The 109504-nt window shown below is 44.5% G+C and carries 94 protein-coding genes, 1 tRNA gene and 3 pseudogenes (1 of these 98 running past the window's edge); 84 read left to right on the forward strand and 14 right to left on the reverse strand.

Going from position 1 to position 109504, the window contains the following annotated elements; all coding sequences use genetic code 11:
• Nucleotides 1-658: the 3' end of a pyruvate kinase gene (pyk, locus tag WMO28_RS06490; RefSeq protein ID WP_349056440.1), read on the forward strand. 779 nt of this gene lie to the left of the window's left edge; only the last 658 of its 1437 coding nucleotides appear in the window; its start codon lies beyond the left edge, outside the window; the stop codon is at nucleotides 656-658.
• A 69-nt stretch (nucleotides 659-727) separates the two neighbouring features.
• Nucleotides 728-2017 carry a diaminopimelate decarboxylase gene (locus WMO28_RS06495; protein WP_349056441.1) on the forward strand — a complete coding sequence of 430 codons (1290 nt, stop codon included), beginning with the start codon at nucleotides 728-730 and terminating at the stop codon, nucleotides 2015-2017.
• A gap of 96 nt (nucleotides 2018-2113) precedes the next feature.
• On the opposite strand, the gene WMO28_RS06500 is transcribed toward WMO28_RS06495, so the two are convergent.
• Entirely contained in the window at nucleotides 2114-3487 is a 1374-nt protein-coding gene (locus WMO28_RS06500; protein ID WP_178642367.1) for an MATE family efflux transporter, read from the reverse strand.
• Between the two features lie 83 nt (nucleotides 3488-3570).
• Nucleotides 3571-3652, reverse strand: a tRNA-Leu gene (locus WMO28_RS06505).
• Nucleotides 3653-3874: 222 nt separating this feature from the next.
• On the opposite strand from WMO28_RS06505, the gene ftsH reads away from it, so the two are divergent.
• The 11 genes from ftsH to WMO28_RS06560 all read left to right on the forward strand — a co-directional run bounded on the left by ftsH (nucleotide 3875) and on the right by WMO28_RS06560 (nucleotide 16464).
• On the forward strand, nucleotides 3875-5761 hold the full coding sequence (ftsH, locus tag WMO28_RS06510; RefSeq protein WP_178643878.1) for an ATP-dependent zinc metalloprotease FtsH: 1887 nt from the start codon (nucleotides 3875-3877) through the stop codon (nucleotides 5759-5761).
• 162 nt (nucleotides 5762-5923) lie between these two features.
• Complete coding sequence (locus tag WMO28_RS06515; RefSeq protein ID WP_178643880.1) at nucleotides 5924-6271, forward strand: zf-HC2 domain-containing protein; 348 nt, start codon at nucleotides 5924-5926, stop codon at nucleotides 6269-6271.
• A 1-nt stretch (nucleotide 6272) separates the two neighbouring features.
• Nucleotides 6273-8912, forward strand: coding sequence for a DNA polymerase I (gene polA / locus WMO28_RS06520; RefSeq protein WP_349056442.1), 2640 nt, complete (start codon nucleotides 6273-6275; stop codon nucleotides 8910-8912).
• The gene (coaE, locus tag WMO28_RS06525; protein WP_178643884.1) at nucleotides 8913-9512 is read left to right on the forward strand and encodes a dephospho-CoA kinase; all 600 of its coding nucleotides are present in this window, start codon (nucleotides 8913-8915) and stop codon (nucleotides 9510-9512) included.
• A complete protein-coding gene (locus WMO28_RS06530) occupies nucleotides 9499-10296 on the forward strand; it encodes an MBL fold metallo-hydrolase (RefSeq protein ID WP_178643886.1) in 798 nt (265 codons plus the stop codon). The genes coaE and WMO28_RS06530 overlap by 14 nt, the downstream gene beginning before the upstream one ends.
• Before the next feature lie 13 nt (nucleotides 10297-10309).
• Nucleotides 10310-10582 carry an ACT domain-containing protein gene (locus tag WMO28_RS06535; protein WP_021977683.1) on the forward strand — a complete coding sequence of 91 codons (273 nt, stop codon included), beginning with the start codon at nucleotides 10310-10312 and terminating at the stop codon, nucleotides 10580-10582.
• A gap of 69 nt (nucleotides 10583-10651) precedes the next feature.
• Nucleotides 10652-12016, forward strand: coding sequence for a PFL family protein (locus tag WMO28_RS06540; protein WP_349056443.1), 1365 nt, complete (start codon nucleotides 10652-10654; stop codon nucleotides 12014-12016).
• Nucleotides 12017-12475: 459 nt separating this feature from the next.
• Nucleotides 12476-13504: an ABC transporter substrate-binding protein gene (locus WMO28_RS06545; protein WP_349056444.1), complete on the forward strand. Its 1029-nt coding sequence runs from the start codon at nucleotides 12476-12478 to the stop codon at nucleotides 13502-13504.
• A gap of 69 nt (nucleotides 13505-13573) precedes the next feature.
• Nucleotides 13574-14485 (forward strand): ABC transporter permease, encoded by a 912-nt coding sequence (locus tag WMO28_RS06550; protein WP_435376052.1) that lies wholly within the window; start codon nucleotides 13574-13576, stop codon nucleotides 14483-14485.
• A gap of 3 nt (nucleotides 14486-14488) precedes the next feature.
• The gene (locus WMO28_RS06555) at nucleotides 14489-15277 is read left to right on the forward strand and encodes an ATP-binding cassette domain-containing protein (RefSeq protein WP_178645196.1); all 789 of its coding nucleotides are present in this window, start codon (nucleotides 14489-14491) and stop codon (nucleotides 15275-15277) included.
• Between the two features lie 29 nt (nucleotides 15278-15306).
• Complete coding sequence (locus WMO28_RS06560; RefSeq protein ID WP_349056446.1) at nucleotides 15307-16464, forward strand: pyridoxal phosphate-dependent aminotransferase; 1158 nt, start codon at nucleotides 15307-15309, stop codon at nucleotides 16462-16464.
• Nucleotides 16465-16483: 19 nt separating this feature from the next.
• On the opposite strand, the gene WMO28_RS06565 is transcribed toward WMO28_RS06560, so the two are convergent.
• Nucleotides 16484-17812, reverse strand: coding sequence for a tRNA(Met) cytidine acetate ligase (locus WMO28_RS06565; RefSeq protein ID WP_349056447.1), 1329 nt, complete (start codon nucleotides 17810-17812; stop codon nucleotides 16484-16486).
• A gap of 288 nt (nucleotides 17813-18100) precedes the next feature.
• On the opposite strand from WMO28_RS06565, the gene pta reads away from it, so the two are divergent.
• The 7 genes from pta to WMO28_RS06600 all read left to right on the forward strand — a co-directional run bounded on the left by pta (nucleotide 18101) and on the right by WMO28_RS06600 (nucleotide 25673).
• On the forward strand, nucleotides 18101-19108 hold the full coding sequence (pta, locus tag WMO28_RS06570) for a phosphate acetyltransferase (protein ID WP_178644582.1): 1008 nt from the start codon (nucleotides 18101-18103) through the stop codon (nucleotides 19106-19108).
• Nucleotides 19109-19182: 74 nt separating this feature from the next.
• Nucleotides 19183-20373, forward strand: a complete 1191-nt coding sequence (locus WMO28_RS06575; RefSeq protein ID WP_178644580.1) for an acetate/propionate family kinase — start codon at nucleotides 19183-19185, stop codon at nucleotides 20371-20373.
• Between the two features lie 220 nt (nucleotides 20374-20593).
• Nucleotides 20594-21121 (forward strand): YceD family protein, encoded by a 528-nt coding sequence (locus tag WMO28_RS06580; protein ID WP_349056448.1) that lies wholly within the window; start codon nucleotides 20594-20596, stop codon nucleotides 21119-21121.
• A 3-nt stretch (nucleotides 21122-21124) separates the two neighbouring features.
• Nucleotides 21125-21307: a 50S ribosomal protein L32 gene (gene rpmF, locus WMO28_RS06585; RefSeq protein ID WP_015525241.1), complete on the forward strand. Its 183-nt coding sequence runs from the start codon at nucleotides 21125-21127 to the stop codon at nucleotides 21305-21307.
• Nucleotides 21308-21487: 180 nt separating this feature from the next.
• Nucleotides 21488-22858 (forward strand): MATE family efflux transporter, encoded by a 1371-nt coding sequence (locus WMO28_RS06590; RefSeq protein WP_349056449.1) that lies wholly within the window; start codon nucleotides 21488-21490, stop codon nucleotides 22856-22858.
• A 225-nt stretch (nucleotides 22859-23083) separates the two neighbouring features.
• Nucleotides 23084-23764 (forward strand): hypothetical protein, encoded by a 681-nt coding sequence (locus WMO28_RS06595; RefSeq protein WP_349056450.1) that lies wholly within the window; start codon nucleotides 23084-23086, stop codon nucleotides 23762-23764.
• Nucleotides 23739-25673 (forward strand): GHKL domain-containing protein, encoded by a 1935-nt coding sequence (locus tag WMO28_RS06600; RefSeq protein ID WP_349056451.1) that lies wholly within the window; start codon nucleotides 23739-23741, stop codon nucleotides 25671-25673. The genes WMO28_RS06595 and WMO28_RS06600 overlap by 26 nt, the downstream gene beginning before the upstream one ends.
• Here WMO28_RS06600 and WMO28_RS06605 read toward each other — a convergent pair.
• Nucleotides 25612-26340: a LytR/AlgR family response regulator transcription factor gene (locus WMO28_RS06605; protein WP_349056452.1), complete on the reverse strand. Its 729-nt coding sequence runs from the start codon at nucleotides 26338-26340 to the stop codon at nucleotides 25612-25614. The two genes, WMO28_RS06600 and WMO28_RS06605, sit on opposite strands and share 62 nt — an antisense overlap.
• 398 nt (nucleotides 26341-26738) lie before the next feature.
• Between WMO28_RS06605 and WMO28_RS06610 the strand changes: the two genes are divergently transcribed.
• The 13 genes from WMO28_RS06610 (at nucleotide 26739) to WMO28_RS06670 (ending at nucleotide 44018) form a co-directional block, all read left to right on the forward strand.
• Nucleotides 26739-28571, forward strand: coding sequence for an ABC-F family ATP-binding cassette domain-containing protein (locus WMO28_RS06610; protein ID WP_349056522.1), 1833 nt, complete (start codon nucleotides 26739-26741; stop codon nucleotides 28569-28571).
• 215 nt (nucleotides 28572-28786) lie between these two features.
• The gene (gene plsX, locus WMO28_RS06615; RefSeq protein ID WP_178642370.1) at nucleotides 28787-29833 is read left to right on the forward strand and encodes a phosphate acyltransferase PlsX; all 1047 of its coding nucleotides are present in this window, start codon (nucleotides 28787-28789) and stop codon (nucleotides 29831-29833) included.
• 47 nt (nucleotides 29834-29880) lie between these two features.
• Complete coding sequence (locus tag WMO28_RS06620; protein WP_349056453.1) at nucleotides 29881-30129, forward strand: acyl carrier protein; 249 nt, start codon at nucleotides 29881-29883, stop codon at nucleotides 30127-30129.
• Nucleotides 30119-30799: a ribonuclease III gene (rnc, locus tag WMO28_RS06625; RefSeq protein ID WP_178645249.1), complete on the forward strand. Its 681-nt coding sequence runs from the start codon at nucleotides 30119-30121 to the stop codon at nucleotides 30797-30799. The genes WMO28_RS06620 and rnc overlap by 11 nt, the downstream gene beginning before the upstream one ends.
• Before the next feature lie 13 nt (nucleotides 30800-30812).
• A complete protein-coding gene (gene smc / locus WMO28_RS06630; RefSeq protein ID WP_178645250.1) occupies nucleotides 30813-34373 on the forward strand; it encodes a chromosome segregation protein SMC in 3561 nt (1186 codons plus the stop codon).
• 19 nt (nucleotides 34374-34392) lie between these two features.
• The gene (ftsY, locus tag WMO28_RS06635) at nucleotides 34393-35331 is read left to right on the forward strand and encodes a signal recognition particle-docking protein FtsY (RefSeq protein WP_178645251.1); all 939 of its coding nucleotides are present in this window, start codon (nucleotides 34393-34395) and stop codon (nucleotides 35329-35331) included.
• A gap of 8 nt (nucleotides 35332-35339) precedes the next feature.
• The gene (ilvA, locus tag WMO28_RS06640) at nucleotides 35340-36551 is read left to right on the forward strand and encodes a threonine ammonia-lyase (protein ID WP_178645252.1); all 1212 of its coding nucleotides are present in this window, start codon (nucleotides 35340-35342) and stop codon (nucleotides 36549-36551) included.
• A gap of 150 nt (nucleotides 36552-36701) precedes the next feature.
• Entirely contained in the window at nucleotides 36702-38540 is a 1839-nt protein-coding gene (gene glmS, locus WMO28_RS06645) for a glutamine--fructose-6-phosphate transaminase (isomerizing) (protein ID WP_178645253.1), read from the forward strand.
• Between the two features lie 24 nt (nucleotides 38541-38564).
• Complete coding sequence (locus tag WMO28_RS06650) at nucleotides 38565-38957, forward strand: pyridoxamine 5'-phosphate oxidase family protein (RefSeq protein ID WP_178645254.1); 393 nt, start codon at nucleotides 38565-38567, stop codon at nucleotides 38955-38957.
• A gap of 293 nt (nucleotides 38958-39250) precedes the next feature.
• Nucleotides 39251-40852 carry an ATP-binding protein gene (locus WMO28_RS06655; protein ID WP_349056454.1) on the forward strand — a complete coding sequence of 534 codons (1602 nt, stop codon included), beginning with the start codon at nucleotides 39251-39253 and terminating at the stop codon, nucleotides 40850-40852.
• A 156-nt stretch (nucleotides 40853-41008) separates the two neighbouring features.
• Nucleotides 41009-42817, forward strand: coding sequence for a Na/Pi cotransporter family protein (locus WMO28_RS06660; protein ID WP_349056455.1), 1809 nt, complete (start codon nucleotides 41009-41011; stop codon nucleotides 42815-42817).
• A gap of 162 nt (nucleotides 42818-42979) precedes the next feature.
• Nucleotides 42980-43801 (forward strand): TrmH family RNA methyltransferase, encoded by an 822-nt coding sequence (locus WMO28_RS06665; RefSeq protein ID WP_349056456.1) that lies wholly within the window; start codon nucleotides 42980-42982, stop codon nucleotides 43799-43801.
• Entirely contained in the window at nucleotides 43755-44018 is a 264-nt protein-coding gene (locus tag WMO28_RS06670) for a hypothetical protein (RefSeq protein ID WP_349056457.1), read from the forward strand. Before WMO28_RS06665 ends, WMO28_RS06670 begins: the two co-directional genes overlap by 47 nt.
• 93 nt (nucleotides 44019-44111) lie before the next feature.
• Here the strand turns inward: WMO28_RS06670 and WMO28_RS06675 are convergent, their stop codons facing one another.
• A complete protein-coding gene (locus WMO28_RS06675) occupies nucleotides 44112-45659 on the reverse strand; it encodes a PucR family transcriptional regulator (RefSeq protein WP_349056458.1) in 1548 nt (515 codons plus the stop codon).
• 201 nt (nucleotides 45660-45860) lie between these two features.
• Between WMO28_RS06675 and WMO28_RS06680 the strand changes: the two genes are divergently transcribed.
• The 9 genes from WMO28_RS06680 to queA all read left to right on the forward strand — a co-directional run bounded on the left by WMO28_RS06680 (nucleotide 45861) and on the right by queA (nucleotide 51669).
• Nucleotides 45861-46856, forward strand: coding sequence for a uroporphyrinogen decarboxylase family protein (locus WMO28_RS06680; RefSeq protein ID WP_349056459.1), 996 nt, complete (start codon nucleotides 45861-45863; stop codon nucleotides 46854-46856).
• Nucleotides 46857-46929: 73 nt separating this feature from the next.
• Nucleotides 46930-47100 carry a hypothetical protein gene (locus WMO28_RS06685; protein ID WP_349056460.1) on the forward strand — a complete coding sequence of 57 codons (171 nt, stop codon included), beginning with the start codon at nucleotides 46930-46932 and terminating at the stop codon, nucleotides 47098-47100.
• Nucleotides 47066-47389, forward strand: coding sequence for a YlxM family DNA-binding protein (gene ylxM / locus WMO28_RS06690; RefSeq protein WP_226843841.1), 324 nt, complete (start codon nucleotides 47066-47068; stop codon nucleotides 47387-47389). The genes WMO28_RS06685 and ylxM overlap by 35 nt, the downstream gene beginning before the upstream one ends.
• Nucleotides 47390-47392: 3 nt before the next feature.
• Nucleotides 47393-48745 carry a signal recognition particle protein gene (gene ffh, locus WMO28_RS06695; protein ID WP_349056461.1) on the forward strand — a complete coding sequence of 451 codons (1353 nt, stop codon included), beginning with the start codon at nucleotides 47393-47395 and terminating at the stop codon, nucleotides 48743-48745.
• 45 nt (nucleotides 48746-48790) lie between these two features.
• Entirely contained in the window at nucleotides 48791-49036 is a 246-nt protein-coding gene (gene rpsP, locus WMO28_RS06700; protein WP_349056462.1) for a 30S ribosomal protein S16, read from the forward strand.
• A 54-nt stretch (nucleotides 49037-49090) separates the two neighbouring features.
• Complete coding sequence (locus WMO28_RS06705) at nucleotides 49091-49321, forward strand: KH domain-containing protein (RefSeq protein ID WP_349056463.1); 231 nt, start codon at nucleotides 49091-49093, stop codon at nucleotides 49319-49321.
• 60 nt (nucleotides 49322-49381) lie between these two features.
• Entirely contained in the window at nucleotides 49382-49888 is a 507-nt protein-coding gene (gene rimM / locus WMO28_RS06710; protein WP_349056464.1) for a ribosome maturation factor RimM, read from the forward strand.
• Nucleotides 49889-50641 carry a tRNA (guanosine(37)-N1)-methyltransferase TrmD gene (gene trmD / locus WMO28_RS06715; protein WP_349056465.1) on the forward strand — a complete coding sequence of 251 codons (753 nt, stop codon included), beginning with the start codon at nucleotides 49889-49891 and terminating at the stop codon, nucleotides 50639-50641.
• Between the two features lie 2 nt (nucleotides 50642-50643).
• Nucleotides 50644-51669, forward strand: a complete 1026-nt coding sequence (gene queA, locus WMO28_RS06720) for a tRNA preQ1(34) S-adenosylmethionine ribosyltransferase-isomerase QueA (protein WP_349056466.1) — start codon at nucleotides 50644-50646, stop codon at nucleotides 51667-51669.
• 75 nt (nucleotides 51670-51744) lie between these two features.
• On the opposite strand, the gene WMO28_RS06725 is transcribed toward queA, so the two are convergent.
• Nucleotides 51745-52995, reverse strand: coding sequence for a CapA family protein (locus WMO28_RS06725; protein ID WP_435376054.1), 1251 nt, complete (start codon nucleotides 52993-52995; stop codon nucleotides 51745-51747).
• 425 nt (nucleotides 52996-53420) lie between these two features.
• Here WMO28_RS06725 and WMO28_RS06730 point away from each other — a divergent pair, with 425 nt between their 5' ends.
• Together WMO28_RS06730 and WMO28_RS06735 are read left to right on the forward strand one after the other, a co-directional pair.
• Nucleotides 53421-54266, forward strand: coding sequence for a deoxyribonuclease IV (locus tag WMO28_RS06730; RefSeq protein ID WP_178644934.1), 846 nt, complete (start codon nucleotides 53421-53423; stop codon nucleotides 54264-54266).
• Nucleotides 54267-54269: 3 nt separating this feature from the next.
• Nucleotides 54270-54815 carry a hypothetical protein gene (locus WMO28_RS06735; RefSeq protein ID WP_349056468.1) on the forward strand — a complete coding sequence of 182 codons (546 nt, stop codon included), beginning with the start codon at nucleotides 54270-54272 and terminating at the stop codon, nucleotides 54813-54815.
• Between the two features lie 70 nt (nucleotides 54816-54885).
• Here WMO28_RS06735 and WMO28_RS06740 read toward each other — a convergent pair whose 3' ends face one another.
• The 3 genes from WMO28_RS06740 to WMO28_RS06750 all read right to left on the reverse strand — a co-directional run bounded on the left by WMO28_RS06740 (nucleotide 54886) and on the right by WMO28_RS06750 (nucleotide 58426).
• Complete coding sequence (locus WMO28_RS06740; RefSeq protein WP_178644938.1) at nucleotides 54886-55872, reverse strand: NAD(P)-dependent oxidoreductase; 987 nt, start codon at nucleotides 55870-55872, stop codon at nucleotides 54886-54888.
• Nucleotides 55873-55956: 84 nt separating this feature from the next.
• Nucleotides 55957-57231 (reverse strand): 3-phosphoshikimate 1-carboxyvinyltransferase, encoded by a 1275-nt coding sequence (gene aroA, locus WMO28_RS06745; RefSeq protein WP_349056469.1) that lies wholly within the window; start codon nucleotides 57229-57231, stop codon nucleotides 55957-55959.
• A gap of 103 nt (nucleotides 57232-57334) precedes the next feature.
• Nucleotides 57335-58426, reverse strand: a complete 1092-nt coding sequence (locus tag WMO28_RS06750; RefSeq protein WP_349056471.1) for a prephenate dehydrogenase — start codon at nucleotides 58424-58426, stop codon at nucleotides 57335-57337.
• Nucleotides 58427-58627: 201 nt separating this feature from the next.
• Here WMO28_RS06750 and WMO28_RS06755 point away from each other — a divergent pair, with 201 nt between their 5' ends.
• The 6 genes from WMO28_RS06755 to WMO28_RS06780 all read left to right on the forward strand — a co-directional run bounded on the left by WMO28_RS06755 (nucleotide 58628) and on the right by WMO28_RS06780 (nucleotide 66831).
• Complete coding sequence (locus tag WMO28_RS06755) at nucleotides 58628-59350, forward strand: phosphatase (protein ID WP_349056472.1); 723 nt, start codon at nucleotides 58628-58630, stop codon at nucleotides 59348-59350.
• A 207-nt stretch (nucleotides 59351-59557) separates the two neighbouring features.
• Nucleotides 59558-61648 (forward strand): elongation factor G, encoded by a 2091-nt coding sequence (locus WMO28_RS06760; protein ID WP_349056473.1) that lies wholly within the window; start codon nucleotides 59558-59560, stop codon nucleotides 61646-61648.
• 112 nt (nucleotides 61649-61760) lie between these two features.
• Nucleotides 61761-61931 (forward strand): chorismate--pyruvate lyase, encoded by a 171-nt coding sequence (locus WMO28_RS06765; RefSeq protein ID WP_119239745.1) that lies wholly within the window; start codon nucleotides 61761-61763, stop codon nucleotides 61929-61931.
• Entirely contained in the window at nucleotides 61928-62935 is a 1008-nt protein-coding gene (locus WMO28_RS06770; RefSeq protein ID WP_178773770.1) for a substrate-binding domain-containing protein, read from the forward strand. The genes WMO28_RS06765 and WMO28_RS06770 overlap by 4 nt, the downstream gene beginning before the upstream one ends.
• Before the next feature lie 219 nt (nucleotides 62936-63154).
• On the forward strand, nucleotides 63155-64843 hold the full coding sequence (locus tag WMO28_RS06775; RefSeq protein ID WP_296048741.1) for a glycoside hydrolase family 13 protein: 1689 nt from the start codon (nucleotides 63155-63157) through the stop codon (nucleotides 64841-64843).
• On the forward strand, nucleotides 64840-66831 hold the full coding sequence (locus tag WMO28_RS06780; RefSeq protein WP_226843851.1) for a glycoside hydrolase family 31 protein: 1992 nt from the start codon (nucleotides 64840-64842) through the stop codon (nucleotides 66829-66831). The genes WMO28_RS06775 and WMO28_RS06780 overlap by 4 nt, the downstream gene beginning before the upstream one ends.
• Nucleotides 66832-67051: 220 nt before the next feature.
• On the opposite strand, the gene WMO28_RS06785 is transcribed toward WMO28_RS06780, so the two are convergent.
• The gene (locus tag WMO28_RS06785) at nucleotides 67052-68281 is read right to left on the reverse strand and encodes a dicarboxylate/amino acid:cation symporter (RefSeq protein WP_349056475.1); all 1230 of its coding nucleotides are present in this window, start codon (nucleotides 68279-68281) and stop codon (nucleotides 67052-67054) included.
• A gap of 251 nt (nucleotides 68282-68532) precedes the next feature.
• Between WMO28_RS06785 and leuS the strand changes: the two genes are divergently transcribed.
• The 6 genes from leuS to WMO28_RS06815 all read left to right on the forward strand — a co-directional run bounded on the left by leuS (nucleotide 68533) and on the right by WMO28_RS06815 (nucleotide 76525).
• Nucleotides 68533-70953: a leucine--tRNA ligase gene (gene leuS / locus WMO28_RS06790; RefSeq protein WP_349056476.1), complete on the forward strand. Its 2421-nt coding sequence runs from the start codon at nucleotides 68533-68535 to the stop codon at nucleotides 70951-70953.
• 338 nt (nucleotides 70954-71291) lie between these two features.
• Entirely contained in the window at nucleotides 71292-72653 is a 1362-nt protein-coding gene (locus WMO28_RS06795) for a radical SAM/SPASM domain-containing protein (RefSeq protein WP_349056477.1), read from the forward strand.
• Between the two features lie 91 nt (nucleotides 72654-72744).
• On the forward strand, nucleotides 72745-73401 hold the full coding sequence (locus WMO28_RS06800; protein WP_349056478.1) for a TVP38/TMEM64 family protein: 657 nt from the start codon (nucleotides 72745-72747) through the stop codon (nucleotides 73399-73401).
• Between the two features lie 78 nt (nucleotides 73402-73479).
• Nucleotides 73480-74766, forward strand: a complete 1287-nt coding sequence (locus WMO28_RS06805; protein WP_349056479.1) for a chloride channel protein — start codon at nucleotides 73480-73482, stop codon at nucleotides 74764-74766.
• Between the two features lie 149 nt (nucleotides 74767-74915).
• Entirely contained in the window at nucleotides 74916-75119 is a 204-nt protein-coding gene (locus WMO28_RS06810) for a hypothetical protein (RefSeq protein ID WP_296048727.1), read from the forward strand.
• 167 nt (nucleotides 75120-75286) lie between these two features.
• Nucleotides 75287-76525 carry an AGE family epimerase/isomerase gene (locus WMO28_RS06815; RefSeq protein WP_349056480.1) on the forward strand — a complete coding sequence of 413 codons (1239 nt, stop codon included), beginning with the start codon at nucleotides 75287-75289 and terminating at the stop codon, nucleotides 76523-76525.
• Nucleotides 76526-76740: 215 nt separating this feature from the next.
• On the opposite strand, the gene WMO28_RS06820 is transcribed toward WMO28_RS06815, so the two are convergent.
• A complete protein-coding gene (locus WMO28_RS06820) occupies nucleotides 76741-78492 on the reverse strand; it encodes an Rqc2 family fibronectin-binding protein (protein WP_349056481.1) in 1752 nt (583 codons plus the stop codon).
• Between the two features lie 151 nt (nucleotides 78493-78643).
• Between WMO28_RS06820 and WMO28_RS06825 the strand changes: the two genes are divergently transcribed.
• The 11 genes and pseudogenes from WMO28_RS06825 (at nucleotide 78644) to WMO28_RS06875 (ending at nucleotide 88397) form a co-directional block, all read left to right on the forward strand.
• Nucleotides 78644-79522, forward strand: a complete 879-nt coding sequence (locus WMO28_RS06825; RefSeq protein ID WP_349056483.1) for a YicC/YloC family endoribonuclease — start codon at nucleotides 78644-78646, stop codon at nucleotides 79520-79522.
• A gap of 41 nt (nucleotides 79523-79563) precedes the next feature.
• Complete coding sequence (locus WMO28_RS06830) at nucleotides 79564-79839, forward strand: DUF370 domain-containing protein (RefSeq protein ID WP_349056484.1); 276 nt, start codon at nucleotides 79564-79566, stop codon at nucleotides 79837-79839.
• Nucleotides 79832-80452 (forward strand): guanylate kinase, encoded by a 621-nt coding sequence (gene gmk, locus WMO28_RS06835; RefSeq protein ID WP_349056485.1) that lies wholly within the window; start codon nucleotides 79832-79834, stop codon nucleotides 80450-80452. The genes WMO28_RS06830 and gmk overlap by 8 nt, the downstream gene beginning before the upstream one ends.
• A gap of 54 nt (nucleotides 80453-80506) precedes the next feature.
• A pseudogene (rpoZ, locus tag WMO28_RS06840) lies at nucleotides 80507-80761 on the forward strand (DNA-directed RNA polymerase subunit omega); the annotation flags it as partial.
• A 90-nt stretch (nucleotides 80762-80851) separates the two neighbouring features.
• Nucleotides 80852-82189, forward strand: coding sequence for a 30S ribosomal protein S12 methylthiotransferase RimO (gene rimO / locus WMO28_RS06845; RefSeq protein ID WP_349056488.1), 1338 nt, complete (start codon nucleotides 80852-80854; stop codon nucleotides 82187-82189).
• Nucleotides 82173-82712 (forward strand): CDP-diacylglycerol--glycerol-3-phosphate 3-phosphatidyltransferase, encoded by a 540-nt coding sequence (gene pgsA, locus WMO28_RS06850; protein ID WP_349056489.1) that lies wholly within the window; start codon nucleotides 82173-82175, stop codon nucleotides 82710-82712. The genes rimO and pgsA overlap by 17 nt, the downstream gene beginning before the upstream one ends.
• A 26-nt stretch (nucleotides 82713-82738) precedes the next feature.
• Entirely contained in the window at nucleotides 82739-83284 is a 546-nt protein-coding gene (locus WMO28_RS06855) for a CinA family protein (RefSeq protein ID WP_349056490.1), read from the forward strand.
• A gap of 171 nt (nucleotides 83285-83455) precedes the next feature.
• Nucleotides 83456-85408 carry a heavy metal translocating P-type ATPase gene (locus WMO28_RS06860; protein WP_349056491.1) on the forward strand — a complete coding sequence of 651 codons (1953 nt, stop codon included), beginning with the start codon at nucleotides 83456-83458 and terminating at the stop codon, nucleotides 85406-85408.
• Between the two features lie 136 nt (nucleotides 85409-85544).
• Nucleotides 85545-86246, forward strand: coding sequence for a DNA alkylation repair protein (locus WMO28_RS06865; RefSeq protein ID WP_349056492.1), 702 nt, complete (start codon nucleotides 85545-85547; stop codon nucleotides 86244-86246).
• A 16-nt stretch (nucleotides 86247-86262) separates the two neighbouring features.
• Nucleotides 86263-87189: an AEC family transporter gene (locus WMO28_RS06870; RefSeq protein ID WP_349056493.1), complete on the forward strand. Its 927-nt coding sequence runs from the start codon at nucleotides 86263-86265 to the stop codon at nucleotides 87187-87189.
• Nucleotides 87190-87197: 8 nt separating this feature from the next.
• The gene (locus WMO28_RS06875) at nucleotides 87198-88397 is read left to right on the forward strand and encodes an MATE family efflux transporter (RefSeq protein ID WP_349056494.1); all 1200 of its coding nucleotides are present in this window, start codon (nucleotides 87198-87200) and stop codon (nucleotides 88395-88397) included.
• A 5-nt stretch (nucleotides 88398-88402) separates the two neighbouring features.
• On the opposite strand, the gene WMO28_RS06880 is transcribed toward WMO28_RS06875, so the two are convergent.
• Nucleotides 88403-89230, reverse strand: coding sequence for a Cof-type HAD-IIB family hydrolase (locus tag WMO28_RS06880; RefSeq protein ID WP_349056495.1), 828 nt, complete (start codon nucleotides 89228-89230; stop codon nucleotides 88403-88405).
• An 88-nt stretch (nucleotides 89231-89318) separates the two neighbouring features.
• Nucleotides 89319-90902, reverse strand: coding sequence for a glucose-6-phosphate isomerase (locus WMO28_RS06885; RefSeq protein ID WP_349056496.1), 1584 nt, complete (start codon nucleotides 90900-90902; stop codon nucleotides 89319-89321).
• A 260-nt stretch (nucleotides 90903-91162) separates the two neighbouring features.
• Between WMO28_RS06885 and WMO28_RS06890 the strand changes: the two genes are divergently transcribed.
• From WMO28_RS06890 to WMO28_RS06970, 17 genes and pseudogenes are all read left to right on the forward strand, one after another.
• Nucleotides 91163-92479: a Na+/H+ antiporter NhaC family protein gene (locus WMO28_RS06890; RefSeq protein WP_349056497.1), complete on the forward strand. Its 1317-nt coding sequence runs from the start codon at nucleotides 91163-91165 to the stop codon at nucleotides 92477-92479.
• The gene (locus WMO28_RS06895) at nucleotides 92476-93930 is read left to right on the forward strand and encodes a P-loop NTPase family protein (protein ID WP_349056499.1); all 1455 of its coding nucleotides are present in this window, start codon (nucleotides 92476-92478) and stop codon (nucleotides 93928-93930) included. Before WMO28_RS06890 ends, WMO28_RS06895 begins: the two co-directional genes overlap by 4 nt.
• A 30-nt stretch (nucleotides 93931-93960) precedes the next feature.
• Nucleotides 93961-94422 (forward strand): NUDIX domain-containing protein, encoded by a 462-nt coding sequence (locus tag WMO28_RS06900; protein ID WP_178644437.1) that lies wholly within the window; start codon nucleotides 93961-93963, stop codon nucleotides 94420-94422.
• A gap of 416 nt (nucleotides 94423-94838) precedes the next feature.
• Nucleotides 94839-95789 (forward strand): L-lactate dehydrogenase, encoded by a 951-nt coding sequence (locus WMO28_RS06905; RefSeq protein WP_349056501.1) that lies wholly within the window; start codon nucleotides 94839-94841, stop codon nucleotides 95787-95789.
• A 286-nt stretch (nucleotides 95790-96075) separates the two neighbouring features.
• Nucleotides 96076-96870 (forward strand): CoB--CoM heterodisulfide reductase iron-sulfur subunit B family protein, encoded by a 795-nt coding sequence (locus WMO28_RS06910; RefSeq protein WP_349056502.1) that lies wholly within the window; start codon nucleotides 96076-96078, stop codon nucleotides 96868-96870.
• Complete coding sequence (locus WMO28_RS06915) at nucleotides 96867-97256, forward strand: 4Fe-4S dicluster domain-containing protein (protein ID WP_349056503.1); 390 nt, start codon at nucleotides 96867-96869, stop codon at nucleotides 97254-97256. The genes WMO28_RS06910 and WMO28_RS06915 overlap by 4 nt, the downstream gene beginning before the upstream one ends.
• Nucleotides 97257-97262: 6 nt before the next feature.
• Nucleotides 97263-99251: a 4Fe-4S binding protein gene (locus WMO28_RS06920; RefSeq protein WP_349056504.1), complete on the forward strand. Its 1989-nt coding sequence runs from the start codon at nucleotides 97263-97265 to the stop codon at nucleotides 99249-99251.
• Nucleotides 99242-99685: a hydrogenase iron-sulfur subunit gene (locus WMO28_RS06925; protein ID WP_349056505.1), complete on the forward strand. Its 444-nt coding sequence runs from the start codon at nucleotides 99242-99244 to the stop codon at nucleotides 99683-99685. Before WMO28_RS06920 ends, WMO28_RS06925 begins: the two co-directional genes overlap by 10 nt.
• Nucleotides 99673-100647, forward strand: coding sequence for a 4Fe-4S dicluster domain-containing protein (locus tag WMO28_RS06930; RefSeq protein ID WP_349056507.1), 975 nt, complete (start codon nucleotides 99673-99675; stop codon nucleotides 100645-100647). The genes WMO28_RS06925 and WMO28_RS06930 overlap by 13 nt, the downstream gene beginning before the upstream one ends.
• A gap of 3 nt (nucleotides 100648-100650) precedes the next feature.
• The gene (locus WMO28_RS06935) at nucleotides 100651-101682 is read left to right on the forward strand and encodes a 4Fe-4S dicluster domain-containing protein (protein ID WP_349056508.1); all 1032 of its coding nucleotides are present in this window, start codon (nucleotides 100651-100653) and stop codon (nucleotides 101680-101682) included.
• Complete coding sequence (locus tag WMO28_RS06940) at nucleotides 101682-102536, forward strand: FAD/NAD(P)-binding protein (protein ID WP_349056509.1); 855 nt, start codon at nucleotides 101682-101684, stop codon at nucleotides 102534-102536. Before WMO28_RS06935 ends, WMO28_RS06940 begins: the two co-directional genes overlap by 1 nt.
• A 95-nt stretch (nucleotides 102537-102631) precedes the next feature.
• The gene (locus tag WMO28_RS06945; protein ID WP_349056511.1) at nucleotides 102632-103309 is read left to right on the forward strand and encodes a 2Fe-2S iron-sulfur cluster-binding protein; all 678 of its coding nucleotides are present in this window, start codon (nucleotides 102632-102634) and stop codon (nucleotides 103307-103309) included.
• 14 nt (nucleotides 103310-103323) lie between these two features.
• Nucleotides 103324-104934: an FAD-dependent oxidoreductase gene (locus WMO28_RS06950; RefSeq protein ID WP_349056513.1), complete on the forward strand. Its 1611-nt coding sequence runs from the start codon at nucleotides 103324-103326 to the stop codon at nucleotides 104932-104934.
• 264 nt (nucleotides 104935-105198) lie between these two features.
• On the forward strand, nucleotides 105199-106041 hold the full coding sequence (locus WMO28_RS06955) for a fumarate hydratase (protein WP_349056514.1): 843 nt from the start codon (nucleotides 105199-105201) through the stop codon (nucleotides 106039-106041).
• A gap of 1 nt (nucleotide 106042) precedes the next feature.
• Nucleotides 106043-106609, forward strand: a complete 567-nt coding sequence (locus tag WMO28_RS06960) for a Fe-S-containing hydro-lyase (RefSeq protein ID WP_349056516.1) — start codon at nucleotides 106043-106045, stop codon at nucleotides 106607-106609.
• 761 nt (nucleotides 106610-107370) lie between these two features.
• Nucleotides 107371-107749 (forward strand): annotated as a pseudogene (locus WMO28_RS06965) (ATP-dependent zinc metalloprotease FtsH); the annotation flags it as partial.
• Between the two features lie 12 nt (nucleotides 107750-107761).
• A pseudogene (locus tag WMO28_RS06970) lies at nucleotides 107762-107980 on the forward strand (GNAT family N-acetyltransferase); the annotation flags it as partial.
• A 355-nt stretch (nucleotides 107981-108335) separates the two neighbouring features.
• On the opposite strand, the gene WMO28_RS06980 reads toward WMO28_RS06970, so the two are convergent.
• The gene (locus tag WMO28_RS06980) at nucleotides 108336-109175 is read right to left on the reverse strand and encodes a LysR family transcriptional regulator (protein ID WP_349056518.1); all 840 of its coding nucleotides are present in this window, start codon (nucleotides 109173-109175) and stop codon (nucleotides 108336-108338) included.
• Nucleotides 109176-109504 lie beyond the last annotated feature (329 nt).

Below are 109504 nucleotides of genomic sequence, written 5' to 3' on the forward strand. Positions count from 1 at the left end.
AGAGATCATCCGTAAGTGTAATGAGCATTACACACCGGTTATTACGGCAACACAGATGCTGGATTCCATGATCCGTAACCCGCGTCCTACCCGTGCAGAGGTAGCCGATGTGGCTAATGCGATCTATGACGGAACCGATGCGATCATGCTTTCCGGTGAGACAGCAGCAGGTAAATATCCGGTTGATGCCCTTCGTATGATGGCTGAGATCGCAGAGATGACAGAGCCACACCTGGATTATAAGGTATTTATTGAGCATCGTTCCATGGACGGAAGAGAGCAGATCTCCAGTGCTGTAGGTCTTGCAGCTGTACGTACAGCCAAGAACCTGAAGGCAGACGCCATTGTAACACCTACCATGAGCGGAAATACAGCCAGACTGATTTCTAATTTCCGACCGAAGGTTCCGATCTATGCGATCACACCGAGCGCAACGATCCAGCATAAACTTCAGCTGATCTGGGGTGTAACACCTCTGAAAGGATATGAAAGAGACACAACAGACCATATCATATCACAGGCCATGAACGTGGTTCGTACCCGTCATCTGATCCACAGAGGAGACCTTGTTGTATTTACAGCAGGAGACCCTGCGACCAACATGACAAACGGTCAGGGTGCAGTCACAAATATGATGCACGTGATCGAGGCAAAATAAGATTACCGGGCATTAGGGCAAATACTCTGAAAACGCCAGTAATGAAACGAAACAGGAGAGGCAGTTATTATGAAAAAAGTACCATTTGTGACACTTGAGAAACTGAACGAGATTACTGAGAAATACCCGACACCTTTTCATCTCTACGATGAGAAAGGAATCCGTGAGAATGCAAAAGCACTGAAAGAAGCATTTGCATGGAATAAAGGCTTCAAGGAGTTTTTTGCAGTAAAGGCAACACCGAACCCATATCTGATCAATATTCTTCAGGAGTACGGTTGCGGCTGTGACTGCTCCTCTGCAACTGAGCTCATGATGGCCAAGGCAGTAGGCTGCAAAAAAGGCGACATCATGTTCTCCTCCAATGATACACCGGCGAAGGAGTTCAAATATGCAGATGAGATCGGTGGAATCATCAACCTGGATGATATCACACATATTGAGACTGTTGAGAAAGCACTTGGAAAAATTCCGGAAGTGATCAGTTGCCGTTACAATCCGGGCGGAGTATTCAAGATCAGCAACGGTATCATGGATAATCCTGGAGATGCAAAATATGGAATGACCACAGAGCAGATCTTTGATGCATTCCGTATCCTGAAATCCAAAGGAGCCAAAGAGTTCGGAATTCATGCATTCCTTGCCAGCAACACCGTAACAAATGATTATTATCCGATGCTTGCAAAGGTTATGTTCGAGCTTGCTGTTAAACTTCAGAAAGAAACAGGCGCACACATTAAATTCATTAACCTTTCCGGCGGAATCGGAATTCCTTACAAACCGGATCAGGAGCCGAACGATATCCGTGTGATCGGTGAAGGTGTCCGGAAGGTTTATGAAGAGGTACTTGTTCCGGAGGGAATGGGCGATGTGGCAATTTATACAGAGCTTGGACGTTTTATGATGGGTCCGTATGGCTGCCTTGTCACAAAAGCAATTCATGAGAAGCACACACACAAGGAGTATATCGGTGTAGATGCCTGCGCAGTTAATCTGATGCGTCCGGCTATGTATGGTGCTTATCATCACATCACAGTTATGGGCAAGGAGAATGAGCCATGTGATCACAAATATGATGTGACAGGTTCTCTCTGCGAGAATAATGATAAATTTGCCATTGACCGTATGCTTCCGAAAATCGATATGGGAGATCTTCTTGTGATCCATGATGCAGGTGCACATGGTTTCGCTATGGGTTATAATTACAATGGTAAACTGAAATCTTCTGAGATCCTTCTTCATGAGGACGGAAGCTTCGAGATGATCCGCCGTGCCGAGACACCGAGAGATTATTTTGCGACATTTGACTGCTTCCCGATCTTCGAGAAACTTCTTCAGGATGAGGATGAGCTGAAATAAAATAGAGATTAGGAGATCTTAACAAAAGACCTTCCGGGTATGTTGAATCTGATCACATGCAGGAGGGTCTTTTGTTATGTAGGTATATTTATGCAGTTATTTCTGGATGCCGGAGATCTCTGCCATAGCTTTCCGGAACTCGAATGAGAAAAGGATAACAGTAAAAGTAACGGCCAGTATATCGGCAACCGGTTCAGCCATGTAAACCGCGTTTGTCTGATCGGCCCGGAAAATATGGGGCAGAATATAGATCAGCGGGATAACAAGTACGAATTTCCGGACAATGGCTACGATAATGGAATCTTTAGCTCGTCCAAGAGAGATAAAGGTCATCTGGCATGCAATCTGGATGCCGAAGATAAATACAACAGCCATGTAAATGCGGAGAGATGTTTTTGTAAAAGCAAGCAGTGTACTGTCAGAGGTGAACATTCCGGCGAAGATCTGCGGGAAGATCATGATGATCAGCCACAGGATCACAGAGTAGGTAACGCTTGTTTTCAAAAGAAGCTTAAATGTGGCACGTACACGTTTTTCGTTGCGGGCACCGTAATTGTAGCTGATAATAGGCTGAGCACCCTGTCCCAGTCCCTGAAGAGGAAGCATGGCAAACTGCATAACACTGGTAAGAATGGTCATGGCTCCAACCGCCACATCTCCGCCATATTTCAGAAGAGAAGAGTTGTAGCAGACGGAAATGATGCTTTCACTGAGCTGCATGACAAAGAGGGAGGAACCAAGAGCCATACATGGCAGAAGAATCTCTCCTTTCAGCTTCAGAGTGCTTTTTCGAAGACGCAGAAATGTCTTTTTTCCAAAGAGGAAAGAAAGCACCCAGATACAGGAAAGTGCCTGTGAGATCACCGTTGCGAGAGCAGCACCGCGAACTCCCATGTGGAAACCGAAAATAAAGACCGGATCCAGGAGGATATTGGCGACTGCACCGATCAGAACGGAAAGCATGCCTGTTTTTGCGAAGCCCTGAGCTGTGATAAAATTATTCATGCCAAGCGTTAACTGGACGAAAATAGTTCCGATTGCATAAATATTCATATAGCCCACAGCGAAATCAATGGTGTTTGTGCTTGCACCGAAAGCCAGAAGGAAGCTGCGGTTTCCAAGAAGAAGGATAGCGGTAAGGATCACAGAAATGATGATCTGCATGGTGAAACAGTTTCCAAGCGTATGTTCTGCCTTATCGGTGTCATTCTTTCCCATAAAGATACTGGCTCTGGGAGCGCCGCCGTTACCGACAAGTGCAGCAAAGGCAGATACGACCATGATGAGTGGCATACAGACGCCGACGCCGGTCAGTGCCAAGGCACCGTCCCCTGGAATATGGCCAATGTAAATACGATCTACAATGTTGTAAAGCATGTTGATCAGCTGTGCGGCTACGGTAGGAAGTGCAAGACGAAGGAGCAGTTTTCCTACAGGCTCTGTACCCAAAAAACTTTTGTCTTTTTCCAATTTTTTCATTCCTTTCGTTTGTTTTTTGTCCCTTTATATGACAAAAACCTAGCAGATTGCTCTGTCAGGTTCCTAAATGTTAATGCCGCTGGCCGGACTCGAACCGGCACGGATTGCTCCGCTTGATTTTGAGTCAAGTGCGTCTGCCAATTCCGCCACAGCGGCATAACCGTTTATTATACTAACACAGAGAAAAATGATTTGCAAGGATTTTTTTTAGAATTGTGGAATTATATGGAAAAATTTCCAATTCTAAAAAGTTTATGAAATCGGAGGTGCCCTCCTTGAAATAGACTGAAAAAAGTGGTACAGTGTGCTACAAAGCTGTACCACCTGATATAGCACTGTGGATATAGCAATATACTATAAGATAACGGAGGAGACTGCATGAATCTGAATTCCAAAAAACCAGAGAAACGGCCGATATATGTATATTATATTATTGCGGTCGTGATCATTATTCTGCTTAATGTTTTTGCTCTTCCTGCCCTTTCAGAAAGAAGTGTGAGAGAGACAGATTATACCACCTTCCTGAAAGCCGTAGACAGAGGAAAAGTATATGAGGCAACGATCGATACCGATTATATCTATTATACCATGAAGGTAGACGGAAATGATGTCTACTGTAAGACCGTGTCAGTGGATGATCAGGATCTTGTACAGCATCTTTATGATGCAGGCGTAAGTATTGAGGGAACTGCACCGCAGAGACAGTCCCTGTTTTTGTCGCTGATCCTGGGGTATGTACTTCCTATCGCAATCTTTATTCTGCTGGGTCGCTGGCTTAGTAAGAAGATGATGAGCTCCATGGGTAATGGCGGTCCGGGAGGAATGATGTCTTTCGGAAAAAGCAACGCAAAGGTCTATGTAAAATCTTCCACAGGAATCAAATTTTCGGATGTAGCCGGAGAAGATGAGGCCAAGGAGCTTCTGACCGAGATCGTAGATTTTCTTCATAATCCGCAGAAGTACAGAGAAATCGGTGCTTCCATGCCGAAAGGAGCACTTCTTGTAGGTCCTCCAGGAACCGGTAAGACACTTCTTGCCAAGGCTGTTGCCGGTGAGGCGGAAGTTCCGTTCTTCTCCATCTCCGGATCTGAGTTTGTGGAGATGTTTGTTGGTATGGGTGCTGCCAAGGTCCGTGATCTTTTTAAACAGGCCAATGAGAAAGCCCCATGTATCGTATTTATCGATGAGATCGATACCATTGGTAAGAAACGTGATGGTGCCGGAATGGGTGGCGGAAACGATGAGCGTGAGCAGACACTGAACCAGCTGCTTACTGAGATGGACGGCTTTGATGGCTCCAAGGGCGTTGTGATCCTGGCAGCTACCAACAGACCGGATTCCCTGGATCCTGCACTTCTTCGTCCGGGACGTTTTGACAGAAGAATTCCGGTTGAGCTTCCGGACCTTCAGGGTCGTGAAGAGATCCTTAAGGTTCATGCGAAAAAGATCAAGATCGCGGACAGCGTCCGTTTTGATGAGATCGCCAAGGCAGCTGTTGGTGCTTCCGGCGCAGAGCTTGCCAATATCGTCAATGAGGCAGCACTCCGTGCAGTCCGTGACGGACGGAAATTTGCCACACAGGCAGATTTTGAGGAAAGTATCGAGGTTGTCATTGCCGGATATCAGAAGAAGAACCGTGTGCTTTCCAATAAGGAGAAGCTGATCGTTTCCTACCATGAGGTAGGGCATGCACTGGTTGCAGCCAAACAGACAGATTCTGCTCCGGTTCACAAGATCACCATTATTCCACGTACTTCAGGTGCTCTTGGTTATACCATGCAAGTAGATGAACAGGAACATTTCCTGATGTCAAAAGAGGAACTGGAGAACAAGATCGCAACCTTTACAGGTGGTCGCGCAGCAGAGGAGCTGATCTTCCATTCTGTTACAACAGGAGCATCCAATGACATCGAGCAGGCGACCAAGATCGCAAGAGCCATGATCAGCCGCTATGGTATGAGCGATGAATTTGATATGGTTGCCATGGAGAATGTAAGCAATCAGTACCTGGGCGGAGATGCCAGCCTTACCTGCTCCTTTGAGACCCAGACACTTCTGGATAAAAAGGTCGTTGAGCTGGTAAGAAGAGAGCATGAGAAAGCTACGAAGATCCTGACAGATAACATTGGTAAGCTTCACGAGATCGCCAAATATCTTTATGAACATGAGACGATTACAGGCGAGGAATTTATGAAGATCCTTAATGAGCCACCGGTGGAGATTACTGCTTCCGATGAGAACACACAGGATACAGACAGCTTATAAGCTTTATAATTACAGAGAAAAACGGACAGAAAGTTCGAGGAAACTGTAGGATACAGATCTTTACAGTCCTCGAACTTTTTTGCAATGAAACTGTTCTTGTCATTCACAGTTTAATTCGTTATAATGGTAAACAATTACGAAACAGTAAAGAGAGGGAAAAATATGGACTGTCGTACTGCTGAGGGAATGGTTAATAAATATATAGGTCATGCGCTTTCTGTCAATGAGCTGGAGGAGTTTCTGGAGCATATTGAAAACTGTTCCTCCTGTTACGATGAGCTTGCCACTTATTTTATCGTGCATAAAGCCATGGAACAGCTGGATGAGAAGCAGGAAGAATCCGTTCTGGATTTTAAGGGACTGCTGGAAGAGGATATCCGGAAATCCAGAAGATATATCCGCAGAAAGAAATTTCACAGAGCAGTAGCAGCAGTGGCTGTCTGCGCGCTTATTGCAGCGTTGGCTGTTTTTCTCATTTTCGTGATCCTGGAGCTTAAGGAGGGAATATAGTTTGAGTGAAAAAATATTACTGATCGACGGACACAGCATTTTGAACCGTGCGTTTTACGGATTACCGGATCTTACCAATGCAGAAGGCCGTCATACAGGAGCTGTATATGGGTTCCTGAACATTATGTTCAGAATTATGGAAGAAGAAAAACCGGAATATTTAACCGTTGCGTTTGACCTGAGTGCACCAACCTTCCGCCATAAGAGATACGAGGCTTACAAGGGAACCCGTAAGCCTATGCCGGAAGAGCTTCGGGAACAGGTGCCGTTGATCAAGGAGATGCTTTCTGCCATGGGAATCAATATCATGTCCCTGGAGGGATATGAAGCGGATGATCTTCTTGGAACAGTCGCGCGAAGAAGCGAAGCGAAAGGCATGGATGTAACAATCCTTTCCGGAGACAGGGATCTTCTTCAGCTGGCTACTGATAAGGTTCTGATCCGTCTGCCCAAGACTGTTCGCGGCAAGACCACCATTGAGAATTATCACACAGCGGAGGTTCTGGAAAAATATCAGGTAACACCACCGCAGATCATAGAACTGAAAGCTCTGATGGGGGACAGCTCTGATAATATTCCGGGAATCCCGGGAGTAGGAGAGAAGACTGCCACGAAAATGATCGTACAGTTTGGCTCTATTGAGAATGCACATGAACATCTGGAAGAAGTGAAGCCAAACAAGGCGAAAGAATCACTTCGTGAGCATTATGACATGGCACAGCTTTCCAAGGAGCTTGCGACCATTAATACAGACAGCCCTCTTGAATTTTCCTACGAGAAGGCTAAAGTGGAGAATCCATATACACCGGAAGCCTATGAGTTGTGTAAGCGTTTGGAATTTAAGAACATGCTGAACCGTTTTGACCCGGCCACAGCAGCAGATTCCTCTATGGAGCTGGAATTTTTTACCTGTAATGATCTTTCCGGTGTAGAGGCCCTTTTTGAAAAAGCCGGGAAGAAGGATCAGGTGGGAATTTCCGTTCTTGCAGACCAGGAAGAAGTATACTCAGTGGGACTTGTACTGGATGAAAATGAGATCTATCAGATTCCGGTGGGGGGACTTCTCACAGGAGAATACCTTTGCACAAAGATCGAAAAACTGGCGCAGGAGACCGTGATCTGTGCCATGGATATCAAGGCTGCTCTGAAGCATGTTGCACTTACAAAACCAGAGCAGGTTTTTGACGCAGGAATCGCAGCGTATCTTCTGAATCCTCTGAAATCCTCTTATACCCATGATGATATGGCAAGAGAATATCTGAATGGAATGATGCTTCCGGCCAAAGAAGATCTTCTTGGAAAAACATCTCTTAAGAAAGCCTGGGAGGATGAGATGGAGGGGCTTGGAAATTATGCCTGCTATCAGGCTTTTGTGCCATATATGGCCCGAGAGGAGCTCCTTCGCAGGCTGGATGAGACCGGAATGCGAAAAGTCTACGATGAGATTGAGCTTCCGCTTGTGTTTACCCTGGATTCCATGGAGAAATGGGGAATTGCCGTAAAAGGTGAAGAGCTGAAAAGCTATGGTGAGAAGCTGAGTGTCCGGATACAGGAGCTGGAAAAAACGATCTGGCAGGAGGCAGGAGAAGAGTTTAATATTAACTCACCGAAGCAGCTTGGAGTGATTCTTTTTGAAAAGCTTGGACTTCCAGGTGGCAAGAAGACAAAAACAGGATATTCCACAGCAGCAGACATTCTTGATAAGCTGGCACCGGAGCATGTCATTGTGAAAGATATCCTGGAATACCGCCAGCTGACGAAGTTGAAATCCACTTATGCCGACGGACTTGGAAATGTGATCGGAAAAGACGGACGAATTCACTCTACTTTTAACCAGACGATCACAGCTACCGGACGTATCAGCAGTACAGAGCCGAATCTTCAGAACATTCCGGTACGTATGGAGCTGGGAAGACTGATCCGTAAGGTTTTTGTGCCGGAGGATGGGTATGTGTTCCTGGATGCGGATTATTCCCAGATCGAGCTGCGTGTGCTGGCCCATATGTCCGGGGATGAGAAGCTGATCCAGGCATACAGAGAGGCGGAAGATATCCATCGCCTTACCGCATCTCAGGTATTTCATGTGCCGCTGGATGAGGTGACACCGCTTCAGAGACGAAATGCAAAGGCTGTAAACTTCGGAATCGTGTACGGTATCAGCTCTTTCGGACTGAGTCAGGATTTAAGCATTACAAGAAAAGAGGCAGCAGCCTATATTGAAAAATATTTCGAGACATATCCGAAAATCAAGGGATTTCTTGATGGCCTTGTAAAAGACGGCAAAGAGTATGGCTATGTTACAACCATGTTTGGCAGACGACGTCCGGTACCGGAACTGAAATCCAGTAACTTCATGCAGCGTTCTTTCGGAGAGCGTGTGGCAATGAATTCCCCGATTCAGGGAACTGCGGCAGATATTATCAAGATTGCCATGAATCATGTTTACGAACGAATGAAAAAAGAAGGATTGCAGTCAAGACTGGTGCTGCAGGTACACGATGAGCTTCTGATCGAAACCAAAAAAGAAGAGATTGAAGAGGTATCCCGTATCCTGGAAGAGGAGATGACGGGTGCCGCGGAACTTAAAGTGGAGCTTGACGTGGATATGCATCAGGGAGACAACTGGTATGAGGCGAAATAAATGAGAGTGATCGGAGTAACCGGCGGCGTAGGTGCCGGGAAAAGTACAGTGCTTGGAATCATGGAAAAAGATTTCGGCGCATATGTGATACAGGCAGACCAGATCGGGCATATTTTAATGGAACCGGGCGAGGAATGTTACGATGCAGTGATCGGATTGTTCGGAAAAGAAACCATAAAAAAAGATAAAACTATTGACCGGAAGCGGATTTCTGATGTAGTATTCACAGATAAGGAGATGCTTTTGAAATTGAATGGGATCATTCATCCGGCTGTGAAAAGCAGAATCCTGCGTCTTATTCAGGAGCAGAGAGAAGCCGGAAGAGAAATCTGTGTTGTGGAGGCGGCACTTTTTCTGGAGGAGAAATACCAGGAATTCTGTGATGAGGTCTGGTATGTGTATACAGAAGAGGAAATCCGGATACAGAGACTGATGGAGAACCGTGGATATTCTAGGGAAAAATCTCTTGGCATCATCAAAAACCAGGTTTCCGACCAGGTTTTCCGGGAAAACACCGATTATGTGATCGAAAATAACGGAGATCTTTTGGAGACCCGGAGACAGATCAGAGAAGGGATAGAAAGAAATGAGACTTTGTAGTATTGCCAGTGGAAGCAGCGGAAACTGTATTTATGTGGGATCTGAGGAAGCACATGTTCTGGTAGATGTGGGAATCAGCGGAAAGGGCGTTGAGAAAGGCCTGAATTCCCTGGACCTTACAGGAAAAGATGTAGATGGTATCCTGATCACCCATGAACATTCCGACCATATCAAGGGGCTTGGCGTGATTTCCAGAAAATACGGAATTCCGATCTACACTACAGGTGGAACTGCAGATGCCATGCTTCACATGAAATCACTTGGAAAAATGCCGGAGGGACTGATCCATGAGATCCGCGAAGATGAACCCTTTGAGATCAAAGATCTGACGATAAATCCGTTTACGATTCCGCACGATGCGGCACAGCCGGTAGGCTACCGTCTGGAATGCGGAGAACATTCTGTGGGAATTGCCACAGACCTTGGAAAATATAATGATTATATTGTTAAAAACCTTGAGAATCTGGATGCGGTGCTTTTGGAAGCCAACCACGATATCCGGATGCTGCAGGTTGGAAAATACCCTTATTATCTGAAACAGAGGATCTTAGGTGACAGAGGCCATCTCTCCAATGAGAATGCCGGCCGGCTGCTCTGCCGGATCCTCCATGATAATCTGAAAGCTGTTTTTCTCGGGCACTTGAGCCGGGAGAACAACTACGAGGAACTTGCCTATGAGACCGTGTGCTCGGAGGTAACATTTGGTGACAACCCGTACCGCTCCAGGGATTTTAAGATCCAGGTAGCGAAGCGGGATCATATATCAGAAATAATCACAGTGTAGAAAGGAAAAAACGATGAAGAAGACAATTATCACAGTAGTAGGAAATGACACAGTAGGAATTATCGCGAAGGTTTGTACATACCTTGCAGAGAATCAGGTTAACATTCTGGATATTTCTCAGACCATCGTTCAGGGGTATTTCAACATGATGATGATCGCAGATACAGCGAAATGTGAGAAGGACGGAGGCACACTTGCAAAAGAGCTTGAGAATCTTGGCAAAGAGATCGGTGTAGTGATCCACTGCCAGCACGAGGACATCTTTAACATGATGCACAGAGTGTGATAAAGCTGACAGCTATACAGTTATTTTATTACATACCTATCTTACACCAATCATCAGGGAGAAAATAAAATGATCAATATTTTTGAGGTAAACGAGACAAACAAAATGATAGAGCAGGAGAATCTGGATGTGCGTACCATCACCATGGGTATCAGCCTTCTGGACTGCATTGATCCTGACCTTGACGCACTGAATCAGAAAATATATGACAAGATCACCACAAAGGCCAGAAATCTGGTAGCTACCGGTGATGAGATCGCTACTGAATACGGAATCCCGGTTGTCAATAAACGAATCTCCGTAACACCGATCGCACTGGTAGGTGGTGCTGCATGCAAGAAGCCGGAGGATTTTGTAACCATCGCAAGAACTCTCGATAAATGTGCCAAGGAAGTCGGCGTTAACTTTATCGGCGGCTATTCTGCACTGGTAAGCAAAGGAATGACACCTGCAGAGGAGCTTCTGATCCGTTCTATCCCACAGGCTATGGCAGAGACTGAGCGTGTCTGCAGCTCTGTAAACGTAGGTTCTACCAAGACTGGTATCAACATGGACGCTGTCAAGCTGATGGGAGAAATTGTGCTTGCAACAGCAGAGGCTACCAAGGACCAGGATTCCCTTGGATGTGCCAAGCTGGTAGTGTTCTGTAATGCTCCGGATGATAACCCGTTCATGGCAGGAGCTTTCCACGGTGTCACAGAGGCAGATTGCATTATCAATGTAGGTGTCAGCGGTCCCGGTGTTGTAAAGAAAGCTCTGGAGCAGGTTCGCGGAAAAGATTTCGGAACCCTCTGTGAGATGATCAAACGTACAGCATTTAAGGTAACACGAGTAGGCCAGCTGGTTGCACGTGAGGCATCCAGACGTCTGGATGTGCCGTTTGGTATTGTAGATCTTTCCCTTGCCCCGACACCGGCTATTGGCGATTCTGTAGCGGAGATTTTGGAGGAGATCGGACTTGAGAGAGCTGGTGCACCTGGAACAACAGCGGCACTTGCGCTTCTCAATGACCAGGTAAAAAAAGGCGGCGTTATGGCAGCAGCAGCTGTTGGTGGTTTGAGCGGTGCGTTTATTCCGGTCAGTGAGGATCAGGGAATGATCGATGCGGTAAACGAGGGCGCGCTTACTCTTGAGAAGCTGGAAGCCATGACCTGTGTCTGCTCCGTAGGACTTGATATGATCGCAGTCCCAGGAGATACCAAGGCAACTACACTGGCAGGTATTATTGCAGATGAGTCTGCGATCGGTATGGTAAACCAGAAGACAACGGCAGTACGTCTGATCCCGGTTATCGGCAAGGGTGTTGGCGAGACTGTTGAGTTCGGCGGCCTTCTTGGCTATGCACCGATCATGCCGGTAAATTCTTTCTCCTGCGACGCATTTGTACAGAGAGGCGGACGGATCCCGGCACCGATCCACAGCTTTAAGAATTAATTTTATAAGTTTTAAAATTCAGGGGTTGACATAGATGCGTTGATGTGTTAAAGTAAACACAACTTAAGAAACAAACCAGTGAGAAAGAGAAGTAGACATTTCAGGAAGCTTCACAGAGAGCGGTGATGGTGGGAATCCGCAGGGGACCAGATGTTGAATGGACTTTCGAGGGCGGCCCGAACTATTGAATCTGTACAGTAGGCGCCGACGGGATAACCGAACCCGTTATCAATGAGGAGTGTATGTCAGTACACCGGAAAGTGGGCGATTCGTCAATTTGAGTGGTACCGCGATAATAAAGAACTTTTATTACCGTCTCAAGCATAATATAAGCTTGAGACGGTTTTTTATGTTACAGAAAACAAGAAAATCTGTTGCATGAAAAGTTGTTCCGGAAAAGCAGACCGCAGGGTGTACAAATAAGTAATCATAAGCGGAATAAGAAGGGAGAACAAAATTATGAAAAAAAGAATGTTAGTGATCGCAGCAGCAGTAGCAGCAACAACTATGATGGCGGCAAGCCCGGTTATGGCAGAGGATTTTAAAATTGGTATCTGTAATTATGTAGACGATGCTTCCCTGAATCAGATCGTAGATAATATCCAGTCCCGTCTGAAAGAGATTGGCGAAGAAAAAGATATCACCTTTGATGTGTCTTATGACAACTGCAATGCAGATGCCAGTGTTATGGAACAGATCATTTCCGATTTCCAGGCAGATAAGGTTGACCTGATGGTAGGTGTGGCTACACCGGTAGCGATGCGTATGCAGTCTGCTACAGAGGGAAGTGATACACCGGTTGTTTTCTCAGCAGTATCTGATCCGGTGGGTTCCGGCCTTGTAGATTCTCTGGATGCTCCTGGTGCAAACATTACAGGAACCAGTGATTACCTGGACACTTCTTCTATCATGAAACTGATCCAGGCACAGAATCCGGATGTAAAGAAGATTGGTCTCCTCTATGATGTAGGACAGGATTCTTCCACAACAGCAATTCAGGAAGCAAAAGATTATCTGGATGAGCAGGGAATCGAATACGTAGAACGTACTGGAACGACTACTGATGAAGTTCAGCTTGCAGCAGATGCACTGATCGCAGACGGTGTGGACGCCGTATTTACACCAACTGACAATACTATTATGACAGCAGAACTTTCTATTTATGAGAAATTTATCGATGCAGGAATCCCGCACTATACAGGTGCTGACTCCTTTGCATTAAACGGAGCATTTGTAGGATATGGCGTTGATTATGCAAACCTGGGACAGAAAACAGCTGATATGATCACTGATATCCTGGTAGATAACGCAGACCCGGCAAAAACAGCTGTGGAAACATTCGATAATGGTACAGCAACTGTTAATACAGAGACATGTAAAGAACTTGGCCTTGATTTTGATACGGTAAAGAAAGCATTTGAGCCTCTCTGCACACAGGTAAATGAGATCACAACTGCAGAAAGCTTCGATGAAGTAGAAGCAAAATAAAAAATAGCGGTTCACTTTTGTGAACGGTTATGAAATCAATTGGAGGAAATCACTGTGACGATTGCAACTATGCTCTCCCTCGGGGAGACTGCCCTGAAGCTTGGACTGATCTGTTCTTTGACAGTTCTCGCTCTGTTCCTTAGTTATTCTATGCTGAATGTCTGCGACCTTTCTACAGACGGCTGCTTTACTTTTGGAGCCGCTGTAGGAGCCGTGGTAGCTGTAAGCGGACATCCGTTTCTGTCTATCATAGCAGCTATGGCAGCAGGTGTTACATCGGGATTTGTGACTGCGATCCTGCAGACAAAACTGGGCGTAGACAGCCTGCTTGCCGGTATCATTGTAAATACGGCTTTATATTCCGTGAATATTGCGGTCATGGGAGGTTCATCCCTGATCAATATGAACCGTACGACTACAGTATTTACCATGATGAAAGATACACTTGCGGGAACTCCGTTAAAAGGCAGGGAAGATATCATTATTGCAGCCATCGCAGTGATCCTTGTAATCCTGTTTCTGGTATTTTTCCTGAAAACAAGACTTGGCCTTGCAATCCGGGCAACCGGAAATAATTCTGACATGGTAAAATCTTCTTCCATCAATCCGGTCTTTACAACAGTGATCGGTCTCTGCGTAGCAAATGCATTTACAGCACTTTCCGGATGCCTTCTGTCTCAGTCACAGAAATCCGTAGATATCAACATCGGTCAGGGCATGGTTACTATCGCACTGGCATCCCTGCTGATCGGAGGGACACTTCTTGGTCATGGTGGGATTTTTGTAAGAGCAGTGGGAATGGTACTTGGTTCTTTTATCTTCCGTCTTGTGTATACCATTGCCCTTCGTTTCAATATGCCGGCATTTATGCTGAAACTGGTATCTTCTGTGATCGTTGTTCTTGCAATTTCCGGCCCATATCTTAAGAAACAGTGGCCGCAGATCCGAAGAAGAATGACTCATACAAAAGGAGGCAGATGATCCATGTTAAAAATCAGCCATATTTCAAAAACATTTAATCCGGGAACCGTAAACGAAAAAAAAGCGATTGAAGACCTTTCTCTGGAACTGAAAAAAGGCGATTTTGCTACGATTATCGGTTCCAACGGTGCAGGAAAATCGACTCTCTTCAATGCAATATGTGGTGATTTTCTCACAGATGAGGGAGCAATTGAGCTGGATGGCAGGGATATCACATTTATGCCACAGCATGCACGTGCGAAAGAGATTGGCCGTCTTTATCAGGACCCGATGCGCGGAACTGCGCCGGGTATGACGATCGAAGAAAATCTTGCGCTTGCAGCCGGCAGAGGCGGATGGCTTTCTCATACAACCCGGCAGGAAAAAGAACGTTTCTACGAAGAATTGAAGAAACTGGATATCGGCCTAGAAGAAAGGATGAGTCATCCGGTAGGCCTTCTGTCCGGTGGACAGCGACAGGCACTAACACTTCTGATGGCAACCATGAACCCGCCCAAATTACTTCTTCTGGACGAGCACACTGCAGCACTTGATCCGGGAACTGCCGAGAAAGTCCTGAATCTTACCAGAAAGATCGTGGAGGAACATCAGCTGACCTGTCTGATGATCACACACAATATGCAGTCCGCAATCGATCTTGGAAACCGTATCCTGATGATGGATTCCGGTAATATCGTACTGGACATCGGAGGGGAAGAGAAGAAAAACATGACTGTGGACGGTCTTCTTGAGAAATTTAAGACAGGAGCCGGCAAGGCCCTGGATAATGACCGTATCCTTTTGGCAGAATAATGAGTAATAAGGAAAGAGGGACGAATGATATGCAGTTTTCAAAAAGATTGGACCGTTTTGGCGATGAGATCTTTTCTGCTCTGAACAATCGGCGTATGGAGCTGGAAGCACAGGGAATGAAGATCTATAACATGAGTGTGGGAACTCCGGATTTTAAAACTCCGGAATATATAAAAAAGGCTGTGGCAGAAGCTGCCATGGACGATGACAACTGGAAATACAGCCTCCGTGATCTGCCGGAGCTTCTGGAAGCGGTCTGTACATATTATAAAAAACGCTTTGACGTGGAACTGACACCGGATATGGTAATGACTGTTTACGGAAGCCAGGAGGGAATGGGACATCTTGGCATGGCACTTTGTGATGAAGGAGATACGGTTCTTCTTCCGGACCCGTGCTACCCTGTATTTGCAGCAGGAAGCCTGATGGCAGGGGCTGTTCCTTACTATTATCCACTGGTTGCGGAACATGATTTTCTTCCCTACGTGAAAGGAATTCCGGAGGAAGTGGCGAAGAAGGCGAAATACATGGTAGTATCTCTTCCGTCCAACCCGGTAGGAAGCATTGCAACTCCCGGACTTTACGAAGAAATCGTGGAATTTGCGAAAAAATATGATATTCTTATTATTCACGATAATGCCTACAGTGACATTATTTTTGACGGAGCTTTTGGCGGAAGCTTTCTTGCAACTCCGGGAGCGAAGGAGATCGGTGTGGAATTCTTCAGCCTTTCCAAATCCTTCAATGTTACAGGCGCAAGACTTAGCTTTCTGGCAGGCCGCCCGGATGTGATCGCCGCACTCCGCAAGCTGAGAAGCCAGATCGATTTCGGAATGTTTCTTCCGCTTCAGAAGGCGGCTCTTTCAGCGCTTCAGGGTCCGCTTGACAGTGTGAAAGAACAGTGTCAGATGTACCAGGAGCGAAGAGATGCTCTCTGTCAGGGACTTCGTGACATTGGCTGGGAGCTTCCGAATGGAAAAGGTACCATGTTCGTATGGGCGAAGATTCCCGGAGGACGTACCGACAGTATGGCATTCTGCATGGAGCTGATGGAAAAAGCAGGCGTTATTGTGACTCCGGGAGCAAGCTTCGGACCTCACGGAGAGGGATATGTGCGTTTTGCACTGGTACTTCCGCCAGAGAAGATCCGGGATGCTGTGGAGGCGATCCAAAAAAGCGGATTGTAACAGGGAATATTACAAAAGACTACAGAAGAATCCGCGGCGATTTTTTTAATTCATGAACAAAGCCATGTCCTGTTTTGTGACAGAGAAGCATTTCATAAAGATTAGAGGATTCGCAGGTTCCACGGAATAGTCTGTATCCTTCTGCATCAAGGACTGATGGTGCATCTGCGGCTTTTGTGAGCAACGGTATAGAGGCTGATTTTTTGATCTGGCCAAGCAGAGAAGAGCTGTTTTTACAAAAACCAAGTACCCGGGCGTAGGGAATACGTTCGGGTGCTTTTTCTTTCTGATCGAGAAAGATATGAAGAAGGCTGCGGCAGATGGCAGAACGTGTGATATCTCTGGTTTTTAAGAGATCTGCAAACTGGGAAAAACCCTCATACTGATTCCGGAATTTCAAAATACGCCGGATCAGAGCATCGGAAAGTTCCGGATATGTGTGCAGGGTTTCTTCTGTTTCCAGGAGAAGTTTATAGTGCAGAGGCAGATCCAGAGCATCTTCTGACAGCCAGGCATTATCTTTCAGAGAAGCCAGAAAAACAGGAAGAGCGGCTTTCGGGATAAAACGGGAAAAATCAGTTGCTTCCGGATTTAGGGTAAACAGCTTCCGGATACCGGATGCTGACGGAAAAGCAGAAGCATCCTGTGCAGAAGAAGCATTGGAAACCGCTTCAAGGTTCGTATCATGATAGCCACGGCCTTCCCGTAGAAGTGCATGAGGAATCATCTGGCTGTTCTGCCGGAGAATCGCTTTGCAATATTCGATTCCCAGAATATTGTTGGGAGAGGAGAGAATAGTTTCGGCCTGCTCCGGAGAAAGTACAAGTCCGTTCTGGGCGGACAATGCAGCTGCGGCATTGGATATGCTGGAGTAAGGTGGAATATCAGCTGTTTCAATATAGCTTACCAGAGCTTTACTTCTGGCTGCCGGAAAGCTCATTCCGCTGCGGAGTTTCTGCTGAAGAATATGTCGGTATGCCTCCGGTTCGTTTGCAAGGATTCCGGCAATCCCCATGAGAAGCTTCGTATTCCCACATTCACTTCCGAAACAAAGTTCATCCACAACCCCAAGTTCGGAAAGCAGGCTGACCCCACCTGCGGCAAAGGCTTCCGCACTAGCCGTCGCAGTACTGACGGGAAGCTCCAGTACCAGATCTGCCCCACATTTCAATGCCATTTCAGCCCGGACATGTTTTGGCATAAGAGCCGGGGTTCCACGCTGTACGAAATCCCCGCTCGTGGCAACGATGATATAGTCAGCTTTAAGAACGCTTCGGGCATACCGGATCTGATATGCATGTCCTTTGTGAAAGGGATTATATTCTGCGATGATTCCTACAACTTTCATAAGATAAGACCTCTTTTCTGATGGATGGAGACATTGTAACATAACGTTTTTGAAAGGACAAATAAAATATAGATGCAGTTGCAGAATATTACCTGTAAACGGTGATTTTGCCGAACAGTGCCAATGAAGTCAGAAACAGTAAAATTGCACTTCAAAAAATACGCCGCACAGCCATTTTCTGACAATGAAAAGCTTGAAATACAAAGTGTAAGGGGGTATAATAAACACAGTGTAGTGCCCGAACAGACACTAGCGTTTTTGTTACATCAAGAAAGGAGCCATTTAATCATGGGATTTGTTGAACTGCTTAAAAAAAGAGCAAAAGAAAGCGTAAAAACAATTGTACTGCCAGAGACAGAGGATATGAGAACTCTTGAGGCAACAGACAAGATTCTGAAAGAGGGAGTTGCCAAGATCATTCTTATCGGTAACGAGGAAGAGATCAACAAGAAAGCAGCAGAGGGCGGCTTTGATATTTCCGGTGCACAGATCGTAGATCCGGAGACATCCGACAGAACTCAGGCATACATTGATAAATTCGTAGAACTGAGAGCTAAGAAAGGAATGACACCTGAGAAAGCGAAAGAGATCCTTCATACTCAGTACCCATACTATGGCGTAATGATGGTTAAGATGGGCGATGCAGACGGTATGGTATCCGGTGCATGCCACTCTACAGCTGATACACTTCGTCCATGCCTTCAGATCCTGAAGACAAAACCGGGAACCAAGCTTGTATCCGCATTCTTCCTGATCGTAGTTCCGGATTGCGAGTATGGTGCTAACGGTGCATTCGTATTTGCTGATTCCGGTCTGAACCAGAACCCGACTCCGGAGGAACTTTCCGCTATCGCAGCATCTTCTGCCGAGTCCTTTGAACTTCTTGTTCAGGAGGAGCCGGTTGTAGCTATGCTTTCTCACTCCACAAAGGGAAGTGCGAAACATCCTGACGTAGATAAGATGGTAGAGGCTACCAGAATCGCTAAAGAGGAGCATCCGGAGCTTAAACTTGACGGAGAGTTCCAGCTTGATGCAGCGATCGTTCCAAGCGTAGGTGCATCCAAAGCACCGGGAAGCGAAGTAGCTGGTAAAGCTAACGTTCTTATCTTCCCAGACCTTGATGCAGGTAACATCGGATACAAGCTTGCTCAGCGTCTTGCAAAAGCAGAAGCATACGGACCTGTTACACAGGGTATCGCTAAACCTGTAAACGACCTGTCCCGTGGATGCTCTGCAGATGATATCGTAGGTGTTGTTGCTATCACAGCAGTACAGTGTCAGGCAGAAGATAAATAATCATCCTTACATATCAGCCGGAGGCAGACAGGTTCTGCCTCCGCATATTATAAAAAAATCAGGAGAGTAAAATCATGAACGTATTGGTTATCAACTGTGGAAGTTCTTCATTAAAATATCAGTTAATCGATTCCGAGACAGAGAATGTACTTGCAAAAGGTCTCTGCGAGAGAATCGGTATCGACGGAAGACTGGTATACCAGAAAGCCGGATGCGATAAAGAAATCACAGAGGCAGCTATGCCTACACATAAAGAAGCAATCCAGATGGTTCTGGATGCACTTACCAACGATAAGACAGGTGCTATCGCAAGCCTTAAGGAAGTTAATGCAATCGGACATCGTGTTGTACACGGTGGCGAGAAATTCGCATCTTCTGCAGTGATCACAGATGAGATGATCAAAGCAGTAGAGGAGTGCAACGATCTTGCACCGCTTCATAACCCGGCTAACCTTATCGGTATCCGTGTATGTGCAGAGCTTATGCCAGGCGTACCGCAGGTAGGTGTATTCGATACAGCTTTCCATCAGACAATGCCGGCGAAAGCGTACCTTTATGGACTTCCGCTTGACTTCTACAAGAAATATAAAGTAAGAAGATATGGTTTCCACGGAACCTCCCACAGCTTCGTATCCAAGAGAGCTGTTGAGTTCCTTGGTCTTGACAAAGATAATTCTAAGGTTATCGTCTGCCACCTTGGAAACGGATCTTCCATCAGTGCAGTTGTAAACGGTAAATGCGTAGATACAACAATGGGTCTTACACCACTTGAAGGTGTTGTTATGGGAACACGTTCCGGTAACATCGACCCGGCTATCATGGAGTTCATCGCTAAGAAAGAGAATCTGGACATTGAAGGTGTTATGAACGTACTCAACAAGAAATCCGGTCTTCTCGGACTTTCCGGCGGACTTTCCAGCGACTTCCGTGACCTCAACGAGGCAGCTGAAGGCGGAAACGAGGATGCAGCTAATGCAATCGACGTTCTCTGCTATGGCATCGCTAAATTCGTAGGCGGATATGTTGCAGCAATGAACGGTGTTGACGCAATCATCTTCACAGCAGGTATCGGCGAGAATGCTATTCCTGTACGTGAGAAGGTTGTAAGCTATCTTGGATACCTTGGTGTTACACTTGACAAAGACGCTAACGGACATCGTGGCGAGGAGATCGTGATCTCCACACCGGATTCCAAGGTTAAGGTTGCAGTTATCCCAACTAACGAGGAGCTTGCAATCTGCCGTGAGACTGTAGCACTGGTATAAGATATCAGCCAGGCAGACAGCAGTTCGGGCATCTGACCGGAAACAGATATTGAAATCAGCGGGGACGGACCATCATAAGTCCGTCCCCTAATTTCCCTCGAATTTCCGGTATTGCCCACAGAAATGAAAAAATAAAAAAATTGCAATATTTTCTCAAAAATAACGTTGACAAATCACAAGACCATATGTATAATAGATTGAGTGTGGATAGGAGAGACTTATGCAGATTCATTTATTAGACATTTCTTCCTGTGATGGTAAGACGATCCATGAGACCGTTACTCCGGAACTGGAGAAAATTGACTTTCAGATGGGAAGTTTTCCGGTACTTTCGAAAGAACCGTTTGAGCTTACGATCACCAATACCGGTGACAAGGTTCTTGAGCTTACAGGAACCGGTAAGATCACAGTAGGAATCCCATGTGATCGCTGTCTTGAGACAGTAGCTGTGGAGATACCACTGGAATTTAAGAAGAAGCTTGACATGAAGCTTTCAGATGAAGAGAGAGTCGATGATCTGGATGAGAGCAGCTATCTCACAGGTATGAACCTGGATGTGGACCGGTTGGTCTATCTTGAGGTATTGATATGCTGGCCTTTGAAGGTCTTATGTAGAGAAGACTGTAAAGGTATCTGCAGCCGCTGCGGGAAGAACCTGAATGAAGGTCCCTGCGGATGCAAGGAGGAGCCTAAGGATCCCCGCATGGCAGCTATCAGTGATATATTCAGTAAATTTAAGGAGGTGTAACCTATGTCCATTTGTCCTAAGAACAAATCTTCCAAAGCTAGACGTGACAAGAGAAGAGCGAACTGGAAAATGAGCGCTATGAACCTTGTTAAATGCAGCAAATGTGGAGCTCTTATGATGCCGCACAGAGTATGCAAGGCTTGCGGAAGCTACAATAAGAAGGAAATCATCAAAGTTGAGGACTAATCTTCAATCTTATGCGATGTAGAAAAGAGTCTGGTATGCTACGGTATACCGGCTTTTTTTTATGTCATAGAAAATTACTCCGTAATGTTCCAATGACATAAAAAAGCCCTCCGGGCAGGATTCTTTCCTATACTTCAAAAACCAGTCTATATAATGAGGGGAAGAGGAAATCAAAAAAATATGAAAAGAAATTTAAAGAAAGAAAATACTGCCGGTGTGAATCAGATCACGGAAGGAGTGATCTGGAAACAGCTGTTATTTTTCTTTTTTCCAATTCTGTTCGGAACGCTGTTTCAGCAGATCTACAATACTGCGGATACGGTAGTTGTAGGACGTTTTGTTGGAAAAGAGGCACTGGCTGCTGTAGGTGGATCATCCAGTATGATCGTCAACCTGATCGTTGGATTCTTCGTGGGATTATGCTCCGGAGCAGCGGTTGTGATTTCGCAGTTTTATGGGGCGAAGGACAGCAAAAACCTTAAAAAAGCACTTCATACATCCATGATCTTCTGTCTGGCAGCAAGTATCATTGTCGGTGCATCCGGCTTTGTGCTTTCAGAACCTATCCTGAGACTTATGAAAACACCGGCAGAAGTAATCCCGGATTCTGTACTTTATCTGCACATTTATTTTGCAGGAACTTTTTTTAACCTGGTCTACAATATGGTATCCAGTATTTTAAGATCTGTCGGTGATTCCAAAAGACCACTCTATGTACTGATCATTACCTGTCTTCTGAATATTTTACTGGATGTGATCTTTGTAGTGATCTTCCACATGGGAGTACTCGGTGTTGCACTTGCAACAGTAAGCTGCCAGGCAGTGAGTGCGATCCTTGTGACCTGGTTCCTGATGAAAGCCAATGATATTTACCGCCTGGAATTTCACGAGATCCGTTTTGACCCTCATTCCCTGAAGGCGGTTCTTCGAATCGGACTTCCGGCAGGTCTGGAATCAGTTATGTATAACATTGCCAATCTGACGATCCAGATTTTTGTTAATGAACTTGGAACCGATACGGTTGCAGCCTGGGGAACCCTTGGAAAGATCGACGCGGTATTCTGGATGGTATGCAATGCATTTGCCATTTCAATTACCACCTTTGTGGGACAGAATTATGGTGCCGGAAAATACCACCGCATGCGAAAAAGTGTACGCATCTGTATGATCATGGCATATATTACCGCTTTTATCGTCAGCGGAAGCATCATCCTGTTTGCGGAACCAATCTATCGTTTGTTTACTACGGATCAGGGAGTTGTGGACATAGGTGTTCATATGATCCGTTTTCTGATTCCGTCCTACGCACTTTACGTTGTGATCGGGATTCTCTCCGGTGCACTTCGAGGTGCAGGAAGAGTACTGATACCGATGATACTGACCTGTGGCGGAGTCTGTCTGCTGCGTATACTCTGGCTGTTCGGATATGTAACTTTACATCCGGGTATCAACAGCATCATGTTAAGCTATCCGGTATCCTGGGTGATCACAGCTGTATTGTTTGTAATCTATTATTTCCAGCGTTTTCCGGGTATGAAAAAGAATCTTTAACAGAATATTTTATATTAACAGAGCTTCTGTTCATAGTTTTTACTGTGAACAGAAGCTCCATTTTTTTCGATAAATATCGAATTATCTCGGACTAATTGAAGAATTGCATAAAAAACGGTATTCTGAAAATAAAACATCTGACAGAACAATTCGAATCCTTAAGGACTAGTCAGGAAAAACAACCGCCCTGGTGATATAAACAGGCAGGAAAAGGAGGATGAAAGAATGTACAGACTGAAAAGAACAATACATTATGGAAAAAGATTGCTGTTTCTGGGAACAGGACTGCTTTTCTTTTTTGGCGGCAGAATAAAAACGGCAAAGGCTGAAACTGCCACCGTTGTGGAATCTGGTCAGCAAAAATCAGAAGAACCAACGGAGATTGTTACGGATAAATGGACGGTGATCAGTGGAAAAAGACTGAAGATCATGCTGGAATACACGGGAGAATATATTTGTTTTGAAAAAGCCGGTATCAGTTTGGAAATACCGGAGAAAGTTGTTCGCAGCTGGAAAGTAGAGGATAAAGAAACTGTGCAGGTGCTGATCCGTAAAAATTCCAGTTATGCCTGGGAAATAAAAATATATAAAGGAAATCAGGAAATTAAAGATATCCCAGGCAGTCGGATCGTTTTTTCTGTAAAGGAAGTTTTTCCTTATGAAAATGCTGCGACTATAAGAATAACGGATGGAAAAGGTGATCATCCGAAGCTCTTTCTTGACAACAAGAAGGGGACTCTCATGCTCTGGACAGACGAAACCGGGATTTTTTCTGTCAGAAGCCGGCATATTTTTGAGAAACAGAGACCTTTTGTGCAGATGGTAATGATCATTACAGTGGGTGTGGCAGCAGGAATTAACAGCAGAAGCGGGAAATGGGGTGACGGTCATAAAGAAGAAAAATAGACAATGGTCAATTATCTTCGGAATTGTCGTTATCCTGTCTATGACATGGTTTTTTCTGTTATATCAGTTTAATAATGAGTATACAGCAAAAGGAGAGCAGCCGATCCAGGGAATTCTTTGCCTTAATGAAGAAAGTGCATATAATAAGCTTCATTATCTTTCCAGTGAATGGCAGTATTTTCCAGGATATCTTCTGACACCACAGATGCTGGAGAAAAATCCGGGATATCACAGCCGCTATATCTACATAGGAGAATACAAGGAGATGGAGCCTGGAAAACAGGAAAAATCTGATTACAGTTTCGGGACTTACCGAATGCTGATCACTCTGCCGAAAAAGGAGCAGACCTGGGCAATTTCTATGATGGAGGTTTTCTCAGCATACCGTATTTATATCAATGGGGAGCTGGTAGGCGAAGTGGGAAATCCGGATAAAAACAATTACATAGGAAAAAGTATGAACCGGATGTTTACTTTTCGGGCTTCCGGAATGGTAGAGATTGTTATAACAGCGGCTGACAGAAAATATATGAAATCGGGGATTCAGTATATACCGGTTTTTGGATCACCAGTCCTGGTAAACATACAGAGAGAGGTGCAGATATTGCTCACGGGCATTGCTCTGTCTATCTGTTTTTGTGTTATGCTGGGTGTTCTGGCAATACATCTATATACCCGTAACCGGGAATTTGGAATTTTTGTGCTGGTATGTCTTTGTGTGATCGGTTATACCATATATCCTCTGCTACGCAGCTTTTTTCAGCTTTCGGTCCAGCCCTGGCATGCCCTGGAGAATCTTACCTATTATCTGATTCTTTCCGGGATGATATGGCTGGAAAACTGTATTATGGAGAAAAAACAGGAGAGATTTCTTCCACTGCTTATCAATTTGTGGATCATAGCAGATTTCATTCTGGAAAATTTTGCAGGAGCTTTTGCGAGAGCAGGTATTTTTTATGATGTTTCATGGATCGGGGAAACGATCAAATGGATCGCTGCGATCTATATGCTGGTGAATACTTTCGGAGAGACGGATCGGGAATATGGAAAGATCGTGCTGGTGGGAAGTACGGTTTATGCCTGTTCGCTTACCGCAGACAGAATCTGGCATCTTTATGAACCGATCGTGGGAGGATGGTTTCCGGAAATGGGCGGTATCATACTGATCATTGCTTTTGCCTGTGTGTTGTGGAAAGATCTTGCAACCGCATACAGAATCCGGCTGACGTATGAGGTATACAGTCAGCAGACAGAGCTTCGGCTTCTGGCCCAGAAAAAGCATTATGAAAAGCTGAAAGCCCAGATGGAAGAAACAAATCGTGTCCGGCATGACATGCGCCAGCATCTCCGGCTGTTGGCAACTCTTCTGGAACGGGAGCAATATGAGGACATGCAGATGTATCTTTATCGCTATACCAGGGAATTCCAGGAAAAGCTGACTTACCGATCCTACTGTAAAAATCAGGTGACGGATGCGATTCTTCACTACTATGAAGAAGTATGTAGGGAAAAAGGAATCTCTTTTCAGTGCAGGGTGGAAGCACCAGAACAGACGGGTATCAAAGATACGGATTTCTGCCGGCTTTTTGGAAATTTACTGGAAAATGCAGTGGAAGCTGCAGAAAGCTGCCAGGAAAAGAAGCCCAGATTCATACATCTGCAGATCAGTGCCAGAAATAATAAGCTTCTTATTGTAGAGGAGAACAGCTGTACGGACTTTCTGCGAAAAAGCAGAGCCGGAATCTTTTCTGGAAAGCATGCAGGGCTGGGAATAGGAACGGCATCTATTTCGGAGATCGCAGCGCGTTATGGCGGCCTTGCTGACTTCCGGGCAGAGGAAGGAATTTTCAGAGCAGAGATCTTTCTTTGTCTGACGAAAAAAGATACTGAAGATATGCTTTGCGTATAGTGGCTGAGCCGCGTTTGCGAATCTGGACGGTTTCACCGTTATCCATGAGAAAGCCATTCTCGGTAACTTCCTGAATGTGGTCCATATTGACGATACAGCCGCGGTAACAGGACAGAAAATTATGACAGTCCTGGATCGTGGTTTCAAAACTGTGAAAAGTTAGATAAGAACGAATCGGACCGGAAACTGTGTGAAGACATACAGCATTGCGAAAGGTATCGGCGTACAGGATACTATGAAGAGGAACGCGCACAGGAACCCTGTCGGAGATAACTTCGATATACCGGTCTTCCTGCGTGGCCTTTAGCTGAAAGGAATCCAGGATCTGATACAGCTTTTCTGGCTGAAATGGCTTCAAAAGATAATAGGAGGCCTTTACATCGTAGCTTTCCACGGCAAAATCAGGACTTGTGGTAACGAAAACGAGGCTGCAGTGATCAGATGCGTTGCGAATTCTGTGTGCAGCATCCATTCCGGTCATTCCGTTCATGTAGATATCCAGAAAAACGAGCTGAAAGAAATCCGGCTCATAAGCAGCAAAAAAAGCTTCTGCACTGGAAAAATACCGGATATCAGTCAGAAGCTGTTTTTCTTCAAAAAAGGAAGTTATAATCTGTTTCAACAGTGCAGCGTCAGCTGCAATATCATCAACGATCGCAATATTCAAATTCATATACCTCCAGGTTACATAAAAATGTCAAAAATAGAATGTAATGGGAGTATATCATACTTTTTATAAGAGGAAAAGGTGCTATATTTCACGGAAACCGTCATTTCGTCACATGTCTGTTGTCATTTGCTGAAAAATTTTTTAAGATAGTGTCATCAAAAAGAGAAAGGCGGTAGATATACGAAAGGGAAAAGCAAAAAACTGGCGACACCAGAAACTATTAACAAAATTCAGACACCCCCAAAAAAGCGGCTGTATCTTTCAAAACAAAGAGCAGCCGTTTTTTCTGTCCACTGCAATGCGTGATGCCTGTGAAACGAACAGTAATTCTTGACGGAGCAGAAGAAATTCGCTATGATTGGGAAAGAACAAATGAAAAACGGAGAAAAAAAGAAATGAACATCCTTAACATAGAGCATATTCACAAGATTTTTGGAGATAAGGTGATCTTTGATGATATTTCCTGCGGCATCGCCCAGGGAGAAAAGATCGGAATCATCGGTGTAAACGGAACCGGCAAAACAACGCTGCTCCGCGTGATCGCAGGAGAAGAAGAGCCGGATGAGGGACAGGTGATCACTCAGAACGGAATCCGCATCAGCTGGTTGCCACAGACACCGGAATTTCCACAGCATATGACTATTCTGGACTATGTAGCAGAAGGAAAATGGCAGAAAGACTGGAGTACAGAGAGTGAGGCAAGACGTATGCTGAACTCTCTGGGGATCACAGACCAGAACATCAATATGGACAATCTTTCCGGTGGTGAGAAGAAGAGAGTAGCACTGGCCAGAATGCTTCTCAATCCGGCAGATATCCTGATTCTGGATGAGCCAACTAACCACCTGGACAGCGAGATGGTTACCTGGCTGGAGGATTTTCTTCGCGTTTTCCGCGGAACCGTGATCATGGTAACACATGACCGTTATTTCCTGGATCGCGTGGCTAACCGAATCATGGAGATCAGCCACGGAAAATTATATTCCTATGCAGGAGACTACTCCCAATTCCTGGAGTTGAAGGCTCAGCGTGAGGAAATGGAGCTTGCCAGTGACCGAAAACGCCGCAGTGTGCTGCGTATGGAGCTGGAATGGGCGGCAAGAGGCTGCCGTGCCAGAAGTACCAAGCAGAGAGCAAGACTGGAGCGTCTGGAAGCCCTCAAGGCGGGAAAAACACCGCAGAAGGATGCAAGCGTGGAGATGGATTCCATTGAGACACGCATGGGCAAAAAAACGATAGAGTTCCATCATGTAAGTAAATCCATCGAGGGACGCCTTCTGATCAATGATTTTGATTATATTGTACTTCGAAACCAGCGTCTTGGAATCATCGGTCCAAACGGCTGCGGAAAATCCACACTTCTCAAGATGGTAGAAGGGATGGTAGCTCCGGATTCCGGTGAGATCCAGATCGGGGAGACGATCAAGATTGGCTATCTTGCCCAGAATGTTCCGGATATGGACGGAAGACAGCGAGTGATCGATTACATCCGCGATGTGGCGGAATATGTTCCGACGAGAGAGGGCAGGATCACAGCGTCCCAGATGCTTGAGAGATTTCTTTTTGACCCGGCTATGCAGTATACGCCGGTGGAGAAGCTTTCCGGAGGTGAGAAGCGAAGACTGTATCTTCTGAAGGTGCTTATGGAAGCACCGAACGTGCTTCTTCTGGATGAGCCGGGAAACGATCTGGATATCCCGACTATGACGATTCTTGAGGACTATCTGGATTCTTTCTCCGGAATCGTGATTACCGTTTCCCATGACAGGTATTTCCTTGATAATGTGGTGAACCGGATCATGGCTTTTGAAAGTGATGGAAGACTTGTCCAGTATGAGGGTGGCTACACCGATTATCTGGAGGCAAAGGCCCGGAAAGGACAGTCTTTGGAAACTCGTGCGGACATGCCGGGCAGTGTGCGGGAGGAGACGAAGCAGCTGGAGAACAAAAAATCTTCCATGGACACCTGGAAGCAGAACCGGAAACAGAAGCTGAAATTTACATACAAGGAACAGAAGGAATTCGAGACCATCGACGATGATATCGCGGCACTGGAACAGCGCTTGGAAGAGATCGATAAAGAAATGGCAGCTAATGCCACCAATGCAGGAAAGCTTAAGGAACTGTCTGAGGAACAGAAAGTTACACAGCAGAAGCTGGATGAGAAAATGGACCGCTGGGTATACCTGAACGATCTTGCAGAAAAAATTGAAGAGCAGAACGAATAGAGGAGGGCTTCGGTCCTCCGTTTTTATACGGTTTATGCGAAAGATATTGACTTCTCAGGCGAAATTCTAGTATCATAAGAAATGGTACGTAAAAACCGGTGCTCTGCAGTGAAAATCCTTGTACAGGGATAAAAAACAAAAGTCTGAGGATTTTCACTACAGTGTACCGTATGGCGTCCGAAAAGGTTTTCGGACACAGAAAGGAAAACTAAAATATGGCAGAAATGGTAAGAGTCGTTGTAGACGCAATGGGCGGTGACAATGCTCCGGTGGAGCCGGTCAAAGCAGCAGTGGAGGCTGTAAAAGAAAAACAGAACATCAAGGTTATCCTCACAGGAGTGCAGGATGTGATCGAGGCTGAGCTTAAGAAATATCCGGATTATCCCAAGGACAGGATCCAGGTAATACATGCATCTCAGGTGATCGAGACAGCAGAGCCGCCGGTAATGGCAATTCAGAAAAAGAAGGATTCCTCTATTGTTGTGGGATTAAATCTTGTAAAGAAGCAGGAAGCAGACGCATTTGTTTCATCAGGAAGTACAGGTGCTGTATTGGTTGGAGGCCAGGTGATTGTAGGCCGTATCAAAGGAATCCAGAGACCACCCCTTGCCCCGCTGATCCCTACCGCAAAGGGAGTTTCCCTTCTCATCGACTGCGGAGCTAATGTAGATGCCAGACCGAATCATCTGGTACAGTTCGCACAGATGGGTTCTATTTACATGGAGAACGTTGTGGGTATTAAGAAACCGAGAGTAGCCATTGTCAACAACGGTGCAGAAGAAGAAAAAGGCAACGCACTGGTTAAGGCAACCTTTCCTCTTCTGAAAGTATGCAAGGATATCAATTTCATCGGAAGCATTGAAGCCAGGGATATCCCGGCAGGTTATGCGGATGTTGTTGTCTGCGAGGCTTTTGTAGGAAACGTGATCCTCAAGCTTTATGAGGGTGTAGGCGCTACTATGATGTCCATGATCAAAAAGGGTATGATGTCCGATTTTCGAAGCAAGATGGGTGCGCTTATGGTAAAACCGGCGCTGAAAAAAACACTCAAAGCTTTTGATGCCAGCGAGTACGGCGGCGCACCGCTTCTCGGTCTCAAAGGACTTGTGGTAAAGAGCCATGGAAGTGCCAAGAGCGTTGAGATCCGTCATGCGATCTTCCAGTGCGAACAGTTTAAAGAAGAGAAGATTAACGAGAAGATAGAAGAGTTTCTTGCTGCAGAGCAGAAGGCACAGGAAGCTGCGAAGAACGAAGAGAAATAAATAACAGAATATATAGAGATTACAGACAGAAAAGGAGGCGAACAGTCGTGGAACTGGAAATGCTGAAAAACATAATCGAAAAAATTCTTGACAGAAAGCTGGATGCGGTCACAGAGAAGACTACCTTTGTGGACGACCTCGGAATCGATTCCCTGGATTTTTTTCAGATCATGATAGAGCTGGAAGAAGTCTATGATATTCATATCGACCAGGAGGACGCAGAAGAGATCGTAACCGTCGGTGATGCAGTGGAGACTCTTCGCCGCGTAACGAAGGGAAACAGAAATGGAAAATAATTTAAAAAATCTGGAAAAGACCATCGGATATCAGTTTACAGCGAAATCCCTGCTGGAGCAGGCGATGACACACAGTTCCTATGCCAATGAGAAACACCTTGGAAAGCTGGGGTGCAATGAACGTCTGGAATTCCTGGGAGATGCAGTGCTGGAGCTGATCAGCAGTGATTTCCTTTACAAAAAATTTCGCAATAATCAGGAAGGCGAGCTGACCAAGAAGCGCGCCAGCATGGTCTGTGAGAAAAGCCTTGCCTACTGTGCAAGAGAATTCGGGCTTCCGGAATATATCCTTCTTGGAAGAGGTGAGGAGATGATGGGCGGACGCAACCGTGATTCCATCGTATCCGATGCACTGGAATCCCTGATTGGAGCCATGTATCTGGATGGCGGTTTTGAGCCGGCACAGACCTTTGTGCTGAAATTTATCCTTAACGATCTGGAGGATAAGAGGATTTTTTATGACAGCAAGACTGTGCTTCAGGAGATGGTACAGGAAGGCGGTAACCATCCGGTAGAATACAGGCTTCTCAAAGAAGAAGGACCGGATCACAGCAAGAGCTTCACAGTGGAAGCTCTGATCAACGGAGAGCGCATGGGAACAGGAACCGGTCATACCAAGAAAGCAGCAGAGCAGGCAGCAGCCCTTGAGGCAATCCGCAGGATCAAATAACAGCAGGTGACCAATGTATCTGAAAAATATAGAGGTGCAGGGATTTAAATCCTTTGCCCAGAAAATCAATTTTGAATTTCATAACGGTATCACCGGTATCGTAGGTCCCAACGGCAGTGGTAAGAGTAACGTTGGTGATGCAGTACGCTGGGTCCTGGGAGAACAGAGTGCAAAACAGCTCCGTGGCGGAAATATGCAGGATGTTATTTTTTCCGGAACAGAGCTTCGAAAGCCTTTAAGTTTTGCGTCTGTGGCAATCACGCTGGATAACAGCGATCACAAACTTCCTGTGGATTTTGAGGAGGTTACGGTCACCAGACGTCTGTATCGCTCCGGAGAGAGTGAATACAGGATCAATGGAAGTACCTGCCGTCTGAAGGATATCAATGAGATGTTTTACGATACAGGTATCGGAAAAGAAGGCTATTCCATTATCGGACAGGGACAAATCGACAAGATCTTAAGCGGCAAGCCGGAGGAGCGAAGAGAGCTTTTTGACGAGGCAGCCGGAATCGTCAAGTTTAAACGGCGTAAGAACACAACTCTGAAAAAACTGGAGGAAGAGCAGCAGAATCTTGTCCGTGTTACAGATATCTTAAGTGAGCTTACCAAGCAGCTGGAGCCACTGGAACGTCAGTCCGAGACTGCAAAGATCTATCTGGCGAAGCGGGAAAACCTGAAAGAACTGGATGTGAACATGTTTCTTCTGGAATATGCACACACAGGAGAACTTCTGAAGGAACTGGAAGAAAAGACCAGGATCACTCAGAATCAGTTAAAAGAAGCCCAGGATGCCCACAGCCGCACCAGGGATGAATATGAACGCCTGGAAAAAGCCCTGGAGGAACTGAATGAACGGATGGATCTTCTACGCGAAAAGAGCCGCGACCGTGCTGTCCGCAAACAGCAGCTGGAAGGTGAGATCAACGTTCTCCACGAGCAGATCCTTGCAGGAGAACAGAATGACAGCCATTACCGCAGTCGGCTTTCTGCGATCCAGGAGGACACAGAGAAGAAGACGAAGGATAAGGATGCCCTGGAGGAACAGAGAACCGAGCTTATGAGCAGTCTCCGTGAGACCAGCCACCGTCTTGCAGATGAGCAGGACCGGCTGGATAATATCCAGAGCAATATCGTGGAATGCACCCAGGCAGTGGAGGACGGAAAGAATGAGATCATTGAGATCCTTAATTCCCGTGCCAACACAAAAGGTAAGGCGCAGCGTTTTGACGCTATGATGGAACAGCTGGATATCCGGAAAGCTGGAATCAGCCAGAGGATCCTTTCCCTGAAAACTCAGGAGGAGGAACAGCAGTCTGCCATCAACATAGCGAAGGAAGAATACGATTCCATTACGGGAGCCATTGCCGCAACCAACCGGGAGGGCAGCCGTCTTACAAAAGAGATTCACGCACTCCAGGAGACCATGCAGCAGCAGAATGCACAGCTGGAAACCGGGCAGCGTGACTATCATAGAGAAGCTTCCAGACTGGAATCTCTCAGGAATATCACAGAACGGTATGACGGTTACGGAAACAGTATTCGCCGTGTAATGGAACAGAAGGAACATGTTCCGGGAATCCGCGGTGTTGTGGCAGATATCGTTCACGTAGAGAAGAACTATGAGATCGCCATCGAGACAGCACTTGGCGGAAGCATCCAGAACATTGTCACAGATAATGAGCAGACAGCCAAGCAGATGATTGAATTTCTGAAAAAGAACCGTTATGGCCGTGCTACGTTCCTGCCGCTGAACAGTATTTCAGCAAGAGGGGATTTTAACCAGAGAGGTGCCCTGAATGAACCGGGAGCTATCGGCCTGGCCAGTGGTCTTGTAACCGCAGATAAAGAATATGCCGGTCTTATCGGCTATCTTCTTGGCAGAGTTCTGGTCGTAGATAACATTGACAATGCCATTGCCATTGCCCGGAAATACCGTCACAGCATCCGTATGGTAACGCTGGAGGGTGAATCTTTAAGCCCGGGCGGTTCTATGACAGGTGGTGCTTTTAAGAACAACAGTAATCTTCTTGGCCGTCGCCGTGAGATCGAGGAGCTGGAGAAAAAGGTCAAAGAGCTGGCAGCACAGTATAATAAATTCAGGCAGTCCCTGGAGGACAACCGTGCGAAACGAAATGAGATGCGCGATACGGTTTCCGCTCTGCAGCAGAAGCTCCGTGAACAGTCCATTCAGCAAAATACAGCGAGAATGAACATCGAGCAGCTTGAAAAGAAAGCAGAGGAGATTCGCGGAGGTTACGCAAGAATCGAGCGGGAACAGGAAGAGATCAGGAATCAGACAAGAGACATGCAGGCAGATAATGCCCGCATTACCCAGGAGCTGGAAGCCTCCAAAAAGGATGAGGAAGAGCTGGAAACCTTTATCGAGACCCGCCAGAAGGAACTGGATGACTGGAAGCGGGATGAGGCAGAGACAGCAGAAAGACTGGAAAAGATCCGTCTGGAAGCATCCGCATCCCAGCAGAAAGAAAACTTCATAAAAGAAAACCTGCGACGACTGAAAGAAGAGATCCAGGTTCTGGAAGAGGAGCGGGAGCAGATTCTAGACTCCTTGGAAAAAGGCAGCCAGGAAACCGCCGAGAAGCGTAAGACTATCGAAAATGTTCGCACTGAGATCGAGGGCTTTGCAGCAAAAGAAGAAGAGTCTGAGAAGCAGCTTGCAAAAATGCAGCAGGAAAAAGAAGAAAGCACGAAAAATCATAAAGAATTTTTTGAAAAAAGAGATGAGCTTTCCAATCAGATCAGCCTTCTGGATAAAGAATGCTTCCGACTGAAGACACAGGCGGAAAAGATCGAGGAAAACCGCGAGTCACGCATTGCGTACATGTGGGAAGAATACGAGATCACACCGAACAATGCGCTTACATACCGCAAGGAAGAGATGAATGACCGTCATGTGATGAAGCAGCAGATCCATAAGCTGAAGAATGAGATCCGCGCCCTTGGTTCCGTCAATGTCAATGCCATTGAGGATTACAAGGAGCTTCTGGAACGTCACACCTTCTTAAACGGTCAGTATAACGATCTTCTGGAGGCAGAAAAAACGCTGGAACAGATCATCAAGGAACTGGATGAAGGAATGCGAAAGCAGTTTTCTGAGAAATTCGGGGAGATCCAGAAGGAATTCGACAAAGCCTTCAAGGAGCTTTTCGGCGGAGGCCGGGGAACCCTGGAGCTTGCGGAGGATGAGGATATCCTGGAGGCAGGAATCAAGATCATTTCTCAGCCGCCGGGTAAAAAACTCCAGAACATGATGCAACTTTCCGGTGGTGAAAAAGCACTGACAGCCATTGCCCTGCTTTTTGCCATCCAGAACTTAAAGCCTTCACCGTTCTGTCTTCTGGATGAGATCGAGGCAGCCCTTGATGATTCCAATGTAGGACGCTTCGCAGGATATTTACAGAAGTTGACGAAGAACACACAATTTATTATAATAACACATAGACGTGGTACCATGAATGCAGCAGACAGGCTTTATGGAATTACCATGCAGGAAAAAGGGGTATCAACGCTGGTATCTGTAGATCTTGTGGAGAACCAGCTTACCCAGTAGCAGAGAGGGATGAATCAGTATGGCAGAAGAAAAAAAAGGATTTTTTAAACGTCTGGTAAGCGGACTTACCAAAACGCGAGACAATATCGTTGCCGGTTTTGATTCCATTTTCAGCGGATATTCCAGTATTGATGATGATTTTTATGAAGAGCTGGAAGAGATCCTGATCATGGGAGATATCGGCATCAATGCTACCACCTCCATTCTGGAACATCTGAAAGAACAGGTGGCAGAGCAGCATATCAAGGAGCCTTCTCAGTGCAAGCAGCTTCTGATTGACGGAATCAAGAATCAGATGCGTGTGGACAGCACAGAGTATGAGTTTGAGAACCGTAAATCCGTGATCCTGGTGATCGGTGTCAATGGTGTAGGTAAGACTACATCCGTAGGCAAACTGGCCGGCAAGCTGAAAGACCAGGGTAAGAAAGTTATCCTTGGAGCAGCGGATACTTTCCGTGCAGCAGCAGGTGAGCAGCTGACACAGTGGGCCAACCGTGCAGGTGTTGAGATCATCGGCGGTCAGGACGGCGCAGATCCGGCATCTGTTGTGTACGATGCAGTGGCAGCAGCCAAGGCCAGAAATGCTGATGTGCTGATCTGTGATACAGCAGGAAGACTTCACAATAAGAAGAACCTTATGGAAGAGCTTCGCAAAATTTACCGTATTCTGGAACGCGAATACCCGGAAGCATATCTGGAAACGCTTGTAGTTCTTGACGGAACCACAGGTCAGAATGCACTTTCTCAGGCAAGACAGTTTGCAGAGGTGGCGAATGTAACCGGAATCATTCTTACCAAACTTGATGGTACAGCGAAAGGTGGAATTGCAGTAGCGATCCAGTCTGAGCTTGACATACCAGTAAAATACATCGGAGTAGGCGAGAGTATTGATGACCTGCAGAAATTTGACGCAGACGCATTTGTAAACGCCCTCTTTGACGTAGAAGAAAGGAGCTAAATATACAAATGCTTACATTAGAAAGCTTTGAAGAAGCGGCAGCAAAAGTAAAAGAAGTGACACAGGAAACAAAGCTGATATACAGCAGCTATTTCTCTGACATGACAGGAAATAAAGTTTACCTGAAACCGGAGAACATGCAGAGAACAGGTGCATATAAAGTACGTGGTGCATATTACAAGATCAGCACACTTTCTGACGAGGAGAGGAACAAAGGCCTTATTACAGCATCTGCAGGAAACCATGCACAGGGTGTTGCCTATGCAGCACATAAATATGGCGTGAAGGCAGTAATTGTTATGCCGACCACTACACCACTGATCAAGGTGGAGCGTACCAAGAGCTATGGTGCAGAGGTCATCCTTCACGGAGATGTATACGATGAAGCCTGTGCACATGCACTGCAGCTTGCAGAAGAGAACGGCTATACATTTATTCACCCGTTCGATGATCCGGCAGTTGCAACAGGACAGGGAACCATTGCCATGGAGATTGTACAGGAGCTTCCTCTTGTAGATTATATCCTCGTTCCAATCGGTGGTGGCGGACTTGCAACCGGTGTTTCCACACTGGCCAAGCTCCTCAATCCGCATATCAAAGTTATCGGTGTTGAGCCGGCAGGGGCAGCCTGCATGAAAGCATCCCTGGAGAAAGGTGAGGTCGTAACACTTCCTCACGTAAACACTATCGCAGATGGTACTGCAGTACAGACACCGGGAAAAAATATCTTCCCATATATTCAGGAGAATCTGGACGACATCATCACTATCGATGATGACGAGCTGATCGTAGCATTCCTGGATATGGTAGAGAACCATAAGATGATCGTGGAGAACTCCGGACTTCTTACAGTAGCAGCTCTTCGCCATCTGGATGTCAAGAATAAGAAGATTGTATCCATCTTAAGCGGCGGAAACATGGATGTGATCACCATGTCCTCTGTTGTACAGCACGGACTGATCCAGAGAGACCGTATCTTTACCGTATCTGTTCTCATTCCGGACAAGCCGGGCGAACTGGTACGTGTGGCAAGTGTCATAGCCGAGAATCAGGGAAATGTTATCAAACTGGATCACAACCAGTTTGTAAGCACCAACCGAAATGCAGCTGTAGAACTTAGAATCACTATGGAAGCATTCGGTACAGATCATAAGAATCAGATTGTTGCAGCACTCGAGAAAGAAGGCTGCAGACCGAGAGTTGTGCGGGCAATCCTGTAAAACCAGGTTGCCAACCATAGCTGACACGTGCTATACTGTAGTCGGTTATGATGCAATAACAGAAACGTATACCGGGCTGTTGCATATAATGTAGCAGCCCGGTCTTTTGTGAAAAAATACTTTTTATAGAAAAGAAAGGACAGAATCAATATGTGTGGAATTGTAGGATTTACAGGCAAGCACCAGGCAGCTCCGATCCTTTTAGATGGACTTTCAAAACTGGAATACAGAGGATATGACTCCGCCGGAATCGCAGTGCGTAACGGCGATGGTGAGACAGAAGTGATCAAGGCCAAGGGAAGGCTTAAGGTTCTCGCCGAGAAGACGAACAACGGCGAATCTGTAGCCGGAACCTGTGGAATCGGTCACACCAGATGGGCGACTCACGGCGAGCCATCTGAGAATAATGCACATCCGCATGTGACAGACGACGGAAATGTAGTAGCTGTTCACAATGGAATCATTGAGAATTATCAGGAGCTGAAAAATAAGCTCATACGCAAAGGTTATACATTCTATTCTGAAACAGATACAGAAGTCGCAGTCAAGCTGATAGATTATTATTATAAGAAATATGAGGGAACACCGGTAGACGCGATCACACATTCCATGGTACGTATCCGTGGTTCCTATGCCCTTGCGATCATGTTCAGGGATTATCCAGGCGAGATTTATGTAGCCAGAAAAGACAGCCCGATGATCCTTGGTATCGCAGAAGGCGAATCCTATATTGCCTCTGATGTACCGGCAATCCTGAAATACACCCGAAATGTATATTATATCGGCAATCTGGAGATGGCGCGGGTGAAAAAAGGAGAGATCACTTTTTACAACCTGGATGGAGATGAAGTCGAGAAAGAAATGAAAACCATTGAATGGGATGCAGAAGCAGCCGAGAAGGCAGGCTATGAGCATTTCATGATGAAAGAGATTCACGAGCAGCCGAAAGCAGTACTGGATACTCTGAACTCCGTGCTTAAAGATGGAAAAATTGATCTGACAGAGGTCGGACTGGAGGAAGAAGCCATTCAGAAGATCCAGCAGATCTATATTATTGCTTGCGGCTCTGCTTATCATGTTGGAATGGCAGCCCAGTATGTGCTGGAAGACCTGGCTCAGATTCCGGTAAGAGTCGAGTTGGCATCGGAATTCCGCTACCGCAAAATGGTTCTCAACACCAACAGCCTTGCAGTGATCATCAGCCAGTCAGGTGAGACAGCAGACAGCCTTGCAGCTCTTCGTAAATGTAAGGAAAAAGGGATCCGCACACTGGGAATCGTCAATGTAGTAGGCTCCTCCATCGCACGAGAGGCAGATAATGTGTTCTATACACTGGCAGGCCCGGAAATTTCTGTGGCAACCACCAAGGCATACAGCACACAGCTGATCGCATCCTATGCCCTTGCGATTCAGTTCGCAAAAGTACGCGGAACGATCACAGATGAAGCATATGACAACTATCTGGCAGAGCTTCAGACACTTCCGGAGAAGATACACAAAATCCTGGAAGACAAGGAGCGTATCCAGTGGTTTGCAGCAAAACAGGCTAATGTGAAGGACGCTTTCTTTGTAGGAAGAGGAATCGACTATGCTATCAGTCTGGAAGGCAGCCTTAAGATGAAGGAGATCAGCTACATTCACTCTGAAGCGTACGCAGCAGGTGAGCTGAAACACGGAACCATCTCTCTGATCGAGGATGGAACTCTTGTGATCGGTGTGCTGACCCAGCCGGATCTTTACGAAAAAACCGTCAGCAACATGGTAGAATGTAAGAGCCGTGGCGCATATCTTATGGGACTTACTACTTTCGGCAATTATAACATTGAGGACACCGCAGACTTTACAGTCTACATTCCGCAGACGGATCCGCATTTTGCCACTTCTCTGGCAGTCATCCCGTTACAGTTACTTGGATATTATGTAAGTGTAGCCAAAGGACTGGATGTAGATAAGCCTAGAAATCTGGCTAAGAGTGTTACGGTGGAATAATTAACTACAGAAAGGAACCTGGACATGGAACAGGTAGAAAAATTTTTAAAAGAAGCAGAAACATATTATCTGGCAACGGTAGAAGGCGATCAGCCTAGAGTTCGCCCATTTGGTACGGCGCATATTTTTGAAGGCAAGCTTTACATTCAGACAGGTAAGAAGAAGGATGTTTCCAAACAGTTGCACATGAACCCAAAGGCTGAACTTTGTGCTTTCAAAGGTGGTGAGTGGATTCGTGTTGCTGGTGAACTGGTCGAGGACGATCGTATTGAAGCGAGACAGTCTATGCTGGATGCTTATCCGAGCCTGCAGAAAATGTATTCCGCAAATGATGGAAATACGGAGGTATTTTACTTCAAAAATGCTACTGCCACGATTTGCGCCTTTACTCATGAACCGGTTGTGATTAAGTTTTAACCGGATTTTGTAAAATAATTAAAACTGTCAAGTGCCTCGAGCACGGTATGGAAATACTGCAGAAGTTCTGACGTTTTTGTATCAAACCGTGCTTTGAGGCACTTGCTGCAATATTTTTACCGGCAAAAGTATACTGACACAGAAAAGGGATACCTCATGAAGAAGAATACACGTATAATTATAAACCATGTGCTGGCTTTGCTGATTCTGCTGGGAATCGCAGTGCCAGTTTTGTTTACCACAGAGCGGATGGATTTTTTTCGAAAGAACCTGTTGTGGAAACGAAGGTGAAAATGAATGGAGAGGATGCTCCGGTTTTGAAAATCGCAACGGACTATGATTTCTGTCCGAATTCTTATATTAATAAAGAGGGAGATCTGTCCGGACTTTACATTGAGGTTATGACAGAAGCAGTTAACCGTCTTGGGATGAAGCCGGTTTTTGAAACTTCCAACTGGATGGGATGCCGTAAGATGCTTACAGATGGTGATGTGGATGTCCTGCCTGGACGGGAGTTTTTTTCCAATATGGAAGGAACGTTGCGGACGATACTAGTGTGCTCCGATGAATTGCGTGTATATGAAAAGAAAAAGATCGACAGTGCGGCAGCTCTTGCCGGAAAAAAAGTGGCATTAATGGCAAGATCTGTGATTGAGACTACCTACGATCTGCAGTGCAAATATGTGGAATATACGATAAACACAGAGATTCTTGAGGCGGTGGAAAACGGAGAGGTAGATTACGGAATCTGTCATGGTGCGGTTGCCACCAAGATTATAGAGAAGAATGATTTTCACCTTGTCTCAGGACTGAGCATTGCGAAGAGTTATCCTGCTCTTGCAGTGCGGGATGATCAGTCAGAACTTCGAGATAATCTGAATAATACGCTGCAGGAAATGTCATTAGATGGAACAATCGGACATCTGCAGGATAAATGGATCACAGAGTTTACCAGAAATACATCTTTATCTTATGTTCTGAAGCATAATGCAATATTTTATGTTACGTTTATCATAAGCATTATCGTACTTCTGGTTATTGTAATCGCTTTCCGGGTGGTATACGATTATCAGGAGAAATATATCAATATTCTGCTGGAATACCAGGAGAAGCTGAAACGCTCAAATGAGGAGAAGCAGCAGGCCAATCGTGCAAAGAGCGAATTTTTATCCCATATGTCCTATGATATCCAACATCCGTACCTGCTTGGAAGTCCGGCACATCTCAGACGGATTCTCCTGAATCTGATCAGCAATGCTTTGCGTTATAACAAGCCGGAGGGCTCGATTGACGTATATATCAGTGAACTGAACAGTGATGACAGATATGCTTCGTTTGAGTTGAAGGTACAGGATACAGGTATCGGTATGAGCAGAGAATTTCTGGAAAAAAGTCTCTTCAAACCTTTTACACAGGAAGATGACCGTGTACGTACGGAGTATTATGGAACCGGACTTGGAATGTCCATTGTAAAAGAGCTCGTAACTGGTATGAATAGTACGATACAGGCTGAAAGCGAGCCTGGAAAGGGGACGACTTTTACGATCCGGCTGTCGCTGAAGATCAATCACGATGCAATACAGCAGCAGAATGTGTTGGGGAAACAGTCTCATGATATTAGCGGAATGCGACTTCTGGTTGCAGAGGATAATCAGCTGAACCTTGAGATTATACTGTGTATGTTGGAATTGGAAGGGGCAGAAGTAGTGTCTGTGCAGAACGAACAAGAGGCAGTAGAAGAATTTGAAGCTTCCGCGCCCGGAACTTATGACGCGATCCTTATGGACATTATGATGCCGGTTATGGATGGACTGGAGGCTGCAAGGAAGATTCGAGGATTATACCGGAAGGATGCAGGTACGATCCCGATCATTGCCAGGTATAAAAAAATATAATCTTTTGTTGTAATCTGGGATTTGATGTGGCATAATAAATAGGAAAATGTTAAAAATAAGAAAAATCCAGGTTAAGAAAATGTAAAATGACATTTTCAGGAGAACACTGCTCCTGACCGATCATGGCAGGATGCGAGTATGACAAAGGAGAAAATTATGGCGATTTTTTCAATGATCTTATCTTTGTTATGTGGAGTATCATTATTTCTTTTCGGAATGTCCCTGATGGGCGATGGTCTGAAGCTGGCAGCAGGTAACAAGCTGGAAGCTTTTCTTTACAAGATGACCAATACTCCGCTGAAAGGTGTCGCACTTGGTACAGGTGTTACCAGTGTGATTCAGTCGTCCTCTGCGACGACCGTTATGGTAATCGGTTTCGTAAACTCTGGTATGATGAAGCTGAAACAGGCAATCGGTATTATCATGGGAGCCAATATTGGAACCAGTATCACAGGCTGGATCTTATGTCTTTCCTATATTGAGGGATCCAACGGAATCGCAAGTATTCTTTCCACAGCAACGATTTCTGCTGTTGTGGCTGTAGTTGGTATTATTTTCCGTATGTTCTGTAAGCGTACCTTACATAAGAATGTAGGAAATATCATGCTTGGTTTTGCCATTCTGATGACTGGTATGCAGATGATGAGTGGTGCGGTTTCTCCGCTGCGGGAGAGCCCGGTATTTATCAAGATGCTGACGATGTTTTCCAACCCGATCGCAGGTATCCTGGTTGGTATTGCTTTTACAGCAGTACTGCAGAGTGCTTCTGCGACAGTTGGTGTGCTGCAGGCTCTTTCCGTAACCGGAATCCTGACTTTTGCAAGTGCATTTCCAATCGTCCTTGGTATCGGTGTTGGTGCAGCCTGTCCGGTCCTGATCTCTGCGATCGGAGCTAATAAGAATGGTAAGAGAACAGCACTTGTATATCTGATCAATGACCTGTTCGGTCTGATCCTGTGGTCTGTGATCTTCTATACTGTGAATGCGTTCGTACATTTTTCCTTTATGGATATGACCATGACACCGGTAGCAATCGCACTTCTGAACACAGTGTTCCGTCTGGCAACCGTTATCGTACTGTTCCCGTTTATTCCGAAGATCGAGAAGCTGGTATGCTGGCTTGTTAAGGATAACAAGGAGGATCTTGAGGATGAGGCTGATTTTGATCTTCTTGAGGAGCGCCTTCTGAATTATCCGGCTCTTGCCATTGCACAGTGCCACCGTGTTATGAACGGTATGTCCAAGAAGCTTCGCAAAAATGTCAACAGAGCCATGAATCTTCTGAATGACTATCAGCAGGACAAATACGATAAGGTACAGCGCAAGGAGGATCTGATCGATAAATACGAGAGCCGTCTTGGTGAATATCTGATTCAGCTTACGAAACGTGAGATGAATACTGCACAGACAAGACAGGCTTCCCTGTATCTGCATACGATCAGTGACTTTGAGCGTATCGGTGATCATGCTTCTTATATTGCGCATATGTCCAGCGAGATGCATGATAATCACACGAATTTCTCTCAGGAAGCGTGGGATGAGCTGAATATTGTCATGGAGGCTGTTCGTGAAGAGATCAATATGACCTGTAATGCATTTATGAAGGATGATAAGGAACTGGCACAGAGAGTAGCACCTCTCGGAGCCGTGATCACTGGTCTTTGCGATATGCTGAAGATGAGTCATGTAGAGCGTCTCAGCCAGGGCAAATGTGGTCTGGAAGAGGGAACAGTATTCAGTGATATCCTGAACAGCTTCTGCCGTATTGCAACACATTGTGCAAGTGCAATGGTAGCACTTGTGAAGAGTAGTGAGGAGAGTTCTGATATGCACATTCACGATTCCAAGATCTATCCGACAAACAGTACAGAGTATTATTCCTATTTTAATGAATACAGCCAGAAATATGACCTTGGCAAGCAGGAAGGTCATATGCTCAGCATGGAGCCTGAGGAAGTTGAATAAGATGAGTTATGAGGCGGATTTTTATCTGCCTCATTTTTTTCGATTTACAGTGTCTTTCAGACCAAAAATCTGGTAAAATACTTTCTGGAAATATATTGATTCAATGATTAAGAGATACGATATTCCAATTCAAGAAAGTAGTAGTGTCAGGAGAATTTATTTATGTCAAATATTATAGAAATCACAGATTTTAATGCGCCGGAGCTGGACGTGTATGCCAGAATTTCCGAAGTACAGCTTCTGAATCGGGCGGAGCCGGAGAAAGGAATCTTTATCGCGGAGAGTCCGAAGGTGATCGAACGGGCACTGGATGCGGGATGTGAAGCGATTTCTTTTCTGGTAGAACATAAGCATATCGAGGGAGAGGCACGGGAACTGATTCGGCGATGCGGAGAAATACCGGTTTACACAGCGGAGTTTGATGTGCTGACGCAGCTGACAGGTTTTAAGCTTACAAGAGGAATGCTTTGCGCTATGAGAAGACCTTTGCTTCCGGGAATCGATGAAGTATGCAAAAATGCTCACAGGATCGCGGTTCTGGAGAATGTGGTAAATCCTACGAATATAGGAGCAATCTTCCGTTCTGCGGCAGCTCTTGGAATGGATGCGGTGCTTCTGACGCCGGGCTGCAGCAATCCATTGTATCGCCGTGCGATCCGGGTCAGCATGGGAACTGTTTTTCAGATTCCGTGGACTTTTTTTGACGAAAAGACAGACTGGAAAACTGATGGGATCTGCAAGATTCAGGAGATGGGATTTAAGACAGCTGCCATGGCGCTGAGAGAAGATTCTGTGGATATTGATGATCCGAAGCTTCTTTCGGAGGAGAAGCTGGCGATCGTTCTGGGAACAGAAGGAGATGGACTTGCCACGGAGACAATCGCAGATTGTGATTATACAGTTTGTATTCCTATGGCGCATGGGGTGGATTCACTGAATGTCGCAGCGGCCAGTGCGGTTGCATTCTGGCAGCTGGGAAGATAATAAAAAGAGGGAGGAACTACATACGAAAAAATTTCTTGAGGAATTCAAGGCGTTTGCACTGCGTGGCAATGTCATGGACATGGCTATTGGTGCGAAGAAGGAAGAAGAAGCGGCACCGACTACCAAGGTATGTCCGTTCTGTAAGAGTGAGATTGATATAGAAGCTACACGCTGTCCGCACTGTACATCTGTTCTGAATGAAACAGAAGAAAAATAGTATCAGACAGGAGTGGCTTGTAATATTCTGATATTGAAAAAAGTCCCCATTAACTGCTTATTGCAATTAAAACAGTAGATGGGGACTTTTTTGTCAGTTTTTTGAAGGCGTGTTGCCTCGATTTTCGCTTTCCATATCCATCAGATGAAAAGAAAGCAGCAGATATAAGATTTCATCCCGGTCAGTAAGGTCAGAATCCAGAAAAGCCTTGATTTTATCCAGACGGTAAAGCAGCGTTGTCCGGTGGATGAACAGTGCGTTGGCAGTATGAGCAATATTCTGGTTGTGTTCCAGAAGACAGCGCAGGGTATCGTAGAGATGTGACTGACCGGCTTCGTCCTTGTATTTCATGGCCAGTAGCTTTTCGTGACAGACCATGTAGGCTGGCAGTTTTCGGGTAGCCTGCTCCAGAATGTAGGGCAGAGCAATGGTATTAAAGTGATGAATGCTTTCGGCAGGATTTTTGCGTTTGCCGACCTGGAGAGCAACGGAGGCCTGGATGTACTGTCTGTGAAAATTAAAATGTCCCAGCATTTTCCGGCTGTATCCGGCACTCAGCATGCTGCTTTTGATGAACCCCTCGATTTTATCGGAAATCTCATGAACGGTCATGGTACAAAGGTCGAGATTGATAAAAAGAATGGCATTTCCCTTATATTCGGTCGCACAGCTTGCTGGAATTGTATTTTCAAGGTAATTGCAGATGGCATTAAGCGTCAGATTTTTCTGATCAATAAGCCCGGTCTGTACCAGAATACACAGATACATATGGGAGGAAAGCCATCCGACATTGGTCAGCTGCTGGCTGATCTTTACATAGTCTGCACCTGGATCTGTGAGGATCGAGATAAAGATCTGATGCAGCGGAAAGGCTTTGTCCCGGTTGTGCATGATACCTGTGGAGAGCGCATGGGACACCATCTGGGAAAGATATTCCAGGATAAATCCAAAGGTGTCATCCAGTGGTGCCTCCCCCGTAGAAAACATCAGCCGGTATACGGCTTTGTCGTTATTGGAAATATTCACACAGAGAGCCGGAACAGAAATACCATTTCCTGGATAGTAGAAGTAGCCTGTTTTATAAAAAGCATCCTCATAATTGGGATCCTGTTTCAGACTGTCTACCAGGGTCCAGGAAGCTTCACTGGAGCCCAGTACGGAGTTTGAAAGACCGTCGAGCGGCCAGCTCCGGGAAGCGATGATCGTGAAATCCATGCCGATCAGCATCATGGGATTCGGTATGATACAGTCTGTCAGATCCAGAAGTTCCTGTATGGAGGCGTTTCTGAGCCGGGAATCCATAAGAGACTGGTTCCACTGGTCATACAGAAGAAAAATTTCCTGCAGCCTGTTGAGAACTGTGTTGGCAGGGATATCCTCCGGGATAATACACATATTGGGCTGGGAAAGACCGGAATTCCGGTATTCGGTTCCAACCATCAGAAAAAGAATGTTCTTCGGGTGACGGAAGGTTAACTGAAAGTCAGGATCCGTGACAAGATAGATTCTTCCATCCTTAAGTGGAACCTGCCTCTCATAGCAGACAGGGCAGGAAAGAACGGGGGAAACATCCAGTCTTGAGGTATGTATGGGAAAAGATTTCTGCAGATGATAGCAGATTAGCTTAGCACTGAGCTTCAATAGAAATCCTCCTTCCTATATTTTGTAGGAAAATATACAAATAATCACCATATTATGATGAATTGTGATTCTTCTGATTTTCAGTATAATAGAATCATAAAGAAAAAACAAGTGCAGAAATAAGCCTTTTCATGGGGTGTAGCAAAACAGGTGCGGAGAAAAAAGGCTTTCCTGCATTATAAAGTAGCGGAGGTGTTTTTTATGTTGACAAAAAGACAGAATATGATGGAAGTAATCCGTGGTGGAAATCCAGACCGTTTTGTAAAACAGTATGAAGGACTGACTTTTGTCCTGAATACACCGTATCAGCTGGAATATCCGATGATGCCCGAGGGACCGGGAGCATCTACTGTTAAATGCGGATGGGGCTATTACAATTCCTGGCCTGCAGGAACTCCGGGAGCTTTTCCGCTTCATGACCCGGAACATCTGGTATGCCCAGATGTAACTGAATGGAAGAAATATGTAAAAGCACCGGATGTCAATTATACAGCAGAGGACTGGAAACCATGCCAGGAGACAATTGCGGGAATCGACCGTAATGAGACAATGGTTGCAGCTCTGATCGCACCGGGAGTTTTTGAAATGTGCCATTACCTCTGCGAGATTCAGAATACCATGATGAATTTTTATGAAGAGCCGGAAGCAATGCATGAGCTGATCGAGTACATTACAGAGTGGGAGCTGAAATGGGCCGAGCAGATCTGTACTTATATGAAACCGGATGTTATTTTCCATCATGACGACTGGGGAACGCAGAATTCCACATTCATCAGTGTAGATATGTTCCGTGAATTTTTCCTGGATTCCTACAAACGTATTTATGGTTACTATCACGATCATGGTGTAGAGCTGATCATCCATCATAATGACAGTTACAGCGCAACACTGGTTCCGACGATGATTGAGATGGGAATCGATGTATGGCAGGGATGTATGTCTGTAAATGATCTTCCGAAGCTGATCAAAGAATACGGCAAGGACATCACATTTATGGGTGGTATTGATAATGGTAAGGTAGACCGCTTCAACTGGACACAGGAAATGATCGAGGAAGCTACAGATCAGCTGTGCAGAGACTGTGGCAAGCTTCATTTTATTCCATGTACCACGCATGGTCTTAACTTCTCCTGCATCCCGGGAGTTTACGAGGCTGTAGACAAAGAAATCGATAAGATGACAAAAGAACTCTTCTGACTAGAAACAAGGGTAAATGTTAATAACCCTATATAATAAGAAGAAACAGAAATAAAACAGGTCGGAAAGATCAGTGGCAGCCGGAAATCAGGTGCTGCCAGGTGATTTTTCCGGCTTTTTTGCAGATTTTTTTCAAAAAAAATATTTTGTAAAGCAAAAACGCTTGACAGGCATGGCGGAATCGTGTATGATAGCCAAGGTGATTACAGATGGAGAAATTTGTAGAGCAGACTTTTTTATTTGATTTTTATGGAGAGCTTCTGACAGAGAGGCAGCGACAGGTGTACACCAGTGTTGTGTTTGAGGATTATTCCTTAAGTGAGGTTGCCGAGGAACTTGGCATCAGCAGACAGGGTGTGCATGATATGATCAGACGGTGCAATCGGACGTTGGAAGAATACGAGGAGAAGCTCCATCTGGTCGAGAAATTCCTGAACATCCGCAGTCAGGTCATGGAGATTCATGAACTGGCAGGTAACTACCACGCCGAAGATATTGCGGCGATTTCCAAAGTGATATTAGAGGAGTTATGATCAATGGCATTTGAGAGTTTAACAGATAAACTGCAGAATGTATTTAAGAAGCTTAAGGGCAAGGGACGTCTGACTGAGGCCGATGTCAAGGTTGCGCTCAAGGAAGTTAAGATGGCGCTTCTTGAAGCCGATGTTAACTTCAAGGTCGTTAAGCAGTTTACGAAATCCGTTCAGGAAAAGGCCATCGGACAGGATGTTATGAACGGACTGAATCCGGGACAGATGGTTATCAAGATCGTTAATGACGAGCTGGTAAACCTGATGGGAAGTGAGACAACAGAGCTTCCGATTAAACAGGGTAATGACCTTACTGTTCTTATGATGGTTGGTCTTCAGGGTGCAGGTAAGACAACAACAGTTGCCAAGCTTGCCGGCAAGCTGAAATCCAAGGGAAAGAGACCACTGCTTGTGGCCTGTGATGTTTACCGTCCCGCAGCGATCACACAGTTGCAGGTAAATGGTGAGAAGCAGGGCGTTGAGGTCTTTTCCATGGGAGATAAGCAGAATCCCGTGGATATTGCGAAAGCAGCGATCGAGCATGCGAAATCCAATCAGCAGAATGTTGTGATGATCGATACTGCAGGTCGTCTTCATATTGATGAGGACATGATGCAGGAGCTTGAGAACATCAAGGCGAATGTGAATGTGGATGCAACAGTGCTTGTTGTTGATGCCATGACGGGACAGGATGCGGTAAATGTAGCGCAGAACTTTTCTGATAAGGTTGGTATTGACGGTGTGATCCTGACGAAGATGGATGGTGATACACGAGGCGGAGCTGCGCTTTCCATTAAGGCAGTAACAGGTAAACCGATCTTCTATGTTGGTATGGGCGAGAAGCTTTCAGATCTGGAGCAGTTTTATCCGGAGCGTATGGCTTCCAGAATCCTTGGCATGGGCGATGTGATGAGTCTGATCGAGAAGGTGGAAGCCTCTGTGGATCAGGAGCAGGCACAGGAGATGCAGAAGAAGCTGAAGAAGATGGATTTCGACTTCAACGATTATCTCACCAGCATGGAGCAGATGAACAAGATGGGCGGTATCTCCAGAATCCTGAACATGCTTCCTGGAATGGGCGGTAAGATGAAGGACATCGAGGGCATGATCGATGAGAAAGCAATGGATCGAACCAAATCGATCATCCTTTCCATGACAGCACAGGAGAGAAGCAATCCGAATATTCTGAACATATCACGTAAGAACCGTATTGCCAGAGGTGCGGGCGTGGATATCACAGAAGTGAATCGACTTGTGAAGCAGTTTGAGCAGAGCAAGAAGATGATGAAACAAATGCCGGGGCTGGCAGGCGGCAAGATGAATATGGGAAAAAGAGGCGGCTTTAAGCTTCCCTTTTAAATAAAAAAATATAAATTTTCAGAAAGATAATTGGAGGAAAACAAAATGGCAGTAAAGATCAGATTAAGAAGAATGGGACAGAAGAAAGCACCTTTCTATAGAATCGTAGTAGCAGATTCCCGCTGCAAACGTGACGGAAGATGTATCGAGGAGATCGGAACATACGATCCGAACCTTGATCCAAGCGTATACAAGATTGACGAAGAGGCAGCTAAGAAATGGCTTGCAGCTGGTGCTCAGCCTACAGAAGTAGTTGCTAAGCTTCTTAAACTTGCCGGAATCGAGAAATAATACCTGGCAGATCAGATCTGCGGGGTCCGTAAGGGCAGAGCAAGGAGGTATGTAATGAAACAACTTGTAGAAGTAATTGCAAAATCTCTTGTTGAAAATCCGGATGAAGTAGTCGTTACAGAGACTGAGAAAGACGATGCTATCATTGTTGAACTGAAAGTCGGACCTGCCGATATGGGTAAGGTCATCGGAAGACAGGGAAGAATCGCAAAGGCGATCCGTACCGTCGTAAAAGCGGCTTCTTCAAAAAGCAGCAAAAAAGTGATTGTAGATATTCTGCAATGAAAAAAGAGACAGGAGCTGTGGATTCCATGGCTCCTGTTTTTACTCTGAAAGGGAGCGAAAATGGAAGATTTATTAAAAGTAGGAGTTATTACAACAACTCATGGCGTTCGTGGTGAAGTGAAGGTTTTTCCGACCACAGATGACGCGGAGCGTTTTCTTGATATCGAATATGTGCTTCTGGATACAGGCCGAGAGCTTCGCAGACTGAATATACAGCATGTGAAATTTTTTAAGAATCTTGCGATCCTGAAGTTTGAAGGCATTGATAATATCAATGATATTGAAATGTACAAGGGTCGTGACCTGTGGATTCCGCGTGAAGAAGCTCAGGAGCTTGGCGAGGATGAATATTATGTGGCAGACTTGATCGGAATGGATGTACTTCTGGAGAACGGGGAGAAATTCGGAGTGATCCGTGATGTGATGGAGACAGGTGCCAATGATGTATATGTGGTAGAACGTGTGAATGGGGAGGAAATCCTTCTTCCGGCGATCCATGACTGTATCCTCGATGTCAATGTGGAAGAAAATATCATGACTGTGCATTTGATGAAAGGGCTTGTTTAAATGAATTATCATGTACTTACGCTTTTTCCGGAAATGATCGAGAACGGAATGAATACGAGTATTACGGGCCGTGCCATTGCGAAGGGACTTTTGTCACTGGAGGCTGTTAATATCCGGGATTTTGCGTTTAATAAGCATCAGAAGGTAGATGATTATCCTTATGGTGGCGGAGCGGGAATGCTGATGCAGGCGGAGCCTGTGTACCTGTCCTATGAGTCTATTGTGAACCGTATTGGCAGGAAGCCTCGCGTGATCTTTCTTACTCCCCAGGGAAAAACCTTCAACCAGGATATGGCGAAGGAATTTGCACTGGAGGAGGATCTGGTATTCCTCTGCGGACATTACGAGGGAATTGATGAGCGTGTTCTGGAAGAAATCGTGACGGATTATGTTTCCATTGGTGACTATGTACTTACCGGTGGGGAACTTCCGGCTATGGTGATGATGGATTCGATTTCCAGGATGGTACCAGGTGTTCTGAATAATCAGGAGTCCGGCGAGACAGAGTCCTTTTCCGGAAATCTTCTGGAATATCCGCAGTACAGCCGCCCGGAGGAATGGCATGGAAAAAAAGTTCCGGAGGTGCTGCTTTCCGGACATCATGCGAACGTGGATAAATGGCGGCGGGAACAGTCGATCATCCGCACAGCCAAATGGAGACCGGATCTTTTGAAAAAGGCTGACCTGACAAATAAGGAATGGAATGAGATCCGCAGACTCCGCAAACAGTGGAAAGAGGAAGTGGAAAAATAATTATGAAAACATCAGATTTTTATTATGACCTGCCGCAGGAGCTGATCGCTCAGGATCCGCTGGAGGACAGAAGTTCTTCCAGACTGATGCATCTGTCTCTGAAGGATGGAAGCATCGAGCATCGTCATTTTACAGATATACTGGATTATCTTCATAAGGGAGACTGCCTTGTGATCAATGATACAAAGGTTATTCCTGCGCGTCTTTATGGTCATAAGGAGGAGACAGGAGCTCTGATCGAGATTCTTCTTCTGAAACGCCGGGAGAATGATATCTGGGAGTGCCTTGTGAAGCCGGGCAAAAAAGCGCGTCCTGGTGCCAAGATTACATTTGGCGACGGAATCTTAAAAGGCGAGATCATTGATATCGTAGATGAAGGCAACCGTCTTATTCAGTTTCATTATGAGGGGATTTTTGAGGAGATTCTGGATCAGCTTGGAGAGATGCCTCTGCCTCCGTATATCACCCATAAACTGAAGGATAAGAACCGTTATCAGACGGTATATGCCAAGAATGAAGGATCTGCAGCTGCACCTACAGCGGGACTGCATTTTACTCCGGAGCTTCTTGAAAAAGTGAAGGAGATGGGGGTAAATATCGCCCATGTAACTCTTCATGTAGGACTTGGAACTTTCCGCCCGGTGAAGGTTGATGATGTAGAGAAGCATCATATGCACTCTGAATTTTATATTGTGGAAGAAGATCAGGCGAAGCTGATCAATGACACGAAGAAGAATGGCGGAAGGGTGATTTCCGTAGGTACGACAAGCTGCCGTACACTGGAGTCGGCAACCGGAGAGGACGGAATTGTGAAGGCCGGAAGTGGCTGGACGGAGATTTTTATCTATCCTGGATATAAGTTCAAAGCCATTGACGGATTGATCACAAACTTCCATCTGCCGGAATCCACACTTCTTATGCTGGTTTCCGCACTCGCAGGTAAGGAACATATCATGGCAGCTTATGAGGAGGCTGTGAAAGAGAAGTATCGGTTCTTTAGTTTTGGCGATGCCATGATGATCGAATAAAAAATATATATAAATTAAAAAACCAGAAAAGTTCTCAATATTGAACTTTTCTGGTTTTTGCTTTATTATAACAATTTATTCTTCACTACCATCTGAAAAAGCAGAATCTTCAGAAGAAGTATCGCTTTCACTGCCGGTATCTTCTTCAGAGGTACTGTCTGAGATATCAGCACCAGAATCAGCAGAAGCCCCGTCAGAGCTTCCGGAAGTGGAACTGTCAGTACCGGAGGATGAAGAATCCGCGGCCGGAATGGCAGCACTGCGTTCTTCGATCTTTGCCTTGATGCGGGTGGCTTCATCGCCGGTTGTCGGAGTAGGCTGGTAATTATTATAGCCGTCTGCAGAGGAAATAGAGCAGGGGATAATGTTCGTCACATTATCTGCCTGAACACCTTCTGAGGTGATCGTAAAGATCTGCTGGAAGATCATGGTATCCATATCGCTTGGAGAGCTGTTTCCACCAAAGCAGAAATTACCGAGACTATAAACGATATTTTTTCCCTTGTATGTCTCAATTCCCTGAAGAACATGCGGATGATGGCCACATACCAGGTCGGCACCCTCGTCAATAGCCAGACGGCCAAGTGTCATCTGATTGGAGTCCGGAACAGTTTCTGTTTCATTACCCCAGTGGAAGATTACAATAATGAGCTCTGCACCGTCTTTTTTCACCTTAGCGATATTATCCTTGAGCTGCTGCTCGCGTCCCAGGTGATCATTTAATTCATAAATTCCCACAAGACCAACCTTGATACCTTTCACATCCATAACAGCGGTATCGTCATAACCGAAATGAGTGATCTTTGCATCATCAAGAGCTTTCAGGGTATCGGTATAGCTCTGTTCACCGTAATCGTGGCTGTGGTTGTTGGCGGTGTTTACGGCTTCCACAGAACCGCTGGTGAGGATCTGAGCATACTCGGCAGGAGCTTTAAATGCAAAAGTCTTGTCTTCACGTGCATCGGAATCTGTAAGAGTTCCCTCAAAATTGGCAATGGTCAGATCATCAGCCTCGAAGATGCTTTTTACATTTTTGAAAAAATAATCCTTGCCATTGTTATCGTAGTAGGCATTAAGACTCGTGTCATAATCAAAAGTCTCATCTGTACCAAGCGTGCAGTCACCTACAACACTGACCGTAAGAGAAACGGGATCCTTTGGAAGCTCTTCAGCAGCAGCTTCCTTTGCCTTTTTTGCTTCGGCCTCTGCCTGAGCTTTCTGAAGTGCAGCAGCTTCAGCCGCTTTTCTGGAAGAAATACAGGCACGTGCGGAAAAAATGATAACAAGAAGCAGTACAATCAGGATTCCGCCACCCGCAAGCATCATCTTCTGGCGGCGTACCTGCTGGTATCTGGAAGTGCCGGAAATTGCTTTTTTACGGGATGCGGCAGAGCTGTGAGCAGATGAGGAGGGCCGGCGGTTTGCTCCGGAAACTTCCTTTCGGGATGCTGCGGAGGAAGTGCGCTGGCGGCGGGTATTATTCTGTTTGGAGTGCTGCTGCCTGGCTTCTCTTGCACGAAGTGCCTCCTTTCGCGCCTGTTCGGGATCATGGCCATGAGGCGGCCGTCTTCGATTATCGTTGGACATACTAATTCTCCTTCATATGTAAAGATACATTTATTATAGAAAGAATTGGAAATAATGTAAAGAAAGAATACCGGACTTTTCAGCAAAAAAAGTTTTTGTTATAATGAATGAAGCAGTCAGTGCAGGACTGTCGGAAATAAAAATTACAGGGAGATCATAAAGAAATGCTATTATATATTGGAAATCATACAAGTTCGTCCAAAGGTTATTCAGCCATGGGACGCCAGATGTTAAAAAACGGAGGAAACACTTTCGCATTTTTTACCAGAAATCCACGCGGTGGTAAGGCGAAAGAGATTGATCCCGCAGATGTGGAGAAATTCCTTGAACTTGCCAGGGAGAATCATTTCGGGAAACTTGTAGCACATGCGCCTTATACAATGAATGCCTGCGCAGCGAAAGAAAACCTGAGAGATTTTGCCAGAGAGATCATGGTGGATGATCTGAAGCGTATGGAATATACACCGGGGAATTATTATAATTTTCATCCGGGAAGTCATGTAGGACAGGGAACGGAAACAGGAATTATAAAGATCGCAGAAATTCTGAATGAGGTTCTTACAGAGGAGCAGAGTACAACGGTGCTTCTGGAGACCATGTCGGGAAAAGGCTCAGAGGTTGGAGCGACTTTTGAAGAGCTGAGGGAGATCATTGATCGCGTAGAGAAAAAAGACAAGCTGGGTGTTTGCATGGATACCTGTCATGTATGGGACGGTGGCTATGATATTGTGAATGATCTGGATGGTGTGCTGAATGAGTTTGACCGGGTGATCGGTCTTTCCCGTTTGAAAGCAGTTCATCTTAATGACAGTATGAATGGGCTGGGAAGCCATAAGGACCGCCATGCGAAGATCGGCGAAGGCGAGATCGGACTGGATGCGCTTGTGAAAGTGGTGTGTCATCCGGCATTGGAGGGGATTCCCTTTATTCTGGAGACACCGAATGATGATGAGGGATGGAAAAGAGAAATTGCACTTTTGAGAGAACGATATGCCATGAAAGGAGATTGATTCATGAGAAAGTTTAAATTTTTTCTTTTAGCAATAAGCGGAGCTGCAGTGCTGGTGCTGGGTGGCTGCAAGGAGAAGGAACAGTACGATGAGACTGCATTTCAGGAGGATCTGGAACCACTGACAGGGGATGAGCTGGAAGCTATGGATGAGGACAGTGACGATGAAATGACAATGGTGGACGGAGACGAACTGGAGGCAGCAGGGGATTCGACTGCTTCAGCAGAAAAAGAGAATGAAAACAGTACGGATAGCAGTTCTGCAGATGCAGAAGAAGATACTGCAGGGACGAAGAAGCTGGACGAAAAAGGCACTTATACGGATAAAGATGATATAGCCCAGTATATTTATGAATATGGTCATGTACCATCCAATCTCAGCGCAGAGACTTATGATAATGCAGACAAGATGCTTTCTGTTGAAGATGGAGTTACCTATCAGCAATGTAAACTGGATGCAGACGGCAAAAAGAAAATGATTTTTACTCAGGATGGAAAACGCGTCTATTATACAGAAGATGATGGAGAAACTTTTGAGGAGATCTATTAAAAGAATATTCGGCTAAAATGACAGCCGGGAAACCGATGAGATATAAAAGGTTTCCCGGCTGCTGTTCTGTTTACTGAACCCGATTTTTAAGCTCTTCGCCATTCATGAATGCACGGGCATTTTCCAGTGTTGTCTCGGCGATATTGGTAAGCGCCTCCACTGTGAAAAATCCCTGATGAGAAGTCATTGTCACATTAGGGAAGGACAGAAGACGCTGGATGGTAGAAGTCGGAAGAATGTTGCCGGACATATCTTCGTACACGTAAGCAGATTCCTCTTCATATACATCCAGACCGACTGCAAAAAACTTATGATCGCGGATACCTGCGATCAGATCATCGGTTTTGATCAGACCGCCTCTGGAGGTATTTACAAGAATCACACCATCTTTCATTCTGGAAATAGTATCAGAGTTGATCAGATGCTTTGTTTCCGGTGTCATAGGACAATGCAGACTGATCAGATCACTGCTGGAAAGAAGTTCGTCTAGGGAGACATATTCCAGAAAATCAAGATCCTTATTCGGATACAGGTCGTAAGCGATCACACGCATGCCAAAACCGCGGCAGATCTTTGCCATAGCCTGGCCGATTTTTCCGGTACCGATGATACCGGCTGTTTTCTGATAGAAGTTTACGCCCATAAGACCATTCAGTGCAAAATTATTTTCACGGCATTTGATATAGGCCTTGTGTGTATGACGGTTGGCAGTCAGTGCAAGTGCCATGGCATGCTCTGCGACAGCTTCTGGAGAATAACCCGGGACACGCACGACCTGGATACCACATCTATCCGTTGTTTCCAGATCTACATTGTTATAGCCTGCACAGCGCATCAGGATCAGCTTAACACCCTGACGGTGGAGCTCTTCGATCACCGGTGCACCAAGATCTGCATTTACAAAAGCACAGATAGCATCATAGCCATGTGCAAGAGCAGCAGTCTCTTCGTGAATGTTTGCTTCAATGAATTTGATCTCAATACCTGGATAGGATGGAAGCAGCTTTTCAAAAAATTCCTTATCGTAGTTCTTGGTGTCATAAAATAAAATTCTCATAATAGTTGCTCCTCTCTGGAAATATTATTTTCGGACAAATGATACCATAATGGTATAAATCTGGAAAGGGGCAAAATAGATTTTTTATTCAGCAAGGCTGTAGAGATCGGAATAAAATTCCGGATAGGAGATGTTGACACATTCTCCGTTCTTAATAGTAAGCGGTCCGTCGCAGAGAAGTCCGGCAACTGCGAAAGACATGGCAACACGGTGATCCAGGTGGGAATCGATCTCTGCGCCGTGAAGCGGTTTTCCACCGTGAATGATCATACCATCTTCCGTTGCCTGGATATCGACACCCATTTGCTGAAGATTCTCAGTCATAACCTGGATACGGTCAGATTCCTTGACGCGAAGTTCCTTTGCATCCCGGATCACAGTAGTTCCCTCTGCAAAAGCGGCCATAACCGCGATCATCGGAAGCTCATCGATGAGGGTCGGAATGATTGCACCCTCCACAGTGGTTCCGTGCAGGGAAGAGGAACGGATCAGGAGATCAGCAGTAGGCTCGCCGTCCGTTGTTTCGTTAAGAAGTGTAATATCAGCGCCCATAGCCTTGCATACGCGGAGAATGCCGTCACGAGTCGGATTGGTTCCTACGTTTTTGAGAAGGATCTCACTGTCTGGAACAAGAAGTCCTGCTGCGATAAAATATGCAGCTGAAGAAATATCTCCCGGAACAAGAACCTCGCGTCCGTAGAGGGATGGATCCGGTATGACGGAAGCAGTTGTTCCTTCTGATGTTACATCTGCTCCGAAATAATTCAGCATGATCTCTGTATGATTTCTGGAAAGAACCGGCTCTGTTACGCTTGTGATGCCATCAGAATACATTCCGGCAAGAAGAACGCAGGACTTCACCTGAGCGGATGCTACCGGTGAATTATAGTGGATGGCATGAAGCTTTTTCCCGGAGATCCGAAGTGGCGCACAGTCATTTCCGCTCACACTTACGATATCAGCACCCATCTGAGAAAGCGGTGTCATGATTCGTTTCATGGGACGTTTCTGGATGGAAGCATCGCCGGTAAGCTGGGAGAAAAAATCCTGGCCTGCAAGGATACCGGAGATCAGTCGTGTGGTGGTTCCGCTGTTTCCTACGTCAAGAATATCAGAGGGTGCGGTGAGACCGTGGAGCCCTTTTCCGTGCACAAGGATCTCGCCGTTGGTATTCTCGATATCAATGCCCATTTTTTGGAAACAGGAAATGGTGGAGAGACAGTCAGCTCCCTCCAGGAAATTAGTGATGCGTGTGGTTCCCTCGGCAAGAGAGCCGAACATGACTGCACGATGGGAGATGGATTTATCTCCGGGGATGGCAAGAGAACCTCTTAATCGTTTTGCTTTTTTTATTTCCATGATAATACCTGCCTGTAATATTTATTTAACGAATAAACTGCGAAGCAGCTATCCGGTTATGAAATGACGGAAAATAACACCTGTCCGTCCTGGTATAGATCTGTCAGCGCTCGCAGATCTTGTAGTTGCGCTTGCGGAGAAGAATTCTGGCCTGTTCCAGCGCATCATCTGTATAAAATTCAATCTTCAGAACACCATCTTCGAATTCACGGTTATGAATGATACCGATATTTTTGATGCTGACTTTTTCCGTTGCGAGGATCGTTGCGATCGTTGCGATCGCACCGGCCTCATCTGCTACATCAATGAAAAGAACGTAGGAACGTGGAATCAGACTGTTGTCTATGATGTCGATGGAATCACGGTAATCCTTGGAGCTTGCGAACATATCAAAAATATTGTCGGCTTCCTTGTTATCGATGGAGCAGCGGATCTGAATCAGCATACGGATAAATTCATCCAGAACACTGGAGATATTTTTCTGGTTTTCCAGACATATCTGTTCCCACATGATCGGAGAGGAGGATGCGATACGAGTGATATCACGGAACCCTCCTGCTGCGATCATCTTCATATACTGTGCATCATTGTCCAGGAAATTTACGAGGTTGACAAGCGCAGATGCTACGATATGAGGCAGATGGCTGACCCCGGCTGTAATAAAATCGTGTTCTTCGGCAGTGATCACCAGCGGAATGGCACCGAGAGAGGAGATCATTTCAGTAAAATCCGAAATTCTTTCCAGGGGAGCCTCGCCGCCCGGTGTGATAATATAGTAAGCATTTTCCAGAAGGTGATCGCTGGAATTGGAAAAGCCGCTGCGCTCGGAACCGGCCATCGGATGTCCGCCGATGAATTTGCTGTCGAGACCGAGTTCGGTTACCTTTTCATGGATGATACTCTTGACACTTCCTACATCTGTAAGGATACAGTTATCGCCAAGTGAATCCTTGATCTTTTCCATGTATTCTATGTTGAATTCTACGGGTGCACAGAGAAAAATATAATCGCAGTTGCAAAAACGCTCATCTTCGATGTCGCACACGCCGTCTATGATATTACTGCTTACTGCCTCAGCCAGAGCATCCCGGTCTGTATCAAAAGCAAGCAGATGATAATCCGGATGAAATTTGCGGATGGTTCTGGCGATGGAACCGCCGATCAGTCCAAGACCGATAAAACCTATGGTTTTCATATTACTTCAGAGTCCTTTCAGGTTACTTTTTACTTTCGTTCTTTAATAATGTAAATCATTAGTGTGAACTATCTCCCATTGTAAAAGAAAGTACCAAAAAAGTCAATAAATGTATGAAAAGAGATACCAAGGAAAAATACTTGAGAAAACTTAGATTCCGGAAGTATAATGAACAAAAAGAAGAAAGAGGAGATTTTTATTATGAAATACCAGTCAGTAATGGATCTGCACACACATACAGTTGCCAGCGGACATGCCTACTGTTCACTTCGGGAGATGGCAAAGACAGCAGCGGATAAAGGGCTTGAGCTTCTGGGAATTACGGAGCATGCCCCCAAGATGCCGGGAACCTGCCATAAATTTTATTTCAATAATCTGAAGGTCGTTCCCAGAGAATTATACGGAATTCAGCTTCTGCTGGGCTCAGAGGTAAATATTCTGGATGCGGACGGCAGAGTGGATCTGGAGGAAAAAACTCTGAAACAGATGGATGTGGTCGTTGCAAGTCTGCATGTTCCGTGTATCAAATCAGGCAGCAGGCAGGAGAATACCCAGAGCTATATCAATGCCATGAAGAATCCGTATATTAACATCATCGGACATCCGGACGACGGAAGATATGAAGTAGATTATGAGGCACTGGTACAGGGCGCGAAAGAATACGGCAAGGTTCTGGAGCTGAACAATCATTCCATGGAGCCAGACTGTAACCGTGAGAACGCAGTAGAGAATGATACGATCATGCTCAATTACTGCAAAAAATATCAGGTCCCTGTGATCATGGACAGTGATGCACATTTTGATCTTCTGATCGGAGAATTTGACCTGGCAAGAGAGCTTTTGACGAAGCTGGATTTTCCGGAGGAGCTTGTGCTGAATCGGTCGGTGGAGTCTGTAAAAAAATACGTGAACCGGAAGCTATAAATGTTGAAATCATCCTGAGAAACGGTAAATAGCGGAAAATTATAAGAAATCAGATGCTTTTCATATGTACTGCGACGAATTGACGGTTTGTTAAAAAACTTTCTGAAAAAAAGTTGTCAAAATTGAATAAAATACTTGAAATTTGCATGGAAATTTAGTAAAATGTGAACATATTAAACAAGCAAGACAAACAGGGAGGTATTACATATGGACGTTTTCAGAACAGACCGAATCAGAAATGTAGTCCTATTAGGTCATGGTGGCGCAGGCAAGACAACATTGGCTGAGGCAATGGCTTATCTGGCAGGTATGACCAGCAGACTCGGACGTGTTGAGGATGGCAATACTGTCAGCGATTATGACAAGGAAGAAATAAAGAGACATTTTTCCATCACAACTTCTCTGATCCCTGTACCGTGGGATAAGATGAAGGTGAATGTGCTGGATACTCCCGGATACTTCGACTTTGTAGGAGAGGTTGAGGAGGCAGTCAGTGCAGCAGATGCAGCGATCATCGTTGTTTCCGGTAAGGCCGGTGTTCAGGTAGGAACACAGAAGGCATGGAATCTCTGCGAGAAATATAAGCTTCCTCGTATGATCTTTGTCACAGATATGGATGTAGATGATGTCAGCTATCGTGAGGTCGTGGAACAGCTGACAGAGCTCTACGGCAAGAGAATCGCTCCGCTTCATTTCCCGATCCGTGAGGATGGCAAGTTTGTAGGTTATGTCAATGTTGTGAAACAGGCCGGAAGAAGATACATTGACAAGGCCGGTAAGGAAGAATGCCCGGTTCCTGATTATCTTACCGAATATCTTGAGAAATATCATGAAACTCTGATGGAGTCTGTTGCAGAGACAAGTGAAGAATTTATGGACCGCTATTTTGAGGGAGATACTTTCTCCGTAGCAGAGGTTTCCGCAGCGATCGCAACGAATGTACAGGACGGAAGCATTGTTCCTGTATGCATGGGCTCTCCTGTGAATCTTCGAGGCGTATCCAATCTCCTGGATGATATCTGTGGATACTTCCCAAGTCCGAGTGGACGTTCCTGCAATGGTATCGCCCAGAAAACCAATGAGATCTTTGAGGCGAACTATGATTTTGCCAAGACGAAATCTGCCTATGTATGGAAGACTATAGCAGATCCGTTCCTTGGTAAATATTCTCTTATCAAGGTATGCTCCGGTGTTCTGAAATCCGATGATACACTTCTCAATGTTGAGAAGGGAACAGAAGAGCGTGTGAACAAGCTTTATGTACTGGAAGGCTCCAAGCCAATCGAAGTACCGGAGCTTTTTGCAGGTGATATTGGTGCCATTGCCAAGCTTGGCAGTGTACAGACGGGTGACAGCCTTGCAACCAAGGCTACGCCGATCCTTTATCCGAAGGCTCTGCTTTCCACTCCATATACATATAAGAGATTTAAGGCAGTGAAGAAAGGCGATGAGGATAAGATCGCACAGTCTCTTGCCAAGATGATGACAGAAGATAAGACTCTTAAAGTTGTCAATGACAGTGCCAACCGTCAGAGCCTGCTTTATGGTATGGGTGACCAGCATCTTGATATTGTTGTCAGCAAGTTGAAAGAACGTTACAAAGTTGATGTAGAGCTTTCCAAACCGAAGGTTCCGTTCCGCGAGACGATCCGCAAGAATTCCGATGTAGAAGGCAAGCATAAGAAACAGTCCGGCGGACACGGACAGTATGGTCATGTTAAGATGCGTTTTGAGGCATCCGGTGATCTGGACACTCCTTATGTATTTGAGCAGGTAGTTGTGGGTGGTGCAGTTCCGAAGAATTATTTCCCGGCTGTTGAGAAAGGACTTCAGGAATGCGTTCAGAAAGGACCTCTGGCTGCATATCCGGTAGTTGGTGTGAAAGCTACACTCTATGATGGATCCTATCATCCGGTAGATTCCTCTGAGATGGCATTTAAGATGGCAACGATCCTTGCCTTCAAGAAGGGCTTTATGGATGCTTCGCCTGTACTTCTTGAGCCGATCATCTCCATGAAGGTGATTGTTCCGGATAAATACACAGGTGATGTTATGGGCGATCTCAACAAGAGACGTGGACGTGTTCTGGGAATGAATCCAGATCATGAAGGCAATACCATTATCGAGGCAGATGTTCCATTGCTTGAGATCTATGGATATTCCACAGTGCTCCGTTCCATGACAGGCGGAAGCGGAGATTTCTCCTATGAGTTTGCACGTTATGAACAGGCTCCGAATGATATTCAGGAGAAAGAGATCGCAGCACGTGCAAGTAAGGTCGACGGCGCTGACGAATAAAAAGGTACAGACAATTATCTTATGGGGGTAGGATAAAGAGTTGACAGGCTGCAGCATTTGCTGTAGCCTGTTTTTAACTGAATATATTAAAAGAAAGAGAGAGGATAAAATAATGCTGGTATGTGATTATATCGTAAAACAGATTGACGGAGATTACGCTCATCTTCAGCGCGTGGATCAGACGGAAGAAGAATTGAAAGTCGTTGCAAGAGCACTGCTGCCTGCCGAGATCTATGAGGGCTGTGAGCTTCATTATGAGCTGATGCAGTATTCAATGAAATGATAAGGCTGCAGGATATCGCGGATATGGCAGGGGTCAGCCGTACAACCGTATCCAATGTGATAAATGGAAATACGAAACGGGTTTCGCAGAGTACCATTGACCGGATCACAGCGATCCTGAAAGAGAAGAATTATGTTCCTCACATGGGATCTGTGATGCTTTCCGGACACGGATCAAGGATCATCGGAGTAGTTCTCGGTTTTTCCTTTATCCATGGTATGCAGTCTCTGCAGGATTCATTTGTGGGAGAGATCACCGGAACGCTGCAGGTGGAAGCGGAAAACAGAGGCTACTACATTATGCTCATTGGTGGGGAAAAGATCGATAATGTGGTAGATATGGCATCCCGCTGGAATGTGGAAGGCCTAATCATTATAGGATATAACGAAGAACAGTATCACCAGCTTTCCAGAAAGATGAATAAAAAGATGGTATTGATCGATGCCTATCCGAAAGGCGAATATAGCTTTCAAAATGTAGGAGTAGATGATTATTCCGGAGGATATCAGATCGGGGAATATCTGTATTCCTGTGGATACCACCGGGCGCTTTTTATTGCGGAGACAGAAGAGGACAGTGATTATGCCAGGTGGCTTGGATTTAAACAGGCAATGGAAAGAAATGGCGGCTTCTGCAGTCGTTCCCGTTATGTGGTGGTTCCCCAGGAACCCCGGCGCAGACTGAAAAAATATGAAGAGCTGCTGCCACATTTTCTGGAGACAAAGGCACTGGCATTTTCTTCTGATTACACAGCTGTGGAAGCTATCAATTATTTTACAGACAGAGGAATCAGGATTCCGGATCAGATTTCCATTACCGGCTTTGATGATAATTTTTATGCGCAGATCGTCAGGCCAAAGCTGACCACCATTCATCAGGATGTTCATCAGAAAGCAGTTCTTGCCTTACGGAAGCTGCTTCTTATGGCAGAGGGAAAGGAACCTGCCAAAAAAAATGTAAAAAGCCCTGTCTGGCTTGTAAAGAGAGATTCTGTAAAAGAGTAGCAGGATCTCTTTTTTTATTTTGTGACGACTTTTCCTGGGACATCATCGGGATACGGTGGAAATTCTTTTACCGGACAGTAGTGACTTATTGTTAAAACTGCATAAAAAAAACAGAAAAGTTTGGCAAAAATTTAAGTTTCACGAGAAACCTGTTGATTTTAAAGGGCGGATAGGATATGCTGATTTCAGGATTAAACAGAAAAAAGGAGGCCGTTTACCATGAAAAAAAACTGGTGGAAAGAAAGCGTGGTATATCAGATTTATCCGAGAAGTTTTAAGGACAGCAACGGAGACGGAATTGGTGATATTCCCGGAATTATAGAAAAACTGGACTATCTGAAGGAGCTGGGAGTAAATGTTCTCTGGATCTCACCCATGCTGGAATCCCCGCAGGATGACAATGGCTATGATATTTCCGATTACCGCAGGATCTATAATGAATATGGAACCATGGAGGATTATGAAAAGCTTCTTGAGGAAGCACATAAACGTGGCATTAAGATCCTCATGGATCTGGTCGTAAACCATACTTCTGATGAACACAACTGGTTTATTGAAAGCAGGAAGTCCAAAGATAATCCTTACAGGGATTACTATATCTGGCGGAATCCGGTCAATGGAAAAGAACCAAATAACTGGGGAAGCGCATTTGGAGGACCTGCATGGGAGTATGATCCTAAGACAGAGATGTATTACCTTCACCTGTTTTCCAGAAAGCAGCCGGATCTGAACTGGGAAAACGAAAAGGTCCGTCAGGAAGTTTACGATATGATGAATTTCTGGTGTGAAAAAGGAATCGATGGTTTCCGAATGGACGTGATCAGTATGATCTCCAAGGATCAGTCATATCCGGATGGTGAAATGAACGGAGGATTATACGGTGATTTCGGTCCTTACTGCGTCCATGGCCCGAGGATCCATGAGTTTCTCCAGGAAATGAACAGAGAAGTTTTATCCAGATATGATGTGATGACAGTTGGAGAAACCTCTGGTGTGACTATCGAAGAGGCACAGAAATATGCAGGTGAGGACAGAAATGAGCTGAACATGGTGTTCCAGTTTGAGCATGTAGATGGCCAGGGATCAGAACATGGTAAATGGACTACCGAGAAATACGATTTCCGGGAATTTAAAAAGGTTATGATCAAATGGCAGGAAGAGCTTGCTGGAAAAGCATGGAACAGTCTGTTTCTTGGAAATCATGACCAGCCAAGAAGTGTTTCCAGATTTGGAAATGATAATCCTGCATACAGGGAAACTTCAGCCAAGATGCTGGCAACCTGCCTTCATATGATGCAGGGAACTCCTTATGTTTATCAGGGAGAAGAGCTTGGAATGACCAACGCTTATTTTACAGAGCTTAAGGATTACCGGGATATCGAGAGCATTCAGTATTTCCATGAATATACAGAAGCCGGTATTTATACACCGGAATACATGATGAAGTGCCTGATGCTGAGAGGACGTGACAATGCCAGAACACCGATGCAGTGGGAGGATTCCCATCAGGCCGGCTTTACGGAGGGAACGCCATGGATCAGGGTAAACTCCAATTATAAGGAGATCAATGCTAAACAGCAGCTTTCGGATCCGGATTCCATTTTCCACTATTATCAGAAGCTGATCCGTTTAAGAAAAGAAAAACCGGTGATTGTTTACGGCGCTTTTGAGGCACTTTACAGAGATCACGAACAGATTTTTGCGTATACCAGAACACTTGAAGGAGAGAAACTTCTTACAGTCTGCAATTTCAGCGAACATGTGGCAGAAATGGAAATTCCGGAAGAATTTCAGAAAAATGCCAAATGCCTGATCACCAATCTCGGAAGAGAGGATTTTGGGGAGAAAGTGACCCTGAAACCTTATGAGGCATTTGTTCTTTACAGAAATCAGGAGGATGAAAAATGATTAAAAAATATGTATATGGAGAGCCTTTTGAGACTGAGGCACTGACAGAAAAGATTGAAACAGCAGAAGGAAGACCAGGGTATGGAGAAATCTGTACAGATAATGGATTTTCATTTACATATATCATGGATGAAGAGGATATCGTTTACGGACTGGGGGAATCCAACCGTGGCATCAACAAGAGGGGATTCATTTACACCAGTAACTGTACCGATGACCCGGAGCATACAGAGGATAAACATTCCCTGTATGGTGCACATAATCTTATCATTGTGTCAGGAAAAGAAACCTTTGGAATGTTCTTCGACTATCCGGCAGCAATTACCTTTGACATTGGCTATACCAGAATGGATACCATGAAGGTAACCTGCGAAAATGCAGACCTGAAGCTTTATGTGATCGAGGGAGAGAGTCCCTATGATATTGTAAAGCAGTTCCGTCATGTGATCGGAAGAAGCTATATCCCGCCGAAATTTGCCTTTGGCTTTGGACAGAGCAGATGGGGCTATACTACAAAAGAAGATTTCAGGAAGGTTGCAGCCGGGTATCGTGAAAATCATATTCCTATTGATATGATCTATATGGATATTGATTATATGCAGTCTTATAAGGACTTTACATTAAACGAAGAGAATTTTCAGGATTTTCCGGAGTTTGTGAAGGAACTGAAGGATCAGGATATCCGTCTGATTCCTATCATTGATGCCGGTGTCAAGGTAGAGCCGGGATACGATGTTTATGAGGAGGGTGTTAAAAACCGTTACTTCTGCCAGAGAGAGGACGGCAGTGATTTTGTGGCTGCTGTATGGCCGGGAGATACCCATTTTCCGGATGTGCTGAACAAAGATGCCAGAAAGTGGTTCGGTGATAAATACCGTTTCCTGATCGAAAAAGGAATCGATGGTTTCTGGAATGATATGAACGAGCCGGCGATCTTCTATTCCACAGAGGGAATGAAAGAGGTTAAAGAGCTTGCCGGGGAATTTGCAAAAGATACGGAGGGAAAGATCCATATCTGGGAGATGCAGGATGCGCTTCGTGGTGCTGCAAATAATCCGGAAGATTATAGGAGATTTTATCATAATGTAGATGGCAAAAAGATCCGCCATGACAAAGTCCATAACCTGTTTGGCTATAATATGACCAGAGCAGCAGGAGAGGCTTTTGAACGGATCGATCCGGAAAAACGTTTTCTGATGTTTTCCAGATCATCCTATATTGGTATGCATCGTTACGGTGGAATCTGGACCGGCGATAATAAATCCTGGTGGGCTCATATCCTTCTGAACCTGAAGATGATGCCGTCTCTGAATATGTGTGGTTTCCTGTATGCAGGAGCAGATCTGGGTGGATTTGGCGCAGATACTACAAGAGAACTGTTGCTTCGTTTCCTTGCACTTGGAGTATTTACACCGCTGATGCGTGATCATACAGCGATCGGTACCAGGGAGCAGGAATGCTATCAGTTTGAAAATGTGGAAGATTTCCGTCATGTGATCGGTGTAAGATATCGTCTTGTTCCATATCTTTACAGTGAGTATATGAAGGCTGCACTGAACGATGATATGTATTTCCGGCCAATGGGCTTTGTTTATCCGGAGGATAAGATTGCCGTACATGTGGAGGATCAGCTGCTGCTTGGAAATGAGATCATGATCGCTCCGGTTTATGAGCAGAATGCAAGAGGTCGTTATGTATATCTTCCGGAGGAGATGAAGTTTGTGAAATTCCTTCCGGACGGAACTATTGCGGAGGAGATCCTGGAAAAAGGTGTACATTATGTGGAAGTGGCGCTGAATGAGATTCCACTGTTTATCAGGAAGGGAAAATGTATTCCTGTTGCAGAAGCTGCGGAATGTGTGGCAGCTCTTGATACAGAAAATATGCAGCTTCTCGGATATGAAGGCGCGGAGTATACCTTATATGAGGACGATGGGGTTCATAAGGATTATGACAAAGAAGAAAATTACCGCGTCCTGAAAAAATAAAATCAGCAAAATGAAATAAAAATTTCTGTGTAACATCATTTACGTTAAACAGTATAAAAAATACAGGATGTGAACAGTTGATAAAAAATAAAGCCGTAAGTATATGTGAAAGTTTCTTAAACATATATCTTACGGCTTTTGTTATTATTACTTTACATAATATAATTTATGTAAAGTAGTCCTGCATTATGTATAAATAATACTTCAGGCAGATCTGTTTTTATACTTCTTCCTCAACCCTGATAACGTTTTTCAGTACAGAGCAGCAGGCCATATCACCGATAACATTGACGCAGGTGGCACCCATATCACAGAGGGTATTGATGCTGATGTAAACGCCCAGTACTCCGGCCGGAAGTCCTGCCATTGTAGCAAGTGCTGCGAAGGATGCAATCGCACCGCCTGGAACACCCGGTGTACCGACAGAGAGGAGAACATTTGCCAGAAGGATGATGATCATCAGGGAAACACTTACGTGGATTCTGCAGGCATTGGCAAAGAACATGATCATGAAGGACATCAGAATAGATACGGCATCCATGTTGACGGTAGCTCCCAGAGGAATGGCAATACTGGTGATCTGATTGGATACACCCATTTCTTCTTCCATACACTGCTTGCTTAATGGAATGGTAGCAGAACTTGAGCAGGTTCCGAAAGCGTTTAGTGCCGCCGGCAGGATCGCCTTCAGGAATTTGATCGGGCTCTGTTTGCCTACAAGTTTAACAGAAAGTCCGTATACAACAATGGCAAATCCGAAGAATGCGATATACAGGATAACAAGCTGTGTTGCCAGAGAGATGATAGTCTCAGTTCCATTGGCATCTACAACCGGTACGATCGTACAGAAAACACCGATCGGTGTAAAGTACATGATCGTTGTGATGATCTTCAGGCATACTTCGTTGATGGAATCAATGAGATTCAGAAACGGAGTACCTTTATCGCCGACAGCGATCAGTGTGAAACCGATGATCAACGCGAATACCAGAACCTGCAGCATATTTCCGTTGGCAAATGCGGCAATCGGATTGGATGGGATCAGATTCTTCAGTGTATCAAGAATACTGCTCATCTCTGTTGCCTGGATATCTGCGGTTGCCATTTCGAATTTAACGCCCTCTCCGAGATGAATCAGACGTGGGATGATAAGTCCGCACAGGCTGGCAAGTGCTGTTGTGCACAGAAAATAGATCATGGAAGCTGCCGTGATCTTACCGGTAGTACGGGCATTGCCAATGGAACAGATTCCGATCACGATAGAACAGAATACCATTGGGAAGATCATCATGTTCAGGGCATTCATGTAGATGCTTCCGATCAGGCTGGTCACAGTGAGGACCGGCTCAAATCTTCCTGCCAGAAAAAGTCCTGTGAGAATACCCAGGATCAGTCCTGTAAAGATCGCACCGGTAATATGCTTCCGGTACCAGGAATAAAAAGATTTCATTTGCGTGTTCCCTCCTAAAATAAATGTGTATGATATGTATAATATAGGAAAATACATGCAGGAAATTATACCACGTGAAAAAAAAAGCGTCAACAAAACAGGTCAGGATTGTCGGTTTATGCATATTTCGACGGAAAAGGGCTGTTTTTGGATTTCTGTTTGACAAATACAGCATAAGTAGTTAAAATTAAAAGCAGTGTGTGAAAGCATTAAAGTATTAATACTGAGTAATTTGTCAGGAGGAATAAAAAATGGCTGCACCTTATAACCATAGAGCGATCGAAGCGAAATGGCGTACAAACTGGGAGAAGAAACCGGTAAATGTCAACGATGGCAAGAAACCGAAATATTATTGTCTGGATATGTTCCCGTATCCGTCCGGAAACGGTCTTCATGTAGGACACTGGAGAGGCTATGTAATCTCTGATGTATGGAGCCGTTATAAAATGCTTCAGGGATATTACCTGATCCATCCGATGGGATGGGACGCTTTCGGACTTCCGGCTGAGAACTATGCGATCAAGATGGGAGTTCATCCGGCAGTATCCACAGCAGCGAACATTAAGAATATCAAACGTCAGATCAACGATATCGCAGCAATCTATGACTGGGATATGGAGGTTAACACAACAGATCCGGAATTCTATAAATGGACACAGTGGATCTTTGTAAAAATGTTCAAAGAGGGTCTTGCATATGAGAAAGAGTTTCCGATTAACTGGTGCCCTTCCTGTAAGACAGGTCTTGCAAATGAAGAGGTTGTAAACGGATGCTGCGAGCGTTGTGGTACTCCGGTTACCAAAAAGAACCTCCGTCAGTGGATGCTCCGCATCACAAAATATGCAGACAGACTTTTAAGTGATCTGGACAAGCTGGACTGGCCGGAGAAGGTTAAAAAGATGCAGACAGACTGGATCGGCAAATCCTACGGCGCAGAGGTCGATTTCCCAGTTGAGGGAAGAGAAGAGAAGATCACGGTCTATACAACAAGACCGGATACTCTTCACGGAGCAACATTCATGGTACTTGCACCGGAGCATGCTCTTGCAAAATCTCTTGCAACAGACGAGACAAGAGAGGCTGTAGAGAAATATATCTTTGATGCTTCCATGAAATCCAATGTAGACCGTCTTCAGGATAAAGAGAAGACCGGTGTGTTCACAGGTACTTATGCGATCAATCCGCTGAACGGCGAGAAGCTTCCGATCTGGCTTTCCGACTATGTTCTGGCAGATTATGGTACAGGTGCTATCATGTGTGTACCTGCTCATGATGACCGTGACTTTGAGTTCGCAAAGAAATTCGATATTCCGATCATCCAGGTTATCGCAAAAGACGGTAAAGAAATCGAGAATATGACAGAAGCTTACACAGAGGCTGCCGGAACCATGATCAACTCCGGTGAGTGGAACGGAATGGAATCCTCCGTACTGAAGAAGGAAGCACCGCATATCATCGAGAAGCTTGGCATCGGACGTAAGACTGTCAACTACAAACTGAGAGACTGGGTATTCTCCCGTCAGCGTTACTGGGGCGAGCCGATCCCGATCGTACACTGCCCGAAATGCGGTGCTGTACCGGTACCGGAGGATCAGCTTCCGTTAAGACTTCCGGAGGTAGAAAGCTATCAGCCTACAGGAACCGGAGAGTCACCTCTTGCAGCGATTGACGAGTGGGTGAATACCACATGCCCATGCTGTGGCGCTCCTGCAAAACGTGAGACAAACACCATGCCTCAGTGGGCAGGATCTTCCTGGTATTTCCTCCGTTATGTAGATAATAAGAATAATAAAGAACTGGTTTCCAAAGAAAAAGCTGACAAATATCTGCCAGTAGATATGTATATCGGTGGTGTAGAGCATGCTGTTCTTCACCTTCTGTACTCCAGATTCTACACCAAGTTCCTGTATGATATTGGAGCTATTGATTTCGATGAGCCGTTTGTCAAGCTGTTCAACCAGGGTATGATCACAGGTAAAAACGGAATCAAGATGAGTAAATCCAAAGGAAATGTTATTTCACCGGATGATCTTGTAAATGATTACGGATGTGATTCCTTACGTATGTATGAGCTGTTCGTAGGACCGCCGGAACTGGATGCAGAGTGGGATGACAGAGGAATCGATGGTGTATCCAGATTCCTGAAGCGTTTCTGGACACTGGCTCTTGACAGCATTGAGAAGGATATCCCGGCTACCAAGGAGATGGAGAAGACCCGTCATAAGATGGTATATGATATCACCAGCAGACTTGAGGCCTTCAGCCTGAATACCGTAGTGTCCGGATTTATGGAATACACAAACAAGTTGCTCGCTATCGCAAAGCAGAACGACGGTGCTGTTGATAAAGAGACTATCGAGACAGCTACCATTCTTCTTGCTCCGTTTGTTCCGCATATTGCAGAGGAGATATGGGAGAAGCTTGGACATGAGGATTCCATTTTCCATGCACAGTGGCCGGCTCACGATGAGGAGCTTATGAAGGATGATGAGATCGAGGTTCCGGTTCAGATCAACGGCAAGACCAAGGCTGTTATCAGTATTCCGGCAGAGATCTCCAAGGAGGACGCAATTGCAGAAGGAAAGAAGGCAGTTGCAGATAAGATCTCCGGAAATATCGTCAAAGAAATCTATGTACCGAAGAAGATCATCAATATCGTAGTAAAGAAATAAGATAAAAAAACACCCGAAGCAGGGCGGAAGATATTTCTGCCTCTGCCAGGGTGTTTTTTTGATAAATATCATGAAATCAGTAAGTGTGCACAAAAATAACAAATGTTATTTAGATGAAATGCCAATAATATTTAGGCATTTTAATAGATTTGCCTAAATTTTGGTCATACCAATTATATTGTCTATTGTTATTCAAATGGAAAAAACGTACAGTAACACCATGAGTCAGGCAAAGACAGTAAGAAAGCTTTGTTACTCGAAATGCAGTGTGACGGAATGAAGATGTCCGTTTAGCTGGATTGCATATCTACATTGAGAGAAATAAGGAGAGAGACAGTATGAGCGCAATGAACACACTTAAGAAATTCGGACTGGAACAGGCATTCAACTATGTTTATAAAGATCCGGATAAGAATTTTATCAAGATCATGGACTGGGCAGATAAATTTTCCGGTGGTGGATTCCCTACACAAAGAGCAATGATCCGCGAAGCCATTTCTGATCCAGAACATCCATATTATCCGTTTATTCATAGATTGGTAACTGACATTGATCCGCATGTTATGAAAACTCTGGCTGCAAATTTCTTTATCAATGCGAATCTTGCAGGCTGGAAGAAACAGGATGAATGCCGTGAGAAATATGGCTGTAATATCCCGTGGGCAATCCTTCTTGATCCAACAAGTGCATGTAATCTGCACTGTACAGGATGCTGGGCAGCAGAGTATGGAAACAAGCTGAACCTCACCTACGATGAGATCGACGACATCATCCGCCAGGGTAAGGAGCTTGGCGTTTATATGTATATTTACACAGGCGGAGAGCCACTTGTAAGAAAAAAAGATCTGATCCGTCTTTGCGAGAAACATAATGACTGTATTTTCCTTTCCTTCACAAATGCAACATTGATCGATGAGGATTTTGCAAATGATATGCTTCGGGTAGGAAACTTTGTTCCTGCAATTTCACTGGAAGGATTTGAGACTGCAACAGATGGCAGAAGAGGAAATGGTGTATACCAGAAGGTTATCAAAGCCATCAATCTTCTCAGAGAGAAGAAGCTTGTATTTGGTATCTCCGCATGTTATACAAGCGCAAATTTCGAGTCCATCACATCAGAGGCATTTTACGACAGCCTGATTGATCTTGGAGCATATTTTATCTGGTATTTCCATTATATGCCGGTTGGAAATGATGCTGCACCGGAGCTGCTCCCTACACCTGAACAGAGAAGAGAAACCTATGAGCGCATCCGTAAATACCGTGCAACAAAGCCGTTATTTGCCATGGATTTCCAGAATGATGCAGAGTTTGTGGGAGGATGCATTGCCGGTGGACGCCGCTATCTTCATATCAATGCAAATGGTGATATCGATCCATGTGTATTTATCCATTATTCTGACTCCAACATCCGTGAGAAAACACTTCTGGAAGCACTGCAGTCTCCGATGATGATGGCATATCATGACGGACAGCCGTTTAATGACAATATGTACCGCCCATGCCCGATGCTTGAAAATCCGCAGAAGCTGAGAGAAATGGTAGAGAAATCCGGAGCACATTCCACAGATCTTCAGTCACCGGAGAGTGCAGAGCATCTCTGCGCGAAATGTGATCGGTATGCTGAAAACTGGAAGCCGGTAGCAGAGGAAATGTGGAAGGAAGACCAGGAGAGAAAGGCAGCGAAGAAAGGCTGCTGATCCTGAAACTTAAAAAAGCAGAACTTATGAAAGAGCACGGTACCGGAAACAGGTGCCGGTGCTCTTTTTTTGAAAACGGAGTGATCAAACCATGAAAAAAATGATTGATAACATCAGAAAATATCTGCCGGTGGTGTTCATTCTTGTGCTGCTTCTTTTCTGCATCCGTTATAAGAAAGATCTGTCTGTGGAAAAGATCCTGCGCTATACTCCGAAGGAACCTGTTAAGGCAGCATTACTTATGCTTGTGTTTTACGCCGTGAAAAGTGTCTCTTTTGTATTCCCTATTGCAGTTCTGCAACTGGCTGTAGGACATCTGTTTTCTACAGGAACTGCACTTCTGGTGAACTTTCTGGGAAGAGCAGTTACACTGGCACTTCCTTACTGGATGGGACGTTTTTCCGGCTCTGCCAAGGTAGAGAATATTACTTCCAAATATCCGAAGCTGAAAACAGTGGTGGATTACCAGAACGGAAATCCTCTGTATATCTCTTATTTTATGAGAACGTTGAATTTTTTGCCCGGGGATGCAGTGAGCCTGTTTCTGGGTGCGGTAAAGATCCCATTTGGAGTATATATGTTGGGTGGAATGCTGGGAACACTTCCGGGAGTTATCCTTGCCACGATATTTGGAGCAAATATCAAGAATCCCGGATCACCGGCATTTTGGCTTTCTGCGGTGCTTCTTGTGATGGTCAGTGTATTTTCGATCCTGATACACAGGCATATTTCCCGGAAGAAAAAATGACAGTGATTTCTTTTACTTCTTTTACTGAGAATAAAAATGTAGTATAATGCAGTCAGTAAAGAAAAGAAGGGAAAGAACATGGGGATAGATCATAACAAAAGATTAAAGGAGCATTTATATTATTACAGTGCAAGAATCAGCCGGGATATATCAAATCTGATCAAGTGGCTGGTTCTTGCTGTTGTTACAGGATGTATCGTAGGGGCAGCCAGTACACTGTTTTCTTTTACACTGAAGACAGTAACTGGTTACCGGAAGGTTCATGAATGGATTTTTCTTTTACTGCCGTTATCCGGACTTATTATTGTATTTCTGTATGAGAAGCTTGGAAAAGAGGATGGAGGGACCAATCAGGTTCTTTCTACTGTGCGTTCCAGAGACGACGTGCCGATCCTTTCTGCACCACTGATCTTTATCACAACGGCACTGACTCATCTTACCGGTGGTTCCGCAGGACGTGAGGGGGCCGCGATCCAGCTTGGAGGAAGTATTGCCAATCAGCTTGGAAGGTGGATCCATCTGGACGAGGAGGACCGACATGTAATTGTCATGTGTGGCATGAGCGCGGCGTTTTCAGCGTTGTTTGGAACACCGATGGCAGCGGCAGTTTTTGCGCTGGAGGTGGTCAGCGTGGGTGTGATGTATTATGCGGCACTGATGCCATGTATGATCGCATCGCTGGTTGCCTCCGGATTTGCAGCAGGAATGGGTATTACACCGGAGAGCTTTCACGTGACGGATATTCCTGCACTTACTATAGAAAGTGGACTAAAAATGGGCGTTGTGGCACTTGGATGCGCAGTTGTCAGTATTGTATTCTGTATTGCACTAAATGGAGCTGCAGGCTTGTATGCCAAATGGTTTAAAAATAAATATGTTCGCGTGGTGGCTGGAGCATGTCTGGTCATTGCGGTCACCTTTATGCTTAGAACAAATGAATATATGGGAGCAGGTGCAGAGCTTATCGAGAAAGCGGTGGAAAACGGACAGGCAGATACTTTTGCTTTTTTCTGGAAAATGGTGCTTACTGCACTGACTATGCGTGCAGGATTCCGTGGGGGAGAGATCGTACCTTCTTTCTGCATCGGAGCCACCTTTGGCTGTGTGATGGGTAATCTTATGGGAATTTCTCCGTCAATCTGTGCAGCCTGTGGAATGGCAGCAGTTTTCTGCGGTGTAACCAACTGTCCGATCACTTCGATCCTGATTGCTTTTGAAATGTTTGGATTTAAAGGGGTATCTTTCTATCTGATCGCAGTATCTATCAGCTATGCTGCATCGGGATATTATGGCCTTTATAAGGATCAGACCATTGTGTACTCCAAATATAAAGCAAAATATGTGAACCGGCACACCAGGTTCTGATATAGGGCGAAATTTGAAGGGTGTGTGTATACAGGTGTAATATCTTATGGAAAACCGCATGGAAATGGCAGGAAAATAATCTGGACATTCACAGAAATCTGATGTAATATATTAAACGTTAGTATTTACAGAAAGGCAGATTTTGAGGTATGGAAGAGAAGATTCTTGATTTTATCATGGAGTATGCACAGGAGAATGAGGGAGTTCCGTTTCAGGTGATCGAGGAGAATTTTAATATCGTTATGGATGACAAGCTGAAAGATATCATCAGTGATGCGATCTGGGACAGAGATAATGTTTCTGACGTGATCATGGAAAATGACCGTTATGTGATCACCTGTTTTGAAGATTAATACAGGGATGTCTGTGACCGTTACGGTAATGGAATTAAGAAATCTGATATGAGGAGAATGCATATAAGGCATTCTCCTTTTTTCATCAATCTGTTAAAAAAATCCAAAAGAATTGAAGTTCCCCAAAAAGAATGATATCCTAAAGAAAAACAGATGGGGTGGTTGAAATGAACAGCAAATATGAGATCAACACAAAAGAAAACCGGGAGTTCCTGAAAGCATCCTGTGAGGATCTTTTGAATTTTGGACATCGGTTTCCTTCACCGAATGGAGGTTCCTATTATCTGGGGGATGACGGAACACCATGGAAGGACAGAAACCGGGAAACCTGGATCACCTGCCGCATGGCACATGTATACAGTCTGGGGCTGATGCTTGGACATGAAGGAAGCGGAGAACTTGTGGATGCGGCGCTGAAAGGCCTTAGGGGAGAGCTTCACGATGAAAAAAACGGCGGCTGGTATGCAGGTGTGACACAGGAGGGTGGCATTGTTCCCAATAAACAGTGTTATGCACATGCCTTTGTGATCCTGGCTGCATCTTCCGCACTGACAGCCGGAAGACCTGGGGCGAAAGAGCTCCTTGAAGAGGCATTGGCTGTTTATGACCGACATTTCTGGAATGAAGAGGAAGGGCTGGCCTGTGATACCTGGAATACGGAATTTACTGTGCTGGATGATTACCGTGGATTAAATGCCAATATGCATACGGTAGAAGCTTTTCTGGCAGCAGGAGATGTCACCGGAGATAAAAAATATCACATTCGTGCAGGCAGGATCATTGATCATGTGATCCAGTGGGCGGAAGATAACTCCTGGAGGATCCCGGAACATTTTACGAAAGAATGGGTGGCAGATCTTGACTGTAACCGTGACCGTCCGGATGATCCGTTTAAGCCATACGGTGCAACACCGGGACATGGAATCGAGTGGGCAAGACTGATCACACAGTGGGCGCTTGCAAACTGTGGGGAAGAGAAAGAAAAACTGGAAAAATATCTCCAGGCAGCAGAGAAACTTTACACAACAGCAATAAAAGATGGCTGGAATGCAGATGGTGCACCGGGAATTGTATACACGACAGACTGGAATGGCAAACCGGTGGTACATGACCGTATGCACTGGACTCTTGCGGAAGCGATCAATACCTCCGCAGTTCTTTACCATGTGACCGGTAAGGATAAATATGCGAAAGATTATGCTGAGTTTATGAAGTACCTGGATGAAGTGGTCTTGGATCATGAAAAAGGTTCCTGGTTCCATCAGCTGGATGAAAAGAATCATCTGAAAGGAACAGTATGGCCGGGGAAATCCGATCTGTATCATGCACTGCAGTCAACACTGATCCCGTATCATAAGGCAGATATGTCTATTGCTCCGGCAGTGAAGAAAAATCTGGAAATATAACTGAATAACTATAAGGCAGATATTCGGTTATAAATAAGCAGTGAATGTAGATTAAGAATATCTGTTTTGTTAACTGTTTACAAAATAAAAACCTTCCTGTATCTGAAGAGCTTTCTCATAACAGATAATTACAGATTAAAGAAATATATCTGCATTATCTTGGAGATGCATCAGACACAGGAAGGTTTTTTAAGACATAAAAGCATTAACTTTTTTTACTCCGTAACCTCCTTCAGATCTGAAATATCCGGAGAAGCCATAAGAGAATAGTTGGTATAATAAACGACGAAACCAGGTTTGGCACCGGCAGGTTTTTTTACATGCTTTTTCTGGATGTAGTCGATTTCTACCTTGGGGGCAGAATGACCTTTGGAGTACCAGGCTGCCAGACGCCCTGCCTCCTCAAAGGTACGGTCCGGAAGCTCACCGTCTTTGGTGCGGACGATCACATGGGAGCCGGCCATCTTTTTGGCATGGAACCACCAGTCATTTCCGGTTGCGAATTTGAACGTAAGTTCATCATTCTGGAAATTGTTTTTTCCCACATAGATATCAAAACCATCGCTGGATATGTAGTGCAGAGGCTTTGATTTTGGCTGGGCTTTCTGGCCTTTTTTATTGGTGTAATGGCGTTTGATGTAGCCATACTCGGTGAGCTCTTCCTTGATCTGGGAAAGATCACTCTCGGATCTTGCAATATCCAGGGCATTGGAAATGGATTCCAGATGGGAGATCTCGCTTTCGGTATCTGCGATCTGTTCAGTGACCGCTTCCTCCGTACGTTTCAGTTTTCCGTATTTGTCAAAATATTTCTTGGAATTCTGTGCAGGCGTGAGGGTAGGATCAAGTGGAACCGTGATCTCCTCATTTGTATAATAATTCAGTGCCTTAAAGGATTTGCAGCCTTCCTCAAGACCATATCCGTAGGTGTTGATCAGTTCGCCATAGACCTTGAACTTGTCTTTTTTTGCAGTGTCACTGAGCTGTTTCTTCTGGATGTTATATTTTTTGCGGTTACGTTCCAGAGCAGTCTGTACTACACGCCGGAGATCCGCAGATTTCTGATGAATCCTTGTGAGGAGACTCTTGGTTGCATAGTAAGTCTCCAGCATGGTGGAAACGCTGTCAAAGATCTCACTGTGATATTCGCTGCCAAACTGCTGATAAGGAAAGACACCATATTCTACAGGTTCTTCTCCCCGGTAAACGATATTTGGAGTAAAGTCTCTGTTCTCGACCTGTTCCATCAGTCTGAGGAAGGTATGGTACAGATGCATGCAGGCTGTATCGTCCAGAGACTGTGCCGCATCACTTCCGTCAATGGATGCACGGTAACAGATCTCCTCAGCCATTACAGGGCTGATACCTGTAAGGGAAGTATAAAGCGCCTTGGAAATATTCATAGGCTTTTTACAGATGTGTTCGATAAATCCTTCTTCGGAAACAGTAAGGGGATTTTCTTTATCCCGGGTATTGGGGATGAAATATTCTCTTCCCGGAAGAACCTCACGCACAGAACTCATATGAGAAGAGACATGCTTGATGCTGTCCAGGATCATGCCTTTCTCATCGCAGAAGATGATATTGCTGTGCTTGCCCATCAATTCCATGATCAGACGTTTTCTGCAGGGGTCGCCCAGCTCATTGAGATGTTCCAGCTCAAATTCCACGACTCGTTCCATGCCAGGCTGTTTCACATCCAGGATCCGGGCACTTCCGATGTGCTTACGCAGAAGCATACAGAAATTAGGGGCTGTTAAGGGACTGATGCGGTTTTTATCTGTAAAATAGATCAGAGGAAGAGAAGCACTGGCGCTTAAAAGAAGTCTGCGCTGTCCGTTTGTGCCTTTTCCGGTGATCAGAAGTTCGTCGTTCTCCGGCTGGGCGATCTTGTTGATACGTCCGCCTTTTAAATTATCATCAATCTCTGCTACAAGAGCAGCGACTGTAATTCCGTCAAATGCCATGATTTTTACCTCCATTTCAACATTCATCATTATAACAGCAAAAAAAGAGTTTGACTAGGGTTTTGGAATGAACTATAATAAATCCGTATGCAAACATTGGCTGTAGATTATATGCAGCTGATAAACTTAAGAGGCAGTACTGGAGGATAACATGATAAAAAGTATGACCGGCTTCGGCAGAGCAGAAGCAGTTTCCAAAGAGCATAAGGTTTCTGTTGAGCTGAAATCCGTCAATCACAGATATCTGGATCTGAATATCAAGATGCCCAAGAGACTGAGCTATTTTGAGGGAGAGATCCGAAATGTGATGAAGACGTATATCCGCCGCGGTAAGGTAGATGTATTCATTACTTACGAAGATTATACAATGGGCGGAATGGCTCTGAAATATAATGCAGAGCTTGCCAGAGAATATCTGGGATACCTGAATCAGATGAGTGAGGAACTGGGAATCGAGAATGATATCCGTACTTCCACACTTTCCAGATATCCGGATGTATTTACTATGGAGGAGCAGGCACCGGATGAGGAAGAACTCTGGAGCTTTCTGGAGGGACCGCTTCACGAGGCATGCCGCAGATTCGTAGAGACCCGTGAGCGGGAGGGCGCGAATCTGAAGAGAGATCTTCTTGAGAAGCTGGATGGTCTTGAGGCGAAAGTCGATGTTGTGGAGAAACGTTCTCCTGAAGTCGTGAAGGCTTACAGAGAGAAGCTGGAGGCCAAGATGCACGAGCTTCTGGAGGATACCCAGATTGATGATTCAAGAATTGCCGCAGAGGTGATACTTTTTTCAGATAAGATCTGCAACGATGAGGAAACGGTACGTCTTCGAAGTCACATTCACGGAATGCGAAAGATTCTGGAGGAGAATGAGGGCGTAGGACGTAAGCTGGATTTTATGGCGCAGGAAATGAACCGTGAAGCGAACACGATCCTGTCAAAATCCAACGACCTGACTGTATCCAATGCGGCGATCGATCTGAAAACAGAGATCGAGAAGATCCGGGAGCAGATCCAGAATATTGAGTAATGATCCGGAGATAAATATACTGGCAGAAAAGGAGGGCGGAAATGGCGAAGCTTATTAATGTAGGATTTGGAAACGCTGTCAATTCAGGTAAGATCGTGGCAGTGGTAAGTCCGGATGCTGCTCCTGTGAAGCGTATGATACAGAGTGTTAAGGGAACACGTACACTTATTGATGCAACGCAGGGAAGAAAAACAAAAGCAGTGATCGTTACTTCAGATGATCATCTTGTCCTTTCCGCACTGCAGCCGGAAACGATCGCGAAGAGATTTGCGGAGGCATATCCCGGAGAGGAAGACAGGGAGGATGGAAATGAGTAAGGGAATTTTAGTTGTTGTTTCGGGCTTTTCCGGCGCAGGAAAAGGCACGGTTATGAAACGGCTGATGGAGAAATATGACAATTATGCATTATCCGTTTCTGTTACGACCAGAAATCCGAGACCAGGCGAAGAGGACGGGAAGGATTACTTTTTCCGCACAAAAGAAGAATTTGAGCAGCTGATCCGGGAGGACGGACTGATTGAGTATGCACAGTACGTGGAAAATTATTATGGTACTCCCCGCAAATATGTAGAAGAGCAGCTGGCAGCAGGCAAGGATGTGATCCTTGAAATTGAGATTCAGGGTGCCATGAAAATCCGTGAGAAATTCCCGGATACACTGCTTGTATTTGTATGTCCGCCATCTATGGATGAGCTTAAGAGACGTCTTGTAGGCCGCGGAACCGAAACAGAAGAGGTGATCAATGGCCGTCTTAAGAGAGCTGTTGAGGAATCCAAAGGTATGGAAAAATATGACTATCTTCTGATCAATGACGATCTGGAGGAATGTGTCGATACACTTCATGAGACGATCCGGTGTGAGCGTATGCGCGCATCCAGAAATCATGATTTTGTATCTGAGATTCAGAAAGAAGCAGAAGCTTTTTTATAAAAACTATTTAATAAGTTAAATACGGCCCTGCCGTTACAGAAGGGAGAAAAATATATGATACATCCATCTTATTCAGAATTAATTGAGGCTATCAACACAAACAACGAGGACGACGATGAGGCTCTCGTGCTGAACAGCCGTTATTCTCTTGTACTTGCAGCAAGCAAGCGTGCACGTCAGCTGATCGCAGGAGCAGAGCCGCTGGTACCGGGCGCAGCAGGCAAGAAGCCACTTTCCGTTGCAATTGATGAGCTCTATAAGGGTAAGGTTAAGATCCTTCCGGGTCAGGAAGAAGAGGAAGAGATCGAAGCTCTGGAAGCGGAGAAAGAAGCTCTTGAGGCAGCAGAGGGCGCTGAGACTGAGACAGCAGAAGCAGCTCAGCCGGAAGCGGAGTAATCTATGAAGATATTATTCATCTCTCTTGGCTGTGATAAGAACTTGGCAGATTCTGAGGAGATGCTGGGACTTCTTACAGCCAGAGGACATGAGATCGTAGATGATGAGACACTGGCAGATGCCATTGTGATCAATACCTGCTGTTTTATCAAGGATGCCAAGGAAGAGAGTGTGGAGACCATTCTTGAGATGGCAGAGTATAAGAAATCAGGAAGCTGTCACGCACTGGTCGTGACAGGCTGTATGGCGCAGCGTTACCAGAAAGAGATTATCGAAGAAGTTCCGGAGGTAGATGCTGTTCTCGGAACCACCTCCTATGGAGACATCGTAAAAGCTCTGGAGGAAGCTGTGGCAGGCAATCATTTCGAAGAATTCCGTGATATCGATTATCTTCCTGACACAGGAAGCAAACGTGTTCTTACAACAGGAGGACATTTCGGATACCTGAAGATCGCAGAAGGCTGTGATAAGCACTGCACCTACTGTATCATCCCGAAGCTTCGCGGAAAATTCCGCAGCGTTCCTATGGAGCGTCTGATCTCTCAGGCAGAGGATATGGCAGAGCAGGGTGTGAAAGAGCTGATCCTGGTAGCACAGGAAACAACCGTATATGGCAAAGATCTCTATGGCAAAAAATCTCTTCACATTCTCCTTAAGAAACTCTGTGAGATCAAAGGAATCCGCTGGATCCGTGTTCTCTACTGTTATCCGGAGGAGATCTACGATGAGCTGATCGAGACGATCCGCGATGAGAAAAAGATCTGCCATTATCTGGACATTCCGATCCAGCATGCGTCTGACCGTATTCTTAAGAGAATGGGACGCCGCACATCTAAACAGGAACTGATCGATATCGTCGGTAAACTCCGCAAAGAGATTCCGGATATCGTTCTCCGTACAACTCTGATCACAGGTTTCCCGGGAGAGACAGAGGAAGACCATGAAGAGCTGAAAGAATTTGTGGACGAGATGGAATTTGATCGGCTTGGGGTTTTCACCTATTCTCCGGAGGAGAATACTCCGGCAGCAGAGATGGCAGACCAGGTTCCTGAGGAAGTGAAGGAAGAGCGCAGAGATGAGCTGATGGAGCTTCAGCAGGAGATTTCCTACGATAAGGGACAGGACCGCATCGGACAGGAGCTTCTTGTGATGATCGAAGGAAAGGTTGCTGACGAAAGTGCATACATCGGACGTACCTATGGGGATGCGCCGAAGGTTGACGGATACATTTTTGTGCAGACTGGTGAGCTGCTTATGACAGGTGATTTTGCAAAGGTACGTGTGACGGGCGCGCTGGAGTATGATTTGATAGGAGTGCTGAGCGATGAATACACCGAATAAACTGACAGTTGCAAGAATGATACTTGTACCGTTTCTTGTAGTTTTTATGCTGACAGGCTGGGGCGGAGATGCCAACCGCTGGATCTGTCTTGCAATTTTTATCGTGGCAAGTGTAACAGACTGGTTTGACGGTCACCTTGCCAGAAAATATAACCTGATAACAAACTTTGGAAAATTTATGGACCCTCTGGCAGATAAGCTTCTTGTATGTTCTGCCATGATCTGTATGATCGAGACCGGCAAGCTTCCGGCCTGGGTTGTGATCATCATTATCGGACGTGAGTTTATCATCAGTGGTTTCCGTCTGATTGCAGCCGAGAACGGAATCGTCATTGCCGCAAACTACTGGGGAAAATTCAAAACCGTTTCCCAGATGATCATGATCATACTTCTGATGCTGGATTTTGGAGGTATTTTTACAGTGCTGACACAGATCTTCATCTGGCTGTCTGTTGCACTGACCATTATTTCTCTGCTGACTTACATTATGCAGAACCGTAAAGTACTTTCCATGCAGGAATAGGAATCAGAACGAAGAAGGGAGTTTCTATGACGAAAAAGCAGATACCTGCCAAAGCTTCGAAGAAAGCTCTGGCAAAAGATAAAAACGGAACTCTGGAGGAGACTGTTGTAACGCTCCTGAAAAAAAAGAAACTTCAGCTGTCTCTGGCGGAATCTCTTACAGGCGGTATGATCGCCCAGAGAATTGTCAATGTAGCCGGTGCTTCGGAAGTGTTTGGCTACGGCTTTGTTACCTACAGCAATAAAGCCAAGCATAAATGTCTGGGCGTTAAGAAGTCCACACTGAAAGAACAGGGTGCGGTTTCTGCCAAATGTGCAAAACAGATGGCAAAGGGAGCCTGCAAGGCATCCGGAGCTGACATCAGCGTTTCTGTAACAGGACTTGCAGGGCCAGGCGGCGGAACAGAGGAGACACCGGTTGGAACAGTATTTATGGGATGCTGTTATCAGGGAAAAACCATTGCAAAGGAGTTTCATTTTACCGGAGACCGCCTTCAGATCCGGGAGCAGACTGCAGAACATGCGCTGATGCTGCTTCGCGACTGCATGGTCAAAGGAATTCCCAGTAAATAAAATATATATTTCTGGATTATAATATTCCGGGAAACACATATTTAAATAAGAGACTGACTTTTGAATTGTCTGATTTTTTATGGGCTTTATCAAAAGTTAGTCTCTTTTTATTTTTACCTGACAAACATATACCCCTATAGGTATAATGAGGCCATAGGAGGCGAATATATAATGAAAGAATTAATGAAGAAATGGAAAGGCGCTTTGGAATCTGGTGGAATGAAGAGAGATATCGTGTTTCTTGTGATATCCGGAATCTCTTTATTATTAAGTATTTTTGATGTGGTACCACTACCGTTTGATATTGCATGGGTGTCCATTCTTCTTTGTGGAATTCCGATTGTCCTGGAAGCGCTGATCGGACTTGTAACAGAATTTGATATAAAAGCAGATGTCCTGGTTTCGCTGGCCTTGATCGCTTCTGTTCTGATCGGAGAAGATTTTGCCGCAGGAGAAGTGGCCTTTATCATGCAGCTGGGTGGACTTCTGGAGGAAATCACTGTTGCCAGAGCCAGGGCTGGAATTGAAAAACTGATTCATCTGACACCTCAGACAGCAAGGATCGTGGAGGGAGAACGTGAAGAGATAATCCCGGCGGAGGAAGTAGAAATTGGGCAGATATTGAGAATTCTTCCGGGAGAAACAATTCCTGTAGATGGTACGATACTTACAGGACAGACATCAGTAAATCAGGCAGTAATGACAGGGGAATCGCTTCCTGTAGATAAAACTGTGGGGGATGAGGTTGCTTCCGGAACAATAAATCAGTTTGGAACGTTTGAAATGCGGGCAATAAAAGTTGGAGAGGATAGCTCTATTCAGCGGATGATCCGTCTGGTACAATCAGCAGATGCCGGAAAAGCAAAAATTGTAGGACTGGCTGACCGATGGGCAACCTGGATCGTGGTGATCGCGCTAACAGCAGCTGTACTGACATGGATTCTGTCCGGAGAGATCATTCGTGCAGTGACGATTCTTGTAGTTTTTTGTCCGTGTGCGCTTGTGCTTGCCACACCGACTGCGATCATGGCAGCTATTGGGAATGCTGCGAAGCATGGAATCCTGGTGCGGGAAGGGGATGCACTGGAACGTCTGGCAGAAGTATCCAGGATTACTTTTGATAAAACGGGAACTCTGACACATGGAACTCCGAAGGTAATAGAGGTAAGAAGTATCCTGCCTGAATATCCAGAAGAGAAATTGTTTGTAATATGTGCTGCAGCAGAAAGCATGTCGGAACATCCGCTTGGAAAAGCTGTGGTGAACTGCTATAAGGAAAAACACAATGAGAAATTACTGACATGCGAAAGCTTTAAGATGGTTTTGGGGAGAGGTTTATTTTGCCAGGTGGAAGATAAACTGATTTATGCCGGAAATGAATCCATGATGCGGGAAGAAGATATAGTTATTCCTGAATATATAAAGCCTGAAGTTGAAAAACAGCTGAACCGTGGCTGTACCGTGATCTATATAGCGCTGAATTATCAGTTTGCCGGATACCTGGCATTGTCAGATACGATCCGAAAAGAAAGTATATCCATGCTGAAAAAGCTGAAAGCTTTGCAGGTGAAACCTGTTCTTCTTACAGGTGATAACGGAAATGCAGCTACAGCTATTGCAGGGCAGCTTGATATTCATGAAGTACATTCTAATTGTATGCCAGAAGATAAACTGGACTGGATTGTAAGATATCAGAAACAGAATGAAAAAGTATGCATGATAGGAGATGGTGTCAATGATGCACCCGCACTGAAAAAGGCAGATGTGGGAATCGCTATGGGAAAATTTGGAAGCGATATTGCAGTAGATGCCGCAGACATTGCACTGATCGATGATGAGGTAAAAGAGCTTCCACATCTGATTGCATTGTCCAAAAGGATGATGATCACGATTAAGTGTAATCTTGTATTTTCCCTTAGTCTGAATTTCCTTGCAATCATTCTTGCGATTACCGGAGTTTTGAATCCTGTTGTCGGCGCATTGGTGCATAATGCGGGTTCTGTTCTGGTTATTATCAATTCAGCCATGCTTCTGAAATGGAAAAAAGATATTTCTACAGAATCAGGAAACAGCGACAGAATGGACAGAAGCAGTAATTCGCCGGTCCAGATATTAAAAAATTAATTTCACAGTGTATTAAGGAAAACGGTTGTCATTGTCCTGGCAATCGTTTTTTATTCTTCAATGGAATGAAAAAATGTGTTATGATAAGTTCAGGTTTATACATGAACATTTTGTTATTGAAAGGCAGGAAAGATAAATGAAACAGGAAGATGTGATCCAGGATGTCCAGAAGAAACTTTTTGAACTGCAGGATCCGGGGTACAGAGATTTTCATGCAAAGCTGCTGCCAACGGTGGATAAGGAAAGGCTTATCGGCGTCCGTACACCAGTGCTGCGTACATTTGTAAAAAAATTTGGAAAAACTGAGGAAGCTATAGTATTTCTTAAGGCACTTCCACATCAATACTATGAGGAAAATAATCTTCACGGGCTTCTTCTGGAACAGATCCGGGATTATGACCGGTGCATGGAGGAAATAGAACGTTTTCTTCCGTTTATTGATAACTGGGCAACCTGTGATATGCTCGCTCTGCGGGTGGTCAAAAAGCACCTGGATATCTTTATAAACGAAATTTATCGCTGGATAGGATCAGACAGGACTTATACGATCCGTTTTGGAATCAGCATGCTGATGAAATATTATCTGGAGGATGAATTCCGGATGGAATATCCAAAAAAGGTTGCACAAATTCATTCAGAGGAATACTACGTAAATATGATGCGTGCCTGGTACTTTGCCACAGCCCTGGCGAAGCAGTATGATCGAATTCTGCCGTTTCTGGAAGAGAGGCGCTTGGATACCTGGACACATAATAAAACTATTCAGAAAGCCATTGAGAGCTATCGTATCACACCAGAGCAGAAGGAATATCTCCGCACCCTGAAGATACGGAAATAACGGGGAGGAAAAAGAAATGAAAGTTTTGGAAATTGTTTTGCCGGTACTGGTCATGATCATTCTTGGAATTCTATGCCGGAAATGTAAGATCCTGAATCAAAATGGTATTGACAACATGAAAACACTGGTCACGAATATCATGCTTCCAGTGGCAATCTTTCATGCTCTGGCCACAGCGCAATACAGCGGAAAGATCGGAATGCTGGTGGCAATCATGCTTGTAATGCTTGTGGTCTCCTTTGGTATCGGATTTCTTCTGCGGTCCTTTATGGAAGAGCCGTACAAAAAATATCTTCCGTTTCTGGTCTGTATTTATGAAGGTGGAATGATGGCCTATCCTTTGTATACAAGTCTGTGCGGCAGTGAAAATCTTTCACAGATCGCTGTGCTGGATATCGCCGGACTGCTCTTTGGATTCAGCATATATATGGGTATGCTGGGGCAGATCGAAAACGGTGAGAAGATCAATGCAGGAAATCTGTTTTTCAGTGCCATAAAAACACCTGCATTTATCGGAACAGTCTTAGGAATCCTGGCAGGTCTTACAGGAGTGATCGATCGCCTTGTGGCGAGTCCTTTCGGAGACTGTTATCTTGGAGTGGAAAATATCCTGACAACTTCTATCACGCCGATCATCCTCATTGTTGTGGGATACAGCATGGAACTGGTTCCGGAGCTTATACGTCCCTGCATCAAAACGATTCTGATGAGAATCATTCTTCAGGCACTGATGATCGCGGGCGTTCTTGTTGCAGTCAAATATCTGGTCGGAAGTTCCAGACTTCTGAACCTGGCGATCATTACATACATGTCTTCACCGGCAACCTTCAGTATGCAGACATTCTTGAAAAAAAAGGAAAGCAGCGCCTACGCCTCAACGACCAATTCGCTGTATTGTGTGGTTTCTATTGTGGTTTATGTGGTGCTGGCGATCGCAGGATGAGATGCACCATGGAAAGATTTTTTATAAAAGACAAAAACTTCTACAAAACATTTTTCAGCCTGATGATCGTGGTTGCCCTGCAGAATCTCGTGGCATACAGTGTAAATATGCTGGACAATATGATGCTTGGGAGCTACAGCCAGAATGCACTTTCCGGAGCTGCAACTGTCAATCAGATATTTTTTGTGGTCAATCAGCTGGCTATTGCCATTGGAAACGCACTGATCGTCATGTGCTCCCAGTACTGGGGAAAAGGAGATACCGGTACAATAAAAAAACTGACCGGTATTGCGCTAAGCTTCAGTTTTTTTGCAACTATACTTATATTCGTGATATGTGCTGTATTTCCGGAACAGGTGTTGTCTCTTTTTACGACTTCACCGGATATTATTGCGGAAGGACGGGATTATCTTGGAATACTGAAATGGACATTCGTGCTGTTTCTGATCAGCAATCTTTTGATCTCCATGCTGAGAAGTGTGGAGACAGTACGGATCTCTTTTATCATTTCTGTGGTATCTCTGATCGTAAACGGCGGAATTAATTATACGCTGATATTCGGACATTTTGGATTTCCGGAAATGGGAATCAGAGGAGCTGCCATAGGAACTCTGGCAGCCAGAAGTCTTGAATTTCTTATAGTACTGATCTATATTATAAAGATAGACAAAAAGGTACAGCTGTTTCGCGGCGGAACATTTTGGAAAATCTTTTTACGCCGCAGAAATGCCGAAAACAGGAAGCTTTGGGGCGATTTTGTGAAAGTGGCCTCACCGGTCATTTTTTCTGGTCTGGTCTGGGCAGCAGGACGAACCCTGTCTGTGATTGATATTTCTATAGGAGTTGTACTGGCAGGACTTTTGTTTATACTGAGAATCCCGTTGCTCTCCACGTATAACCTGACAGAGGAAGCGACAATACTTGCGGATCATCTTATTATGATCATGAGCATAGTGATGATAGGAATGTCGTACCAGATGCCGGTTTCCGTGGGAGTTATCCAGGGCGGTGGAGATACGAAATTCAGCATGTATATGAACCTGATCTCCACCTGGGGAATCGTTATGCCGCTGTCATTTCTGGCAGCATTTGTCTGGAAGGTACCGGTGGAATGGGTAGTAGTGGCTGTACAGTCCGATCAGATTTTTAAATGTATACCGGTATTTCTGAGATTCCGAAGCTATAAATGGATCCGGAAGCTGACCTGAAAAAATTATGAAAGAGCAAATTTTTCAATGGCACGGGCAACCCCTTCCTCATCATTGGAAGAAGTAATATAATCCGCAGCGTCTTTTACCTGTGGCTGTGCGTTGGCCATGGCTACGCCGAAACCAACCTCGCGGAGAAGGTGCACATCATTATCGCCATCTCCGCAGGCCATAATAGCTTCCCTTGGAATACCAAGCATTTCTCCAAGTGCAACGAGTGCAGTTCCTTTATTGACACCTGTTGCATTGATCTCGATATTGTAGCTTAAAGAACCTACCAGCTCCAGTTCTTTTAATTCACTTAATTCTTTCCAGGCTTGCTCTCGCTCATCCATATCTGCAAAAAGAGCCTGTACCTTATCCATATTGCGGTTTTCTTTTGCGATGACATCCCAGATATCAGGGACCGGAATACGTGTGGTCCGTACATAATTCCACATATTAGGATCGTGATGATATTTTCCCACTTCATCGAGTTTGGCAGCATCGGCATATCCCTGTCCGTCAAAATAGATCTCGCTTAAGGTATCGTATTTCTCAAAGATCCGGAGAGCTTTTTTGGCACTTTCCATGGGGAGAAGATGTTCAATGAGAAGCTTGTTATGGTCTGTATCCAGTACTCTGGCTCCGTTGGAAGTGAGGGCATAGTGGATTCCGGGAAAAGTTCTCAGCTCTTCCGGAATGCCTGTAAAAGGACGGCCGGTAGCCACGAGAACCAGAATACCAGAATCAATAGCTTCCGTAAGAACGCGACGGGTGTTTTCTGTGAGTTCTTTTTGGGTATTTAGAAGTGTTCCGTCCAGATCAAGTCCGATCATTCTTATCTGCTTCATATTTGTAAAATTCCTTTCAAGATCAGAGATAACATATACAGAAAAACCGCCCCGAAAAATGCTTCCCGGGGCGGTGTATATCTGCTTATCAGATGTTCAGAAGATCACTGTAAACTTTCAGTGCACCATCTGTGTCATGAGCAAGAACACGTTTGGCAAGAACTTTACCAAGCTGAACACCTTCCTGATCAAAGCTGTTCAGGTTCCATACGAATCCCTGGAACATGATCTTGTTCTCAAAGTGAGCAAGAAGTGCACCAAGAGCCTTCGGTGTAAGCTCTTCACCGACAATGATGCTGGAAGGACGTCCGCCTTCGAAATTCTTGTTCAGATTCTCATCTTTTTTACCGCAGGCAAAAGCAACGATCTGAGCTGCAACGTTAGCACAGAGTTTCTGCTGGCTTGTGCTGTTCTCGATATCAACATCAACACCGAGCTGGCTCTTCTTGAAGCCGATGAACTGAAGAGGAACGATGTTAGTTCCCTGATGCAGAAGCTGATAGAAAGAGTGCTGTCCGTTTGTTCCTGGCTCACCGAAGATCACAGGTCCTGTTACATAATCAACCGGCTCACCGAAACGGTTTACAGATTTACCATTGGACTCCATATCACACTGCTGGAGATGTGCAGGGAAACGGCTTAATGCCTGGGAGTATGGTAAAACAGCTGTAGAAGGATATCCCTGTACATTTCTCTCGTAAATACCGATCAGGGCATCCAGCATATCCGGATTCTCAAGAAGATTCTTGTTTGTTGCAAGCTTGTCTTCCTCAGCAGCTCCCTCAAGGATCGCAGCGAATACTTCCGGTCCGAATGCAAGAGAAAGGATCGCTCCGCCTACAGCGGAAACAGAAGAGTAACGTCCGCCGATATAGTCATCCATGAAGATTGCTGTAAGGTATGCATCGCTCTTTGCAAGAGGTGATGTTTCGCTTGTTACAGCGAGCATATGCTTGGATGGGTTAAGACCTGCTTTGGTGAGGGCATCTTTAACAAAAGCCTCATTTGTCAGAGTCTCAAGTGTTGTACCGGATTTGGATACAACGATGAAAAGAGAATGGGCAAGATCTACAGATGCAAGAACAGCTGCTGCATCATCAGGATCCACGTTGCTGATGAATTTTGCCTCCATCTTGAAGGTGTTGTTCGCTTTTGCCCAGTTCTCAAGTGCGATATATAATGCACGTGGTCCGAGATCACTTCCGCCGATACCGATCTGTACAACGGTTGTAAATTTTTCACCGTTTTCATTGGTGATCTCACCAGCGTGTACTTTGTTTGCAAAATCAGCTGCTTTTTTCTGCTGTGCAAGATAGAATTCTCTCTTGTCTACACCGTCAACAACAACAGGATTTCCAAGCTGTGTACGTGCAAGATGATGAAGAACCATACGTTTCTCACCTGTGTTGATCACTGCGCCGTTGTATAACTCTTCGAATTTATCGATCAGCTGTGCCTCATCAGCCAGCTCAGCAAGTGCGTCCAGAACAGTTTCATCCACTTCTTTGGCTGCGTAGTTGTAAGCCAGTCCTGCTGCCATTGGTGCGCTGTATTTCTTCACACGTTCTGCACCCTGCTCGCCGGACATTGCCTCTGCAATGTTTACATGATCCTTAAGACCGGTAAGCTTACCATAAGAAGCAAGAGTATCCAGATTTTTCCATGTTGCCATAATCATATTCCTCCTTTAGTGACTGCGAAAAGATCCATAATGATAATCCTTTTAAATATCTTTTCACAATTGTCTAAGCCTAATTATACTGAAAAAAGCATTGGATTTCAATGGAATGAACGATTTAGTTTAGAAAAATCTTGAAATAAAAAGAGTTTTTTGCATCAGCAGGACAGAAATCAGGAAATGTGTTATGATAATAAGCAGCTTCTGGTACTGACTGAAAGACCAAAATAATTATAAGTAAAGGGAATTGTTTTATGAATGAAATCAAGAAAAAAGGAAATGTAATCGCGTTGCTGCCTATAGGCGTATTCCTGGTTCTGTATCTGGGACTTGGAATTCTGTTTGAGTATATAATGAAGATCCCCATGGGATTTTATAACGTGCCTATTGTTGTGGCATTTCTGTCAGCAATTCTGGTGGCCTGTGTTCAGAACAGAGAGGTCAGTTTTGACAGAAAGCTGGATATCATGGCGAAAGGTGTGGGAGATAAAAATATCATTACCATGCTTCTGATCTTTCTTACAGCCGGATCTTTTGTTGGGGTTGTAGGGCGCAGCAGTGCGGAGAGTGTGGCGTATTGCATGCTGTCCCTGATTTCGGCACGTTTTTCAGTTGCAGTATTATTTGTGGTTGCCTGTTTTGTATCCGTGGCCATGGGTACTTCTGTCGGAACAATCACTTTGCTGACACCGATTGCAGTAGCTGTGTCCAGAGCATCTGGCTTTGACATGGCATTCTGTGTTGCTTCGGTGATGGGTGGTGCGATGTTCGGAGATAACCTTTCTTTTATTTCCGATACCACGATTGCGGCCTGCAATGGACAGGGATGTCAGATGAAGGATAAATTCCGGGAAAATTTTTGGATCGCTTTTCCGGCGGCAGTTGTCACATTACTTCTGATTCTTATTCTGTCATTCCAGACGGAAATTCAGGGAAGAGTTGTACAGCCGTATCATCTTACACAGATTTTTCCATATGTTCTTGTACTGATTGGTGGAATTATCGGAATCAATGTATTTATCGTACTCCTGATAGGAATTGTTTCGGGTGCGTTGATCATGCTTCTTGGCGGACATATCACACCGGTAGAGCTTCTGACCAATATCGGTTCCGGTGTTTCCGGAATGTTCGAGACATGTATGGTGGCGATTCTTGTAGCTGCCATGTGTGCCCTGATCAGGGAGCACGGCGGTTTCGAGGCACTTTTATCCGGGATCCGGAGACTTTTTAAGGGGAAAAAAGGCGGCCTTCTTGGAATGGGGATGCTTGTCGGAGCTATGGATATTGCAACAGCGAATAATACAGTAGCTATTGTTATGGCGAATCCGATTGCAAAGGAGATGGCGATTGAATATAAAATCACTCCAAGAAAAACGGCATCTATACTGGATACATTTTCCTGTATTTTCCAGGGAGTGATCCCATATGGAGCACAGATGCTGGTTGCTATTTCTGCGGCAAATGAGCTGGGGTGTGAGCTTTCTGCTTTTCAGATCATGCCGAAGCTTTTTTATCCGCTGTTTCTGCTTTTAAGCTCACTGATCGCAATTTTCGGGGTAAAAAAAATATGAAATCAATATCTGTCTATGCACTTACAAGAAATCAGTCTGCAGAATGTATTCAGAAACTGGAACGTCAGCTTTCAGGCAGAGAGTTTTTTCTCAAAATAAAAGAATGGGAGCTGGGAAGCATGAAAGCTCTGGTGAAGCAACTGGAGTTACATATGCAGGAGTTTTATAAACTCCGTTTTTTCTATTCGTTTCAGATTCCGAAGCTTGGAAAAGAGTTTGATCTTCTCCAGATCAAGGAGGATCAGATTGTAAACATTGAACTGAAAAGTGGAAGGGTATCAGATGACGACATCCGCAGGCAGCTGATCCAGAACAGGTATTATCTGTCTGCTCTGGGGAAACCGATCTTCTCATATACATATATCAGCAGTGAAGACCGGCTGGTGAGACTGACCAACCATGATCATATTGTGGAAGGTGACTGGAAACAGCTTTGCAGTGCACTTGAAAAAGAAGGACAGGATTATAAGGGAGATATTGAGGAACTTTTTCAGGCAGAGCTGTATCTGATCTCTCCACTGACAGAACCGGAGCGTTTTCTGCGAAAAGAGTATTTCCTTACTTCTCAGCAGAGAGATATTGAACGTCAGATCCTGAAGCGGATTCGTGGAAAAAGGGAAGGATATTTTCATTTCAGCGGACTTCCGGGAACCGGAAAAACCTTGCTGCTTTATGATATTGGGATGAAGCTTTCCGGGCGGCAGCAGATCTGTATCATTCACTGTGGAGAAGCAGGGCAGGAATGGAAGCTTCTTCATGAGCGTCTGCGGCGAATTGATTTTCTGTCTGACAGTGAGCTGGAAGAAGAAACGGATCTGAGCGGTTACAGCAGTATTCTGGTAGATGAGGCACATCTTTTGTCAGAAGAAAAGCTGCTGATTCTGTTAAAGAAAAGTCAAAACAGACCGGTGATTTTTTCAAGCGATTCAGAAGACATGATCTCACCGGAAGAAATGGATCACAGTACAATAGAAATGATCAGAAATTTACCGGAAATCCAGAGCTTTCATCTTACCAACCGCATTCGTACAAATGCGGAACTTTCATCGTTTATTCAGAATATGATGCATCTTCCCGAAAAAAGGAGCTCAAGATGGTATCCTGATATTACAGTGCTGTATGCGAATGACGAAAAAGAAGAAGAAAATCTTCTGCAAGATCTTGAATGGCGGGGATTTCAGATTCGTACTGTGGAGAATAGAGAACAGATCAGTATGCTGGCAGTGCGGGATTCTGAAAAACTGGCAATCGTGTTGGATGAACAGTATTACTACGATGAAAAGGGCTACCTGAGAGCAGAGCATTTTCACGGCCATTCTGATGTGAGAAAGCTTTTTCATTTGCTGAACCAGGCAAGAGAAAGTCTGGCGCTGGTGGTAAAGAACAATATGGCAGTTTATGAAATATTGCTGGAAATCTTGCAAATGCGTGGGAAAGAGAGTAAGAATTGAAAAGTTTTTTTGAAACGAAAAGGAGAGCACATGACGACGACAACTTTATGCTACATAGAAAATAACGGAAAATATCTGATGCTTCACAGAGTAAAAAAGCGTAATGACATCAATGAAGGCAAATGGATCGGAGTTGGCGGACATGTGGAAAGCCAGGAAACTCCGGAAGAATGTCTGGTACGTGAGGTAAAGGAAGAGACAGGTTTTACACTTACGTCTTACAGACTTCGTGGTCTGGTAACGTTTGTCAACAGTGAATGTGAATCGGAACTTATGTGTGTATTTACAGCGGATGGATATACGGGTGAACTGATCGAATGTGACGAGGGAGAGCTTTGCTGGGTTGATAAAACAATGGTACCGAAGCTTCCGGCGTGGGAGGGAGATAAAGTATTTCTTGATCTGCTCCTTTCTGGAGAAGAACGATTTTTTTCTGTAAAGCTGCAGTATGAAGGCGAAAAGCTTATCGAAAAGAAAATTAATTTGTACTAATATAAAAATATGAAATTTATATCAGTGAAAAGCAAAGGGGCTGATGCACGAATTACTCAGTGCAACAAGCTCCTTTTCTCATCTAAAAGTCTGGTTAAAAAGTTAATTGATTTTTTTTACGGAAGCCCGGATGCTTAATTGAGTTCCGATTCTTGTTTTCAGGGAACGCTCCTCGCTGTTTCTTTCCCGCTTTTCAATAATAGGAATAAGAGTGTTAACTGCTGTTGAGCCAAATGAACCTTTAGGAACATTAAGTTTCATATCTTCTTCGAGCATTTCTGTGGCAAAAAGGATTTTTGCCCTGCGTTTTTTAATGAAAAAATTATTCAGTATTTATACAAAACCTCTTGTTAAATTATTAGCAATGTGTTATCGTTTAGAAATAAATTTTGTTATAAGCAAAGGAGGATTACACTATGAGCAGTAAAATTACTATCATTGGAGCTGGCAGCGTTGGTGCCACGATCGCCTATACCTTATCAAGTCAGGATATTGCATCAGAAATCGTTCTGATCGATATCAACAAAGAGAAGGCAGAAGGAGAAGTTCTTGATATCATTCAGGGAACCTGCTTCAGAGATCCTATTTCTATCATTGCCGGAGATTATACGGATGCCAGAAATTCGGATATTGTTATCATTACTTCTGGTATTGCACGTAAGCCGGGGCAGACAAGACTGGAACTTACACAGACAAATGTAAATATTCTGAAAGCCATTACACCGGAAATTGTAAAAGCGGCACCAAATGCTCTTTATCTGATCGTAAGCAACCCGGTCGACATTATGACTTATGTGTTTACCAAGATTTCCGGACTTCCTGAAAATCAGATTCTTGGTTCTGGTACAATCCTTGATTCTGCGCGTCTGCGCTGCGGATTATCCAAGCATTTTCATATCGCACAAAGTAATATTCATGCGTATGTATTTGGCGAGCATGGGGACACTTCCTTTATTCCGTGGTCAGGAGCCTATATTTCCGGTGTAAGTGTAGATGAGTACTATAATCTGGAGAAGAAACTTGGAAAAGATATCGAACCGATCGACAAAGAAGCAATGGTTCAGTATGTACAGAAATCAGGTGGCGAAATCATTGCAAAGAAGGGAGCAACTTTTTATGCGGTATCTTCCTCTGTATGCAAACTTTGCAGTCTGCTGGTATCTTCTTCAGAGTCTATTTCTACAGTATCTACTATGATGCATGGGGAATATGGAATTGAAGATGTATGTTTAAGTACGCTGACTTTGGTAGGGCCAAACGGTGTGCAGGGTAAAGTTCCGATGCGGATGACAAAAGCGGAGATTGAACAGCTGAAAAAAAGTGCAGCTGCACTGAAAGAAATTATTGCTCAGATTGATCTTGATTGATTATAAACGGATGAATCATATCGAGAGAAAATGTATCGATTTGTTTTAATGAAAAAAAATATCAAAAATACTTGTTAAAATGTTGTCAATGTGATATGCTTAGACGCAGGAAATCGAGCTGATACACTCCTTAAGGCGGAGGAAGGGTGTGCGAACTCTTTTATTTTTTGTATTCTAAAAAAGATATAAAAAGTAATTGTATTAGTCTTGATTTATATTTTTTGTTATTTTTCGTTAAAAAATAAACAATTTTTATCTAAACAGCTAAGAAAGGATAATGTTAAGTATGAAATACAGTTATTATCCGGGTTGTACCCTGAAGAACAAGGCGAAAGATCTGGATGAATATGCCAGAGCCAGCGCCAGAGCACTTGGGTTTGAACTGGAAGAGATTGAAAACTGGCAGTGCTGTGGAGGTGTTTATCCTCTGGGAACAGATGAAATTGCTACAAAACTTTCTTCCGTACGTGCTCTTAATCAGGCCAAAGAAAAAGGCCAGGATCTGGTGACAATCTGTTCTGCCTGTCATCACGTGATCAAACGTGTCAATGATGATATGAAAAATGTGGAAGATATCCGCACCAGAGCAAACAATTATATGCAGCTTGAAGAGCCTTACACAGGGGAGACCACCGTACTCCATTATCTGGAAGTACTTCGTGATAAGGTTGGTTTTGACAAGCTGAAAGAGAAAGTGGTAAATCCGCTTACAGGAAAGAAAGTCGGAGCTTACTATGGATGTCTGTTGTTACGTCCGGGCAAGATCATGGCATTTGATGATCCTGAGAATCCTACGATCATGGAAGATTTCATCCGTGCACTTGGTGCAGAACCGGTGAGCTATCCATACAGGAACGAATGCTGTGGTGGTTACATTTCTCTTAAGGAAAAAGAAATGTCCCAGAATATGTGTCAGAAAATCGAAGACAGTGCGAAAGGTTTTGGAGCTGATATGCTGATCACAGCCTGTCCATTGTGTAAATATAATTTAAATAAAAATGCTTCCAGCGATCTGCCTGTATATTATTTCACAGAGCTGCTTGCAGAAGCCCTCGGAGTAAAAGAGGAGGTGGCAAAATGAGAGATAATCATTCAGCAGCAGAAAAGATTAAAGAAATCTCAGGAACCAATCCGCTGAAATGTATGAAATGTGGAAAATGTTCTGCTACCTGTCCTTCCTTCAATGAAATGGATATCAAACCACATCAGTTTGTATCCTATGTTGTAAACGAAGATATCGAAGCACTTGTCAATTCAAAATCTCTCTGGAAATGCCTTTCCTGCTTTGCCTGCGTAGAGCGTTGCCCAAGAGATGTAAAACCTGGAAAGATCATTGATGCTGCAAGACAGCTGGTTGTTCGTCAGAAGGGCGGAGACTACCTGACAGCAGATGAGATTCCACAGCTTCTTGATCCGGAAGTGCCACAGCAGCTTCTGGTAAGTGCATTCAGAAGATACAGGAGGTAAGCCAGCGTGCAGAGAATTGGTGTATTTGTCTGTCATTGCGGAAGTAATATCGCCGCTACGGTAGATGTAAAAAAAGTTGTTGAATTAGCTGCCAAAGAGCCGGGTGTCGTTCATGCAGAAGATTACCAGTACATGTGCTCAGAAGCAGGTCAGGCTAAGATTCAGGAAGCCATCAAAGAAAAGAACCTGACGGGTGTGGTTGTCTGTTCATGTTCTCCACGTATGCATGAAGCAACATTCAGAAAAGCAGCAGAGAGAGCTGGTCTGAATCCATACATGGTGGAGATTGCAAACATCCGTGAGCATTGTTCCTGGATCCATAAGGATATGGAAGAAGCTACAAAGAAAGCAGTGATCCTTGCCAGAGCAGCAATCGCAAAAGTCAACTTAAACACTCCTCTTCAGCCAGGAGAGAGCCGTGTTACCAAGAGAGCCCTGGTCATCGGCGGCGGTATCGCCGGAATCCAGACAGCCCTGGATATCGCTGATGCAGGCTATGAAGTAGATATTGTAGAAAAAACTCCAAGTATTGGTGGAAGAATGTCACAGCTTGACAAAACATTCCCGACACTTGACTGTTCTGCATGTATCCTCACTCCTAAGATGGTAGAGGCTGCAGCTCATGAGAAGATCAATATCTATACATACAGTGAAGTAGAACATGTCAGTGGATTCGTAGGAGATTTCACTGTTGACATCAGAAAAAAAGCAAGAAGTGTAAATATGGACAAATGTACAGGCTGCGGTGTCTGTCAGGAAAAATGTCCATCTAAGAAAATACCAAATGAATTTAACAGAGGGTTAAATAACAGAACAGCTATTTACACTCCATTTGCACAGGCCATCCCGAATGTTCCGGTTATTGACCGTGAGAACTGTATTAAGTTTAAAACCGGAAAATGTGGTGTATGTTCCAAAGTATGTCAGGCAGGTGCCGTTGATTACGATCAGCAGGATGAGATCGTAACACAGAAATACGGTGCGATCGTAGTTGCTACAGGTTTCGATACCATTAAACTTGACAAATATGATGAATACGCATACAGCCAGAGCAAAGATGTTATCACATCTCTTGAACTGGAACGTATTATGAATGCAGCAGGTCCTACAAAGGGACACTTAGAGCGCCTTTCCGATGGAAAAGCTCCGAAGGAACTTGTATTTATCCAGTGTGTGGGAAGCCGTTGCTCCGATGACAGAGGAAAACCATATTGTTCCAAAATCTGCTGTATGTATACAGCAAAACATGCAATGTTAATCCGCGATAAATATCCGGATACAAATGTAACTGTATTCTATATTGATGTCCGTACACCGGGTAAGAACTTTGATGAGTTCTACAGAAGAGCAGTAGAGCAGTACGGTGTAAACTACATCAAAGGTCAGGTAGGAAAAGTAATTCCTCAGCCGGATGGAAGTCTTCTTGTACAGGGATCTGACCTGATCGATAACAAGCAGGTTCTTAAGAAAGCAGATATGGTTGTTCTTGCAACTGCCATTGAACCGAATCCGGATGTCCGTAAAATTGCGACAATGCTTACAGCAAGTATTGATACCAATAACTTCCTTACAGAAGCCCATGCAAAACTTCGTCCGGTAGAATCTCCAACAGCAGGTATCTTCCTTTCCGGTGTCTGCCAGGGACCGAAAGATATTCCGGAGACAGTAGCACAGGCTGGTGCGGCAGCAGTTAAGGCAATTGGCCTTCTTGCAAAAGACAAGCTGACAACCAACCCATGTACAGCTAAATCTGATGAGCTGTTATGTAACGGATGCTCTACATGTGCAAATGTCTGCCCGTATGGAGCAATTTCCTATGAAGATAAAGAAGTAAATGACCACGGTATCCGTGAAACAAGAAGAGTAGCCGTTGTAAACACAGCACTTTGCCAGGGATGTGGTGCATGTACAGTAGCCTGCCCGTCTGGTGCAATGGATCTGCAAGGCTTTTCCAACAGACAGATTATCGCGGAGGTAGATGCAATATGTCGATAGAAACAAACGAAGAATTCAGACCTAAGATTGTAGCATTCTGCTGTAACTGGTGTAGTTACGCAGGTGCAGACCTTGCAGGAAGCAGCCGTCTTTCTTATCCGGCTGATGTAAAGATCATCCGTGTTCCATGTTCCTGCCGTGTCAATCCAATGTTCATCCTCCGTGCTTTTGAGAAAGGTGCTGACGGTGTGATCATGTGTGGATGTCATCCTGGAGACTGTCATTACAGCACAGGTAACTACTACGCAAGAAGACGTATGACACTTCTTTTCTCCATGCTGGATTATATCGGTGTGGAAAATGGAAGAACACGTGTAGAATGGGTTTCTGCCGCTGAAGGCGTGAAATTCTCCCAGACAATGAATGAGTTTGCAGAGAAGATCCATTCTCTTGGTAAGAACGTAAGATTGGAGGATTTAAGATGCAGGAGCTGATAAATCGTGCAAAAGAACTGCTTGCTGACGGAACCGTTGCAAGAGTTCTGGGATGGAAAGCCGGAGATCTGCCTTATAATCCGGAACCGGCTTACTTTGAGACAGAAGAATCTCTGAAAAATTTTGTATATAACGGATTCTGCGGTGCAAACTTAAGCAAATATATGGTCGAAGCATCCAAACTGGAAGGTAAAACACTGGTTTGTTTAAAACCATGTGATACATACAGTTTCAATCAGCTGATCAAAGAGCATCGAGTAGACCGTGAAAAAGCATATATCATCGGTGTTGGATGTAAAGGAAAACTGGATATCGAAAAGATCCGTAAACAGGGAATCAAAGGCATCGAGAGCATTTCCGGTGCAGAGATCACAGATGATGCAGAAACACTGACTGTTCAGACAATCTATGGCGAAAAAACATGTGCATATAAAGATGCCATGCTGGAAAGATGCCATGTATGTAAAGGCAAAGAACATAAGATTTACGATGAACTCATCGGCGAGTCTAAAGAGACAAAAGATGCAGATCGTTTTGCAGAAGTAGAGAAAATTGAAGCAATGAGTCCGGAAGAAAAATTTGCATTCTTCCAGAGCCAGTTAAGCAAATGTATCCGGTGCAATGCCTGCCGTAATGTCTGTCCTGCATGCAGCTGCCGTAAATGTGTATTTGACAGCAATAAATTTGACAGTGCACAGAAAGCAAATGTTGACTCTTTCGAAGAAAAGATGTTCCATATCATCCGTGCATTCCATGTGGCAGGAAGATGTACAGACTGCGGTGAATGTAGCAGAGTTTGTCCGCAGGGAATCCCGCTTCACCTGTTTAACCGTAAATTTATCAAAGACATTGATGAGTTCTACGGAGAATATCAGGCTGGAGAGGATACTACCTCCAAAGGACCTCTTACAAACTTTACATTTGAAGATGTTGAGCCAGGAATCGTGGCAGAAAGGGGATAATGTATGTATAAGATAGCAGTAGAAAATCTGCCGGCATTATTCCAGAAGATTGCCGCAGATCAGGATTTATATTTACCGGTTAAAGTCAGTGATCAGGTAAACTTCAAAGCATGGAGTGAAGATGCAGAAGTTTGTCTTGATACTTTAAAAACCGTAAAATCACCAAAAGATGCATTCTTTCCACAGAGTGAAAATCTTTACACCTGTAAAAAAGAAGAAAAGAATATTTCCATCGAGCCACAGGCATTACAGGAAAAAAATTTCGTTGTGTTCGGCATGAAAGCCTGCGATGTACAGGGAGTAAAGGTTCTGGACAACGTATTCTTAAGTGATCCGGTCGATACTTTCTATGCAGCAAGAAGAGAGCATGGAACGATTGTTGCGCTTGCATGTCATGAACCGGAAGAAAGCTGTTTCTGTAAAGTATTTGGTATTGACTGCGCTGATCCGGCTGCAGATGTTGCAACATGGATGATCGAAGGAGAACTTTACTGGAAACCTCTTACAGAGAAAGGTGAGGCTCTTACAAAAACAGTTACAGAACTTCTTACAGACACAGATGAAGCAAAAGTGGAAGCAGAGAAAACTGCAATCCGTACGATCGTAGAGAAACTTCCATATTCCAATCTTTCTCTGGAAGGATGGGGACAGGAAGATTACATGGACCGTTTTAATTCTTCTGTATGGGAAGAACTTTACAAACCATGTCTGGCATGTGGTACCTGCACCTTTGTATGTCCGACCTGTCAGTGTTATGATATTAAAGATTATGATACAGGACATGGTATACAGCGTTATCGCTGCTGGGATTCCTGTATGTACTCAGATTTTACCATGATGGCACACGGTAATAACCGTAACAGCCAGATGCAGCGTTTCCGTCAGAGATTCATGCACAAGCTTGTTTACTATCCGGTAAACAACAAGGGAATGTTCTCCTGTGTAGGATGTGGCCGTTGCGTAGAGAAATGCCCGTCCTCTTTAAATATTGTAAAAGTTATCAAAGCTTTTGAAAATCAGGGAGGTGAAAAATAATGAGCGAATGTACCTGCCATAAAAATTATACATTAGATACACTGATTCCGAAAGTTGGCGTGATCACAGATATCCGTCAGGAGACACCAGATGTTAAAACATTCCGCGTAAATGCTCCTGAAGGTGGAAAGCTTTTTGAACATATGCCTGGTCAGTGTGCAATGGTCTGTGCACCAGGTGTCAGCGAAGGTATGTTTTCCATTACCTCTTCACCGACAAATAAAGAATATCAGGAATTCAGTATCAAAAAATGTGGTGTCCTGACTGATTATCTTCACAGCCTTCAGGTAGGTGATGAGATCACAGTCCGCGGACCATATGGAAATCATTTTCCTGTAGAAGATAAATTAAAAGGAAAGAACCTTCTGTTTATCGCAGGTGGAATCGGACTTGCACCACTTCGTTCTGTTATCAACTATGTACTGGATAACCGTGCAGATTACGGAACAGTAGATATCCTCTATGGCTCCCGTTCTGCCGATGACCTTGTACAGTTAAAGGAAATTCAGGAAGTCTGGATGAAAGCAGAGGGAGTAAATGTTTATCTGACAATTGACCGTGAACAGGAAGGCTGGGACGGACATGTTGGATTTGTTCCTTCCTATTTAAAAGAGATCGGATTTGATACAAATAAGACAGCACTTGTCTGCGGACCGCCGATCATGATCAAGTTCGTTCTTGCAGGACTGGAAGAACTGGGCTTCTCCAGAGAACAGGTATACACAACTCTGGAGCTTCGTATGAAATGCGGTGTAGGAAAATGCGGCCGCTGCAATATCGGTTCCAAATATGTCTGCAAAGACGGCCCGGTATTCAGATGTGATGAGATTGATGAACTCCCTAATGAGTATTGATAAGCAATGAGCAGTGCAGAAAGTTACGGGAAAGAATGTGCCATGCTTGCACTGAGGATAACAGATAGATATATAGAAAGGACTGGTAATCTCAAATGGAAAACAATATGGTAAACGTATATTTTTTCGGTAAGAAATACAGTGTACCTGCAGAACTTACAATTATGACTGCCATGGAATATGCCGGTTATACGTTAAAAAGAGGCTGTGGCTGCAGACACGGATTCTGCGGAGCCTGTGCAACCATCTACAGAATCAAAGGTCAGAATGAGCTGAAAACCTGTCTTGCCTGTCAGACACAGGTTCAGGAAGGAATGTATGTGGCAAGTATTCCGTTCTTCCCTACAGATAAAAGACTTTATAATATAGAAGAGCTTCAGCCAAATCAGCAGGTAATGATGGAGCTTTATCCGGAAATCTACAGCTGCATCGGATGTAATGCCTGTACAAAAGCCTGTACACAGGATTTAAATGTAATGCAGTACATCGCCTATGCACAGAGAGGCGAACTTGAAAAATGTGCTGAGGAATCCTTTGACTGCGTAAGCTGTGGATGCTGTTCCGTAAGATGTCCGGCTGGTATCTCTCATCCGATGGTAGGTCTTCTGGCAAGACGTCTCACAGGTAAATATATTGCACCTAAGAGTGAACATCTGGAAAAACGTGTAGAAGAGATTCACGAAGGTAAATTTGATGATCTGATCGAGCAGATCATGCAGAAACCTATTACAGAAATGCAGGAACTTTACAATAACAGAGAGATTGAGAAATAAGGAGGGCGTAAAAAATGTATGCACCATATCCAGAAAATATGATGGAGTCCATCAAAAAGGTAGAGGCTACAAGAGCACAGCGTATGGCAACTGAGCCAAGACGTCTGACAGCTGATGAAAAAGATGCCCTTCTTAAGAAATTCCATCCAGACTATAACCCGGATGCGTTTGCAGAAATTAAGGTAGGACCAAACAAAGGACAGAAAGCGCCTCTGGAGCTGGCAGAAATGCTTCATTCCACAAGCCGTCTGGTAAATGAAAATATTGATCTTACAAAAATTGACTATGATGTAGATGTACTTGTAATCGGTGGCGGCGGCGCAGGTTCTTCCTGTGCGATCGAGGCGCACAACGCAGGTGCAAACGTTATGATCGTTACAAAACTTCGTATCGGTGATGCAAATACAATGATGGCTGAAGGTGGAATCCAGGCAGCAGATAAAGAAAATGATTCTCCTGTACAGCATTATCTTGACTGCTTTGGCGGCGGACATTTCGCGGCAAAGCCGGAACTGGTAAAGAGACTTGTAATGGAAGCTCCGGATGCGATCCACTGGCTCAATGACCTTGGTGTGGAATTTGATAAAGATCCGGAAGGAAACATGGTTACAACACATGGCGGTGGTACTTCCAGAAAGAGAATGCATGCTGCAAAGGATTATTCCGGAGCAGAGATCATGCGTACGATCAGAGACGAAGTTCTTAACCTTGGTATTCCGGTAGTTGAATTTACTTCAGCCGTTGAACTTCTGAAAGATGAAAAAGGCCAGGCTGCAGGAGCGGTTCTTTTTAACATGGAAACAGGTGATTATTCTGTTGCAAGAGCAAAAACAGTCGTGATCGCAACAGGTGGTGCAGGAAGAATGCATTACCAGGGATTCCCGACATCCAATCATTATGGTGCAACTGCAGATGGTCTTGTACTTGGATACAGAGCTGGTGCATCCCTTCTTTATCAGGATTCTATCCAGTATCATCCGACAGGAGCTGTTTATCCGTCACAGATTCTCGGCGCACTGGTAACTGAAAAAGTTCGTTCCGTTGGTGCCCAGCTTGTAAATGCAAACGGAGAAGCTTACATTCATCCGCTGGAAACCCGTGATGTAAATGCTTCCGGTGTTATCCGTGAATGTGAGGAGGGACGTGGTGTAGAGGTTCCCGGTGGCCGTAAAGGTGTATGGCTTGATACTCCTATGATCGAAATCCTGGGTGGAGAAGGAACCATCGAAAAGAGAATTCCTGCCATGTTCCGTATGTACATGAACTATGGTATTGATATGAGAAAAGTTCCGATCGTTATTTATCCGACACTTCATTACCAGAATGGCGGTCTTGAAATAGATGGAGACGGATTCACGAAAGAAATTTCAAACCTTTTAGTTGCGGGAGAAGCAGCAGGTGGAATTCACGGAAGAAACAGACTGATGGGTAACTCTCTTCTGGATGTAATCGTATTCGGAAGAAATGCCGGAAAGAAAGCAGCTGCTAAATGCAAAAATGTGGAACTTGGGGAAATGAATCTTAACCACATTTACTCATATGCAGAAGAGCTGAAAGAAGCAGGATTACATACTGATAAAGTATCTCCATTGCTGCTTCCGGAATATGCCCGTCACGAAAGATAATGTGTATTAGAAAGAATAGTGTAAATGTAGATTAGGGGCATAGGCTTCATAAGTTTATATTAACTTGTAATTATGTAGTTTCAAAGATAACCGGTTGATATTTACAGTAAAAATATAATATAATATTAAAATATATATAGATTCTGGGAAAATTTCCCGGAATCTATTGAAAAAGGCCAACAGGAATTTTAATTGAAGTGGATTGTAGTTATCTGCTTCACCAGAGAATGATTTTGCAGCCATATCAGAAAGGAGCTCATACATATGCGTGAGATAGAAGTAAGCAGACTTACAGATGTCATCGAAAAGCTCTGTATCGAAGCCAACGAGCATCTTCCGGAAGATGTAAAATGTGCGATCAAAACCTGTCGTGCATGTGAAGATGGAGAGATTGCCAAGGGTGTACTTGATAATATTATTGAAAATTTTGAAATCGCAGATAATGAAGATGTGCCGATCTGCCAGGATACAGGAATGGCATGTGTCTTCCTTGAAATCGGACAGGACGTGCATTTCGTTGGTGGAAACCTTGAAGATGCCATCAATGAAGGTGTTCGTCGCGGATATGATAAAGGATATTTAAGAAAATCCGTTGTAAAAGATCCGGTACGTCGTGGAAACACAGGGGACAATACACCGGCTATGATCTATACAGAAATCGTTCCGGGAGATCAGGTAAAGATCACAGTTGGACCGAAAGGTTTCGGAAGTGAAAACATGAGCCAGATCCGTATGTTCAAACCATCAGCAGGTTTACAGGGTATCAAAGACTTCATTCTTGAAGTTGTAGAAACAGCTGGCCCTAATCCATGTCCTCCAATGGTAGTTGGCGTTGGTATCGGAGGAACTTTTGATAAATGTGCGTTGCTTGCAAAGAAAGCGCTGATGAGACCTTTAGATTCCCAGAATCCGGATCCGTTCTATGCAGATCTTGAAAAAGAAATGCTCGAAAAGATCAACAAACTTGGAATTGGCCCACAGGGATTCGGCGGAAAGACAACAGCAATCGGTCTGAATATTGAGACAATGCCGACTCATATTGCAGGTATGCCATGTGCAGTGAATATCAACTGTCATGTAACCCGTCATAAAACGGAGGTAATCTAAGATGGAAAGAAAGAAAATCACACTTCCACTTACAAGAGAGCTGGCAAGGACTCTCCATGCAGGTGATCAGGTATTATTAACAGGTACAATTTATACATCCCGTGATGCAGGACATAAAAGAATGTGTGAAGCCCTTGCAAAAGGTGAGAAGATTCCATTTGACCCTACAGATGCAACTATCTATTATGTAGGACCTACTCCTGCAAAACCAGGTGCAGTTATCGGTTCGGCAGGTCCTACTACCAGCGGACGTATGGATGCCTATGCACCGACTATGATGTCTGTCGGAGCAAGAGGAATGATCGGAAAAGGTGCCCGTCTTCCGGAAGTAGTAGAAGCTATGAAAAAATATGATGGTGTATACTTCGGAGCTATTGGTGGCGCAGGTGCACTTCTTGCAAAATGTATCAAAAAAGCAGAGCTTATTGCATATGAAGATCTTGGCGCAGAAGCACTTCGCAAATTATACGTGGAGGATATGCCTCTTGTAGTCATCATTGACTCAGAAGGTAATAACCTTTATGAAATGGGAAAAGCTGATTATCTTAAGGAACATGAAGATAAATAATCGGATTGATCTTACGGTTGTAAATGACTTCCATATACTGTATTTCAGCAGTATATGGAAGTCATTTTTGTTTTAGAGAATGTCTTTCATAAGTCGATACTGACAAAAAGCCAACGTTTCTTTTGATAACCGATAATTACTCTTGATCCAGCGAAGAGTCATTCCAACAAGCCCACTTACATAAAAGACAGTTACAGATTCAACAGGCCAGGAAGCAAAGTGCCTTTGGCAAGTTTTTCTTCTAAGGTCAAAGCGATATATTTGCTGAAAAATCGATAAAACAATTCCAGTAATTCCGGATTGAATTCCGTCTCGAAGATATTGTAAAAAATCTTCTCTTTTTCCTGACAGATATTTAATAGAATAATAAAAAAATCTTTTGGAGCATGAGTTTCCATTAATGAATCTAATTCTTTAGAAATTTCATTCAGACAGTAATACAGTAATTCGTATTTATCTTGGATCTGTTTTGTTTCCGACTGGTTATTTTGAAAATATTACCAGTTAGAATTTGCGGTTCTAGGGGAAAGGAGGATGTATGATTGTCTGATAGAGGTTTAGAAGAAAAACGACTGGAGATTGATTGTCTGACAAAGCAATTGGATCATATGGAGCAGTAACTTTTAGAGAAATTTTGTGATGTTGGGAAATTTGTTTTGGAAAAAATTGAGAAAGAAAACAGAGAGATTGATCAGCTTGTAGATCAGGTTATTGAGGTAAAGAAAGAACTGTCAAGAGTAAAGGGAGAAATCCGATGCCCTGCAGATGTAGATTTTATGACGATTGCGAGGGGCTACTTCCGGTGCATCCGGTGCAGAACTGGCAAACAGGATTAATGAAGCAGCTTTGCGTGCAGTGCGTATGGGACGGGAGACGGTATCGCAGGCAGATCTTGAAGAAAGTGTAGAAACGGTCATTGCCGGTTATCAAAGAAAAAATGCTGTTTTGTCCGAAAAAGAGAGACGAATTGTGTCTTATCATGAGATCGGCCATGCGCTGGTTGCCGCAAAACAAAGTAATTCAGCGCCGGTTACAAAAATTACGATTGTTCCGAGGACATCTGGCGTACTGGGATATACCATGCAGGTAGATGAAGGAGAACACTACCTGATGAGTAAAGAAGAAATTGAGAATAAAATTGAATCAGAAAAGATGATTTTTCTTTTGTATTTTGCTGTAAATGCACAGCAGCGTTCAAAAGGATACGGAAGCCAGATTATCCATGAACTGAAACAGGTAGCCAGAGGCAGAGAAATCATACTCAATGTAGAAAAACCGGATCAATCCGCAGAAAACAATACGCAAAGAGTACAGAGAATTACCTTTTACGAAAGAAACGGTTTTGTCAAAGCAGTTTCGATTTGCGTATAGAGGGAACGGATTATCTCGTATTTTCCACGAATGCTGTTCCCAACAAAACAGAATTCAGCAGCATTCTGGAAAAATATCATATTGGGAAAATTCAGCCGACAGATATGAGCTGATTAAAATGTTTTTTTGTTTTACTCGACAAATAAACGACCGTTTACTTTTATATAGATAAACGATCGTTTATTTTTGCGTGTAGGAGGAAATCTGATGGGAAATACAAAGGAAGAGATTTTGAATGTGGCTCTCCAGCTGTTTGCGAAAGATACGAAGCAGTATCTGTCAGTCAGATTGCTGGCAAATTGAGTATGACCAAAGGCGCTTTATACAGGCATTATGAGAGTAAAAGAGACATTTATTATTGCAGCCATTGCAACTTCGATTGCAAAATAGCACTTTTAGCGGAATTGATCAGATGATAGGTAACATTAACTTCCGGGTCCGTTAAAGGAATCAGCTTACGTCCTTTTTGTGTCTGATTTAGATTGGTATCCATGCTGCTGGAAAAACATAATAATGTGGAGGTTCGTACAAGTTCCTCGAATTCAAATTCGTCTGTTTGTACCAGAAAACGGGATGCAGGCATTTTCTCTTTTACCAGGTCTGTCCAGAAGCCAATTTCATCGCGAAGAAGGCAGTTAAAGCCGTTAAGCTGTGAAAGACTTAGCTGTGAATGCTCTGCCAGTTTGTGTTCTTTCGGGATGCAGACGTAGAGATTCTCCTTAAGATAAGGAATGCAAAGGAGATCTTTATGTGAACAGAACCGTGGCAGAATACCGAGATCTGCATTGTCAGATATCACATTTTGAATTATTTCATCTATATTAGTCAATTTTGAGGAAATAATGTTTTCGGGAAATTTGCGTGAAAGCTCAGGCAGTAATGACCATAAGGGTGCAGGGGCACAGGAATGAATGGTAATCATATGTTGATTGCGTTCAAATGTCTGTACAGTCTGAATTGCTTTTTCGGCTTCAGCAAGCAGTGATCGGGCTTGCTCTACGGCAGTTTTTCCGGTATCGGTTAATTCAATACGGTTTTTACCACGATGAAATAGTGGAACACCAAAAGATTCTTCTACATGCTGCATGGTTCTGGTAAGGGTCGGCTGGGAAATATGAAGTTTTTCGGCTGTAGCAGATAAAGTACCGCAGTCTGCATAGGTTACAAATTGATAAAGATCTGATAAGTTTAACATGAAAGAACTCCTAGTTATTCATAATATGAATAGTAGATTTCGAAATTGATATTGTACATATCCATTTTATCAAGATATAATTTGGATGTAAACAAAAAATAAAAAATTATAGATTTCATAATATGAATCTTAAAGGAGAAAAAAGATATGGATTACATTACATTACACCACTTTACAACTTTATAAATAATGCTCCTGCTTAACAATCGCCTGTTTTAAGGCATTTATCATTGATGATGATTTTATTTGGGTTTCGATATTTTGCACCAAAGTGGCAAAAAATACCTGCTGGCGTATACCCTCGCTTAATGCAAAACGGAAATCCTGCA

The sequence above is a fragment of the Blautia aquisgranensis genome, assembly GCF_040096615.1.
In the GTDB taxonomy this organism is placed as follows: domain Bacteria; phylum Bacillota; class Clostridia; order Lachnospirales; family Lachnospiraceae; genus Blautia_A; species Blautia_A aquisgranensis.

Bases quoted from the DNA above. Each gene is read 5' to 3' on its own strand.
- WMO28_RS06495 (WP_349056441.1), top strand. From the start codon at position 728: ATGAAAAAAGTACCATTTGTGACACTTGAGAAACTGAACGAGATTACT.
- ftsH (WP_178643878.1), top strand. From the start codon at position 3,875: ATGAATCTGAATTCCAAAAAACCAGAGAAACGGCCGATATATGTATAT.
- WMO28_RS06515 (WP_178643880.1), top strand. From the start codon at position 5,924: ATGGACTGTCGTACTGCTGAGGGAATGGTTAATAAATATATAGGTCAT.
- coaE (WP_178643884.1), top strand. From the start codon at position 8,913: ATGAGAGTGATCGGAGTAACCGGCGGCGTAGGTGCCGGGAAAAGTACA.
- WMO28_RS06530 (WP_178643886.1), top strand. From the start codon at position 9,499: ATGAGACTTTGTAGTATTGCCAGTGGAAGCAGCGGAAACTGTATTTAT.
- WMO28_RS06535 (WP_021977683.1), top strand. From the start codon at position 10,310: ATGAAGAAGACAATTATCACAGTAGTAGGAAATGACACAGTAGGAATT.
- WMO28_RS06540 (WP_349056443.1), top strand. From the start codon at position 10,652: ATGATCAATATTTTTGAGGTAAACGAGACAAACAAAATGATAGAGCAG.
- WMO28_RS06545 (WP_349056444.1), top strand. From the start codon at position 12,476: ATGAAAAAAAGAATGTTAGTGATCGCAGCAGCAGTAGCAGCAACAACT.
- WMO28_RS06550 (WP_435376052.1), top strand. From the start codon at position 13,574: ATGCTCTCCCTCGGGGAGACTGCCCTGAAGCTTGGACTGATCTGTTCT.
- WMO28_RS06555 (WP_178645196.1), top strand. From the start codon at position 14,489: ATGTTAAAAATCAGCCATATTTCAAAAACATTTAATCCGGGAACCGTA.
- WMO28_RS06560 (WP_349056446.1), top strand. From the start codon at position 15,307: ATGCAGTTTTCAAAAAGATTGGACCGTTTTGGCGATGAGATCTTTTCT.
- WMO28_RS06565 (WP_349056447.1), bottom strand. From the start codon at position 17,812: ATGAAAGTTGTAGGAATCATCGCAGAATATAATCCCTTTCACAAAGGA.
- pta (WP_178644582.1), top strand. From the start codon at position 18,101: ATGGGATTTGTTGAACTGCTTAAAAAAAGAGCAAAAGAAAGCGTAAAA.
- WMO28_RS06575 (WP_178644580.1), top strand. From the start codon at position 19,183: ATGAACGTATTGGTTATCAACTGTGGAAGTTCTTCATTAAAATATCAG.
- WMO28_RS06580 (WP_349056448.1), top strand. From the start codon at position 20,594: ATGCAGATTCATTTATTAGACATTTCTTCCTGTGATGGTAAGACGATC.
- rpmF (WP_015525241.1), top strand. From the start codon at position 21,125: ATGTCCATTTGTCCTAAGAACAAATCTTCCAAAGCTAGACGTGACAAG.
- WMO28_RS06590 (WP_349056449.1), top strand. From the start codon at position 21,488: ATGAAAAGAAATTTAAAGAAAGAAAATACTGCCGGTGTGAATCAGATC.
- WMO28_RS06595 (WP_349056450.1), top strand. From the start codon at position 23,084: ATGTACAGACTGAAAAGAACAATACATTATGGAAAAAGATTGCTGTTT.
- WMO28_RS06610 (WP_349056522.1), top strand. From the start codon at position 26,739: ATGAACATCCTTAACATAGAGCATATTCACAAGATTTTTGGAGATAAG.
- plsX (WP_178642370.1), top strand. From the start codon at position 28,787: ATGGCAGAAATGGTAAGAGTCGTTGTAGACGCAATGGGCGGTGACAAT.
- rnc (WP_178645249.1), top strand. From the start codon at position 30,119: ATGGAAAATAATTTAAAAAATCTGGAAAAGACCATCGGATATCAGTTT.
- smc (WP_178645250.1), top strand. From the start codon at position 30,813: ATGTATCTGAAAAATATAGAGGTGCAGGGATTTAAATCCTTTGCCCAG.
- ftsY (WP_178645251.1), top strand. From the start codon at position 34,393: ATGGCAGAAGAAAAAAAAGGATTTTTTAAACGTCTGGTAAGCGGACTT.
- ilvA (WP_178645252.1), top strand. From the start codon at position 35,340: ATGCTTACATTAGAAAGCTTTGAAGAAGCGGCAGCAAAAGTAAAAGAA.
- glmS (WP_178645253.1), top strand. From the start codon at position 36,702: ATGTGTGGAATTGTAGGATTTACAGGCAAGCACCAGGCAGCTCCGATC.
- WMO28_RS06650 (WP_178645254.1), top strand. From the start codon at position 38,565: ATGGAACAGGTAGAAAAATTTTTAAAAGAAGCAGAAACATATTATCTG.
- WMO28_RS06655 (WP_349056454.1), top strand. From the start codon at position 39,251: ATGAATGGAGAGGATGCTCCGGTTTTGAAAATCGCAACGGACTATGAT.
- WMO28_RS06660 (WP_349056455.1), top strand. From the start codon at position 41,009: ATGGCGATTTTTTCAATGATCTTATCTTTGTTATGTGGAGTATCATTA.
- WMO28_RS06665 (WP_349056456.1), top strand. From the start codon at position 42,980: ATGTCAAATATTATAGAAATCACAGATTTTAATGCGCCGGAGCTGGAC.
- WMO28_RS06670 (WP_349056457.1), top strand. From the start codon at position 43,755: ATGTCGCAGCGGCCAGTGCGGTTGCATTCTGGCAGCTGGGAAGATAAT.
- WMO28_RS06680 (WP_349056459.1), top strand. From the start codon at position 45,861: ATGTTGACAAAAAGACAGAATATGATGGAAGTAATCCGTGGTGGAAAT.
- ylxM (WP_226843841.1), top strand. From the start codon at position 47,066: ATGGAGAAATTTGTAGAGCAGACTTTTTTATTTGATTTTTATGGAGAG.
- ffh (WP_349056461.1), top strand. From the start codon at position 47,393: ATGGCATTTGAGAGTTTAACAGATAAACTGCAGAATGTATTTAAGAAG.
- rpsP (WP_349056462.1), top strand. From the start codon at position 48,791: ATGGCAGTAAAGATCAGATTAAGAAGAATGGGACAGAAGAAAGCACCT.
- WMO28_RS06705 (WP_349056463.1), top strand. From the start codon at position 49,091: ATGAAACAACTTGTAGAAGTAATTGCAAAATCTCTTGTTGAAAATCCG.
- rimM (WP_349056464.1), top strand. From the start codon at position 49,382: ATGGAAGATTTATTAAAAGTAGGAGTTATTACAACAACTCATGGCGTT.
- trmD (WP_349056465.1), top strand. From the start codon at position 49,889: ATGAATTATCATGTACTTACGCTTTTTCCGGAAATGATCGAGAACGGA.
- queA (WP_349056466.1), top strand. From the start codon at position 50,644: ATGAAAACATCAGATTTTTATTATGACCTGCCGCAGGAGCTGATCGCT.
- WMO28_RS06725 (WP_435376054.1), bottom strand. From the start codon at position 52,995: ATGATGCTTGCGGGTGGCGGAATCCTGATTGTACTGCTTCTTGTTATC.
- WMO28_RS06730 (WP_178644934.1), top strand. From the start codon at position 53,421: ATGCTATTATATATTGGAAATCATACAAGTTCGTCCAAAGGTTATTCA.
- WMO28_RS06735 (WP_349056468.1), top strand. From the start codon at position 54,270: ATGAGAAAGTTTAAATTTTTTCTTTTAGCAATAAGCGGAGCTGCAGTG.
- WMO28_RS06740 (WP_178644938.1), bottom strand. From the start codon at position 55,872: ATGAGAATTTTATTTTATGACACCAAGAACTACGATAAGGAATTTTTT.
- aroA (WP_349056469.1), bottom strand. From the start codon at position 57,231: ATGGAAATAAAAAAAGCAAAACGATTAAGAGGTTCTCTTGCCATCCCC.
- WMO28_RS06750 (WP_349056471.1), bottom strand. From the start codon at position 58,426: ATGAAAACCATAGGTTTTATCGGTCTTGGACTGATCGGCGGTTCCATC.
- WMO28_RS06755 (WP_349056472.1), top strand. From the start codon at position 58,628: ATGAAATACCAGTCAGTAATGGATCTGCACACACATACAGTTGCCAGC.
- WMO28_RS06760 (WP_349056473.1), top strand. From the start codon at position 59,558: ATGGACGTTTTCAGAACAGACCGAATCAGAAATGTAGTCCTATTAGGT.
- WMO28_RS06765 (WP_119239745.1), top strand. From the start codon at position 61,761: ATGCTGGTATGTGATTATATCGTAAAACAGATTGACGGAGATTACGCT.
- WMO28_RS06770 (WP_178773770.1), top strand. From the start codon at position 61,928: ATGATAAGGCTGCAGGATATCGCGGATATGGCAGGGGTCAGCCGTACA.
- WMO28_RS06775 (WP_296048741.1), top strand. From the start codon at position 63,155: ATGAAAAAAAACTGGTGGAAAGAAAGCGTGGTATATCAGATTTATCCG.
- WMO28_RS06780 (WP_226843851.1), top strand. From the start codon at position 64,840: ATGATTAAAAAATATGTATATGGAGAGCCTTTTGAGACTGAGGCACTG.
- WMO28_RS06785 (WP_349056475.1), bottom strand. From the start codon at position 68,281: ATGAAATCTTTTTATTCCTGGTACCGGAAGCATATTACCGGTGCGATC.
- leuS (WP_349056476.1), top strand. From the start codon at position 68,533: ATGGCTGCACCTTATAACCATAGAGCGATCGAAGCGAAATGGCGTACA.
- WMO28_RS06795 (WP_349056477.1), top strand. From the start codon at position 71,292: ATGAGCGCAATGAACACACTTAAGAAATTCGGACTGGAACAGGCATTC.
- WMO28_RS06800 (WP_349056478.1), top strand. From the start codon at position 72,745: ATGAAAAAAATGATTGATAACATCAGAAAATATCTGCCGGTGGTGTTC.
- WMO28_RS06805 (WP_349056479.1), top strand. From the start codon at position 73,480: ATGGGGATAGATCATAACAAAAGATTAAAGGAGCATTTATATTATTAC.
- WMO28_RS06810 (WP_296048727.1), top strand. From the start codon at position 74,916: ATGGAAGAGAAGATTCTTGATTTTATCATGGAGTATGCACAGGAGAAT.
- WMO28_RS06815 (WP_349056480.1), top strand. From the start codon at position 75,287: ATGAACAGCAAATATGAGATCAACACAAAAGAAAACCGGGAGTTCCTG.
- WMO28_RS06820 (WP_349056481.1), bottom strand. From the start codon at position 78,492: ATGGCATTTGACGGAATTACAGTCGCTGCTCTTGTAGCAGAGATTGAT.
- WMO28_RS06825 (WP_349056483.1), top strand. From the start codon at position 78,644: ATGATAAAAAGTATGACCGGCTTCGGCAGAGCAGAAGCAGTTTCCAAA.
- WMO28_RS06830 (WP_349056484.1), top strand. From the start codon at position 79,564: ATGGCGAAGCTTATTAATGTAGGATTTGGAAACGCTGTCAATTCAGGT.
- gmk (WP_349056485.1), top strand. From the start codon at position 79,832: ATGAGTAAGGGAATTTTAGTTGTTGTTTCGGGCTTTTCCGGCGCAGGA.
- rimO (WP_349056488.1), top strand. From the start codon at position 80,852: ATGAAGATATTATTCATCTCTCTTGGCTGTGATAAGAACTTGGCAGAT.
- pgsA (WP_349056489.1), top strand. From the start codon at position 82,173: ATGAATACACCGAATAAACTGACAGTTGCAAGAATGATACTTGTACCG.
- WMO28_RS06855 (WP_349056490.1), top strand. From the start codon at position 82,739: ATGACGAAAAAGCAGATACCTGCCAAAGCTTCGAAGAAAGCTCTGGCA.
- WMO28_RS06860 (WP_349056491.1), top strand. From the start codon at position 83,456: ATGAAAGAATTAATGAAGAAATGGAAAGGCGCTTTGGAATCTGGTGGA.
- WMO28_RS06865 (WP_349056492.1), top strand. From the start codon at position 85,545: ATGAAACAGGAAGATGTGATCCAGGATGTCCAGAAGAAACTTTTTGAA.
- WMO28_RS06870 (WP_349056493.1), top strand. From the start codon at position 86,263: ATGAAAGTTTTGGAAATTGTTTTGCCGGTACTGGTCATGATCATTCTT.
- WMO28_RS06875 (WP_349056494.1), top strand. From the start codon at position 87,198: ATGGAAAGATTTTTTATAAAAGACAAAAACTTCTACAAAACATTTTTC.
- WMO28_RS06880 (WP_349056495.1), bottom strand. From the start codon at position 89,230: ATGAAGCAGATAAGAATGATCGGACTTGATCTGGACGGAACACTTCTA.
- WMO28_RS06885 (WP_349056496.1), bottom strand. From the start codon at position 90,902: ATGGCAACATGGAAAAATCTGGATACTCTTGCTTCTTATGGTAAGCTT.
- WMO28_RS06890 (WP_349056497.1), top strand. From the start codon at position 91,163: ATGAATGAAATCAAGAAAAAAGGAAATGTAATCGCGTTGCTGCCTATA.
- WMO28_RS06895 (WP_349056499.1), top strand. From the start codon at position 92,476: ATGAAATCAATATCTGTCTATGCACTTACAAGAAATCAGTCTGCAGAA.
- WMO28_RS06900 (WP_178644437.1), top strand. From the start codon at position 93,961: ATGACGACGACAACTTTATGCTACATAGAAAATAACGGAAAATATCTG.
- WMO28_RS06905 (WP_349056501.1), top strand. From the start codon at position 94,839: ATGAGCAGTAAAATTACTATCATTGGAGCTGGCAGCGTTGGTGCCACG.
- WMO28_RS06910 (WP_349056502.1), top strand. From the start codon at position 96,076: ATGAAATACAGTTATTATCCGGGTTGTACCCTGAAGAACAAGGCGAAA.
- WMO28_RS06915 (WP_349056503.1), top strand. From the start codon at position 96,867: ATGAGAGATAATCATTCAGCAGCAGAAAAGATTAAAGAAATCTCAGGA.
- WMO28_RS06925 (WP_349056505.1), top strand. From the start codon at position 99,242: ATGTCGATAGAAACAAACGAAGAATTCAGACCTAAGATTGTAGCATTC.
- WMO28_RS06930 (WP_349056507.1), top strand. From the start codon at position 99,673: ATGCAGGAGCTGATAAATCGTGCAAAAGAACTGCTTGCTGACGGAACC.
- WMO28_RS06935 (WP_349056508.1), top strand. From the start codon at position 100,651: ATGTATAAGATAGCAGTAGAAAATCTGCCGGCATTATTCCAGAAGATT.
- WMO28_RS06940 (WP_349056509.1), top strand. From the start codon at position 101,682: ATGAGCGAATGTACCTGCCATAAAAATTATACATTAGATACACTGATT.
- WMO28_RS06945 (WP_349056511.1), top strand. From the start codon at position 102,632: ATGGAAAACAATATGGTAAACGTATATTTTTTCGGTAAGAAATACAGT.
- WMO28_RS06950 (WP_349056513.1), top strand. From the start codon at position 103,324: ATGTATGCACCATATCCAGAAAATATGATGGAGTCCATCAAAAAGGTA.
- WMO28_RS06955 (WP_349056514.1), top strand. From the start codon at position 105,199: ATGCGTGAGATAGAAGTAAGCAGACTTACAGATGTCATCGAAAAGCTC.
- WMO28_RS06960 (WP_349056516.1), top strand. From the start codon at position 106,043: ATGGAAAGAAAGAAAATCACACTTCCACTTACAAGAGAGCTGGCAAGG.
- WMO28_RS06980 (WP_349056518.1), bottom strand. From the start codon at position 109,175: ATGTTAAACTTATCAGATCTTTATCAATTTGTAACCTATGCAGACTGC.